At 63.4% G+C, this 115,343-nt stretch carries 92 protein-coding genes and 10 tRNA genes (1 of these 102 running past the window's edge); 61 read left to right on the forward strand and 41 right to left on the reverse strand.

Annotated features, from left to right (window positions below):
- Positions 1-32: 32 nt before the first annotated feature.
- Positions 33-1,523 carry an MDR family MFS transporter gene (locus ABI582_RS14155; RefSeq protein WP_258657642.1) on the reverse strand — a complete coding sequence of 497 codons (1,491 nt, stop codon included), beginning with the start codon at positions 1,521-1,523 and terminating at the stop codon, positions 33-35.
- A 49-nt stretch (positions 1,524-1,572) separates the two neighbouring features.
- Positions 1,573-2,628, reverse strand: coding sequence for an HlyD family secretion protein (locus ABI582_RS14160; RefSeq protein ID WP_338746526.1), 1,056 nt, complete (start codon positions 2,626-2,628; stop codon positions 1,573-1,575).
- A gap of 143 nt (positions 2,629-2,771) precedes the next feature.
- Here ABI582_RS14160 and gltX point away from each other — a divergent pair, with 143 nt between their 5' ends.
- From gltX to ABI582_RS14220, 12 genes are all read left to right on the forward strand, one after another.
- On the forward strand, positions 2,772-4,253 hold the full coding sequence (gene gltX / locus ABI582_RS14165) for a glutamate--tRNA ligase (protein ID WP_019473040.1): 1,482 nt from the start codon (positions 2,772-2,774) through the stop codon (positions 4,251-4,253).
- A 334-nt stretch (positions 4,254-4,587) separates the two neighbouring features.
- Positions 4,588-4,663, forward strand: a tRNA-Ala gene (locus tag ABI582_RS14170).
- A 72-nt stretch (positions 4,664-4,735) separates the two neighbouring features.
- Positions 4,736-4,811, forward strand: a tRNA-Glu gene (locus ABI582_RS14175).
- Positions 4,812-4,864: 53 nt separating this feature from the next.
- A tRNA-Ala gene (locus ABI582_RS14180) sits at positions 4,865-4,940 on the forward strand.
- Between the two features lie 42 nt (positions 4,941-4,982).
- A tRNA-Glu gene (locus ABI582_RS14185) sits at positions 4,983-5,058 on the forward strand.
- 62 nt (positions 5,059-5,120) lie between these two features.
- A tRNA-Ala gene (locus ABI582_RS14190) sits at positions 5,121-5,196 on the forward strand.
- 42 nt (positions 5,197-5,238) lie between these two features.
- Positions 5,239-5,314 (forward strand) — tRNA-Glu (locus ABI582_RS14195).
- Between the two features lie 172 nt (positions 5,315-5,486).
- Positions 5,487-6,026, forward strand: a complete 540-nt coding sequence (locus ABI582_RS14200) for a TetR/AcrR family transcriptional regulator (RefSeq protein ID WP_016500877.1) — start codon at positions 5,487-5,489, stop codon at positions 6,024-6,026.
- A 15-nt stretch (positions 6,027-6,041) separates the two neighbouring features.
- Positions 6,042-6,875, forward strand: coding sequence for an alpha/beta fold hydrolase (locus ABI582_RS14205; protein ID WP_442119482.1), 834 nt, complete (start codon positions 6,042-6,044; stop codon positions 6,873-6,875).
- A gap of 155 nt (positions 6,876-7,030) precedes the next feature.
- Positions 7,031-7,465: an acyl-CoA thioesterase gene (locus ABI582_RS14210; RefSeq protein ID WP_016500875.1), complete on the forward strand. Its 435-nt coding sequence runs from the start codon at positions 7,031-7,033 to the stop codon at positions 7,463-7,465.
- A 50-nt stretch (positions 7,466-7,515) separates the two neighbouring features.
- Positions 7,516-8,487, forward strand: coding sequence for a tRNA dihydrouridine synthase (locus ABI582_RS14215; RefSeq protein ID WP_229609316.1), 972 nt, complete (start codon positions 7,516-7,518; stop codon positions 8,485-8,487).
- 215 nt (positions 8,488-8,702) lie between these two features.
- Entirely contained in the window at positions 8,703-9,146 is a 444-nt protein-coding gene (locus tag ABI582_RS14220) for an Hsp20 family protein (RefSeq protein WP_442119483.1), read from the forward strand.
- A gap of 61 nt (positions 9,147-9,207) precedes the next feature.
- Here ABI582_RS14220 and ABI582_RS14225 read toward each other — a convergent pair whose 3' ends face one another.
- Complete coding sequence (locus ABI582_RS14225; protein ID WP_442119484.1) at positions 9,208-12,504, reverse strand: PAS domain S-box protein; 3,297 nt, start codon at positions 12,502-12,504, stop codon at positions 9,208-9,210.
- A 61-nt stretch (positions 12,505-12,565) separates the two neighbouring features.
- Positions 12,566-13,444: a LysR family transcriptional regulator gene (locus ABI582_RS14230; protein WP_016500871.1), complete on the reverse strand. Its 879-nt coding sequence runs from the start codon at positions 13,442-13,444 to the stop codon at positions 12,566-12,568.
- 131 nt (positions 13,445-13,575) lie between these two features.
- Here ABI582_RS14230 and leuC point away from each other — a divergent pair, with 131 nt between their 5' ends.
- The 21 genes from leuC to ABI582_RS14335 all read left to right on the forward strand — a co-directional run bounded on the left by leuC (position 13,576) and on the right by ABI582_RS14335 (position 33,799).
- Positions 13,576-15,009, forward strand: a complete 1,434-nt coding sequence (gene leuC / locus ABI582_RS14235) for a 3-isopropylmalate dehydratase large subunit (RefSeq protein ID WP_258655758.1) — start codon at positions 13,576-13,578, stop codon at positions 15,007-15,009.
- Positions 15,006-15,650 (forward strand): 3-isopropylmalate dehydratase small subunit, encoded by a 645-nt coding sequence (gene leuD / locus ABI582_RS14240; protein WP_338746533.1) that lies wholly within the window; start codon positions 15,006-15,008, stop codon positions 15,648-15,650. The genes leuC and leuD overlap by 4 nt, the downstream gene beginning before the upstream one ends.
- A gap of 66 nt (positions 15,651-15,716) precedes the next feature.
- Positions 15,717-16,481, forward strand: coding sequence for a class I SAM-dependent methyltransferase (locus ABI582_RS14245; RefSeq protein ID WP_234229813.1), 765 nt, complete (start codon positions 15,717-15,719; stop codon positions 16,479-16,481).
- Positions 16,482-16,535: 54 nt separating this feature from the next.
- Positions 16,536-17,618, forward strand: a complete 1,083-nt coding sequence (gene leuB / locus ABI582_RS14250) for a 3-isopropylmalate dehydrogenase (protein WP_013971603.1) — start codon at positions 16,536-16,538, stop codon at positions 17,616-17,618.
- A gap of 63 nt (positions 17,619-17,681) precedes the next feature.
- Complete coding sequence (gene asd / locus ABI582_RS14255; RefSeq protein ID WP_019473016.1) at positions 17,682-18,794, forward strand: aspartate-semialdehyde dehydrogenase; 1,113 nt, start codon at positions 17,682-17,684, stop codon at positions 18,792-18,794.
- A gap of 274 nt (positions 18,795-19,068) precedes the next feature.
- Positions 19,069-20,073: an aspartate-semialdehyde dehydrogenase gene (locus ABI582_RS14260; RefSeq protein WP_174370418.1), complete on the forward strand. Its 1,005-nt coding sequence runs from the start codon at positions 19,069-19,071 to the stop codon at positions 20,071-20,073.
- 71 nt (positions 20,074-20,144) lie between these two features.
- Entirely contained in the window at positions 20,145-22,898 is a 2,754-nt protein-coding gene (locus ABI582_RS14265; protein WP_442119485.1) for a FimV/HubP family polar landmark protein, read from the forward strand.
- 238 nt (positions 22,899-23,136) lie between these two features.
- Positions 23,137-23,997, forward strand: coding sequence for a tRNA pseudouridine(38-40) synthase TruA (truA, locus tag ABI582_RS14270; RefSeq protein WP_442119486.1), 861 nt, complete (start codon positions 23,137-23,139; stop codon positions 23,995-23,997).
- 61 nt (positions 23,998-24,058) lie between these two features.
- Positions 24,059-24,679, forward strand: coding sequence for a phosphoribosylanthranilate isomerase (locus ABI582_RS14275; RefSeq protein WP_059395455.1), 621 nt, complete (start codon positions 24,059-24,061; stop codon positions 24,677-24,679).
- 216 nt (positions 24,680-24,895) lie between these two features.
- Complete coding sequence (accD, locus tag ABI582_RS14280; RefSeq protein WP_012271202.1) at positions 24,896-25,789, forward strand: acetyl-CoA carboxylase, carboxyltransferase subunit beta; 894 nt, start codon at positions 24,896-24,898, stop codon at positions 25,787-25,789.
- Complete coding sequence (folC, locus tag ABI582_RS14285) at positions 25,789-27,096, forward strand: bifunctional tetrahydrofolate synthase/dihydrofolate synthase (protein ID WP_442119487.1); 1,308 nt, start codon at positions 25,789-25,791, stop codon at positions 27,094-27,096. The genes accD and folC overlap by 1 nt, the downstream gene beginning before the upstream one ends.
- Positions 27,080-27,745, forward strand: a complete 666-nt coding sequence (locus ABI582_RS14290; protein ID WP_338746539.1) for an SPOR domain-containing protein — start codon at positions 27,080-27,082, stop codon at positions 27,743-27,745. The genes folC and ABI582_RS14290 overlap by 17 nt, the downstream gene beginning before the upstream one ends.
- 160 nt (positions 27,746-27,905) lie before the next feature.
- The gene (locus ABI582_RS14295; RefSeq protein ID WP_016500859.1) at positions 27,906-28,463 is read left to right on the forward strand and encodes a CvpA family protein; all 558 of its coding nucleotides are present in this window, start codon (positions 27,906-27,908) and stop codon (positions 28,461-28,463) included.
- Positions 28,464-28,505: 42 nt separating this feature from the next.
- Positions 28,506-30,011: an amidophosphoribosyltransferase gene (gene purF, locus ABI582_RS14300; protein WP_016485526.1), complete on the forward strand. Its 1,506-nt coding sequence runs from the start codon at positions 28,506-28,508 to the stop codon at positions 30,009-30,011.
- Between the two features lie 16 nt (positions 30,012-30,027).
- On the forward strand, positions 30,028-31,239 hold the full coding sequence (locus ABI582_RS14305) for an O-succinylhomoserine sulfhydrylase (RefSeq protein ID WP_016500858.1): 1,212 nt from the start codon (positions 30,028-30,030) through the stop codon (positions 31,237-31,239).
- Entirely contained in the window at positions 31,236-32,009 is a 774-nt protein-coding gene (locus ABI582_RS14310; protein ID WP_442119488.1) for an SDR family oxidoreductase, read from the forward strand. Before ABI582_RS14305 ends, ABI582_RS14310 begins: the two co-directional genes overlap by 4 nt.
- 148 nt (positions 32,010-32,157) lie before the next feature.
- Positions 32,158-32,233, forward strand: a tRNA-Val gene (locus ABI582_RS14315).
- Between the two features lie 65 nt (positions 32,234-32,298).
- Positions 32,299-32,375 (forward strand) — tRNA-Asp (locus tag ABI582_RS14320).
- A 100-nt stretch (positions 32,376-32,475) separates the two neighbouring features.
- Positions 32,476-32,552 (forward strand) — tRNA-Asp (locus ABI582_RS14325).
- Positions 32,553-32,693: 141 nt separating this feature from the next.
- Positions 32,694-32,770, forward strand: a tRNA-Asp gene (locus ABI582_RS14330).
- Positions 32,771-32,968: 198 nt separating this feature from the next.
- The gene (locus ABI582_RS14335; RefSeq protein ID WP_442119489.1) at positions 32,969-33,799 is read left to right on the forward strand and encodes a DUF2242 domain-containing protein; all 831 of its coding nucleotides are present in this window, start codon (positions 32,969-32,971) and stop codon (positions 33,797-33,799) included.
- A 352-nt stretch (positions 33,800-34,151) separates the two neighbouring features.
- On the opposite strand, the gene ABI582_RS14340 is transcribed toward ABI582_RS14335, so the two are convergent.
- Together ABI582_RS14340 and ABI582_RS14345 are read right to left on the reverse strand one after the other, a co-directional pair.
- On the reverse strand, positions 34,152-35,192 hold the full coding sequence (locus ABI582_RS14340; RefSeq protein WP_442119490.1) for an AraC family transcriptional regulator: 1,041 nt from the start codon (positions 35,190-35,192) through the stop codon (positions 34,152-34,154).
- Between the two features lie 4 nt (positions 35,193-35,196).
- Positions 35,197-36,315, reverse strand: a complete 1,119-nt coding sequence (locus ABI582_RS14345) for a nitrilase-related carbon-nitrogen hydrolase (protein WP_442119491.1) — start codon at positions 36,313-36,315, stop codon at positions 35,197-35,199.
- Positions 36,316-36,506: 191 nt separating this feature from the next.
- Between ABI582_RS14345 and ABI582_RS14350 the strand changes: the two genes are divergently transcribed.
- Both ABI582_RS14350 and ABI582_RS14355 read left to right on the forward strand, forming a co-directional pair.
- Positions 36,507-38,543 (forward strand): oxidoreductase, encoded by a 2,037-nt coding sequence (locus ABI582_RS14350; protein WP_442119492.1) that lies wholly within the window; start codon positions 36,507-36,509, stop codon positions 38,541-38,543.
- Between the two features lie 51 nt (positions 38,544-38,594).
- Positions 38,595-39,485, forward strand: coding sequence for a 1-aminocyclopropane-1-carboxylate deaminase/D-cysteine desulfhydrase (locus tag ABI582_RS14355; protein ID WP_338746546.1), 891 nt, complete (start codon positions 38,595-38,597; stop codon positions 39,483-39,485).
- On the opposite strand, the gene ABI582_RS14360 is transcribed toward ABI582_RS14355, so the two are convergent.
- Positions 39,476-40,021: a cytochrome b gene (locus ABI582_RS14360; protein WP_442119493.1), complete on the reverse strand. Its 546-nt coding sequence runs from the start codon at positions 40,019-40,021 to the stop codon at positions 39,476-39,478. The two genes, ABI582_RS14355 and ABI582_RS14360, sit on opposite strands and share 10 nt — an antisense overlap.
- Positions 40,022-40,106: 85 nt before the next feature.
- Positions 40,107-41,102 carry a DUF1853 family protein gene (locus tag ABI582_RS14365; RefSeq protein ID WP_442119494.1) on the reverse strand — a complete coding sequence of 332 codons (996 nt, stop codon included), beginning with the start codon at positions 41,100-41,102 and terminating at the stop codon, positions 40,107-40,109.
- A gap of 43 nt (positions 41,103-41,145) precedes the next feature.
- On the opposite strand from ABI582_RS14365, the gene ABI582_RS14370 reads away from it, so the two are divergent.
- The 11 genes from ABI582_RS14370 to ABI582_RS14420 all read left to right on the forward strand — a co-directional run bounded on the left by ABI582_RS14370 (position 41,146) and on the right by ABI582_RS14420 (position 53,181).
- The gene (locus ABI582_RS14370; protein ID WP_008090067.1) at positions 41,146-42,036 is read left to right on the forward strand and encodes an NAD(+) kinase; all 891 of its coding nucleotides are present in this window, start codon (positions 41,146-41,148) and stop codon (positions 42,034-42,036) included.
- Positions 42,033-43,007, forward strand: a complete 975-nt coding sequence (locus ABI582_RS14375) for a metallophosphoesterase (protein WP_169725181.1) — start codon at positions 42,033-42,035, stop codon at positions 43,005-43,007. Before ABI582_RS14370 ends, ABI582_RS14375 begins: the two co-directional genes overlap by 4 nt.
- Complete coding sequence (locus ABI582_RS14380) at positions 43,004-43,888, forward strand: rhomboid family intramembrane serine protease (protein WP_442119495.1); 885 nt, start codon at positions 43,004-43,006, stop codon at positions 43,886-43,888. The genes ABI582_RS14375 and ABI582_RS14380 overlap by 4 nt, the downstream gene beginning before the upstream one ends.
- A 13-nt stretch (positions 43,889-43,901) precedes the next feature.
- A complete protein-coding gene (locus tag ABI582_RS14385) occupies positions 43,902-44,162 on the forward strand; it encodes a YeaC family protein (protein ID WP_016500845.1) in 261 nt (86 codons plus the stop codon).
- Positions 44,159-44,989, forward strand: a complete 831-nt coding sequence (locus ABI582_RS14390) for a DUF2797 domain-containing protein (RefSeq protein ID WP_258909415.1) — start codon at positions 44,159-44,161, stop codon at positions 44,987-44,989. The genes ABI582_RS14385 and ABI582_RS14390 overlap by 4 nt, the downstream gene beginning before the upstream one ends.
- Positions 44,990-45,002: 13 nt before the next feature.
- The gene (pepN, locus tag ABI582_RS14395; RefSeq protein WP_442119496.1) at positions 45,003-47,660 is read left to right on the forward strand and encodes an aminopeptidase N; all 2,658 of its coding nucleotides are present in this window, start codon (positions 45,003-45,005) and stop codon (positions 47,658-47,660) included.
- A gap of 266 nt (positions 47,661-47,926) precedes the next feature.
- The gene (locus ABI582_RS14400; protein WP_442119497.1) at positions 47,927-48,955 is read left to right on the forward strand and encodes a WD40/YVTN/BNR-like repeat-containing protein; all 1,029 of its coding nucleotides are present in this window, start codon (positions 47,927-47,929) and stop codon (positions 48,953-48,955) included.
- A 20-nt stretch (positions 48,956-48,975) separates the two neighbouring features.
- Positions 48,976-51,351, forward strand: coding sequence for an efflux RND transporter permease subunit (locus ABI582_RS14405; protein ID WP_442119498.1), 2,376 nt, complete (start codon positions 48,976-48,978; stop codon positions 51,349-51,351).
- A gap of 150 nt (positions 51,352-51,501) precedes the next feature.
- Positions 51,502-51,792, forward strand: a complete 291-nt coding sequence (locus ABI582_RS14410) for a DUF5629 family protein (RefSeq protein WP_004577427.1) — start codon at positions 51,502-51,504, stop codon at positions 51,790-51,792.
- Positions 51,758-52,888 carry a lactonase family protein gene (locus tag ABI582_RS14415; RefSeq protein WP_442119499.1) on the forward strand — a complete coding sequence of 377 codons (1,131 nt, stop codon included), beginning with the start codon at positions 51,758-51,760 and terminating at the stop codon, positions 52,886-52,888. Before ABI582_RS14410 ends, ABI582_RS14415 begins: the two co-directional genes overlap by 35 nt.
- A 122-nt stretch (positions 52,889-53,010) precedes the next feature.
- The gene (locus tag ABI582_RS14420) at positions 53,011-53,181 is read left to right on the forward strand and encodes a hypothetical protein (protein WP_442119500.1); all 171 of its coding nucleotides are present in this window, start codon (positions 53,011-53,013) and stop codon (positions 53,179-53,181) included.
- Between the two features lie 148 nt (positions 53,182-53,329).
- Here the strand turns inward: ABI582_RS14420 and ABI582_RS14425 are convergent, their stop codons facing one another.
- The 9 genes from ABI582_RS14425 to ABI582_RS14465 form a co-directional block, all read right to left on the reverse strand.
- The gene (locus ABI582_RS14425; protein ID WP_442119501.1) at positions 53,330-53,923 is read right to left on the reverse strand and encodes a glutathione S-transferase; all 594 of its coding nucleotides are present in this window, start codon (positions 53,921-53,923) and stop codon (positions 53,330-53,332) included.
- Positions 53,920-57,564 (reverse strand): AAA family ATPase, encoded by a 3,645-nt coding sequence (locus ABI582_RS14430; protein ID WP_442119502.1) that lies wholly within the window; start codon positions 57,562-57,564, stop codon positions 53,920-53,922. The genes ABI582_RS14425 and ABI582_RS14430 overlap by 4 nt, the downstream gene beginning before the upstream one ends.
- Positions 57,561-58,799, reverse strand: a complete 1,239-nt coding sequence (locus ABI582_RS14435) for an exonuclease SbcCD subunit D C-terminal domain-containing protein (RefSeq protein WP_442119503.1) — start codon at positions 58,797-58,799, stop codon at positions 57,561-57,563. The genes ABI582_RS14430 and ABI582_RS14435 overlap by 4 nt, the downstream gene beginning before the upstream one ends.
- Before the next feature lie 365 nt (positions 58,800-59,164).
- Positions 59,165-60,799 carry a BatD family protein gene (locus ABI582_RS14440; RefSeq protein WP_442119504.1) on the reverse strand — a complete coding sequence of 545 codons (1,635 nt, stop codon included), beginning with the start codon at positions 60,797-60,799 and terminating at the stop codon, positions 59,165-59,167.
- Positions 60,796-62,514, reverse strand: a complete 1,719-nt coding sequence (locus tag ABI582_RS14445) for a tetratricopeptide repeat protein (protein WP_442119505.1) — start codon at positions 62,512-62,514, stop codon at positions 60,796-60,798. The genes ABI582_RS14440 and ABI582_RS14445 overlap by 4 nt, the downstream gene beginning before the upstream one ends.
- Positions 62,511-63,587 (reverse strand): vWA domain-containing protein, encoded by a 1,077-nt coding sequence (locus tag ABI582_RS14450; protein WP_442119506.1) that lies wholly within the window; start codon positions 63,585-63,587, stop codon positions 62,511-62,513. The genes ABI582_RS14445 and ABI582_RS14450 overlap by 4 nt, the downstream gene beginning before the upstream one ends.
- Complete coding sequence (locus ABI582_RS14455; RefSeq protein WP_016500832.1) at positions 63,580-64,074, reverse strand: DUF4381 domain-containing protein; 495 nt, start codon at positions 64,072-64,074, stop codon at positions 63,580-63,582. The genes ABI582_RS14450 and ABI582_RS14455 overlap by 8 nt, the downstream gene beginning before the upstream one ends.
- The gene (locus tag ABI582_RS14460; protein WP_442119507.1) at positions 64,071-65,015 is read right to left on the reverse strand and encodes a DUF58 domain-containing protein; all 945 of its coding nucleotides are present in this window, start codon (positions 65,013-65,015) and stop codon (positions 64,071-64,073) included. The genes ABI582_RS14455 and ABI582_RS14460 overlap by 4 nt, the downstream gene beginning before the upstream one ends.
- 4 nt (positions 65,016-65,019) lie before the next feature.
- Positions 65,020-65,979, reverse strand: coding sequence for an AAA family ATPase (locus ABI582_RS14465; protein ID WP_016500830.1), 960 nt, complete (start codon positions 65,977-65,979; stop codon positions 65,020-65,022).
- Between the two features lie 231 nt (positions 65,980-66,210).
- On the opposite strand from ABI582_RS14465, the gene ABI582_RS14470 reads away from it, so the two are divergent.
- Positions 66,211-67,479 carry a T6SS phospholipase effector Tle1-like catalytic domain-containing protein gene (locus tag ABI582_RS14470; RefSeq protein WP_442119508.1) on the forward strand — a complete coding sequence of 423 codons (1,269 nt, stop codon included), beginning with the start codon at positions 66,211-66,213 and terminating at the stop codon, positions 67,477-67,479.
- Between the two features lie 114 nt (positions 67,480-67,593).
- Here the strand turns inward: ABI582_RS14470 and ABI582_RS14475 are convergent, their stop codons facing one another.
- The 6 genes from ABI582_RS14475 to ABI582_RS14500 all read right to left on the reverse strand — a co-directional run bounded on the left by ABI582_RS14475 (position 67,594) and on the right by ABI582_RS14500 (position 73,993).
- Positions 67,594-68,796 carry an MFS transporter gene (locus tag ABI582_RS14475; RefSeq protein WP_442119509.1) on the reverse strand — a complete coding sequence of 401 codons (1,203 nt, stop codon included), beginning with the start codon at positions 68,794-68,796 and terminating at the stop codon, positions 67,594-67,596.
- Positions 68,797-68,849: 53 nt separating this feature from the next.
- Positions 68,850-70,064, reverse strand: coding sequence for a benzoate/H(+) symporter BenE family transporter (locus tag ABI582_RS14480; RefSeq protein WP_442119510.1), 1,215 nt, complete (start codon positions 70,062-70,064; stop codon positions 68,850-68,852).
- Positions 70,065-70,132: 68 nt separating this feature from the next.
- Positions 70,133-71,020 carry a dihydrodipicolinate synthase family protein gene (locus tag ABI582_RS14485; RefSeq protein WP_338746564.1) on the reverse strand — a complete coding sequence of 296 codons (888 nt, stop codon included), beginning with the start codon at positions 71,018-71,020 and terminating at the stop codon, positions 70,133-70,135.
- Between the two features lie 44 nt (positions 71,021-71,064).
- The gene (locus ABI582_RS14490) at positions 71,065-71,847 is read right to left on the reverse strand and encodes an aldolase (protein ID WP_442119511.1); all 783 of its coding nucleotides are present in this window, start codon (positions 71,845-71,847) and stop codon (positions 71,065-71,067) included.
- A 351-nt stretch (positions 71,848-72,198) separates the two neighbouring features.
- Complete coding sequence (locus ABI582_RS14495; protein ID WP_442119512.1) at positions 72,199-72,600, reverse strand: hypothetical protein; 402 nt, start codon at positions 72,598-72,600, stop codon at positions 72,199-72,201.
- A complete protein-coding gene (locus ABI582_RS14500; RefSeq protein ID WP_442119513.1) occupies positions 72,593-73,993 on the reverse strand; it encodes a PAAR domain-containing protein in 1,401 nt (466 codons plus the stop codon). The genes ABI582_RS14495 and ABI582_RS14500 overlap by 8 nt, the downstream gene beginning before the upstream one ends.
- 323 nt (positions 73,994-74,316) lie before the next feature.
- Between ABI582_RS14500 and ABI582_RS14505 the strand changes: the two genes are divergently transcribed.
- Both ABI582_RS14505 and ABI582_RS14510 read left to right on the forward strand, forming a co-directional pair.
- Entirely contained in the window at positions 74,317-74,757 is a 441-nt protein-coding gene (locus ABI582_RS14505) for a GNAT family N-acetyltransferase (RefSeq protein ID WP_353456906.1), read from the forward strand.
- Positions 74,758-75,546: 789 nt separating this feature from the next.
- Positions 75,547-76,500, forward strand: coding sequence for an IS110 family transposase (locus tag ABI582_RS14510; RefSeq protein WP_442119514.1), 954 nt, complete (start codon positions 75,547-75,549; stop codon positions 76,498-76,500).
- Positions 76,501-76,845: 345 nt separating this feature from the next.
- Here ABI582_RS14510 and mtlD read toward each other — a convergent pair whose 3' ends face one another.
- The gene (gene mtlD, locus ABI582_RS14515; protein ID WP_442119515.1) at positions 76,846-78,990 is read right to left on the reverse strand and encodes a bifunctional mannitol-1-phosphate dehydrogenase/phosphatase; all 2,145 of its coding nucleotides are present in this window, start codon (positions 78,988-78,990) and stop codon (positions 76,846-76,848) included.
- 385 nt (positions 78,991-79,375) lie between these two features.
- Between mtlD and ABI582_RS14520 the strand changes: the two genes are divergently transcribed.
- A complete protein-coding gene (locus tag ABI582_RS14520) occupies positions 79,376-79,672 on the forward strand; it encodes a DUF3144 domain-containing protein (protein ID WP_019472891.1) in 297 nt (98 codons plus the stop codon).
- A 25-nt stretch (positions 79,673-79,697) separates the two neighbouring features.
- Here ABI582_RS14520 and ABI582_RS14525 read toward each other — a convergent pair whose 3' ends face one another.
- Positions 79,698-80,591 carry a LysR family transcriptional regulator gene (locus ABI582_RS14525; RefSeq protein WP_016500822.1) on the reverse strand — a complete coding sequence of 298 codons (894 nt, stop codon included), beginning with the start codon at positions 80,589-80,591 and terminating at the stop codon, positions 79,698-79,700.
- 147 nt (positions 80,592-80,738) lie between these two features.
- Here ABI582_RS14525 and ABI582_RS14530 point away from each other — a divergent pair, with 147 nt between their 5' ends.
- From ABI582_RS14530 to ABI582_RS14545, 4 genes are all read left to right on the forward strand, one after another.
- On the forward strand, positions 80,739-81,818 hold the full coding sequence (locus tag ABI582_RS14530; RefSeq protein WP_442119516.1) for a 4-oxalomesaconate tautomerase: 1,080 nt from the start codon (positions 80,739-80,741) through the stop codon (positions 81,816-81,818).
- Between the two features lie 72 nt (positions 81,819-81,890).
- Positions 81,891-83,207 (forward strand): dicarboxylate/amino acid:cation symporter, encoded by a 1,317-nt coding sequence (locus ABI582_RS14535; protein WP_442119517.1) that lies wholly within the window; start codon positions 81,891-81,893, stop codon positions 83,205-83,207.
- Between the two features lie 123 nt (positions 83,208-83,330).
- Positions 83,331-84,635: a CitMHS family transporter gene (locus tag ABI582_RS14540; RefSeq protein WP_197899190.1), complete on the forward strand. Its 1,305-nt coding sequence runs from the start codon at positions 83,331-83,333 to the stop codon at positions 84,633-84,635.
- 44 nt (positions 84,636-84,679) lie between these two features.
- Positions 84,680-85,933 (forward strand): OprD family porin, encoded by a 1,254-nt coding sequence (locus ABI582_RS14545; RefSeq protein ID WP_442119518.1) that lies wholly within the window; start codon positions 84,680-84,682, stop codon positions 85,931-85,933.
- A 52-nt stretch (positions 85,934-85,985) separates the two neighbouring features.
- Here ABI582_RS14545 and ABI582_RS14550 read toward each other — a convergent pair whose 3' ends face one another.
- Entirely contained in the window at positions 85,986-86,234 is a 249-nt protein-coding gene (locus tag ABI582_RS14550) for a CsbD family protein (RefSeq protein WP_442119519.1), read from the reverse strand.
- 238 nt (positions 86,235-86,472) lie between these two features.
- The gene (soxR, locus tag ABI582_RS14555; RefSeq protein ID WP_197899192.1) at positions 86,473-86,928 is read right to left on the reverse strand and encodes a redox-sensitive transcriptional activator SoxR; all 456 of its coding nucleotides are present in this window, start codon (positions 86,926-86,928) and stop codon (positions 86,473-86,475) included.
- Positions 86,929-87,012: 84 nt separating this feature from the next.
- Here soxR and ABI582_RS14560 point away from each other — a divergent pair, with 84 nt between their 5' ends.
- Both ABI582_RS14560 and ABI582_RS14565 read left to right on the forward strand, forming a co-directional pair.
- On the forward strand, positions 87,013-88,110 hold the full coding sequence (locus ABI582_RS14560) for an efflux RND transporter periplasmic adaptor subunit (RefSeq protein WP_442119520.1): 1,098 nt from the start codon (positions 87,013-87,015) through the stop codon (positions 88,108-88,110).
- Positions 88,107-91,190 carry a MexW/MexI family multidrug efflux RND transporter permease subunit gene (locus ABI582_RS14565; RefSeq protein WP_442119521.1) on the forward strand — a complete coding sequence of 1,028 codons (3,084 nt, stop codon included), beginning with the start codon at positions 88,107-88,109 and terminating at the stop codon, positions 91,188-91,190. The genes ABI582_RS14560 and ABI582_RS14565 overlap by 4 nt, the downstream gene beginning before the upstream one ends.
- 138 nt (positions 91,191-91,328) lie before the next feature.
- Here the strand turns inward: ABI582_RS14565 and ABI582_RS14570 are convergent, their stop codons facing one another.
- From ABI582_RS14570 to ABI582_RS14590, 5 genes are all read right to left on the reverse strand, one after another.
- On the reverse strand, positions 91,329-92,066 hold the full coding sequence (locus ABI582_RS14570; protein ID WP_132846584.1) for a GntR family transcriptional regulator: 738 nt from the start codon (positions 92,064-92,066) through the stop codon (positions 91,329-91,331).
- Between the two features lie 235 nt (positions 92,067-92,301).
- Entirely contained in the window at positions 92,302-93,816 is a 1,515-nt protein-coding gene (locus tag ABI582_RS14575; RefSeq protein WP_442119522.1) for a DHA2 family efflux MFS transporter permease subunit, read from the reverse strand.
- Positions 93,806-94,951, reverse strand: a complete 1,146-nt coding sequence (locus ABI582_RS14580) for an HlyD family secretion protein (RefSeq protein ID WP_442119523.1) — start codon at positions 94,949-94,951, stop codon at positions 93,806-93,808. The genes ABI582_RS14575 and ABI582_RS14580 overlap by 11 nt, the downstream gene beginning before the upstream one ends.
- A 206-nt stretch (positions 94,952-95,157) precedes the next feature.
- Positions 95,158-96,573, reverse strand: a complete 1,416-nt coding sequence (locus tag ABI582_RS14585) for an efflux transporter outer membrane subunit (protein ID WP_442119524.1) — start codon at positions 96,571-96,573, stop codon at positions 95,158-95,160.
- 103 nt (positions 96,574-96,676) lie between these two features.
- Positions 96,677-97,387 (reverse strand): AraC family transcriptional regulator, encoded by a 711-nt coding sequence (locus tag ABI582_RS14590; RefSeq protein ID WP_338746576.1) that lies wholly within the window; start codon positions 97,385-97,387, stop codon positions 96,677-96,679.
- 717 nt (positions 97,388-98,104) lie between these two features.
- Here ABI582_RS14590 and ABI582_RS14595 point away from each other — a divergent pair.
- The 3 genes from ABI582_RS14595 to ABI582_RS14605 all read left to right on the forward strand — a co-directional run bounded on the left by ABI582_RS14595 (position 98,105) and on the right by ABI582_RS14605 (position 99,692).
- Entirely contained in the window at positions 98,105-98,362 is a 258-nt protein-coding gene (locus ABI582_RS14595; RefSeq protein WP_258909450.1) for a hypothetical protein, read from the forward strand.
- Positions 98,363-98,366: 4 nt separating this feature from the next.
- Positions 98,367-98,639 carry a DUF3077 domain-containing protein gene (locus ABI582_RS14600; protein ID WP_442119525.1) on the forward strand — a complete coding sequence of 91 codons (273 nt, stop codon included), beginning with the start codon at positions 98,367-98,369 and terminating at the stop codon, positions 98,637-98,639.
- A 126-nt stretch (positions 98,640-98,765) separates the two neighbouring features.
- Entirely contained in the window at positions 98,766-99,692 is a 927-nt protein-coding gene (locus ABI582_RS14605; RefSeq protein ID WP_442119526.1) for a LysR family transcriptional regulator, read from the forward strand.
- Here the strand turns inward: ABI582_RS14605 and ABI582_RS14610 are convergent.
- The 8 genes from ABI582_RS14610 to lysA form a co-directional block, all read right to left on the reverse strand.
- A complete protein-coding gene (locus ABI582_RS14610; RefSeq protein WP_442119527.1) occupies positions 99,689-100,117 on the reverse strand; it encodes an NUDIX hydrolase in 429 nt (142 codons plus the stop codon). The genes ABI582_RS14605 and ABI582_RS14610 overlap by 4 nt on opposite strands.
- Before the next feature lie 17 nt (positions 100,118-100,134).
- Positions 100,135-100,647, reverse strand: a complete 513-nt coding sequence (locus ABI582_RS14615; RefSeq protein ID WP_442119528.1) for an HIT family protein — start codon at positions 100,645-100,647, stop codon at positions 100,135-100,137.
- A 71-nt stretch (positions 100,648-100,718) separates the two neighbouring features.
- The gene (locus ABI582_RS14620) at positions 100,719-101,837 is read right to left on the reverse strand and encodes a DUF6708 domain-containing protein (protein WP_442119529.1); all 1,119 of its coding nucleotides are present in this window, start codon (positions 101,835-101,837) and stop codon (positions 100,719-100,721) included.
- A complete protein-coding gene (locus tag ABI582_RS14625) occupies positions 101,837-104,509 on the reverse strand; it encodes a T6SS effector BTH_I2691 family protein (RefSeq protein WP_442119622.1) in 2,673 nt (890 codons plus the stop codon). Before ABI582_RS14625 ends, ABI582_RS14620 begins: the two co-directional genes overlap by 1 nt.
- A 295-nt stretch (positions 104,510-104,804) precedes the next feature.
- A complete protein-coding gene (locus ABI582_RS14630; protein WP_442119530.1) occupies positions 104,805-107,291 on the reverse strand; it encodes a TonB-dependent siderophore receptor in 2,487 nt (828 codons plus the stop codon).
- A gap of 113 nt (positions 107,292-107,404) precedes the next feature.
- Entirely contained in the window at positions 107,405-108,340 is a 936-nt protein-coding gene (locus tag ABI582_RS14635; protein WP_442119531.1) for a FecR domain-containing protein, read from the reverse strand.
- A gap of 5 nt (positions 108,341-108,345) precedes the next feature.
- A complete protein-coding gene (locus ABI582_RS14640) occupies positions 108,346-108,846 on the reverse strand; it encodes a sigma-70 family RNA polymerase sigma factor (protein WP_338746582.1) in 501 nt (166 codons plus the stop codon).
- Positions 108,847-109,093: 247 nt separating this feature from the next.
- On the reverse strand, positions 109,094-110,326 hold the full coding sequence (lysA, locus tag ABI582_RS14645; RefSeq protein ID WP_442119532.1) for a diaminopimelate decarboxylase: 1,233 nt from the start codon (positions 110,324-110,326) through the stop codon (positions 109,094-109,096).
- A gap of 123 nt (positions 110,327-110,449) precedes the next feature.
- Between lysA and ABI582_RS14650 the strand changes: the two genes are divergently transcribed.
- Complete coding sequence (locus ABI582_RS14650) at positions 110,450-111,355, forward strand: LysR family transcriptional regulator (RefSeq protein ID WP_442119533.1); 906 nt, start codon at positions 110,450-110,452, stop codon at positions 111,353-111,355.
- 162 nt (positions 111,356-111,517) lie between these two features.
- Here the strand turns inward: ABI582_RS14650 and ABI582_RS14655 are convergent, their stop codons facing one another.
- Complete coding sequence (locus ABI582_RS14655; protein ID WP_049274347.1) at positions 111,518-111,871, reverse strand: hypothetical protein; 354 nt, start codon at positions 111,869-111,871, stop codon at positions 111,518-111,520.
- 273 nt (positions 111,872-112,144) lie between these two features.
- Here ABI582_RS14655 and ABI582_RS14660 point away from each other — a divergent pair, with 273 nt between their 5' ends.
- Positions 112,145-115,343 carry the 5' portion of an NAD-glutamate dehydrogenase gene (locus ABI582_RS14660; protein ID WP_338746585.1) on the forward strand. The gene runs 1,667 nt beyond the window's last position, so only the first 3,199 of its 4,866 coding nucleotides appear in the window; it begins with the start codon at positions 112,145-112,147; its stop codon lies beyond the right edge, outside the window.

Below are 115,343 nucleotides of genomic sequence, written 5' to 3' on the forward strand. Positions count from 1 at the left end.
CTACAGGGGATTGCGTAGACTCTGAAAAGGGCTCAATGAGCTTCCCCAGCCTTCAACCCCGCCGGCAGCTTGCGGGTGAGCAACACTGCCACCATGCTCACCGCCAACCCGATCCCGACAAAGTGGAACGCGTCGTTGTAGGCCATGATCATGGCCTGCTGGTGGGTGATCTCGCTCAACTTGCCCAGCGCCGCATTGTCATTGCCCAGCCGCTCGGCCAGTTGCGCCAGCCGTTCCGCTACCTGCGGGTTGCTCGGCACCACCGCTTCGCGCAGGTAGTCGAAATACACCTTGGTCCGCGCATCCAGTAGTGTGGCCAGCAAGGCGATACCAATCGCACCGCCCAGGTTACGCAGGATATTGAACAAGCTCGACGCCGACCCCGCATCCTGCGGCTGGATGTAAGCCGTGGCGATCAGCGAAATGGTCACCATGATCATCGGCTGGCCAAGGGCGCGGATGATCTGGATATGGTTGAACTGCGGCCCGGCAAAGTCCGGGTTGAGCACCCCCGAGCCGAAACTGGCGGCGCCGAACAGGCAGAACCCCAGGGCGCACAGCAGCTTGGGCGACACCACTTTCATCAGCTGTGGCACCAGCGGGATCAGAAACAGCTGCGGCACCCCCATCCACATGATCACCTCGCCGATCTGCAAGGCGTTGTAGCCCTGCACCTGAGCCAGGTACAGCGGCAACAGGTAGATTGACCCGTACAGGCCTACGCCCATGCCCAGGCTGGCGATGCTCGACAAGCCGAAGTTGCGGTTACCAAGGATGCGCAGGTTGATCAGCGGGTGTGGCTTGGAAAACTGCAGGATGACGAAGGTGATCAGGCTGACCAGGGCGACGCTCCCCAGGCCGACGATCAGGTGCGACTCCAGCCAGTCCTTGCGGTGCCCCTCTTCAAGAAACACCTGCAGGCAGCCCAACCCCAGGCCCAGGGTGACGATGCCTGCATAATCGGTGCTTTTCAGCAGTTCCCAGTGCGCCTCCTTCTTCTCCAGCCCGTACATCAGCCCGGCAATCATCACCAGGCCCGGCGGGATGTTGATGTAGAAAATGTACTCCCAGCCCCAGTTTTCGGTCAGCCAACCGCCCAGGGTGGGGCCGATGGAGGGGGCGAAGGTGGCGGTCATGGCGAACATCGCCATGCCTTTGGCGCGGTGGTGTTCGGGCAGCTTGATCAGGGTGAGGGTAAACGCCAGCGGGATCAGCGCGCCGCCGGTAAAGCCTTGCAGGGCGCGGAACAGGATCATGCTCTCCAGGTTCCAGGCCATCGAGCACAGCAGTGACGACAACAGAAAGCCCCCGGAAACCCACACCGCCAGGCGCCGTGCCGACAGCAACTGCACCAGCCAGGCTGTCAGCGGGATCATGATGATTTCCGCCACCAGGTACGAGGTGGAAATCCACGAGCCTTCTTCCAGGGTTGCCGACAGGGCACCCTGAATGTCCTTCAGCGACGAGTTGGTGATCTGGATGTCCAGCACCGCCATGAACGCGCCGAGCATCACACTCATCACCGCGATCCAGTCGCGCCGGGTAGGCTCGCCGCTGGGCCTGAGCAGTTGGTCACCGGCCATCGTGGCCTTCGCTTTCGCTGCGCAGGTCTATGGTGGCGGTCACCGACATGCCGGGGCGGATGCGTCCATGCAGCGGGTTGTCGGCGCTGAAGGTGAGTTTGACCGGGATGCGCTGCACCACCTTGGTGAAGTTGCCGGTGGCATTATCGGGTGGCAGCAGGCTGAACTGCGCCCCCGAGGCCGCGAACACACTGTTTACCCGGCCTTCGATGGGGGTGTCCGGGTAGCTGTCGAACAGCAACTCGGCGCGCTGGCCAGGCTGCATGTGGCCGATCTGGGTCTCCTTGAAGTTGGCCTGCACCCAGATGTCTTCGTCGGGCACGATCGACAGCAGGTAGGCACCGGCCTGCACCACCTGGCCATTGCGCGCATTGCGCTGGCCGATGGTGCCGCTGATCGGCGCGCGGATTTCGCAACGGGTCAGGTTCAGCTCGGCCTGGGCCAGGTCGGCGCGCGCGTTTGCGATTTGTGCATCGAGGCGTTTGAGGTCGGCGTTCAGGGCGTTGACCTGCTGGCGCTGGCTTTGCAGGTCGGCGCGGGCCTTGTCGACCTGAGAGCCGGCAACATGGCTGTCTGCCGACAGCGTGGTGACCCGCTCCTCGGATATGAAACCTGGCTTGCGCAGCTTTTCGGCACGGCTCAGGTCCACCCGGGAACGGTCGAATGTGGCCTGGTTGGCTGCCACCTGAGCCTGGCCGGCGGCGATCAGGCTACCTTGCTGGGTCAGGCGGCTTTGTGCCTGTGCGTATTCCGCTTCACGGGTGGCCAGGGTGGCGCGGGCGCGGTCAACCGCCAGCTCAAAGTCTGCCGCTTCCAGGCGTACCAGCAGGTCACCTTTGTTGACGTGCTGGTTGTCCTCGACCGGCACCGCGTCGATACGTGCGCCCAGCTGGCTGGAGATACGGGTGATCTCGCCCTGTACGTAGGCGTTGTCGGTGCTCTCGTAGAAGCGGCCCTTGAAGTACCAGTGGGCCAGGAAGGCGAGGGCGATGATGGCCACCAGGGTGAAGAAGATCGCCAGGCGGCGTTTGAGTTGGGCAGGCATGGGGACTATCGTTCCAGAAATGTAAGCAAATTTAACAGCGCCGCAGGGCCTGTCGACAAGTGACGTTCGCGCCATTGCTGGAGCCCGGTGCCTGCCTCCTGCTAACATCCCGCCTTTGTTTCATCTTCAGTTCGAGACCTTCCATGACCACCGTACGCACGCGTATCGCGCCATCGCCTACCGGCGACCCCCATGTCGGCACTGCCTACATCGCCCTGTTCAACTACTGCTTTGCCAAGCAGCACGGCGGTGAGTTCATCCTGCGCATCGAAGACACCGACCAGCTGCGTTCCACGCGCGAGTCGGAACAGCAGATCTTCGACGCCCTGCGCTGGCTCGGCATCGAATGGAACGAAGGCCCGGATGTGGGCGGCCCGCACGGCCCGTACCGGCAGAGCGAGCGTGGCGAGATCTACGCGAAGTATGCCAAGGAGCTGGTTGACGCCGGCCACGCCTTCTATTGCTTCTGCACCGCCGAAGAGCTGGAGCAGATGCGTGCCGAGCAACAGGCCCGCGGCGAAACCCCGCGCTACGACGGCCGCGCACTGCTGCTGAGCGCCGAGGAAGTGCAGCGCCGCCTGGACGCTGGCGAGCCCCATGTGATCCGCATGAAGGTGCCGAGCGAAGGTGTGTGCGTGGTACCGGACATGCTGCGTGGCGATGTCGAGATCCCGTGGGACCGCATGGACATGCAGGTGCTGATGAAGAACGACGGCCTGCCGACGTACTTCCTGGCCAACGTGGTCGACGACCACCTGATGGGCATCACCCACGTCTTGCGTGGCGAAGAGTGGCTGCCGTCGGCGCCCAAGCTGATCAAGCTGTACGAATACTTCGGCTGGGAGCAGCCCAAGCTGTGCTACATGCCGCTGCTGCGTAACCCGGACAAGTCCAAGCTGTCCAAGCGCAAGAACCCCACCTCGGTGACCTTCTACGAGCGCATGGGCTTCATGCCTGAGGCGATGCTCAACTACCTGGGCCGCATGGGCTGGTCGATGCCGGACGAGCGCGAGAAGTTCTCGCTGGACGAGATGGTCGAGCACTTCGACCTGTCGCGTATTTCGCTGGGTGGCCCGATCTTCGACATCGAGAAGCTGTCCTGGCTCAACGGCCAGTGGCTGCGCGAACTGCCGGTCGAGGAATTCGCCACACGCCTGCAGAAATGGGCGTTCAACAGCGACTACATGATGAAGATTGCCCCGCATGTACAGGGCCGGGTCGAGACTTTCAGCCAGGTTGCCCCACTGGGCGGGTTCTTCTTCGAAGGCGCGCTGAAACTGGATGCCAAGCTGTTCGAAAGCAAGAAACTGTCGGCTGACCAGGTGCGCCAGGTGATCCAGCTGATCCTGTGGAAGCTCGAAAGCCTGCGCCAGTGGGAAAAAGAGCGCATCACCGGCTGCATCCAGGCCGTGGTCGAGGCGCTGGAGCTGAAGTTGCGTGATGCCATGCCGCTGATGTTCGCCGCCATTACCGGCCAGGCCAGCTCGGTGTCGGTGCTGGACGCCATGGAAATCCTCGGCCCCGACCTGACCCGCTATCGCCTGCGCCAAGCCCTGGACCTGCTGGGTGGTGTGTCGAAGAAAGAAAACAAAGAATGGGAAAAGCTGCTGGCTTCCATCGCCTGACCGCGTTCTGAAAGCTGCCGCTGAACCGTGTAGGAGCGGCCTTGTGCCGCGAAAGGGCCGCAAAGCGGCCCCGATGATTTTGCTTCAAGGCGAAGATTGTGGGACCGCGCTGCGGTCCTATCGCGACACAAGGCCGCTCCTACAAGGGTTCGATGGTGAGGTTTTGCTGGGGCAGGGCGGTAAGTGATTGTTATCTGTGAAAAAACTTTTGAATATTTTCAAAATTTCGTTTGACAGCCCTGCAATCCGATCTTAATATGCGCCCCGTCCACAGCGATGAACGAAAACGAAACGCCAGCCACCCAGCCAGCGGTTCAGTTCAAAGCGACATTGTGGGGCTATAGCTCAGCTGGGAGAGCGCCTGCATGGCATGCAGGAGGTCAGCGGTTCGATCCCGCTTAGCTCCACCAAATTCCGTTTGTCAGCCACGGCTGGCAAACAAGACCGGGTCCAGCAACCGGGTCTTGAAGGTAAGAAGGTTCGTCCCCTTCGTCTAGTGGCCTAGGACACCGCCCTTTCACGGCGGTAACAGGGGTTCGAGTCCCCTAGGGGACGCCAGTTTTACACAAGCGATGTTTCATTATGTCGCTGGGCCGCGAGGCTAAAAATCCGGGGCTATAGCTCAGCTGGGAGAGCGCCTGCATGGCATGCAGGAGGTCAGCGGTTCGATCCCGCTTAGCTCCACCAATTTTGCCGCGGTTCGCGTTAGCGGATCGGCACGAAGGTTACGTCCCCTTCGTCTAGTGGCCTAGGACACCGCCCTTTCACGGCGGTAACAGGGGTTCGAGTCCCCTAGGGGACGCCACTTTTTCCTGCGTTTTGCAGGGCTTAAAAAGGCTCGTCGATTATTGATGAGCCTTTTGTTTCGGGGCTATAGCTCAGCTGGGAGAGCGCCTGCATGGCATGCAGGAGGTCAGCGGTTCGATCCCGCTTAGCTCCACCATTTCTGCCAGGGTTCACGCAAGTGAATCTTCGCGAAGGTTACGTCCCCTTCGTCTAGTGGCCTAGGACACCGCCCTTTCACGGCGGTAACAGGGGTTCGAGTCCCCTAGGGGACGCCATATTTACCCGCGTTTTGCGGGACTTTAAAGGCTCATTCGCTTATTGAATGAGCCTTTTGTTTTTTCTCCCTTGCGAAAATTCTGCGGCTGACAAGCGGCGTGAAATTTTGCTTGCCAAAAAATATGATAGGCATAATATTTCAATCATCATATTTTGAATGGCGAATGCCCGATGACCGACAAGAAGAGCAGAACCCGCGAGCGCATCCTGGAAGCGGCACGCAGCGCGCTGATCCAGCACGGCCCGGCCGAGCCCAGCGTCAGCCAGGTGATGGGCGCAGCAGGGCTGACCGTCGGCGGTTTCTATGCCCACTTCGACAGCAAGGACGAGCTGATGCTCGAAGCCTTCCGCCAGCTGTTGGGTGAGCGCCGCGCCTTGCTCGCCCAGATCGATCCCAACCTCGATGGTGCGGGCCGCCGGGCGCTGGCCAGTGCCTTCTACCTGTCGCGCAAACACCGGGATGCCGAGGTGCATGCCTGCCCGCTGCCCAACTCGCTGGGCGAGATGCAGCGCCTTCCGGAGGTTTTCCGCGAGGTATTGGCCGAGCACATCGAGCTGATGACTGCAGCCATGGTCGACCGCCCCGAAGATGCAGACAAGGCCCTGGCCGACCTGGCGCTCATGGTCGGTGGCCTTGCCCTGGCCCGCGCCTTGGGCACCAGCGAGCTGTCTGACCGTATTCTGCGCGCCGCCAAATCGGCGGTGCTTTAACCCTGGAGCATGGCGATGACTACCCTGAGCTGGATTCGTGGTGTCAATGGCACCCTGGGCCGCCTGGCCCCCGAGCATGTCGCGGGCAAGATGCGCCGTGCCTTCATGACCCCGCGCAATCTGCCGCCTCGGGATTGGGAGCTGCCCGTGTTGGCCAGCGCCGAGCGCATCACCCTGCGCTTCGGCTTGTCTGCCTTGCGCTGGGGCAAGGGGCCGACGGTGCTGCTGATGCATGGTTGGGAAGGGCGCCCCACCCAGTTTGCCGCCTTGATCGAAACCTTGGTCCAGGCTGGGCACACGGTGGTGTCGCTGGAGGGGCCGGGCCATGGCCGCTCGCCTGGTGAACAGGCCAATGTGGTGCTGTTCGCCCGGGCGCTGCTGGAGGCTGCTGCCGAGCTGCCGCCGCTGCGGGCGGTGATTGGCCATTCCATGGGTGGTGCCAGTGTGCTGCTGGCCTTGCAGATGGGGCTGCGCGCACAGGCAGCGGTCAGCATTGCTGCCCCGGCGCGGCTGCTGGGCGTGCTGCGCGGTTTTGCTCATCACCTGGGCATGCCGGCGCGTGCGCGGGCGGCGTTCATTCGCCAGGTAGAGCGGGATGTGGGCATGCAGATCGCGCGGCTGGATGTGACCGGTTACCAGCTGGAGCTGCCGGGTTTGGTGGTGCATGCTGCCGATGATGCTTTGGTGGCCGCCGATGAAGCCCAGGTTATTCACAAGGCCTGGTTCGATAGCCGCCTGATGCTGCTGGAGGAGGGTGGGCACCAGCGGGTGCTGTCCGATCCCCGCGTGAGTGAAGGTGTGCTCGAATTGCTGGCCAGAGCAGCTTCGCCGGCGCGCCAAAGCGCTTGAGCATCCGTTACACTCTGTGCGAATCCTGTAGGAGCAGCCTTGTGCTGCGAAGAGGCCCTTAGGAGCAGCGCATCTGTTGTGGCCGTAATGGCCTCTTCGCAGCACAAGGCTGCTCCTACAGGGGAGGGTTACATTTTCGATTCTCAGGAGTGTGCATGAGCTGGGACCTGGCAACACCCTTCGTCATCGACCTGCGCGTCGGTAGCGAGGACATCGACGGCCTCGGCCACGCAAACAACGCGGTCTACGTCACCTGGCTGGAGCGTTGCGCCTGGCGTCACTCCCAGCGGTTAGGCCTGGACCTGGCCGAGTATCGGCGCCTGGACCGGGCGATGGCTGTGGTGCGCCACGAAATCGACTACCTGGCCGCCGCTTACGAGGACGACGAACTGCAACTGGCCACCTGGATCATCGACTGGGACCAGCGCCTGCGCATGACCCGGCGCTTCCAGCTCAAGCGCCCGCGTGACGGCGTAACCCTGCTGCGCGCGCAAACCACCTTTGCCTGCATCGAGCTGTCCAGTGGCAAGCCCAAGCGCATGCCGGCGGAATTCGTCGAAGGTTACGGTCCGGCGCTGATCGGCGCCTGAATCGCCGGTAATTTTTGTTAGACTGCCGGCTTTTCCGCCGAGACCCCGACATGCAAATTGCCCTGGCCCCCATGGAGGGGCTGGTTGACAACATCCTGCGCGACGTATTGACCCGCGTGGGCGGTATCGACTGGTGCGTCACCGAGTTCATTCGCGTGTGCGACCGCCTGCTGCCGGCGTCCTCGTTCGACAAGCTGGCGCCCGAGTTGCGCCAGGGTGCGCGCACGGCCGCCGGGGTGCCCATGCGCGTGCAGTTGCTGGGTTCGGACCCGGTGTGCCTGGCGGAAAACGCTGCGCTGGCCTGTGAGCTGGGTGCGCCCGTGATCGACCTGAACTTCGGCTGCCCGGCCAAGACCGTGAACAAGTCACGGGGTGGTGCCGTGCTGCTCAAAGAGCCGGAGTTGCTGCACGCCATCGTGCGTGAGGTGCGCCGCGCGGTGCCGGCGCATATCCCGGTAACCTCGAAGATGCGCCTGGGCTTCGATAGCCCAGACGGTGCGCTGGAGTGTGCCACGGCGTTGGCAGAGGGCGGCTCGGCGCACCTGGTGGTGCATGCGCGGACCAAGGTCGAGGGCTACAAGCCGCCGGCACATTGGGAGTGGGTGGCGCGGGTGCAGGATGTGGTCAAGGTACCGGTGTTCGCCAATGGCGAAATCTGGACCGTCGATGACTGGCGGCGCTGCCGCGAGGTGAGTGGGGCCGAAGACATCATGCTGGGCCGTGGCCTGGTATCGCGCCCTGACCTGGGCCTGCAGATTGCCGCCGCGCGTGACGGGCGGGACTATCAGCCGATGAGCTGGGACGACCTGCTGCCGTTGTTGCGCGAGTTCTGGCGCCAGGCCCAGGCCAAACTGTCACCGCGCTATGCGCCGGGGCGTATGAAACAGTGGCTGGCCATGCTGACCCGCAGTTACCCCGAAGCGGTGGTGTTGTTCGCCGAGTTGCGCCGGGAAGATGACTGCGCGCGGATCAGCCGGTTGCTGGGGGTGCAGGCGCAGCCCTTGGAAGCTTGTGTTGCTTGAACCGACCTCTTCGCGGGTAAACCTGCTCCCACAGGTAATGCACAGCCCTGTAGGAGCGGGTTTACCCGCGAAGAGGCCATCAGACCCAGTGCAAAAAAGAAGATTTTTTTAACGCTCCCCTTGAAAGCTTTTCCCCTGGCCATATCTTTTGAGTACGCGATGCCGAAGCCGGGTCGCGTAATGACTTACTTGCTGAATCTCAGGAGTTTATGACCATGACTACCGCTTTCTCTCTTGCTCCACTGTTCCGCCATTCCGTTGGTTTCGACCGTTTCAACGACCTGTTCGAATCCGCGGCACGCAATGAGGCCGGTAGCAGCTACCCGCCCTACAACGTGGAAAAGCATGGCGAGGACCACTACCGCATCGTGGTTGCCGCAGCCGGTTTCCAGGAGCAGGACCTCGACCTGCAGGTCGAGAAAGGTGTCCTGACCGTGACCGGTGGCAAGCGCGACAATGGCGCCACTGAAGTGACCTACCTGCATCAGGGTATCGCGCAACGCGCCTTCAAGCTGTCGTTCCGCCTGGCCGACCATATCGAAGTGAAAGCCGCCGGCCTGGCCAACGGCCTGCTCAGCATCGACCTGCTGCGCATCGTGCCTGAAGAAGCCAAGGCCAAGCGCATCCCGATCAATGGCGAAAAACCAGCGCTGAACTGATCACGCTGCAATGAAGAAGGGCACCCTCGGGTGCCCTTTTTTGTGGTCGCCTGCATCTGCTTCAGTAGTCTGCCGGCGCCTCAAGCAGCATCTTGCGAAATTCCGGCAACGGCAACGGCCGGCTGTGCAGGTAACCCTGGTACAGGTGACAGCCCAGCTGTTCGAGAAACTCAAGTTGCTCGGTCAGCTCCACCCCCTCGGCAATCACTGCCAGGTCCAGGCTGCGGGCCATGGCGACAATGGCGCGGACGATTTCGGCGTCGTTGGGGTCGATCGGTGCATCGCGCACGAAGGTCTGGTCGATCTTCAGCGCATCGACCGGCAGGCGCTTGAGGTAAGTCAGCGACGAATAACCAGTGCCAAAGTCGTCCATGGCAAAACTCACCCCGTAACGCTTCAGTTCGCGCATCTTGCTGATGGTGTCTTCCAGGTTCTGGATGACGATGCCTTCGGTGATTTCCAGCTTGAGCATGTGCCGAGGCAGCCGGTAATCGTCGAGGCTGCGCAGCACGCGTTCGACAAAATTGTTCTGGCGAAACTGCCGCGGGCTGATGTTTACGCACAGGCTGAAATCATCGGCGTCGATCAGCCCGTCGGTGAGCATGCGGGCGCAGGCATCGCAGGCTTCGTCAAGGATCCAGCTGCCAACTTCCAGGATCAGGCCGCTTTCTTCCAGTACCTGGATGAACTGCGCGGGTGGTTGCTGGCCCAGTTGCGGGTGGTGCCAGCGCAGCAGCACCTCAGCGCCGACGATACGGTTGTCGCGGGCGTCCACCTGCGGCTGAAAATGCAGCGCCAGCTCGCCACGGGCCAAGGCCAGGCGCAGGTCGTTTTCCATGCGCAGCCGTTCGCTGGCGGCCTTCTGCATGGTGGTGTGGAACAGCTGGGTGGTGTTGCGCCCGGAGTCCTTGGCCCGGTACAGGGCGATATCGGCACGCTTGAGCAGATCAGCCGGGGTGGTGCCGTGGTCGGGGATCAGCGCCACGCCGATGCTGGGCGTTACCTGCAGGCGCTGGCCATCCAGCGACATCGGTTCGGCCAGCAGTTCACGCAGCATGTCGGCCAGTTCGCGCACTTTTTCCTCCACCAGCTCACGGCTGCCCTCCAGGCCGCTGAGCAGTACCACGAACTCGTCGCCACCCAGGCGGGCCACGGTGTCTTCCAGGCGCACACTGGCTTCCAGGCGGGCGGTGATGATCTTCAGCACCGTGTCGCCCACCGGGTGGCCCAGTGAGTCGTTGATGTGCTTGAAGTGGTCCAGGTCGAGGAACAGCAGGGCGCCGCGCAGGTTGTGGCGCTTGAGCAGGGCGATCTGCTGGCTCAGGCGGTCCATCAGCAGGGCGCGGTTGGGCAGGTTGGTCAGCGGGTCGTGGTAGGCCAGGTGGCGTATTTGCGCCTGGGCGTTTTTCAGCTGGCTGACGTCGCGGGCAGTCAGTAGCAGGCAGTCGACTTCGTTGAGGGTGATCGGCTCGACAGAGACTTCCACAGTGAGGATATCGCCGCGCTTGTTACGCCCGAGCATTTCCCGGTGATGCACCCGGCCGCGGTCGCGCAACTCGGCCAGCAACGCGCTGCGCTGCTTGTCGTCGGCCCAGATACCGATTTCGTACACCGTGTGGCCGACCACCTCGGCGGCGCTGTAGCCGGTCAGGCGGCAGAAGCCGTCGTTGATTTCCAGGTAACGGCCGCTGTGGCGTTCGGTGATGGTGATGGCGTCGGGGCTGGAGTGGAAGGCCTTGGCAAACTTCTCTTCGCTGGATTGGAGCGCCGCCTCGGCGCGTTGCTGCTGGGTGATGTCGCGCAGGGTGGTAACGCTGCAGGGCTGGTCGTCAACGGTGATCAGGCGGCTGGAGATCACACAGGTCAACGGCGCGCCATTGCGGTGGTTGACCACCACGGCGACGTTGCTCAAGGCCTGTTCGCGGATCACCCGCTCGATACGTTGCGCACGCTCGATGGACTCGGCCCACAGGCCGATTTCCTCGGCGGTGCGGCCGATCACCTGGCCGCTGTCCCAGCCAAAGGTCTGGCTGAACGCCGGGTTGATCTCGATGAACTGGCCGGTGTCCTGGCGGGTCACGCAGATCGGGTCGGGGCTGACCTGGAACAGGCTGGCGAACTTCTCTTCCGAGGCGCTCAGGCGCTGCTCGCGCTCCACCTGGTCGGTGATGTCGAGCAGGGTGCCGGCCATGCGCAGCGGGTTGCCCTGCTCGTCGCGGTACAGCCGTGCACGGCTTTCGATGTAACGCGAAATGCCGCTTTCCAGCTGCACCCGGTAGGTGATCTGGTAGTTGCCGGCAGGCCCTTCGCGCAGGCTGCGGTAGGCCTGGCGCATCGAGTTGCGTTCCTGTTCCGGCACCCCCTCGAAAAACGCATCGAACGACTCGTGAAAAGGGGTGGGCGGCAGGCCGTGCAGCTGCGCGGCGCGGGCCGAGCCGTAGAGCATGCCGCTGGGGATGTGCCAGTCCCAGGTGCCCAGCTGCGCCGAGTCCAGGGCCAGGTCCAGGCGCTCCTGGCTGTCCTTCAGGGCCTGCTCGGCGCGCTTGCGTTCGGTGGTGTCGACAAAGGTGCTGATAAGGAAGGTGACGCCCTCCAGTTCGATGCCCTGGGTGCACAGGATGCCGTCGTGCACCTTGCCGCTGGAGGCACGGAACTGCACCTCCATGATCAGCGGGCCGCCGCTGGCGCGGGTCGACTCCATCACCTGGTGACGCTGTTCGGGGTTGACCCACAGGCCCAGCTCCAGGCTGGTCTTGCCTATTACCTGGCTGCCCGGCCAGCCGAACATGTCTTCGAAGTGCTGGTTGACCTCGAAGATCATGCCGTCGTGGCGGCGGGTGAGAAGAATGGCGTTGGGGCTGAGGTGGAACAGGGTGGCGAAGCGCTTTTCCGAATTGATCAGCGCTGTTTCCCGTTCGCGCTGGCGGGTGATTTCGCGGATCACCCCGATCATTTGTGGCCGGCCATGCTGGTCGTGGGTCAGGCTACCGTTGATCTCCAGCCAGTGCAGGCTACCGTCCGGCCAGCGAATACGGTGGCGCATGGCCTGTTCCACTGGCTCGCCGTTGAACACCGCCTGGAATACCTGGCGCGTGCGCGCGCGGTCTTCCTCGGGCAGCAGGTCGAGGTAGTCGACATCGGCGGGCAACGGCCGCTGCGGGTCGAAGCCGAACAGGGCCTGGGTGCCCCGTGACCAGCTGACCCGGCCGCTTTCGATATCCCATAGCCAAGCCCCCAGGCGCGCGCCGTTGAGGGCGGCCAGCAGTTGTGGGGCGTTTTGCCAGGCCTGTTCCGACTCTTGGGGATCGGCCGCTGGGATACGCGGCAGGCGCAAAAAGCGGTTTGCTGATTTGGGCATCGGTACCAGACCTTTGGCGTATGACGCGTCCTTGAATTGGAAGTACCGGGCTGACGGCCGGTCAGGCGGGCCCTGCGTGGCTGTCGAGCAGGGCCATGAATGCCCTGGCCGCGTTCGATAGCGTTCGCTCCGTATGCAGAATGTAGCCTAGCTGGCGCGACAGCTGTATGCCCGGCAAGGCGATGGGTGCAACCTGTTCGTCGAGCATGGTGCGCGGCAATACGCTCCAGGCCAGGCCGATCGATACCATCATCTTGATGGTTTCCAGGTAGTTGGTGCTCATGGCGATGTTCGGCGTCAGGCCTTGGCTTTCGAACAGGCGCTGGACAATGTGGTGGGTGAAGGTGTTACCGCCAGGGAATACCGCCGGGTGGCGGGCGACATCCGCCAGGCTGACCTCATGGTTGTTGGCCAGCGGGTGCTCGGGGGCGGCGACGAAGTCCAGGGCGTCGTCCCACACCGGCACGGCTTTGACCAGGTGATGCGGGTCGGGCGCCAGGGTGATCACGGCAATTTCGGCGCGGCCATGCAGAATTTCGTCGTAGGCCTGTTCCGAATCCAGAAACTGAATATCCAGCGCCACGGCCGGGTACTGGCGGGTGAACGCCCGCAGCAGTGGCGGCAGGCGGTGCAGGCCGATGTGGTGGCTGGTGGCCAGGGTCAGGCGACCGCTCACGGCCCCGGTCAGATTGGTCAGCGCCCGTCGGGTATCATCAAGCACATTGAGGATCTGGTAAGCCCGCGGCAGCAGGGCGCGCCCGGCCTCGGTCAAAGTCACTTCGCGGCCCAGGCGGTCGAACAGCCGTACACCCAGTTGCTGCTCCAGCCCGGCGATGCGTTTGCTGATGGCCGGCTGGGTCAGGAACAGCCGCTCGGCAGCCCCGGAAAAGCTGCCGGTTTCGGCAATGGCGATAAAGGCACTGAGGTTGGCCAGGTCCATGGAGTGGTATTCCTTTGGGTTATCCAAAGCATAAAAATTATGAATTTGAGTTATTCAATCTAACCCCATAGCATCGTCCGTACAAGCCAAGGGGTCTTTGGCATAGAAAGACGCTGATGAGGAACAGTCTGATGGCTGGCAAAACGCTCTACGACAAACTCTGGGAAGCCCATGAGGTCAAGCGCCGTGATGACGGCTCGTCCTTGATCTACATCGACCGCCACATCATTCACGAAGTGACGTCGCCCCAGGCCTTCGAAGGCCTGCGCCTGGCCAACCGCAAACCGTGGCGCATCGACACCAACATCGCCACCCCCGACCACAACGTGCCGACCACGCCAGAGCGCAAGGGCGGTATCGAGGCCATCGTCGACCAGGTGTCGCGCCTGCAGGTGCAGACCCTTGACGAAAACTGTGACGAATACGGCATCGTCGAATTCAAGATGAATGACGAACGCCAGGGCATCGTCCACGTCATCAGCCCGGAGCAGGGTGCCACCTTGCCTGGCATGACCGTGGTCTGCGGCGACTCGCACACTTCTACCCATGGCGCCTTCGGTGCCTTGGCCCACGGCATTGGCACTTCCGAGGTCGAGCACGTGCTCGCCACCCAGTGCCTGGTCGCCAAGAAGATGAAGAACATGCTGGTGCGCGTGGAAGGCCAATTGCCTGCCGGCGTTACCGCCAAGGACATCGTCCTGGCCGTGATCGGCAAGATCGGCACCGCCGGTGGCAACGGCCACGCCATGGAGTTCGCCGGCAGCGCCATCCGCGAATTGTCGATGGAAGGCCGCATGACCATCTGCAACATGTCCATCGAGGCCGGTGCCCGTGTGGGCCTGGTGGCCACTGACGCCACCACCGTTGCCTATGTCGAAGGCCGCCCGTATGCGCCGAAGGGCGAGCAGTGGAAGCAAGCGGTCGAGTCGTGGAAAGACCTGGTGTCGGATGACGATGCCGTGTTCGACACCGTGGTCGAGCTGGATGCCAGCCAGATCAAGCCACAAGTCAGCTGGGGCACCTCGCCCGAGATGGTGTTGGCCGTCGACCAGCGCGTGCCGGACCCGGCTGCCGAAGCCGACCTGGTCAAGCGTGGTTCGATCGAGCGTGCCTTGAAGTACATGGGCCTGACCGCCAACCAGGCGATCACCGATATCAAACTGGACCGCGTGTTCATCGGCTCGTGCACCAACTCGCGTATCGAAGACCTGCGCGCCGCAGCCGAAATCGCCAAGGGCCGCAAGGTAGCCGCTACCGTCAAGCAAGCCATCGTCGTGCCGGGCTCGGGCCTGGTCAAGGCCCAGGCCGAGCGCGAAGGCCTGGACAAGATCTTCGTCGAAGCCGGTTTTGAATGGCGTGAGCCAGGCTGCTCGATGTGCCTGGCGATGAACCCGGACCGCCTGGAGAGCGGCGAGCATTGCGCGTCCACCTCCAACCGCAACTTCGAAGGCCGTCAGGGCGCCGGTGGCCGAACCCACCTGGTCAGCCCGGCCATGGCGGCCGCTGCCGCGGTGACCGGCCACTTCATCGATGTTCGCGAGTTGATCCAAGGGAGCGCAGCATGAAAGCCTTTACCCAGCACACTGGCCTCGTCGCGCCGTTGGACCGTGCCAACGTCGACACCGACCAGATCATCCCCAAGCAGTTCTTGAAGTCGATCAAGCGCACAGGCTTTGGCCCTAACCTGTTCGACGAATGGCGTTACCTGGACGTGGGCCAGCCGTACCAGGACAACAGCAAGCGCCCGGTCAACCAGGATTTCGTACTCAACCACGAACGCTACCAGGGTGCCAGCGTGTTGCTGGCGCGGGAGAACTTTGGGTGCGGCTCCAGTCGTGAGCACGCCCCGTGGGCGCTGGACGAGTACGGCTTCCGCAGCATCATTGCGCCGAGCTTTGCCGACATCTTCTTCAATAACAGCTTCAAGAACGGGCTGTTGCCGATCATCCTCAGCGATGAAGAAGTGGACGAGCTGTTCAAGCAGGTCGAAGCCAACCCGGGTTACCAGCTGACCATCGACTTGCAAGCGCAGGCGGTGACCCGCCCGGATGGCAAGGTGCTGCACTTTGAGATCGATGCGTTCCGCAAGCACTGCCTGCTCAACGGGCTGGACGATATCGGCTTGACCCTGCAGGACGGTGATGCGATCAAGGCCTTCGAAGGCAAGCACCGCGCCAGCCAGCCTTGGCTGTTCCGTGATGCCTGATTGACTCTTCGCGGGTTTACCCGCGAAGAGGCCAGCACCGGCCACAAAAATCTAAAGGATCCAGACATGACCAGCACCCAACACACCGACGTGGTCCAGCGCCAGTTCGGCGAACAGGCCAGCGCCTACCTCAGCAGCGCCGTGCACGCCCAGGGCAGTGAATTCGCCCTGTTGCAGGCCGAGCTGGCGGGCCAGGCCCATGCTCGCGTGCTGGACCTGGGCTGCGGTGCCGGTCATGTCAGTTTCCACGTCGCCCCGCTGGTTGCCGAGGTGGTCGCCTACGACCTCTCGCAATCCATGCTCGACGTGGTCGCCAGCGCCGCCGCCGAGCGCGGCCTGGCCAACATCACCACCGAACGTGGCGCGGCCGAACGCCTGCCGTTCGCCGATGCCTCGTTCGACTTCGTCTTCAGCCGCTACTCGGCCCACCACTGGAGCGACCTAGGCCTGGCCCTGCGCGAAGTGCGCCGGGTGCTCAAGCCAGGCGGCGTGGCAGCGTTCATCGATGTGATGTCGCCGGGCAGCCCGCTGCTCGACACCTACCTGCAAACGGTCGAAGTGCTGCGCGACACCAGCCATGTGCGCGATTACTCCGCCGCCGAATGGCAGCGCCAGGTCAGCGAAGCCGGCCTGCATGTGCGCAGCCACACGCGCCAGCCGCTGCGCCTGGAGTTCACCAGCTGGGTCGAGCGCATGCGCACCCCCGAGCCGATGCGCGTGGCCATCCGCCAATTGCAGCAAGCCATGGGTGAAGAAGTACGGCAGTATTACCAGATCGAGGCCGATGGCTCGTTCAGCACCGATGTGCTGGTGTTGTGGGCCGAGCGTTAAGCACTTTTCGGTGGGGCCCGTCTGGCCGCACCGCGTGAATGGATAGAGGAAAGCATGAGCAAGCAGATTCTGATTCTCCCAGGTGACGGTATCGGCCCGGAAATCATGGCCGAAGCGGTCAAGGTGCTGGAACTGGCCAACGACAAGTTCCAGCTCGGCTTCAGCCTGGAGCACGACGTGATCGGTGGCGCCGCCATCGACAAGCACGGCGTGCCGCTGGCCGACGAAACCCTGGAGCGTGCGCGCAAGGCCGATGCCGTGCTGCTGGGCGCCGTGGGTGGCCCGAAGTGGGACAAGATCGAGCGTGACATCCGCCCAGAGCGCGGCCTGCTGAAAATCCGTTCGCAACTGGGCCTGTTCGCCAACCTGCGCCCGGCCATCCTCTATCCGCAACTGGCCGATGCCTCGTCGCTGAAGCCGGAAATCGTTTCGGGCCTGGACATCCTCATCGTTCGTGAGCTGACCGGTGGCATCTACTTCGGTGCCCCGCGTGGCCAGCGCGAGCTGGAAGGCGGCGAGCGCCAGGCCTACGACACCCTGCCGTACAGCGAAAGCGAAGTGCGCCGCATTGCCCGTGTCGGCTTCGACATGGCCCGCGTGCGCGGCAAGAAGCTGTGCTCGGTGGACAAGGCCAACGTCCTGGCGTCCAGCCAGCTGTGGCGTGAAGTGGTCGAAGACGTGGCCAAGGACTACCCGGATGTCGAACTGAGCCACATGTACGTCGACAACGCTGCCATGCAGCTGGTACGTGCACCCAAGCAGTTCGACGTGATGGTGACCGACAACATGTTCGGTGACATTCTGTCGGATGAAGCTTCCATGCTGACCGGTTCCATCGGCATGCTGCCTTCTGCGTCGCTGGATGCCGACAACAAGGGCATGTACGAGCCGTGCCACGGCTCGGCGCCGGACATCGCCGGCCTTGGCATCGCCAACCCGCTGGCGACCATCCTGTCGGTTTCGATGATGCTGCGTTACAGCTTCAATCAGTCGGCTGCCGCCGAAGCGATCGAGAAGGCGGTGAGCCTGGTTCTGGACCAGGGCCTTCGCACCGGCGACATCTTCTCTGAAGGCTGCCGTAAAGTTGGTACGCAGGAAATGGGCGACGCAGTAGTCGCAGCGCTGCGGAATCTGTAATCTCTCTGGCCCGCCACCCAAAATTCCCGGTGGCGGCCCACTTTTAGCAAAGGTGTAGTTGCGATGAAACGTGTAGGTCTGATCGGTTGGCGCGGTATGGTCGGTTCCGTGCTCATGCAGCGGATGCTGGAGGAGCAGGATTTCGACCTTATCGAGCCGGTGTTCTTCACTACTTCCAACGTGGGTGGCCAAGGCCCGAACGTGGGCAAGGATACAGCGCCGCTCAAGGACGCGTATTCGATTGAAGAACTCAAGACCCTCGACGTTATCCTGACCTGCCAGGGCGGCGACTATACCAACGAGGTCTTCCCCAAGCTGCGTGAAGCCGGCTGGCAGGGTTACTGGATCGATGCTGCCTCGTCCCTGCGTATGCAGGATGACGCCGTGATCGTCCTCGACCCGGTCAACCGCAAGGTCATCGACCAGCAGCTGGACGCCGGTACCAAGAACTACATCGGCGGCAACTGCACCGTCAGCCTGATGCTGATGGGCCTGGGTGGCCTGTTCGAAGCCGGCCTGGTGGAGTGGATGAGCGCCATGACCTACCAGGCAGCCTCGGGTGCCGGCGCGCAGAACATGCGCGAGCTGATCAAGCAGATGGGTGCCACCCACGCTGCCGTTGCCGATGACCTGGCCAACCCGGCCAGCGCCATCCTCGATATCGACCGCAAGGTTGCCGAGGCCATGCGCAGCGAAGCCTTCCCGACCGAGAACTTTGGCGTGCCACTGGCGGGCAGCCTGATCCCGTGGATCGACAAGGAACTGCCGAACGGCCAGAGCCGTGAAGAGTGGAAGGCCCAGGCCGAGACCAACAAGATCCTCGGCCGCTTCAAGAGCCCGATCCCGGTTGATGGTATCTGCGTGCGCATCGGCGCCATGCGTTGCCACAGCCAGGCGCTGACCATCAAGCTGAACAAGGACGTGCCGATCGCCGACATCGAAGGCATGATCAGCCAGCACAACCCTTGGGTGAAACTGGTGCCGAACCAGCGTGAAATCAGCATGCAGGAACTGACCCCAACCAAGGTCACCGGCACCCTGAACATCCCGGTTGGCCGCCTGCGCAAGCTGAACATGGGCTCGCAGTACCTGGGCGCTTTCACCGTGGGTGACCAGCTGCTGTGGGGCGCTGCCGAACCGCTGCGCCGCATGCTGCGGATTCTGCTGGAGCGTTGATCGTTCTGCTTTGACTAAAAACCCGCGCTGGCGACAGCGCGGGTTTTTTTGTGTTCGGGGGTGAGGGTTTCAGCGCCTGTTAGATCGAGCGCCGCCCGCGCGGCGCATCGCGAGCTGCGCGGGCGGCGCTCTATCTCACAAACACCGCAAATCCCAAGCCATCCCCGCTAGCCCTCACGCAACCCACAGCGACGAAGATACGGCCAGCACAGACAAACTCCTACAATCCGAGTAAAGTGCCGCCCCCGCCGTTTTCTGCAAGAGGATCCCTACCATGACACACCCTTTGGACATCGCCGTCGTCGGCGCCACCGGCAGCGTCGGTGAAGCCTTGGTGCAGATCCTCGAAGAACTGGCGTTCCCGGTCGGCACATTGCACCTGCTGGCCAGCATGGAGTCGGCAGGCAGCAGCGTGATGTTCGCCGGCAAGAAGCTCAAGGTGCGTGAAGTGGACAGCTTCGACTTTGCCCAGGTCAAGCTGGCCTTCTTCGCCACTGGCGCCGCAGTCAGCCGCAGCTTTGCCAGCAAGGCGCTGCAGGCGGGCTGCACGGTCATCGATCTGTCTGGTGGCCTGGACGACGCCCTGGCACTGGTGCCTGAGGCCAATGCAGAGCGCCTGGCCGGCCTGGCGCTGCCGGCACGCATCGTCAGCCCATGCTCGGCCGCGGTTGCCGTGGCGGTTGCGCTGGCACCGCTCAAGGGCCTGCTGGACATTGAGCGGGTGCAGGTGATGGCGTCGCTGGCGGTGTCCGCGCAAGGCCGCGAAGCGGTCAGCGAACTGGCCCGGCAAACTGCTGAGCTACTCAATGCCCGGCCGCTGGAGCCACGCTTCTTCGACCGCCAGGTGGCATTCAACCTGCTGGCCCAGGTGGGGGCCGCCGATGAGCAAGGCCATACAGCGCCGGAGCGCCGCCTGGTCAGCGAGTTGCGCGTGCTGCTGGGCATGCCTGAATTGAAGATTTCGGTGAGCTGCGTTCAAGTCCCGGTGTTTTTCGGCGATAGCTTCAGTGTGGCCGTGCAGAGCCGTCGCCCGGTCGACCTGGCAGCGGTCAACCAGGCACTGGAGGCAGCTGATAGTGTCGAGCTGGTGGAACGTGATGATTATCCGACCCCGGTCGGTGACGCAGTGGGCCAAGACGTGGTCTATGTTGGTCGTGTACGTCACGGTGTTGATGAAGACCAGCAGCTCAACCTCTGGCTGACCACCGACAACGTGCGCAAAGGCGCCGCGCTCAATGCCGTGCAAGTGGCACAATTGTTGATTAAACAGATGCCGTAAAAGATACTGGCGAGCACTTTTGTCCTGCTCTGCTTGCAGGTTTCGGGACGATTCATACAAGGGAAGAGGTCATGCTTCGAATTCGCAAACTGGTTCTGGCCATGGCTGCAGCATCCGCGCTGTCGTCTGGCATGGCGAATGCGCTGGGCCTGGGGGAGCTGACCCTGAAGTCGGCACAGAATCAGCCGCTGGACGCCGAGATCGAGTTGCTCGACGTGCGCGACCTCAAGGCCGCCGAAGTGGCGCCAAGCCTGGCGCCACCGGAAGAGTTCAGCAAGGCCGGGGTGGCGTTTCCGACCTACCTCGAAGACCTGACCTTCACACCGGTGATCAACCCCAACGGCAAGAGCGTGCTGCGGGTTACCTCCAGCCAGCCGCTGCCGGGGCCAGTGGTCAAGTTCCTGGTCCAGGTGATGTGGCCGCAGGGCCGCCTGCTGCGCGACTACAGCGTGCTGCTCGACCAGGCCAAGGCCCAGGGCGACAAGCCAGCAGCAGGCAATGTCACACCGGCCACAACCGGTGCCAGCAGCTACACCACCCAACGCCGCGACACCCTGTGGCAAATTGCTGCGCGCAACACCCAGGGTGGCTCGATCCAGCAGACCATGATCGCGATCCAGGCGCTGAACCCCGACGCCTTCATCGGCAACAACATCAACCAGCTGAAGGTTGGCCAGGTACTGCGCCTGCCCGATCAGCAGCAGATCCAGAACATTGCCCAGGGCGAGGCAAACAGCGAGGTGGCCGAACAGTATGCCGCCTGGCGTGAAGGCCGCCGCCTGGGCCCGCGTGCCCGCCAGCTCGACGCTACCCGCCGTGGCGCCGCCGAAGCTGCCCCGGCGCGCATCGCCCAGGGTGACAACCTGCGACTGGTAAGCCCGGGTAACCAGACCGGTGCCGGCCAGGCCAAGGCACTCAACGACAAGCTGGCCGTGGCCCAGGAAAGCCTGGACACCAGCCGCCGCGACAACGACGAACTGAAAAGCCGCATGACCGACCTGCAGAGCCAGCTGGACAAGCTGCAGCGTCTGATCGAGCTGAAGAACGACCAGCTGGCGCGCCTTGAAGCCCAGGGTGCAGCCGCCCCGGCAGTGGCTGCTGCAACGCCGACGCAGCCAGCAGCGGCAGCTCAGCCGGTGGTCAAGCCGGCACCAGCTGCGGTCGATACCGCGCCCAAGCCGGAGCCAGCCGCCAATCCAGCGCCCGCCAGCCAGCCGGGCGGTGCACTCGACCAGATCCTGGGCAACCCGTGGCTGCTTTGGCTGATTGCCGGCTCCAGCATTCTGGTGCTGGCGTTGCTGCTGTGGTTGCTGGCGCGCAAGCGCAAGGCCCAGCAAGAAGCTGAAAAGCACCTGCGCATGGCGCGGGCGCTGGAAGAAGAGCAAGCCCCAGGTTTTGACACCGATACCGAGAGCCTCGACGGCGTCGAAGTCTCGGAGCCGAGCGTGACCTTGTCGCCAGCCGTGGTCGCAGCTTCGGCTGCCGCTGCCGTTGCTGCGGAGAAAGTGGCAGCGCCAGCCGCCGAGGCAGAACTCGAGGCCGAGCCGTACGCAGACCCGCACGCCGCGCTGTTTGCCGAAGTCGATCAATGCCTGGCCGAGGGCCGCCTGAACCGCGCCACCGAACTGCTGGAGCCCGCTGTGGCCGCCGCGCCAGAGCGTGACGACCTGCGCCTGAAACTCATGGATGTGTACGCCCGCCAGGGTGACCAGAGCGCGTTCGCCGAACAGGAGCGCAAGCTGCCGGCCAGCGAGCAGAACACTGCCCAGGTTGCCGGGCTGAAAGAACGTTACCCGGCCATGCTTGGCCTGGCCGCGGCTGGCCTGGGTGCGGCGGCACTGGCTGCCGAAATGGATGAGCAGTATGTGCAGGAGCTGCTGCACGACGAGCCTGAGGCGCCGGTGGTTGCCGATGTGGTGCCTGACGAGGTGCCTGAGTTCGAGCCAGAGGCAGGCGCTGAGCCGGAAGTTTTGGCGCAAGCAGAACCTGAAGCCGAGCTAGATGCCTTCGAAGAAGTGCCGACCCTTGATGCGCCGGGCCTGGATGAACAGGACCTGGACAGTGACTTTGACCTGAGCCTGGGTGAAGACCTGCCAGAAGAAGACCCGCTGGCAGCGCCGTTGCTGGACGAGCCGGCGGCACAGGAACCCGTACCCGACGAGCTGGTAATTGCCGAGCCTGTGCTGGATGAGCCAGCGCTGGAAGAGGTTCAGCCAGAAGAGCAGCCGTTTGCCGTGGATGCCGAACTGCAAGCCGACGCCGACGCTGACTTCGAGGCCATGCTGGCCCAGGCAGAGCCACAGCCTGCCGTGGACCTGTCCGATTTCGACCTCGATGTCACTGAGCCGGTTGCCCCGGCCGCCCCGCAAGCGGTGGAAGAGGCCCCGGTGGACGTCGCCGCCGAACTGGCTGCCTTCGACAGCGTGCCGGAGTTTGACCCGGTGTCCGAGTTCGACATGCCGTCGGACTTCGACCTGTCGCTGTCGCTGGACGACGATTCGCCGGCCGCCAAAAGCTTTGCCTCGGAACTGGACGACGTCAACGCCGAGCTGGACAAGCTGTCGCAGAGCCTCGAATCGCCATCGCTGGAGCCACACTTCACCAGCGAGGACGCGGTTGCGCAGCCTGAGCCCGAGCCTTTGGACGACCTGGACTTCGACTTCTTCTCCGGCAGTGACGAAGTAGCCACCAAGCTCGACCTGGCCCGCGCCTACATCGACATGGGCGACAACCAGGGCGCGCGCGACATCCTTGATGAAGTGGTCAAGGACGGCGACGACACCCAGCGCCAGGAAGCCGAGGACATGCTCTCTCGCCTGGTCTGATGCGCTTGCGCAGGCGGTTCAGTGCCTGTAGGAGCGGCCTTGTGTCGCGAACGGGCCGCATAGCGGCCCCGCCGATATCTGCGCGATGCTGAAAATCTGGGGCCGCGTTGCGGCCCATCGCGACACAAGGCCGCTCCTACAGGGGCTGCGTCAGCTTGATGTGCCATGAACAACGGCAGCCCTACACGGCTGCCGTTGTCGTTATAATCCCCGCCATTCCGTACACCCCACAGGTTTCATGCGCTTGGACATCATCGACACCGCTACTGCCGAATCCGCGGCCGAAGGCTACTCCCGAATCGCCCTGGGCGTGGAATACAAGGGCGCCCGCTACCGCGGCTGGCAGCGTCAGGCCAGTGGAGTGCCCAGTGTCCAGCAAGCGCTGGAACAAGCGTTGTCCAAGGTCGCCAACGAACCGATTTCGGTGATCTGTGCCGGGCGCACCGATGCCGGCGTGCATGGCTGCGGGCAGATCGTGCATTTCGATACCCGTGCCGTACGCGACGAGCGCGCCTGGACCCTGGGCACCAACTTCAACCTGCCGCACGACATCAGCGTGGTCTGGTCGCGGCCGATGCCGGCCGACTTCCATGCCCGCTTCAAGGCGTGTGCCCGGCGCTACCGCTACGTCATCTACAACGACCCGATCCGCCCGGCGCACCTGGCCGAGGAAGTGACCTGGAACCACCGCCTGCTGGATGTCGAGCGCATGGCCGAAGCGGCGCAGTTCCTGCTTGGCACCCACGACTTCAGCGCCTTTCGCGCCAGCCAGTGCCAGGCCAAGTCGCCGATCAAGCACATCTACCACCTGCGCGTTACCCGCCATGGCCAGATGATCGTGCTGGACGTGCGCGCCACCGCCTTCCTGCACCACATGGTGCGTAACATTGTCGGTGTGCTGACAGCCATCGGCGCCGGCGAGCGCCCGGTCACCTGGGCGCGTGAAGTACTGGAAGGGCGCGACCGCCGTGAAGCCGGGGTCACCGCTCATCCGTACGGGCTTTACCTGGTCAAGGTGGAGTACCCCGAGGAATATGTGCTGCCCCAGCGTTACATCGGCCCACACTTTTTGACCGGCTACGAAGCGTTGGCAGACTGACGGACGAAAAGCCATTTGCTAACATCCGGCCTTTCACCGTAACAATCAGGGTTCGCTGTCCATGAGCAATGTTCGCAGCAAGATCTGCGGGATTACCCGTATCGAAGACGCACTGGCCGCTGCCCAAGCGGGTGCCGATGCCATCGGCTTTGTCTTCTATGCCAAGAGCCCGCGGGCCGTGGACGTGCGCCAGGCACGGGCGATCATTGCCGAGTTGCCGCCGTTCGTGACCACGGTCGGGCTGTTTGTCAACGCTTCGCGTTGCGAGCTGAACGAGATCCTCGAAGTGGTTCCGCTGGACCTGCTACAGTTCCACGGCGATGAAACCCCGCAAGACTGCGAAGGCTACCACCGCCCCTGGATAAAGGCCCTGCGCGTACGCCCGGGCGACGACCTGGAGGCAGCCTGCCAGCTTTACGCAGGGGCCCGCGGCATATTGCTGGACACCTATGTGGCAGGCGTGCCCGGGGGAACCGGTGAGGCGTTCGACTGGTCACTGGTGCCGGCACACCTGAGCAAGCCCATCATCCTGGCGGGCGGGCTGTCGGCGGATAACGTCGGCCAGGCCATCGCCCAGGTGCGGCCTTATGCGGTGGATGTCAGCGGTGGCGTCGAACAGGCCAAGGGCATCAAGGACGCGGCGAAAATCGAGGCCTTCATGCAGGCGGTGAAACAGGCGTGATGGCAGATGTGACGGCTGGCTGCGCGCCATCGTCCATAGCTTTCGCAGCCCTGCGGGGCAGCCGCCGGTGGCGGCACAACAACACATTAGCGGTGGAGTGGCACGCTGGAAGCCCCGGCGGCCGGTCCATCATCGTTTCATAAAAGATTTTGAGCTCAAGGGCAGGGCAGGGCCGGTGAAGCCGACCCCCGCCTGCCAATACTGGAGAAAGAAAGCATGAGCAACTGGTTAGTCGACAAACTGATCCCTTCGATCATGCGTTCCGAGGTGAAGAAGAGCTCGGTGCCTGAGGGCCTGTGGCACAAGTGCCCGTCCTGCGAGGCCGTGCTGTATCGTCCGGAGCTGGAAAAGACCCTGGATGTCTGCCCCAAGTGCAACCACCACATGCGCATCGGCGCACGTGCGCGCATCGATATCTTCCTCGACGCGGAAGGCCGTGCCGAACTGGGTGCCGACCTGGAGCCGGTCGACCGCCTGAAGTTCCGTGACGGCAAGAAGTACAAGGACCGCCTGACCGGCGCCCAGAAGCAGACCGGCGAAAAAGACGCGCTGATCTCCATGAGCGGCACCCTGATGGGCATGCCGATCGTGGTCAGCGCCTTCGAATTCTCGTTCATGGGCGGCTCCATGGGTGCCATCGTCGGTGAGCGCTTCGTGCGTGCGGCCAACTACGCCCTGGAACACCGCTGCCCAATGGTCTGCTTCTCCGCTTCGGGCGGCGCGCGCATGCAGGAAGCACTGATCTCGCTGATGCAGATGGCCAAGACCTCGGCCGTGCTGGCGCGCCTGCGCGAAGAAGGCATCCCGTTCATCTCGGTGCTGACCGACCCGGTGTACGGCGGCGTTTCCGCCAGCCTGGCGATGCTCGGCGACGTCATCGTCGGTGAGCCAAAGGCCCTGATCGGCTTCGCCGGCCCACGTGTGATCGAGCAGACCGTACGCGAGAAGCTGCCAGAAGGCTTCCAGCGCAGCGAGTTCCTGCTGGAGCACGGTGCTATCGACCTGATCATCTCCCGTGGCGAACTGCGCCCGCGCCTGGCCCGCCTGCTGGCGCAGATGACCGGCCAGGACACCCCGGAGCAGGCACGTGAGGCGGCTGCCGTCGCGTGATGAAACAACGATCCCTGGGCGAATGGCTCGCCTACCTCGAGCAGTTGCACCCCTCGGCCATCGACATGGGCCTGGAGCGGTCGCAGAAGGTGCTTGCCCGGCTGGCGCTGGGCAAGCTGGCGCCACGCGTGGTGACGGTGACCGGCACCAACGGCAAGGGCTCGACCTGCGCCTTCGTGGCCTCGCTGCTGCGCGCCCAGGGGCTCAAGGTCGGCATGTACAGCTCGCCGCACCTGTTGCGTTACAACGAGCGGGTAGTGATCGATGGCCAGGAGGCCAGTGATGAGCGCCTGTGCGAAGCCTTCGCCGCCGTCGAGGCGGCGCGGGGCGAAATTTCCCTGACCTACTTCGAGATGGGCACGCTGGCCGCGTTCTGGTTGTTCTACCAGTCGCAGCTGGATGCCGTGGTGCTGGAAGTGGGCCTTGGTGGCCGCCTGGACACCGTGAACGTGGTGGATGCCGACCTGGCCCTGGTGACCAGTATCGGCGTCGACCATGTCGATTACCTGGGCGATACTCGCGAGCTTGTGGCCTTCGAGAAGGCCGGCATCTTCCGCGCGGGCAAGCCGGCCCTGTGCGGTGACCTGGACCCGCCGCAGCCGTTGCTGGACAAGGCCGCCGAACTGGCAGCGCCGCTGTTCCTGCGCGGTCGCGACTTCGATCTGGCCAGTGCCGATGGCAACTGGAGCTGGCGAGGTACGGCGGCTGATGGTGCGCAGGTTGAGCTGCGTGACCTGCCTTTGCTTGACCTGCCCATGGAAAACGCCACGCTGGCCCTGCAGGCTTACCTGCTGACGGGGCTGCCGTGGGATGCCGCGCAGGTGCGCCAGGCACTGCTGGATACCCGCATCACCGGCCGCCTCGACCGCCGCCTGCTGAACTGGCAGGGCAAGCCGGTGGAGCTGCTGCTGGATGTGGGGCACAACCCCCATGCAGCGGAGTACCTGGCTCGGCGCCTGGCGGCCCGGCCGCTCAAAGGGCGTCGCCTGGCGGTGTTCGGCCTGCTCGCCGACAAGGACCTGGACGGCGTTGTCGCGCCGCTGCAAGGCCTGGTCGACGACTGGGCCGTGGCGCCCCTGGATACCCCCCGCAGCCGCCCGGCTGCGGAACTGGCCACGGCCTTGACGAACCTCGGTGCTGCGGTGAAGTCTTATGCCAGCGTCGACGCCGCCCTTGAAGGGCAATGCGCTCTGGCGACGGCGGATGATCAGGTCCTGCTGTTCGGTTCGTTTTTCTGTGTTGCCCAGGCGCTGGAGTGGCTGGAGCGGCACGCCCAGGAGGGTGGAGTAGATGGCAGTGCTGGATAAAGGGATGAAACAGCGCATGGTGGGTGCGCTGGTGCTGGTGGCGCTGGCGGTGATTTTCCTGCCGATGCTGTTCACCCGCGAGGACGAGATGCGCCAGGTGCACGTCGAGGCCCCGCAGGCCCCGGCCATGCCAAGCCTGCCGGAAGTGAAGGTGGAGCCGGTCGCCGTGCCGGAGCCGCAGGTCATTCCTGAAGAGCCGCAGCAGCCACCGGTGGTGGTCGACGAGTCCACTGCGCCGGCCGCTACGCCCAGCCAGCCAATCACGCCATCGCCGCAGACCCAGGCGCAGGTTCAGCCGGCCAAACCGCAGGTCCCGGCAGCCAAGGTCGAGCCGAAGCCGGCGGCCACCCCGGCACCTGCCACGGCAGTGGCCAAGCCAGCTGCCCCCTCGAAGATCGACGTCAATGGCTTGCCTGTCAGCTGGTCCATCCAGTTGGCCAGCCTGTCCAACCGTGCCGGTGCCGAGAAGCTGCAGCAAACGCTGCGCAGTCAGGGCTACAACGCCTATATCCGCTCGGCGGGCGGGATGAACCGGGTGTATGTCGGGCCGCTGATCGAGCGGGCCGAAGCCGAGCGCACGCGCGACGCCATCAACCGCCAGAACAGCCTCAAGGGCTTTGTGGTGCGGTTCCAGCCAGAACGCAGCTGATACCCAGTAGCGGCCTTGCTGGCCATTCGCGGGTAAACCCGGCCCCTGTGGGAGCGGGTTTACCCGCGAATCGCCCAACACCAATCCACCCCACATTCCGCTTACTCCCAGCCCGTCGCTCTGGTAAAATGCGCCGCCTCAAACGTCTGCAGGCAGCACCGTGGCATTTACCTTGGTTGATTGGGCGATCATCGCGATCATCGCCGTCTCCACACTGATCAGTCTCAAGCGCGGCTTCGTCAAGGAAGCCTTGTCCTTGCTCATCTGGATCATTGCCGGTGCGGTTGCCTGGATGTTCGGCGGTTCGCTCTCGGTGTATCTTGAGAGCTATATCCAGACGCCATCGATGCGCGTCATCGCCGGCTGCGCCATTCTTTTCGTCGCCACCTTGCTGGTGGGGGCCATGGTCAACTTCCTCGTCGGCGAGCTGATCCGTGTGACCGGGCTGTCCGGTACCGATCGTTTCCTGGGCATGGCCTTCGGCGCCGCGCGCGGGGCCTTGCTGGTAGTGGTGGCCATCGGCCTGATCAGCCTGGGGCCTGTTCAACAAGACACCTGGTGGCAGGAATCACGCCTGATACCACAATTTCTCTTGGTCGCCGACTGGTCGAAAAACCTGATCCTGGGTTTCACCGGCCAGTGGTCGCCCAGTGGGTTGATCAGCGCTCCGGCTGATCTTCCGTTCAAGGAACAGTTGCTCGGTCCGTCCCGGCCCTGAGCGCTATTCACTCAAGTTTCGTCAAAGTAGGGGTTGCGTCGCATGTGTGGCATCGTCGGTATCGTCGGTAAGTCGAACGTCAATCAGGCGCTGTATGACGCGCTTACGGTCCTCCAGCACCGCGGCCAGGACGCTGCCGGTATCGTGACCAGCCATGACGGCCGGTTGTTCCTGCGCAAGGATAATGGCCTGGTGCGCGACGTCTTCCAGCAGCGCCACATGCAGCGCCTGGTTGGCAGCATGGGCATTGGCCACGTGCGCTACCCGACTGCGGGCAGCTCGACCTCGGCCGAGGCCCAGCCGTTCTACGTCAACTCGCCGTACGGCATCACCCTGGCCCACAACGGCAACCTGACCAACGTCGAGCAGTTGGCCAAGGAGATCTACGAGTCCGACCTGCGCCACGTCAACACCAACTCCGACTCGGAAGTGCTGCTGAACGTGTTCGCCCATGAGCTGGCGGTGCGCGGCAAGCTGCAGCCGACCGAAGAAGACGTGTTCGCTGCTGTTTCCCACGTGCACAGCCGCTGCGTCGGCGGTTACGCCGTGGTGGCGATGGTCACCGGTTATGGCATCGTCGGTTTCCGCGACCCCCACGGCATCCGCCCGGTGGTGTTCGGCCAGCGTCACACCGACGAAGGCGTGGAATACATGATCGCCTCGGAAAGCGTGGCCCTGGACGTGCTTGGCTTCACCCTGATCCGCGACCTGGCGCCGGGCGAAGCGGTGTACATCACCGAAGAAGGCCAGCTGTTCACCAAGCAGTGCGCCGAATCGCCAAAACTGCAGCCGTGCATCTTCGAGCACGTCTACCTGGCGCGCCCGGACTCGATCATCGACGGTATTTCGGTATACAAGGCCCGGCTGCGCATGGGTGAGAAACTGGCCGACAAGATCATGCGCGAGCGCCCGGAGCACGATATCGACGTGGTCATCCCGATCCCGGACACCAGCCGCACTGCCGCGCTGGAGCTGGCCAACCGCCTGGGCGTCAAGTTCCGCGAAGGTTTCGTCAAGAACCGCTACATCGGCCGTACCTTCATCATGCCCGGCCAGGCCGCGCGCAAGAAATCGGTACGCCAGAAGCTCAACGCCATCGAACTGGAATTCCGCGGCAAGAACGTGATGCTGGTGGACGACTCGATCGTGCGCGGCACCACCTGCAAGCAGATCATCCAGATGGCCCGCGAAGCCGGCGCCAAGAATGTCTACTTCTGCTCCGCAGCCCCGGCAGTACGCTACCCCAACGTCTACGGCATCGACATGCCGAGTGTTCACGAACTGATCGCCCACAACCGTACCACCGAACAAGTGGCCGAGTTGATTGGCGCCGACTGGCTGATCTATCAGGACCTGCCAGACCTGATCGACTCGGTCGGTGGCGGCAAGATCAAGATCGACCACTTCGATTGCGCGGTGTTCAACGGTGAGTACGTCACCGGCGATATCGACGATGCCTACCTCGAACGTATCGAGCAGGCCCGTAATGACCTGGCCAAGGTCAAGAACCAGGCCGTCAGCGCGATCATCGACCTCTACAACAACTGATTCAGGGAGCGACGGCATGACGGATCAATGGGATGCCGGGCGACTGGACAGCGACCTCGAGGGTGTCGGTTTCGACACCCTGGCGGTGCGCGCCGGTCAACACCGTACACCCGAGGGCGAGCACAGCGAAGCGCTGTTCCTGACCTCCAGCTACGTGTTCCGCACGGCCGCCGACGCGGCCGCGCGCTTTGCCGGTGAAACGCCGGGCAACGTCTATTCGCGTTACACCAACCCGTCGGTGCGTGCCTTCGAGGAGCGCCTGGCGGCCATGGAAGGCGCCGAGCAGGCCGTGGGCACCTCCACTGGCATGGCAGCCATCCTGGCCGTGGTGATGTCGCTGTGCAGCGCCGGTGACCATGTGCTGGTGTCGCAGAGCGTGTTCGGCTCGACCATCAGCCTGTTCGAGAAGTACTTCAAGCGCTTTGGCGTGCAGGTGGACTACGTGCCACTGGTCGACCTCGGCGGCTGGGAAAAGGCCATCAAGGCCAATACCAAGCTGCTGATCGTCGAGTCGCCGTCCAACCCGCTGGCCGAGCTGGTCGATATCACCGCGCTCAGTGAAATCGCCCATGCCCGCGGTGCCATGCTGGTGGTGGACAACTGCTTCAGTACCCCGGCGCTGCAGCAGCCGCTGAAGCTGGGTGCCGATATCGTGTTCCACTCGGCTACCAAGTTCATCGACGGCCAGGGCCGTTGCATGGGTGGCGTGGTTGCCGGCCGTGCCGAACAGATGAAAGAAGTGGTGGGCTTCCTGCGTACCGCAGGCCCGACGCTCAGCCCGTTCAATGCCTGGATCTTCACCAAGGGCCTGGAAACGTTGCGCCTGCGCATGCGTGCGCACTGCGAAAGCGCCCAGGCCCTGGCCGAATGGCTGGAGCAGCAGGACGGCGTGGAGAAGGTGCATTACGCCGGCCTGCCCAGCCACCCGCAGCACGAACTGGCCAAGCGCCAGATGAGTGGCTTTGGCGCGGTGGTCAGCTTCGAGGTCAAGGGTGGCAAAGAGGGCGCCTGGCGCTTCATCGACGCCACCCGGGTGATTTCCATCACCACCAACCTGGGTGACAGCAAGACAACCATCGCCCACCCGGCCACCACCTCCCACGGCCGCCTGTCGGCGCAGGAGCGTGAGGCCGCCGGTATCCGCGACAGCCTGATCCGCGTTGCCGTGGGCCTGGAAGATGTGGCTGACCTGCAGGCTGACCTTGCACGCGGGCTGGCCGCACTGTGATCGAAATCCGCGGCAGTACCCCGGGCCAGAATGGCCGGGTAGCCTTGGTCACCGGTGCCGCGCGCGGCATCGGCCTGGGCATTGCCGCATGGCTGATCTGTGAAGGCTGGCAGGTGGTGCTGAGCGACCTGGACCGTCAGCGTGGCGGCAAAGTGGCCAAGGCCTTGGGCGACAACGCCTGGTTCATCACCATGGACGTCGCCGACGAGGCCCAGGTCATTGCCGGGGTGTCCGAAGTGCTTGGGCAGTTCGGTCGGCTGGACGCGCTGGTGTGCAATGCGGCCATCGCCAACCCGCACAACCAGACGCTGGAAAGCTTGAGCCTGGCACAGTGGAACCGGGTGTTGGCGGTTAACCTCAATGGCCCGATGCTGCTGGCCAAGCATTGTGCGCCGTACCTGCGTGCGCACAACGGGGCCATCGTCAACCTCACCTCTACCCGGGCGCGGCAGTCCGAGCCCGACACCGAGGCCTACGCAGCGAGCAAGGGTGGCCTGGTGGCCTTGACCCATGCCCTGGCCATGAGCCTGGGCCCGGAAATTCGTGTCAATGCAGTGAGCCCGGGCTGGATCGATGCCCGTGACCCGTCGCAGCGCCGTGCCGAGCCGTTGACCGATGCCGACCATGCCCAGCACCCGACGGGCAGGGTAGGCACCGTGGAAGATGTGGCGGCGATGGTTGCCTGGCTGTTGTCGCGCCAGGCGGCGTTTGTCACCGGTCAGGAGTTTGTGGTCGATGGCGGCATGACCCGCAAGATGATCTACACCTGAGCTTGGCGCTGTGAGGGAAGGGGACCGAAAGGTCCCTTTTCTGTTTTTGCTTTTTTTGAAAAAAATTCAATGGGGCTATTGACTTAGCTTCGCCACCTGCGTAAATTTCGCGGCCTCAGAGAAGCAAACGCAACAAGCAACATCGCGAGGGTGATTAGCTCAGCCGGGAGAGCATCTGCCTTACAAGCAGAGGGTCGGCGGTTCGATCCCGTCATCACCCACCACTTCCTGAGAAGTTCCTGGTGCAAAGGTTTCGCAAGAAGCCGATAGCCAGAGAGGAACGCACTGCGCAGCGGTAGTTCAGTCGGTTAGAATACCGGCCTGTCACGCCGGGGGTCGCGGGTTCGAGTCCCGTCCGCTGCGCCATTTTTCAGTAACAGATGGGTGCCATGCACCGGTCTGAAGCCAGAAGGCAAAACGCCTTTGGCTGATCCCAGTTTCAATCAGGTGCAAGCCTGAACGATACGCAGCGGTAGTTCAGTCGGTTAGAATACCGGCCTGTCACGCCGGGGGTCGCGGGTTCGAGTCCCGTCCGCTGCGCCATCTTCGTTTCAAGGTCCCTAGAACACCTTGAAGCAAACACAAATGAAGCGATCCTGTTGTCGCTTTTTTTGTGCCTGCCCCGAGGCCATTGCGCCGGAAGGGTAGACCCAGGTTTCAATCGGGCGCAAGCCTGAATGATACGCAGCGGTAGTTCAGTCGGTTAGAATACCGGCCTGTCACGCCGGGGGTCGCGGGTTCGAGTCCCGTCCGCTGCGCCATCTTAGCCTCAAGGCCCCTTGAACGCCTTGAAGCACGAAAAAGCGACCTTCGGGTCGCTTTTTTCGTTTCTACGGCTGGAAACCCCCGCCTTTACCCAGATTTACACCAACCTGACACACTCTTCACCGACCAATGGTTCCTGTGCCTGCCTGCTGTGTTGCACAATAGGCACCTTCTCGACTTACCCGGAATTCGCAATGACCAGATCTTCCGTCTTTGGTGCGCTCGGGCTGGCCCTGGTGCTGGCGGGGGTGGCCGGTTGTTCCTCAAAAAAAACCGCCGTGTACGAGCACGAGAACTTCGATGACTCGGGTACCTTCTCGCGCAGTTTTCCAGTGAGCGATGCCGGCTCTTGCGAGGCCGCCCGGCGTGCCTTGCTCAGCCAGGGCTACATCATCACCAACAGCGGCGCCAACCAGGTAGTGGGTAACAAGAGCTTCCAGCAGAACAGCGAGAACCACCTGCAGATCAGCTTCAACGTGACCTGTGCGCCAGATGTAAGCGACGAACAGCGTTCGACCATGTTCGCCAACGCCCTGCAGGACCGTTACGCGCTGAAAAAGTCCAACACCTCGGCTAGCCTGGGGGTGGGTGTGCTGGGTTCGGTATCGATGCCGATCGGCTCCAGCGACGACTCGATGGTCAAGGTGGCCAGCGAAACGGTAACGGCAGCGCAGTTCTATGACCGGTATTTCGCCTTGGTAGAGAGCTACCTGCCCAAGCCCAAGCCGAAGAAGGTCGAAGAGGCCAAGGTCGAGACGCCCAAGGCCCAGAAGCCAGCGGTCGAACTGGGGCTGCCGGAGCAGGCGGCTGCGAACCCGGTGGCACCTGCCCCGGCTCCGGAAGCCGTACCTGTGGCGCAAGTTGCACCCGCGCCTACGGCCGTTGCCCCGGCCAGTGAAGCAGCAGCGGCACCGGTGGTGAATGACAGCCAGGGTTCGCAGCCTGTCGCGCCGCCGGCCGAGGCAGCGCCGATTCAGGTGCAGCAGGAAGCCCAGCCTGCCGAGGCCTCATCGCCTTCCCTTTGACTGTTTGCCTGTACCGGCCTCTTCGCGGGTAAACCCGCTCCCACAGGTACTGCACAGAATTTGAGATCTGTGCGTACCTGTGGGAGCGGGTTTACCCGCGAAGAGGCCGGTGCAGGCTGTGAACATTCCCTGTAACAGACACCCCGCGATAACTTCCTGAACACCTGCTACGTTTACCACTCATAAGCTTGTCATCATCTCTTCACCCAACCTGCCTAGGCTGAAGGTGATACCTACGAAGACAAAACGAGTAAAGAGGACGCAGGGCAATGGACGAATACCAGGAAGAACTACTCGAAACCCAGGCTTATGAACTGGACACCCCGGAACCGGCTGAAGACGCTACCGAGCTTTAGCCCGCCCGTCGCTGGCTGCGGCGAAACTCCCCCGGCGTAAGGCCCGTCCAGCGCTTGAACGCGCGCTGGAAGGCCTCGGCCGAAGCAAACCCCAGCAGATAGGCAATCTCGCCAAAGGCCAGCTCCGTGTCACGGATATAGGTCTCGGCCAGGTCGCGCCGCGTTTCATTGAGCAAGTCGCGAAAGCGCGTGCCTTCCTCGGCCAGCTTGCGGCGCAGGGTCCAGGTGGGCAACTGCAAGTGCAGCGCCACTTCTTCCAGGTCCGGTTCACGGCCGCCATTGAGCAGCGGGCCCAGCAGGTGAGTAATGCGCTCACCCAGGCTGCGCACCCGCGTAAGCTGCTGCATCTGCGCCTCACACAATTGCAGCAGGTGCTGCCAGGTGCTCGGGCAGTGCCTGGGGTTGGCCAGCTGCAGTGTCGCGCGGCTCAGGCGCAGCTGGTTGCCCTCGGCCGCGAACTGCACGGGTGCGCTGCACAGCGCCTGATAGCGCGCCGCATAGGGGGGCGCGGTAAATTCGATGTCCAGGCGCTCCGCCTGCACCGCTGTGCCAGCCAGATCGGCAAGCTGCGCCAGCCAGCCGGCAAGCAGTGAATCGACCACGAAGCGGTTGTAGGCGTTGTAGGGGCTGATGGAGTAGAAGCGCAACCAGGCGCCCTGGGCATCTTCCTCGAAGCTGGAATGGCCACGGTAGTTGGCCGCATACAGCGGTTCGAAGCGCAGCAGGGTGCGCGCCGCATCGCCTAGGGTCGGCGCCTGGGCGGCGGTGACCCCGGCCAGGCCGGCATGCGCCAGCCGGCTCAGGCGCCCCATGTGAAGGCCCAGCGCGGCCTCGCCACTCAGCTCGATGGCGGCGTGGCCCAGGTGCATGTAACGGGGGATCGACAAGCGCGCGCCAGCTTCGGCAAGGCGGGGCGCATCCAGACCATAGCGGCGCAGCAGCGGTTCGGGGTCGTGCCCCAGTTCGCGCAGGGCCTCTGTCAGCGGCTGAACAAAGCCTACCGAAAGCTCGCCCAGGCGTACGCGGGGGCGGGCCATGGGCCTACAGCCACAGGTTCAGCAGGCGAGCGCCATGGCTGGGGGTACCCGCCAGCAACTCACCCGACTGGCGGGCAAAGCCCTGGCCGTCGCTGGCCTGTTCCCAGAACTGCCCGCGCATGAACACGCTCATGCTGCTGACGCTGGCCCCTGCGGCCTCGGTCAGGCGTTGCCAGGCGCTCTGTTCGCTGACTTCGCCACGTTGCAAGGGCAGCCCGGCGCTGGCCTGCTGGTGGCGATTGCCACGCCATGGCGCTTCCCAACTGCCCTTGCCGCTGAGGAATACCGGGTTGGCGATCAGTTGCACCGATTGTTGTGCCAGTTGCTGATGGTTTTCCGGGTACCAGCTGTCACTGCCCACCAGTACACCCAGGCGCCCGGCAGGGGTTTGCACCACTTGCAGGGGTTGTTGGCGGCCATCGTGGACGTAGCGGCGCATTTCACTGTCGGGGAACTGCTGGCGCTGTGGCTGGCCCAGCAGTGAGCCATCACCGGCAAACACCAGGCTGCTGTTGAACAGCGGGCCACTGCCGGCGTGCAGCACGCCCTGTTTCACGTAGGGCGCAGGCAGCACGATGGAACCAGCCACCAGGGTGACGCCGAATTCCTTGGCCAGCCCGCCGAACAGCTGTTGGTAGTCTGCGGCCATCTGCTCGGCCTTCATGCGCAGGTGTGCATCCGCGCGCCAATCGTCGCCGTCGGCACCCAGCATGGCCAGGCCGTAACGCAGCGGGTTGCTCAACTCCAGCCATTGCAAGGCCTCGCGGCTTTGCGTGACCTGATAAAACTCGTTCTTTTCCCCGCGTGCCCATAGCCAGGTGCCGATGTGCTCTGGCAGCACCACCACCGTGCGCGGGCCCACCAGCCCCTGGGCACGGGCCTGCTCCAGATAGGCTGCCAGCTTGCGGTGCAGGCGTTGCAGGTTCTGGTAGTCGCCCGGGTACAGCAGCGGCTCGACGCCCAGCAGGTTGCCGTGTTCACCCGGCACGCCATGGTTGAGTGCCAGCTCGATGCGCAGGTCGGACAGGTAGTGGCCTTCCGGGCGCTGTTGGGTCCAGAAACCGTAGCCGCAGAGGGAAGCGATCATCACCAGCGCCAGGGCGCTTGCCAGGAGTTTTCGCATGAAACAGGACGACGCCTTAAGAAACGAGGGTTCCCTAGCGTAGTCCTGCTGTTCGTCAGGATCAATAACTTGTCAGTTTCGATCATTGAGCCAATTCAAACGGCTGTTTAATGTCGCTGACAGACAAACGACGGGCCCCGCCGACCAGTGAGGTGCCCGCATACCGTGATCACGCCACCAGGGGACCTTCCATGGCCGCCGACCGCTACCCGCACCTGCTCGCTCCGCTGGACCTGGGCTTCACCACTTTGCGCAACCGCACCTTGATGGGCTCGATGCACACCGGCCTCGAAGAGCGCCCCGGCGGCTTCGAGCGCATGGCTGCGTACTTTGCCGAGCGCGCCCGGGGCGGCGTCGGCCTGATGGTCACTGGCGGCATTGCGCCCAACGATGAAGGCGGGGTGTATTCCGGCGCGGCCAAGCTCAGCACCGAGGAAGAAGCCGACAAGCACCGCATCGTCACCGAAGCGGTGCACGCCGCCGGTGGCAAGGTGTGCCTGCAGATCCTGCATGCCGGGCGCTACGCCTACAGCCCACGGCAGGTGGCACCTAGCGCAATCCAGGCGCCGATCAACCCGTTCAAGCCCAAAGAGCTGGACGAGGAGGGCATCGAGAAACAGATCGCCGACTTCGTCAATTGCGCGGCACTGGCCCAGCGCGCCGGCTACGACGGCGTCGAGATCATGGGTTCGGAAGGCTACTTCATCAATCAGTTCCTGGCTGCCCACACCAACCACCGCACCGACCGCTGGGGCGGCAGCTATGAAAACCGCATGCGCCTGGCGGTGGAAATCGTCAGCCGGGTGCGCGGCGCGGTAGGGCCGAATTTCATCATCATCTTCCGCCTGTCGATGCTCGACCTGGTCGAGGGTGGTAGCACCTGGGACGAGATCGAGCTGCTGGCCAAGGCCATCGAGCAGGCCGGCGCGACCTTGATCAACACCGGCATCGGCTGGCACGAAGCGCGCATCCCGACCATTGCCACCAAGGTGCCGCGTGCGGCATTTAGCAAGGTCACCGCCAAGCTCCGAGGCGTGGTGAGCATTCCGTTGATCACCACCAACCGTATCAATACGCCGGAAGTGGCCGAAGCCGTATTGGCCGAAGGCGATGCCGACATGGTTTCGATGGCCCGGCCGTTCCTGGCCGACCCGGACTTCGTCAACAAGGCAGCGGCTGGCCGCGCCGACGAGATCAATACCTGCATCGGCTGCAACCAGGCCTGCCTTGACCACACTTTTGGCGGCAAGCTGACCAGCTGCCTGGTCAACCCGCGTGCCTGCCACGAAACCGAGCTCAACTACCTGCCCGTGCGGGCAGTGAAGCGCATTGCCGTGGTCGGCGCCGGCCCGGCCGGTTTGGCAGCGGCCACCGTGGCGGCCGAGCGGGGCCACACGGTGACCCTGTTTGACGCCGCCAGCGAAATCGGTGGCCAGTTCAACGTGGCCAAGCGGGTGCCGGGAAAAGAAGAATTCTTTGAAACCCTGCGCTACTTCCGCAACAAGGTGAAAAGCACGGGCGTGGACCTGCGCCTGAATACCCGCGTCGATATACAGGCGCTGGTGAGCGGTGGCTACGACGAAATCATCCTGGCCACCGGCATCGCACCGCGTACCCCGGCCATCCCAGGTGTCGAGCATGCCAAGGTGCTCAGCTACCTGGACGTGCTGCTCGAGCGCAAGCCGGTGGGCAAGGCGGTTGCGGTGATTGGTGCGGGTGGCATCGGTTTCGATGTGTCCGAGTACCTGGTGCATGAGGGCGTGGCCACCAGCCAGGACCGTGAGGCGTTCTGGAAGGAGTGGGGCATCGATACCCGTCTTGAGGCGCGTGGTGGCGTGGCCGGGGTCAAGGCCGAGCCGCATGCCCCGGCGCGCCAGGTGTACCTGTTGCAGCGCAAGAAGTCCAAGGTGGGTGATGGCCTGGGCAAGACGACCGGCTGGATTCACCGCACCGGTTTGAAGAACAAGCGGGTGCAGATGCTGAACAGCGTCGAGTACCTGGGTATCGACGATGCCGGTTTGCACATTCGCGTGGCGGACGGTGAGCCGCAGGTGCTGCCGGTGGATAACGTGGTGATCTGCGCCGGGCAGGACCCGCTGCGTGAGCTGCAGGACGGCCTGGTGGCGGCGGGGCAGTCGGTGCACCTGATTGGCGGGGCCGATGTGGCGGCCGAGCTGGATGCCAAACGGGCGATCAACCAGGGGTCGAGGTTGGCGGCTGAACTCTGAGATTGCTGGGGCCGCACAGCGGCCCCAGGATTTCGCTGGTAAACTCGCACGATGCTTTTCGACTTTCCTCAAGCGCCCCTGCAACCCCTGAACCTGCCTTGGCTGGCAACTGCCAAGGTCGAGGCCGCCATCCTGCGGCTGGACCTGATCGACCCACTGGTCAGCGGCAACAAGTGGTTCAAGCTTCGCCACCACCTGCAGCAAGCCAGCGTCAGCAAAGCCCCGGGCCTGATCAGCCTCGGCGGCAACCACTCCAACCACCTGCACGCCCTGGCCGCCGCTGGCAAACGCTTCGGTTTTGCCACGGCAGGCCTGCTGCGCGGCCATCCACAGGACACGCCAACCGTGCGTGACCTGCAGGCGCTGGGCATGCAATTGCATTGGCTGGGCTATGGCGGCTACCGCGAGCGCAACCAACCAGGGTTCTGGGAGCCTTGGCAGGCACGCTACCCCGGCTGGCATTGCATCCCCGAAGGCGGCGGCGGGCCGGCCGGTGCACAGGGCTGTGCCCTTATCATGCAGCAGGCGCGGTCGCAGATCTCGGCACTGGGCTGGCCGGGCTACGATGCCTGGTGGCTGGCTGCTGGAACCGGTACTACCTTGGCCGGCCTGGTGCTGGCCGAGGCGGGTGCACATGCCGTACATGGCGCACTGGCTGTGCCCAGGGATCATGGTGTGCCGGACGCGGTGGCAGCATTGGCCGGTGCGCATGGCTACCAGCTACACGACGCTTGCCGTGGCGGTTTTGGCAAATTCGACGATGAGCTGCTGGCCTTCGTCGCCGAGTGCGAGCTGCACAGCGGTGTACCGCTTGAAGCCCTCTACACCGGCAAGGCCCTGCTGGCCCTGCGTGATCAGGTCGAGGCCGGGCTGTTTGCGCCTGGCACCCGCCTGATCGTGGTACACACCGGTGGCCTGCAGGGCCGGCGCGGTTACTTGTAGGGCAGCATGCGCAGCAGCGTGTTGTCGCGCTGCACATAGTGGTGGTACAGCCCGGCCACCGCGTGCAGGCCGATCAACCAGTAGCCCCAGCTGCCCACGCGTTCATGCCAGCCTTTGATGAACTTGGCCTGGTCCGGGTCCGGGCCGATCAGGTGCGGCAGCTCCAGACCGAAAAACGGCACGGGTTTGTCGGCGGCGCTGAGGATCAGCCAGCCGGCCAGTGGCATGCCGATCATCAGCAGGTACAGCGCCAGGTGCATCAGGTGCGCAAGGCCGGTCTGCCAGGCCGGCGGCTTGGGCACGATGGGCGGGGTAGGGCGGCTCAGGCGCATGGCCAGGCGCAGCCAGACCAGCACAAATACGCTGAGCCCGAGCATGAAGTGCAGGTCCTTCATCAGGTTGCGTTCGGCACTGTCCTTGGGGAACAGGCCACGCAGTTCGATGAGTGCATAGACAGCAGCCAGCAGCACCAGCATCAGCCAATGCAGGGCGATGGACAGGCGCGCGTAATGGGGCGCGGGGGGGGATGAAACCATGATCGGTCCTCGTCATCAGGTCGGAAAGGCGCTCTTGCTGGCGCTCAGGTACCACTGTAGTGGTTACCAGAAACAAATCTTTGCGCTAGGTCTGTGAAAATTGTGTTGCCTGTGCTGAAAATGGCCAACTGTCAGCCACCAGAAACACCCGCTCCACCTCCTGCCAGGCACCCTCGGCATCAGGCTCCAACTTCACCAGCAGCTGCGCCGGCGCCTGCCGCTCCAGCACGTGCAACCAGGCCGCAAACTGCTCCACCGTCCAGCCTTCGCCTGCCTCGACCCGCGCAGGTGCCAGCCAGGCATGCCGCTGCAAGGGCTGCCAATGCTCACCCTCTGCCATGACCCAGTCCCGCCGGCGCACCCAGCGCCCGCGCAAGTGCTGCGGGTTGGCGCCCGCGGGTGGCTCGGCATGCCCAGGCCACGGATAGAACAGGTAGCCACCCAGCCACACGTGTGCCTGCACCTGCTCAACCCCCAATCGCGCCAACAGCTCGCGGCTGTGCGCGCCGTTCGACATGGGCAACTGGTGCCCCGTCAGGTGCGCAAGCTTGGTCCCCAGCCGGTCATGGCACCCTGGCCCCAGCCAGGCATGCGGGTCGTGCCCTGCGTCTTGCGGCCCCAGGTACAACTTGATCGCCAGCTCAAGGTGGTGCACACCGTCGCGGTCGCGCAGCACCACGTCCAGTTCGCCCAGGGTGTGCCCACCGTCACGGATTGCGAGGTTGGCCGCCAGCAGCTCGATGCCGGGTGCCTGGCCCAGGGCAAATTGCCACAGCCGTTCGTAGTACAGCCCCAGCCGCCGGCTGCCGAGCTTTGCCAGCCACTCGCACAACGGGCGATCGTCGGCATCCAGCGCCCGCAACCAGCCCTCGAGGCGCTGCGGCTGCTGCGCCCAGAGGCTGCCCGTCAGCGGGTGGCGCTGGGGGCAGGGCGGGGCGCTGAGCAGGGGCGGCGACAGCAGGGCCCAGGCCAGGTCGCGCACGGCGGGGCGGCGTAGCTGCCGGGGCAGGTCGTTGAGCAGGGCGAATGGCATCATCCAGCGAGCATAGCCGGTTTGCCGCTGCCCGGTGGTTTCGCCCATAATCGGTCCATCGTCACCCGTCGCAGAGCCCCGCAGGAGCCCCATGGAGCAATTTCGCAATATCGGTATCATCGGTCGCCTTGGCAGCTCGCAGGTGCTCGACACCATTCGCCGACTGAAAAAATTCCTCCTCGAGCGCCACTTGCACGTGATTCTCGAAGACACCATTGCCGAAGTACTGCCCGGCCATGGCCTGCAAACCTCCACCCGCAAGCTGCTGGGCGAGGTCTGTGACCTGGTCATCGTGGTCGGCGGCGACGGCAGCCTGCTGGGCGCCGCCCGCGCCCTGGCCCGGCACAACATTCCGGTGCTGGGCATCAACCGTGGCAACCTGGGCTTCCTCACCGACATCCGCCCCGACGAGCTGGAAGAGAAAGTTGCCGAAGTGCTGGACGGCCACTACCTGGTGGAAAACCGCTTCCTGCTGCAGGCCGAGGTGCGGCGCCACCACGAAGCCATCGGCCAGGGTGATGCGCTGAACGACGTGGTGCTGCACCCAGGCAAGTCCACGCGCATGATCGAGTTCGAGATCTACATCGACGGCCAGTTCGTCTGCAGCCAGAAGGCCGACGGCCTGATCGTCGCCACCCCCACCGGTTCCACCGCCTACGCGCTGTCGGCCGGTGGCCCGATCATGCACCCCAAGCTCGACGCCATCGTTATCGTGCCAATGTACCCGCACACCCTGTCGGGCCGGCCGATCGTGGTCGACGGCAACAGCGAGCTGAAGATCGTGGTGTCCAAGGACCTGCAGATCTACCCGCAAGTGTCCTGTGACGGCCAGAACCACTTCACCTGCGCCCCCGGCGACACCATCACGGTGAGCAAGAAGCCGCAGAAGCTGCGCCTGATCCACCCGCTGGACCACAATTACTACGAAGTCTGCCGCACCAAACTGGGCTGGGGCAGCCGTCTGGGGAGCAGGGACGACTGATGCTCGATCCGGCGCGAAGTTTCGACATCATTGGTGACGTGCACGGCTGTGCACTGACTCTTGAACGCCTGCTCGACGCCCTCGGTTACAAGCGTGTGGCCGGCGTGTGGCGCCACCCAAGGCGCCTGGCGCTGTTCCTGGGCGATATCGTCGACCGCGGGCCACGCATTCGCGAGGCGCTGCACATCGTCCATGACATGGTCGAGGCCGGCCAGGCGTTCTGCATCATGGGCAACCACGAATACAACGCCCTGGGCTGGGTCACCCCGGCGCTGCCCGGCAGCGGCAAGGCCTATGTGCGCGAGCACACCCCACGCCACGCACGGCTGATCGACGAAACCCTCACCCAGTTCGCCCACCACCCCGGCGACTGGCACGACTTCGTCAACTGGTTCTACCAGCTGCCGCTGTTCATCGACGCCGGCCGCTTCCGCCTGGTGCATGCCTGCTGGGACCCGCGGTTGATCGAGCCGCTGCGCCAGCAATACCCCGACGGGCGCATCGATGAACACTTCATCCAGGCCTCGGCGGTAAGTGGCAGTTTTGCCGACACGGTGTGCAACCGCCTGCTGCGCGGCACCGACATGCGCCTGCCGGACGGCCTGACCCTGACCGGCGGCGACGGCCTGACCCGCGCCTTCTTCCGCACCAAGTTCTGGGAAGAAGACCCGCAAACCTACGGCGACATCGTGTTCCAGCCCGATGCCCTGCCCGAAGAAGTGGCCAGTACCCCGCTCAGCCACAGCCAGAAGAACGCCTTGCTGCGCTATGCCGAAGACGAGCCCTTGCTGTTCGTTGGCCACTACTGGCGCAGCGGCCGGCCGGCGCCGATCCGCGCCAACCTGGCCTGCCTGGACTACAGTGCCGTGCTCTACGGCAAGCTGGCCGCCTACCGGCTGGATGATGAAACCCGCATCGACCCGCACAAGTTCGTCTGGGTCGACGTCGACCGCCCGCAGGCCAACCAATGAACATTATCGAAGTGATGCGCCTGCCGCTGTCGGTCGACCTCAGCGGCTTTATCCACCTGCTGCAGCGCCTGCAGGTGCCGCACCGGGTGAGCGAGGACGGCGATGCCCAGGTGCTCTGGGCTCCTGACACCCTGGTCGAAGACGTGCTGCAACTCTACCAGCGCTACCCGGACGGCAATGCCGACATCCAGGCGGTAGAGCAACCTGAGGGAGCGGGGCCCGCGAATAGCCCCACACAACCCTCCCTGGTAGAACAGGCCAAAGCCTGCAAAATCACCACCCTCACCTTGCTGCTGTGTTTCATCGTCGCCGGCCTCACCAGCCTGGGCGACAACTTCACCACCATCAGCTGGTTCACCTTCCTCGACTTCCGCGTCCAGGGCGACTACCTGTACTTCAGCTCGCTGGCGCAAGTTCTGGACGAAGGCCAGTGGTGGCGCCTGGTATCGCCCATGCTGCTGCACTTCGGTGTGCTGCACCTGGCCATGAACAGCCTGTGGTACTGGGAGCTGGGCAAGCGAATCGAGCTGCGCCAGGGCCCCTGGATGCTGCTGGGGCTGACCCTGCTGTTCAGCCTGGTATCCAACCTGGCCCAGCACTACACCAGCGGGCCGAGCCTGTTCGGCGGCCTGTCTGGCGTGCTGTACGGCTTGCTCGGGCATATCTGGCTGTATCAGTGGCTGGCGCCCAATCGTTACTTCAACCTGCCCAAGGGCGTGCTGGTGATGATGCTGATCTGGCTGGTGGTATGCCTGACCGGTGTGGTCGGCACGCTGGGCCTCGGCCAGATCGCCAACGCCGCCCATGTTGGCGGGTTGCTCATCGGATGCCTGACCGGGCTCTTGGGTGGGGCGCTGGCCCGGCGTAAACTGTCGGCTTGAATCAGGAGACACTATGTCCACTTTCGCGCAAATGATTGAAAACATCACACCGGAAATCTACGAGAGCCTGAAACTGGCCGTGGAAATCGGCAAATGGTCCGATGGCCGCAAGCTCACCGCCGAGCAAAAAGAGCTGTCGCTGCAAGCCGTGATTGCCTGGGAGATCCAGAACCTGCCCGAAGACCAGCGCACCGGCTACATGGGCCCGCAGGAATGCGCATCGAAGTCTGCGCCGATCGCCAACATTCTGTTCAAATCGGACTCGGTACATTGATCGAACTCGCTCGTGGCTCGTTGAGCAAAATGGCGGTAAGCCTGCAGGCACCCGTGGTGCAATACAGCTTCCGCCTGGATGACACGCAGGTGCCGGTCAACCCGCTGATCGGCCAGCGCCTGCGCCTGGAATACCTCGGCGCCATTCACTGCAACCACTGCGGCAAGCGCACCAAGACCAGCTTCAGCCAGGGGTACTGCTACCCGTGCATGACCAAGCTGGCCCAGTGCGATGTGTGCATCATGGCCCCGGAAAAATGCCACTACGACGCCGGCACCTGCCGCGAGCCGTCGTGGGGCGAACAGTTCTGCATGACCGACCACGTGGTCTACCTGGCCAATTCGTCGGGGATCAAGGTCGGCATCACCCGCGCCACTCAGTTGCCCACCCGCTGGCTCGACCAGGGCGCCAGCCAGGCCCTGCCGATCATGCGCGTGTCTACCCGCCAGCAGTCAGGCCTGGTCGAAGACGTACTGCGCAGCCAGGTGCCGGACCGCACCAACTGGCGCGCGCTGCTCAAAGGCGACGCCGAGGTGCTCGACTTGCCGGCTATCCGCGATCAGATCTTCGACGCCTGCGCCGATGGCCTGCGCGAGCTGCACGGGCGCTTTGGCCTGCAGGCGATCCAGCCGCTGCCCGACGCCGAAGTGGTGCAGATGAAGTACCCGGTCGAGGCCTACCCGAAAAAGATCGTCAGCTTCAACCTCGACAAGGACCCGGTGGCCGAAGGCACGCTGCTGGGCATCAAGGGCCAGTACCTGATCTTCGACACCGGTGTGATCAATATTCGCAAGTACACGGCCTACCAGTTGGCCGTGCTCCAGTAAAAAGGACCTGCACATGCGTACCGAACAACCGCAAGTGATCTACCTGAAGGATTACCAGGCGCCCGAGTACCTGATTGACGAGACGCACCTGACTTTCGAGCTGTTCGAGGACCACACCCTGGTTCACGCGCAACTGGTCATGCGCCGCAACCCGGCACGCGGTGCCGGCCTGCCGCCCTTGGTGCTCGACGGCCAGCAGCTGGAACTGCTGCGCGCCGCGCTGAACGACCAGCAATTGCAGGCGGGCGACTACCAGCTCGAAGCCGACAGCCTGACGCTGCACCCCAAGGCCGAGCAGTTCACCCTCGACACCAGCGTGAAGATCCACCCCGAGAGCAACACTGCACTGGAAGGCCTGTACAAGTCGGGCAAGATGTTTTGCACCCAGTGCGAGGCCGAGGGCTTCCGCAAGATCACCTACTACCTCGACCGCCCGGACGTGATGAGCACCTTTACCACCACGGTGATTGCCGAGCAGCATCGCTACCCGGTGCTGTTGTCGAACGGCAACCCGACCGGCAGCGGGCCGGCTGAAGATGGCCGCCACTGGGCAACCTGGGAAGATCCGTTCAAGAAGCCGGCCTACCTGTTCGCGCTGGTGGCCGGTGACTTGTGGTGCGTCGAGGACAACTTCACACGCCAGTCTGGCCGCGATGTGATGCTGCGCATCTATGTCGAGCCCGAGAACCTCGACAAGTGCGACCACGCCATGGTCAGCCTGAAGAAGTCGATGTGCTGGGACGAAGAAGTCTACGGCCGCGAGTACGACCTGGACATCTTCATGATTGTTGCGGTCAACGACTTCAACATGGGCGCCATGGAAAACAAGGGCCTGAACATCTTCAACTCCAGCTGTGTGCTGGCCCGTGCCGAAACCGCCACCGATGCCGCGCACCAGCGCGTCGAAGGCGTGGTCGCCCACGAGTACTTCCACAACTGGTCGGGCAACCGTGTCACCTGCCGTGACTGGTTCCAGCTGTCGCTGAAAGAAGGCTTCACGGTGTTCCGCGATGCCGAGTTCAGCGCCGACATGAACTCGCGCACGGTCAAGCGCATCGAAGACGTCGCCTACCTGCGCACCCACCAGTTCGCCGAAGACGCCGGCCCCATGGCCCACCCCGTGCGCCCGGACAGCTTCATCGAGATCTCCAACTTCTACACCCTGACCGTGTACGAGAAGGGCGCCGAAGTGGTGCGCATGGTCCGCACCCTGCTGGGTAATGAAGGCTTCCGCAAAGGCAGCGACCTGTACTTCGAACGCCATGATGGCCAGGCGGTGACCACCGACGACTTCATCAAGGCGATGGAAGACGCCAACGGCGTCGACTTCACCCAGTTCAAGCGCTGGTACAGCCAGGCCGGTACCCCGCGCCTGGAAGTCAGCGAAGCCTATGACGCTGCTGCGCAGACCTACAGCCTGACCTTCCGCCAGAGCTGCCCGCAAACCCCGGACAAGGCCGAGAAACTGCCGTTCGTGATCCCGGTCGAGCTGGGCCTGCTGGACGCCGAAGGCAATGACCTGCCGCTGCGCCTGGCCGGTGAAGCCGCTGCTGGCGGCACCAGCCGCGTGCTGTCGGTGACCGAGGCCGAGCAGACCTTCACCTTCGAAGGTGTCCAGGCCAAGCCGCTGCCCTCGCTGCTGCGCGGCTTCAGTGCGCCGGTGAAGCTCAGCTTCCCTTACGACCGCGACCAGCTGATGTTCCTGATGCAGCACGACAGCGACGGCTTCAACCGCTGGGAAGCGGGCCAGCAGCTGTCGGTGCAGGTACTGCAAGAACTGATCGGCCAGCATCAACGCGGCGAAGGCCTGAAACTCGACCAGCGCCTGATCACTGCCCTGGGCACCGTGCTGGGCAACGAGTCGCTGGACGCCGCCATGGTTGCCGAAATGCTTTCGCTGCCGGGCGAGGCCTACCTCACCGAAATCAGCCAGGTGGCCGACGTCGACGCCATCCACACTGCCCGTGAGTTCGCCCGCCAGCAGATCGCCGCGCAGCTGTTCGACGCGCTGTGGGCGCGCTACCAGGCCAACCGTGAAGTGTCGCGCAGCACCGCTTATGTGGCCTCTGCCGAGCACTTTGCCCGCCGTAGCCTGCAGAACATCGCCTTGTCGTACCTGATGCAGAGCGGCAAGCCGCAGGTGCTGGAAGCGACCCTGGAGCAGTTCGATCAGTGCGACAACATGACCGAACGCCTCACGGCCCTGGCGGTGCTGGTCAACTCGCCGTTCGAAGCCGAGCGGGCCAAGGCCCTGGAAGCCTTTGCCGAGCACTTCAAGGACAACCCGCTGGTCATGGACCAGTGGTTCAGTGTGCAGGCGGCCAGCGCGCTGCCGGGCGGGCTGGCGCGGGTCAAGGCGTTGATGCAGCACCCGGCGTTCACCCTGAAGAACCCGAACAAGGTACGTGCACTGGTGGGTGCCTTTGCCGGGCAGAACCTGGTCAACTTCCATGCGGCGGATGGTTCGGGCTACCGTTTCCTGGCGGACCTGGTGATCGAGCTGAATGCGCTGAACCCGCAGATTGCCTCCCGGCAACTGGCGCCGCTGACCCGCTGGCGCAAGTATGACGCTGCGCGCCAGGCCCTGATGAAGGGCGAGCTGGAGCGGATTCTGGCTTCGGGTGAGCTGTCCAGTGATGTGTATGAAGTGGTGAGCAAGAGCCTGGCTTGAGTTTTCTGTAGTCAGTGCCGGCCTCTTCGCGGGTAAACCCGCTCCCACAGGTACTTCACCGTTTTCATGGACGGTGTAGCACCTGTGGGAGCGGGTTTACCCGCGAAGCTTTGTGGGCCGACAACAAAACATAACACCCCGCCCGTTGTATCCCCGCCAAAATCCCCGCTACGATCCCCTCAAGCTATTGCAGGCCTCTAGATCAGGCTTTTCGCAGTACCTGCAATGCATTGACCCACCAACAAGAACACAACAAGGGGGCAGTCATGAGGGAACAGCTACGCGCGCCAGCCAGGCGTGGTGCCTGGCCATGGGCGGCCAGCGCAGTGCTGGCACTGGCTTTGGGGGTGTGGGCCGACAGTGCCCAGGCCGCCGCCGCCGACGAATACTCCACCGAATCGGCCAAGGCCAGCCAAAGCCTGCTGATCGGCGCCACCCATGCCGGCAAGCGCCTGGTGGTGGTGGGTGATCGCGGCCACATTCTGTTCTCCGACGACCAGGGCAGCACCTGGACCCAGGCCCGGGTACCTACCCGGCAGCTGCTCACCGCCGTGTTCTTCCTCGATGACAAGCGCGGCTGGGCGGTCGGCCATGATGCGCAGATTCTCGTCAGCAGCGACGGCGGCGCGACCTGGACCAAGCAGTACGAAGACCTCGCCCGTGAAGCCCCCTTGCTCGATGTTGCCTTCCTCGATGCCCAGCACGGCTTTGCCGTGGGTGCCTATGGCGCCTTGCTGGAAACCACAGACGGCGGGCAGCACTGGCAGGACGTGGCCGAGCGCCTGGACAATCCTGACCAGTTGCACCTGAACGGTATCGCCCGGGTGCATGACGCCGGCCTGTTCATCGTAGGCGAGCAGGGTGGCATGTTCCGCTCCGCCGACAACGGCCAGACCTGGTCCAAAGTCCAGGGCCCTTACGAGGGCTCGCTGTTCGGCGTGATCGGCACCGCCCAGCCGAACGCCCTGCTGGCGTACGGCCTGCGAGGCAACCTGTTCCGTTCCACCGATTTTGGCGACAGCTGGCAGCCGATCGAGCTCAAGGTCGCGCGCGGCAACCTCGAATTCGGCCTGGCAAGCGCTACGCTTCTCGATGATGGCACCCTGGTGCTGGTCGGCAACGGCGGCAGCGTGCTGCGCAGTGCCGATGGCGGCCAGACCTTCAGCGTGTACAACCGCGCCGACCGCATCGCCCTGGCTGGCGTCAGCGGCCTGGCCAATGGCGGCCTGCTGCTGGTAGGGCAGGGCGGTGTGCACCTGGCGGATGCCCAGGGTGCCGAGGGGGCGAGCCAATGACCAGCAGGGAGAGCATTACCATGCACCCGCACCACCAGGACAAGGCCACGCTGCTCGAACGCCTGATCTTCAACAACCGCCCCGTGGTCATCGCGCTGTGCGTGCTGGTGAGCATTTTCCTGTTCTGGCAGGCCACGCAGATTCGCCCGTCCACCAGCTTCGAGAAGATGATCCCGCTGCAGCACCCGTTCATCGAGCAGATGATGGAGCACCGTAACGACCTGGCCAACCTGGGCAACACCGTGCGCATTTCGGTGGAGGCGGTGAACGGCGACATCTTCGACAAGGACTACATGGAAACCCTGCGCCAGGTCCACGACGAGGTGTTCTACATCCCCGGCGTCGACCGTGCCGGGCTGAAGTCGCTGTGGAGCCCCAGCGTGCGCTGGAGCGAGGTGACCGAAGAGGGCTTTTCCGGTGGCGAGGTGATCCCTAACACTTACAACGGCTCACAGGACAGCCTCGACACCCTGCGCGACAACGTGCTCAAGTCCGGCCAGGTGGGGCGGCTGGTGGGCAACAACTTCAAATCCAGCATCGTCGATGTACCGCTGCTGGAGAGCTACCCCGACCCGCAGGACCCTGGCAAGCAGGTGAAGCTGGACTACCAGCAGTTCTCGCACCTGCTGGAAGAGAAGATCCGCGACAAGTTCCAGGCGCAGAACCCCAATGTGAAAATCCACATTGTCGGCTTTGCCAAGAAGGTCGGTGACCTGATCGACGGCCTGGTGATGGTGGCGATGTTCTTCGGCGTCGCCCTGGCCATTACCTGGGTGCTGTTGTACTGGTTCACCTGGTGCATCCGCAGCACCATCGCCGTGCTCATCACCACCCTGGTGGCGGTGGTCTGGCAGCTGGGGCTGATGCATGCGGTGGGCTTTGGCCTGGACCCTTACTCGATGCTGGTGCCGTTCCTGATCTTCGCCATCGGCATTTCCCACGGGGTGCAGAAGATCAACGGCATCGCCTTGCAGTCGAGTGATGCCGACAACGCCCTCACGGCGGCCAGGCGCACCTTCCGCCAGCTGTTCCTGCCGGGCATGATCGCCATCCTCGCCGACGCGGTGGGCTTCATCACCCTGCTGATCATCGATATCGGGGTGATCCGCGAGCTGGCCATCGGTGCGTCCATCGGCGTGGCGGTGATCGTGTTCACCAACCTGATCCTGCTGCCGGTGGCTATTTCGTACGTTGGCATCAGCAAGAAGGCCATCGAGCGCAGCAAGAAGGACGCCACCCGCGAGCACCCGTTCTGGCGCCTGTTATCGAACTTCGCCAGTGCCAAGGTGGCGCCGGTGTCTGTAACCCTGGCGCTGGTCGCCTTCGCCGGCGGCCTGTGGTACAGCCAGAACCTGAAGATCGGCGACCTCGACCAGGGCGCGCCGGAGCTGCGCCCCGACTCGCGCTACAACCAGGACAACAACTTCATCATCAGCAACTACTCCACCAGTTCCGATGTGCTGGTGATCATGGTCAAGACCCCGCCGGAGCAGTGCTCGGTCCATTCGACCATGGCGCCGATCGACGAGCTGATGTGGACCATGCAGAACACCCCGGGTGTGCAGTCGGCGATTTCCCTGGTGACCGTGTCCAAGCAGGTGATCAAGGGCATGAACGAGGGCAGCCTGAAATGGGAAACCCTGTCGCGTAACCCGGACATCCTCAACAACTCCATCGCCCGTGCCGATGGCCTGTACAACGGTGACTGCTCGTTGGCGCCGGTGCTGGTGTTCCTCAACGACCACAAGGCCGAGACCCTGGAGCGGGTCACTGCCGCGGCCAAGGCGTTTGCCGACAGCCACAACAAGGAAGGCCTGCAGTTCCTGCTGGCGGCGGGCAACGCCGGGATCGAGGCAGCGACCAACGAAGTGATCAAGTCGGCCGAGCTGACCATTCTGATCCTGGTGTACATCTGCGTGGCGGTGATGTGCCTGATCACCTTCCGCTCGTTCGCCGCCACCCTGTGCATCGTCCTGCCGCTGGTACTGACCTCGGTGCTGGGCAATGCGTTGATGGCCTACATGGGCATTGGGGTGAAGGTGGCGACCTTGCCGGTGGTGGCGCTGGGCGTGGGGATTGGCGTGGATTACGGCATCTACATCTACAGCCGGCTGGAAAGCTTCCTGCGTGCCGGGTTGCCGTTGCAGGAGGCGTATTACCAGACCCTGCGCTCCACGGGTAAAGCCGTGTTGTTCACTGGCTTGTGCCTGGCCATCGGCGTGTGCACCTGGATCTTCTCGGCGATCAAGTTCCAGGCTGATATGGGGCTGATGCTGACGTTCATGCTGCTGTGGAACATGTTTGGCGCGCTGTGGCTGCTGCCGGCCCTGGCACGGTTCCTGATAAAGCCGCAGAAGATGGTGGGCAAGGAAGGTGGGTCCATTTTCGCCCATTGAATCGCAAGGGGCCGCTTTGCGGCCCATTCACAGCACAAGGCTGCTCCTACAAGGGTTACGCGATCCCCTGTAGGAGCAGCCTTGTGCTGCGAATGGGCTGCAAAGCAGCCCCAGGGTTATAATGCCGCCATATTTCCCACAGGTACCCCCATGTCCCCCCTCGCCACCGCCCTGCAGTCCTGCGACATGCTCCTGATCGACGGCCTGCACGCCTTCGATTTCACCGCCGACGCATCCGGCCTCACCGTCGAATGCATGGACGGTCGCCAGCTGCGCCGCTGGTCCTTCACCCCCGAACAAGTCGCCGCCGCTATCGCCACCGGTGATGAATGGCAACTCAACGATGCCAACGGCGAGCATCGGCTAGTCTGTATGAGTGCCTTTCGCGCCCCGGATGATGACCAAGATGAACCGGATCTGGACGAGCCTGCTGACCGCTAGCCTGATGAGCCTCACGATCAATTCCCACGCCGCTACCTTGCTGGTGGGCAGCTATACCGATGGTGCCAGCCAGGGCATCTACCGCTATCAGTTCGACGACAAGGCCGGCCGTATCGACCCCACGCCCCTTCAGGTGGTGAAGAGCGTCAGCCCTTCGTGGCTGGTGCTGTCGGCCGACCAGCGTCAGCTGTTTGCGGTGAATGAGACCCCCCAGGGCCATGCCAGCAGTTTCAGCATCAGCAGCAAAGGCGAAATCAAACCGCTCAACCAGGTGGCCACCCAGGGCGACGAGCCGACCCACGCCAGCCTCAGCCGTGACCAGCGCTACCTGTTCGTGGCCAACTACGCGGTCAACCCCGACCCCGGTGGCAGCCTGGTGGTGATCCCGGTGGCCAAGGACGGCAAGCTCAAGCCCGTGGTGCAACAGGCCCGGCACAAGGCGAGCGGGGTCAACCCTGAGCGCCAGGCCGGTGCCCACGTGCATTCGCTGGTGCTGTCACCGGACGGCCAGCACCTGTACGCCAGTGACCTGGGTGCCGACAAGGTGTTCATCTACCGCTACGACGGTGCCAGTGCCGACCACCCGCTGACAGCGGCGATACCTGCGTCCGTGGCCTTGCCGCCGGGCAGCGGCCCGCGTCACTTGCTGTTCGACGCCAAGGGCCGGCACGCCTACCTCACCCTGGAAATGAACGCCGAGGTAGTGATGTTCGATGTGCAGGACGGCAACCTGGTTGAACGCCAGCGCTTACCCCTGACCGAGCGCCAGGAGGCCGCAGCGAAGGCAGCAGGTGGCTTGCACCTGTCGGCGGACGGGCGCTTCCTGTACGTGAGCAACCGTGGCACGGCCAATGAAATTGTGGCGTTCAGCGTGGGCAAGCAGGATGGCCAGTTGGCGTTCCTGCAGCGTCGCCCGGTAGAAGGCGATCACCCTCGGGAGTTTGCCCTGGACCCGAGTGACAACTTCCTGCTGGTGGCCAACCAGAAGAGCAACCAGATCGTGGTGATACGTCGCGATCCGCGCAGTGGCAAGCTGCTGGAGACGGTGCAGACGCTGAAGCAGGATGCACCCTCGGACCTCAAGTTCATCGAGTGATATCGATCAGCGTGATAATCGGTACTGCCGCAATGAATTTTTGCGTGCGGCCTCGGCGGCGTAAGTTTGACCCAAGGCCCAAACGGGCCACCGTCAAACCACCGCCGTCGAGGTCAGCCCAGATGAACTTCAATCTCTTCCCGGTCATTGCTGCATCCGCCATTTCCGCATCGGTCGTACTGCCGGCGCATGCCCATGCCGACAGCAGCAAGGCTTCCCACAGCTACACCGAGCAGTACCTGCGCCAGAGTGCCCACTTCCATGCCGCCCTGAGTGGCAAGCAGCACCACTGAGCCTTGTGCGGTCTCCTGTAGGAGCGGCCTTGTGTCGCGATAGGGCCGCAAGGCGGCCCCGGCTATCTCGGCTGTGATGCAGATATTTTGGGGCCGCTGCGCGCCCCTATCGCGACACAAGGCCGCTCCTACAAGAGATCGTGTGAACTCATTTGGCCATGACTGACCTGAACAGCTCCGAAGCCAACCACCCCTCCAGCCAGCTCCGCACCCGCGGATAAGCCGCCTCGGCGAACCACTGCGGTTCGACCCCGGCAAACTGGCGCATCAGGGGTAGCAACGCGGCATCGGCAATGCTCGGGTGGTCGGCCAGCAGGTAGGGTCGTCCTGCCAGCAGGCCTTCAAGCTCCGCCAGCCAGGCCTCCGCCTGCTGGCGGTAATGCTCGCGGGTGTGCTGCGGGTAGCGCTCGGCATACTTGTACAGGTTCACCTGCGCCTTGAATGTGCTGTCATTGCGAGCAATCAGGGCTTCAGCTTGCTGCGCGGCCACAGGGTCAGCCTGTAGCTGCCAGTCCTGCGGGTCGTTTTGCGTCAGCGCCCAGCGCATGATGTCCAGGCTTTCTTCCAGTACCCCGGCACCGGTATCCAGCACCGGCACCGTGCCCTTGGGCGACAAGGCCAGCAGTTCTGCCGGCTTGTTCTTCATCGCCACCTCACAGATTTCCACCTCGCACCCGGCATAACGCAAGGCCAAGCGCGCGCGCATGGCCCAGGGGCAGCGGCGGAACGAGTAGAGGATCACCCGCACACCTCCACTTCACTCAGGCCATTGCCTTGACGACGCACCTGGATCTGCACCGGGATGCGCTCGTGCATTTCCTGCACGTGGGAGATCACCGCCACCTTGCGGCCCTGGGCCTGCAAGCCGTCGAGGGCGTCCATGGCCAGTTGCAGCGACTCGGGGTCGAGGCTGCCGAAGCCTTCGTCGATGAACAGCGATTCGATGCGCAGGGTGCTGGAGGCCATCGAGGCCAGGCCCAAGGCCAGGGCCAGCGAGACCAGGAAGGTTTCCCCGCCCGACAGCGAGTGCACCGAGCGCAGTTCGTCACCCATTTCGGTGTCCAGCACCAGCAGGCCCAGCGCACTGCCGCCGCGCTTGAGGCGGTAGCGGCGGGCCAGCTGGCGTAGCTGGGTGTTGGCGTGGTGCAGCAGCAGGTCGAGGTTGTAGCCCTGGGCGATCTTGCGGAACACATCGCCCGAGGCCGAACCGATCAGGGCGTTCAGGCGGGCCCAGCGTTGCCATTGCTGATGGGCCTGTTCGATTTCTGCCGCCAACGCCTGGTGTGCCTGCTGGCGACGCTGGTCGTCGGCCTGCTGTGCACGCAGTTCGGCGCACTGCTGCTCGTGGCCGGCCAGGCGCTCGCGCAGCTCGGTCAGGGCTTGCTCCAAGGCTTCGGCCGAGGTGTCCACGGTCATTTGTGCGGCGTGTTGTTGCAGTCGTTGTTCACGTTCCTGCAGCAGTACGCGGCCTTGTTCGATGGCTTTCTCGGCGTTTTGCAGGTGCTGGCGCAGTTCACTGACTTGCGCATCATCCATGGCCAGCAAGCGATCCAGGCCTGCGTCGTCCAGTTCCGGATGCTCGCTGCGCCACTGGGCGATCTGGCCCTGCAACTGCTGGCACTCGGCGTCCAGCGCCTGTTGCTGCTGAATGTTAGCCTTGAGCTCACTGGCCAGTTGCACACCCTGTGTGCGCAGGTCTTGCAGGCGCTGGGCGGTGTCGGCGTCCAGGGCGCGGGCTTGCTCCAGCGAGGCGTCCATGTGCTGCTGCCAGGCTTCTGCACTGGAGTGCTCGCCCAGCAGTTCACCGAGCGAGGTCTGGGCTTGCAGGCGTTGTTCGTCGAGGGCGGCCAGTTGCTGCTGCAACTGCTGCAGGCCTTGGATGCGCGCCTGTTGCTGGTCGCGCAACTTGTCCAGCTGTGCCTGGCGGGCTTGTTGTTCTTCCAGTTCGTCCTTGCGCTGCTCCAGTTGCTGCAGGCGCTGGGCAATCTGCTGGTCGAGGGCGAGGAAGGCATTTGCCGGGTCTTCGTTGAGGGCCTTGAGCGCTTGCTCGGGCAATACGCCTGCGAGGTCGCTCAGCCCCTGCTGCAACTGCTGCTCATCGTTGGCCAGGGCTTGGTGCTGTTGCTCCAGATGGCGCTGGGCCTGCTGCTGGGCGTCGTGGGCAGCCTGTAGTTGCTGGTTAAGGCGGGCGGCGTCTTTTTGCAGGGCGAGCAGGGCGCTCTGGCGCTTCTCGTCCTGGCCGATTTCTTCGTCCAGGCGCCGCAACTGGCCGTCGAGCCAGGTGCTACGGGCCTTGTCGTCCTGCGGGGCGAGGGCCGGCCAAAGGCTATGTGCCTGTACCTGGGCCACCAGCGGTTGCAGCTGGTCGCCCAGTTGTTGCAGTTGCTGTTGGTAGTCTTTGAGCTGGGCGTTTACCACACCCAGCTGGGTACGCAATTCAACCAGCTTGCTATTGAGGATTTCGACCTGCTTTTGCGCGGCGTCTTCTTCGGCCTGGTCATGGCGGCCCAGGCTCTGCAGCAGGGCTTCGGGCTGATGGAACGGGTGCTCGGCGCTGCCGCACACTGGGCAAGGTTCGCCGTCGCGCAGTTGGCCGCGCAGTTCTTCGACGCTGGTATTACGCGCCAGGCGCTGGCGCTGCAACAGCTGGCGGGTGAGGTTCAGCGCTTGCTCGGCGGCTTCCAGCTCGGCCTTGGCGGCGGTGCCTTCGGTAATCAGTTGCTGGCGTTGCTGCATGGCCTGCTGCTGCCGTTCGCGCACGGCATGCAGCTGCTGGCGCAGCTCTTGTTCACGGCCATGCAGGCGCGACAGTTCTTCGACGGCGCGCTGCTGCTTGCGGTTGTCCTGCAGCATGCCACCGAGCAGGTCGATTTGCTCGGCAAGCGCCTGTGGTTCGGCCTTGGCCTCGCGGAACAGCAGGTCGAAGGCGTCACGCTCGGCCTGCAAGTGCGCGTTGGCCTGGCTGGCCTGGGCCTGCAGGCCGGGCAGTTCTTCACGGCCTTTGGCCAGGCGCCCACCGATCAGCATCACCTGCTTCAGCTGCGGCAGGTAGGCGTGCCAGGCATTTGCCAGGCCTGCCAGGTGCTGGCTGTCGGCCAGCGCGGTGTCAATCTGGGCCAGCTGCTGCAGGCTGCGCTGCTGGTTGTCTTCAAGCTGCTGCAACTGCTGCTGGCCGTCGGCGACCTGCTGTTCAGCCTGTTGGCTGGTGCTGCGCTGAGCGGCCAGTTCCTGGTCCAGGCGCGCCAGGTTGTCCTGGGCGGCAAAGGCCTGGCGCAGGCGCGGTGCGTTTTCGCCATGCCGGGCCTGGCTGTCGGCAAGCGCCTGGCGTGCGGCGCCCAGCGCCTGTTCGAGCTCAAGGGTGCGCACCTGCAACTCGGCTTGGTGCTGCTGTTGCTCAGCGATCTTCGCGGCCACGGGTGCCAGCTGCGCAGTCAGCGCCTGCTGGCGGTGGAACTGGTGGCGCTGGGGGGCCAGGCGCTCCAGGCGAACGAGGTCCAGGCGGGGTTCGGCCAGTTGCTGCCAGCTTTGTTCGGCGGCCTGTAGCGCGGTGCCAGCTTCGGCATGTTGGGCCTGCAACTGGCGTTGTTCATTCAGCCAGTTGCGTTGCTGTTCCAGTTGGCGCTCGCCAGCCTGGTCGGCCTTGAACTGCTGCTGCGCCTGCTCCAGGCGCTGGTCAAGGTCGCTGCGGGCTTCGGCGGCCATTGGCAGCAGGTGACTGGCGCGGTCCTTCAGGGCGTTGTGCGCCTCGCCGGCTTCACGGGCCTTGCTGAAAGCGCGCTGGCCCAAACGGGTGTAGATGGCGGTGTTGGTGAGCTTTTCCAGCAGCTCGCTGCGCTCTTTGTCGTCCGCCTTGAGGAAAGCGCCGAACTCGCTCTGGGCCAGCATCACCGCACGGGTGAACTGCTCGAAGTTCAGGCCAAGGCGGGCCTCGACCAGTTGCTTGTATTCGTTCTTGCCACTGCCCAGCACCTGTTCGCTGTCCAGGTCGTAGAAGCTCTGGCGGCTGTGCTGCAGCTTGCCGTTGGCCTTGTCGCGGGCGCGGTTGGCTTCCCAGCGGGCGCGGTAGCGGCGGCCGTCGATGCCGATGAAGTCGACTTCGGCAAAGCCACTGCCGGTGCCTCGGCGCAGCAGGTTGCGCGGGTCGTAGGTGGGGATTTCGCCGTCGGCGTCGGGCACCTTGGCCTCGCGGCCGATGTCGTTCAGGCGTGGCACCGTGCCAAACAATGCCAGGCACAGGGCGTCGAGCAGGGTGCTCTTGCCGGCCCCGGTAGGCCCGGTGATGGCGAACAGGCCAGCGCTGGCCAAGGGCTCCGCGGTGAAGTCGATTTCGACCGGGCCGGCCAGCGATGCCAGGTTCTTCAGGCGAATGGCGAGAATCTTCATGGCTGCTCCTCTTCCTGCTGCACGTCCTGCAACAGCAGGGCAAAGTCGGCCAGCGCCTGCTCATCTGCGGGGTTTCCGTAAGCCTGCTCCCAGGCGCGGCTGAACAGGTCTTGCGGGGTCATCTGGGAAAGCTCGACAAAGGCCAGGTCATCGTCTTCGGCGTTATTGCGGCCGGCGTATTCGGCGCTGATGCGGATCAGCCGCACGGCCTTGCCTTCCAGTGCAGTTTCAACCTGCTGGCGCAGGTCGGGTTGCGGCTCGTCCAGTATCACCCGCACCTCCAGCCAGGGCTGGCGGTTGGGGTCTTCGAGCAGGTCGATCACGGGCAGGTCGGCCAATTGCTGCAGCAGTTCGCCCAGCGGCGCCGGGCCGACCCGTTGCAGGGCCACCGCGCGCGGTACCGGGCGCGGTTCGACGCTGACCAGGTCGGTACCGTTCAGCTCCACTTCCAGCACCTGGTGCGGGTAGTTGATTTCGGCGAACGATAGCGGGATCGGCGAGCCGCTGTAGCGGATGCGTTCTTCGCGGTTGACCTTCTGCGGTTTGTGCAGGTGGCCCAGGGCGACGTAGCTGATGGCCTTGTCGAACAGCTTGGCCGGCAGTGCCTCGGCGTTGCCGATGATCAGGCTGCGCTCCGAGTCCTCCGAGACCGAGCCACCCGCCATGTGCGCATGGCTGATGGCGATCAGCGCCTGGTCTTTCTTGCGCTTGGCTTGCGCGGCGGCGATCAATTGCTGGTGCACCTGGGTGATGCCTTGCAGGTAGTCGTCGCCCAGGCTCGGGCCGGTGACCTCGGCCGGGCGCAGGAAGGGCAGGGCCAGGCACCAGGCGGCGACCTTGCCGCGGCCGTTGGTCAGTGGGATCAACAGGCGCTCGGCATCCAGCTGGCCTTCGTCCAGCCAGTGCACACGGCCCAGGGCATGGGTGCGCAGGCGGCGCATCAGTGCGGCGGGCAGCTCGATGCGCGAGCCGGAGTCGTGGTTACCGGCGATCATCACAATGTCCAGCTTGGGCTGTTGCTCATGGGCCTGGACGATGAAGTCGTAGAGGCGCTCCTGGGCTTTGACCGGGGGGTTGACCGTGTCGAAGATGTCGCCGGCAATCAGCAGCGCATCGGGCTGGCGCAGGCGCAGCTGGCCGAGCAGCCAGTCGAGGAAGCAGGCGTGTTCGAAGTCGCGTTCCTGGCCGTGCAGGCTTTGGCCCAGGTGCCAGTCGGAGGTATGAAACAGACGCATGGATGACCTGTTGGTGTCGAGTCGGACAAGCGGGGAAAGGGCGGTATGGTAACCCAAGGTTGGGGCTTAGAGGTGTCTGCCTGGAGATGTTTGGCGGCTGTGAGATCGAGCGCCGCCCGCGCGGCGCATCGCGAGCGAAGCTCGCTCCTACGTTTGTTTCTGGCCAGTAACGCCTATGACAGGCGCGCGCGACCGCCTGGTTTGTTCGACGCCATATCGCGCCATGCGCCAAGACGTTCGCGCGCAAATCCCCCAGGAATAACTGGCCCGAAACAAACGTAGGAGCGAGCTTCGCTCGCGATGCGCCGCGCGGGCGGCGCTCGGTCTCACAGGCGCTGAAAACCTTGTGGCGAACACCTGGTGGCCTACTTGGGATACAGCGGCGGCAAGCTGCCGTTCTCACCTGCGGGCAGCAACACCTGCTCAGCCGGCGGAATGGTGCCAATCGCCCGCCACAAGTCCTCACCCTGCCAATACTGCCCGGTTTCGCTGTACAACGCCCCGTTCAACCCATCCAGTGCATCCGACAACGGCACGAAGCGCGCAGCCATCTCGGCCAGGGTTTCCGGCTGTTGCCGGGCCCAGGCATCCAGCGCCTGGCGTGTGGCCTGCGGGTCGTTGGCCTGGCACGCACGCTTGAGGTCGTCCAGCAATGTGCGCGGGCTTGGCCCGTTTTGCGCCGCGCGCAGCACCGCAGGCCGCGAGCGGGCGCGCCACCACAGGGCGAAGCCCAGCACGGTGGTCAGGGCGAACACCAGTGTGGCCAGTTGCCAAGGCCACAGCAGGGTGCTGGCGCTGCTGTTGTCGCCCACCGGGGTGTCGGCGCTCAGCGCCGGGTTGTCTTGCACGTTCAATGTGCGCGCTGGCAGGCTGCTGTGTTCCAGATGGTCTTCGCGGGTGTTCCACCAGGCCACTTCCAGCGCCGGCAAGGTCAGCGCACCTGCGTGCGTCGGCACCAGGGCTTCGCGCTCTTCGCGGTTGGCGGTCATGCCGCGCTCGCTGATTTCGTTGCGCAGCAGCGGCTGGTCGGGGTAGCGGCGCAGGCCGATGATTTCTGTGGCGGGCAGCGGTGGCAGTTGGGTGCTGGACAAGCCCTCGGCGCGCAAGGTGATGTTGCGCGTCAGCGAGTCGCCAATCTGCACTTGCTGGCTGCCCGGGTCGGGGTTCCAGTGCTCTTCCAGGGTCAGGCTGCGGGCTGGCAGCCACGGTACGCCAGCGGGCCAGGCCGCGGGAATCGGCCGCACGTTCAGGCGCAAGGGCAGCGAACTGACCTGTACCTGGCGGCCGGCGCGGGCCGTGCCATTGGCCTGTGAGGCTTCGTCGTTGCTGGCGGCGGCAGTGGCGGTAAAGGTCAGCGGTGGAATGTCGAGGCTGCCACTTTGCTGGGCGTACACCGCGTAGCGGGTTTCGATCACGCCATGACGCACGCCGTTGATTTCCTTTTCATATGTGCGCGATTCGCCCAGCGGCTCGACCTTGGCGTTCTCCAGTTGCAGCGGGCTGAGGTTGCTGTCGTCGTACAGCGCCACCGAATGGTAGATGCGCAGGGTCAGTACGGCCTGGGCCTGGACGTAGACGTCGCTGCTGTCCAGGGTCGCTTCGATGAACACTTGCGAGGCGCTGTCCTGGCGATTGGCATCGGCCTGCAGCACTTGCAGTTCGATGGCCTGGCTGTGCGACTGGCCCAGCTGCAGTTCGGGAATACGCAGGCTGCCGCTGCGACGTGGCAGCAGGGTGATGATCCAGCGGGTACTGGCGCGGGTTTCGCCGTCGAGGGTGTGCAGGCTGTTCAGTTGGCGTGTGCCGCGTACTTCGAAGTCACCTTCCAGGGCGCGCAGGTCGGGCTTGCCGAACTGGGTGACGTCCTGGCTTTCCAGGGTCAGCTCCAGGCTTTCGCCGGCTTCCAGGCGGGTGCGGTCAACGCTGGCTTTCAGCAGCGGCTCGGCCTGGGCCAGCACGGCCCATAGCAGGGTGAGCAGAAAGACGCCGAAGCGACTCATCGTGGGGTTTCCTGATGCAATTGCTGTTCATACCAGAATTTGCGCCGCAGCAGCTCCGCCGGGTTATCGGGGATCTCCCGCAGCCATTGTTCCAGGGCCTGACGCTGTTCGGTGTCGAGGTTGGTCGATACCGGGCGCTGTGGCGGCTGGATGACGTCGTCGTCAGCACCCGCCTGGTTGCCGGGCGCGGCCTGGCTGTTAGTGCTGTTTTCACCGGGCTGTTCGGCGTTGGCTTGTTCGTCGCTGCCGGGCGTGCCTTGGGCCGGGCTGCTGGCCGAGCTGCTGTTGCCCTCGGTTTCGCTGCCGGGGGTACCTTGGGCATCGCTGTTGGCCGGCTGCTCTTCGGCCTTGGCCTCGCGCTGTTGCAGCATTTGTTGCACCAGCGCCTGGTTGTCCAGCGCGGGTTGCAGGTCTGGCTGGCGCTCCAGGGCTTGTTCGTAGGCGTCCAGGGCGGCTTCCAGTTCACCGCTGCGGGCAAGGGCATTGCCTCGATTGTAGTGGGCGGCGGCCGTATCGCCTTGGGAAAACGCCTCGGCGGCGCCGGCATAGTCGCCGGCCTGGTACAGGGCCATGCCGCGCCACTGCGGGTCCTGGAAGTGGCGGGCGGCGCTGGCCGGGCGGTTTTGCTCCAGCAGGCGCTGGCCTTGCTGATCGGGGCGCAGCCACAGGTCGTTGAACTCGAACGCCTGGCTGGGCTGTGGCAGGGCCAGCAGCAGTGGCAGGCAGAACAGCCAGCCGCGTCGGCCGGCACAGGCAGCCAGCAACAGCAACGGGATCAGCAGCCAGTACCCCTGGTCGGCCCAGCTGTCCAGTTGCAGGGTCTGGCCGTCATTGCGCGCGGTGCGGGGGTTGTCGAACAGGCCCAGGCCGCGCAGGTCGAGGTCGTCGATGCGGGCATGCCGGTAGCGCCCGCCAGTGCCGCTGATGAAGCCCTTGAGGCTGGCGCTGTCCAGCCGAGGCAGCAAGATTCCGCCCTGGTCGTCCTTGAGGTATTCGCCGCTGGCCTGGCGCACCGGGGCGCCTTCGCGGCTGCCGATACCCAGCATCAGCAGGCTCGGGCCCTGGCGGCCGAGTGCCTGGCTGATGCCTTGGCGTTCCGGGGCGCTCAGCGACGAGCCAATCAGCAGCAAGCGGCCTTGGCCCAGGCCACTCTGGGCCAGCAAGGCCAGGCCCTTCTGCACGGCCAGGTCGGCACGTTGGCCAGGTTTTGGCATGATCGACGGGTCGATGGCCTCCAGCAGGTTGCGGGTGGTGGCCAGGTCATCGGACAGCGGCACCAGGGTGTGCGCCGAGCCGGCGTACACCACCAGCGCGGTCTGGCTGTCGCGGCGGTGTTCGAGCAGGTCGAGGACCTTGCGCCGGGCCTGTTCCAGGCGGTTGGGCGGGCTGTCTTCGGCGAGCATCTGTGGGGTCAGCTCCAGCAAGATCACCAGCGGGTCGGCCGGGCGTTGGCGGTTTTCTTCCACCCGTTGCCAGCTGGGCCCGAGCAGGGCCAGGACCACCAGCGCCCAGGCCAGGCCCAGTGCTATCCACGGCAGCTTGCTGGTGCTGCCGCTGCCACCGCCCAGCAATACGCCATGGAAGGCAGGCGGCAAGATCATCTGCCAGCGCCCGGCGCGTTTGCGCCTGTGCCACAGCTTGTACAGCAGCCAGCCGAGCAGGGGCACGGCCAGCAACCACAGCGGGCGCAGCCATTGGGGCCACAGATCGATCATCGCCGCCTCCGCAGGCGCAGGCGCTTCAGGCGCTGGCGCCATTCCGGGTGCGGCTGCAGGAACCGCGGCTTGCGCAGCAGCCGTTGCAGCAGGTTGTCGGGCCATTGCACGGCCACCACCAGCAGCACGCTGAGCAGCAGTGCCAGGGCCAGGGGCCAGGCGTACAGGGCATGGGCGGTGCGTGCCCGGGTCGGTTGCTGGGCTACCGGCTCCAACTGGTCGAGGGCGTCGCCGATGGCGTCCAGTTCGGCACCGTCATGGGCACGGAAATAGGCGCCGTGGGTGATGTCGGCGATTTCCTTGAGTGAGGCCTCATCCAGATCCAGGCTCGGATTGAGGCCAAGCAGACCGGGGGTGCCACTGGCGTCGGGGTTGGCGCCAATGCCGATGGTGTAGATGCGTACCCCTTCCTGGGCGGCCAGGCGGGCAGCGGTCAGCGGGTGGATTTGCCCGCCGTTGTTGGCGCCGTCGGTGATCAGCACCAGCACTCGGCTTTGTGACGGCCGTTGGCGCAGGCGCTTGACCGCCAGGCCAATGGCGTCACCGATGGCAGTGTTTTTGCCGGCGATGCCGATCTGCGCTTCGTCGAGGAAGGTGCGCACGGTGCGCCGGTCGAAGGTGAGCGGCGCCTGCAGGTACGCCTGGCTGCCGAACAGGATCAGGCCCACGCGGTCGCCTTCACGGTCTTGCAGGAAGTCGCCCATCAGTGCCTTGACCAGGTCGAGGCGGCTGATGTCTTCGTTTTGCCACTGCATGTCGGGGAAGTCCATCGACCCGGACACGTCCACCGCCACCAGCAGGTCGCGGCCACTGGCAGCCACCGGTACCGGTTCACCCAACCACTGCGGGCGGGCGGCGGCGCATAGCAGCAACAGCCAGATGACCACGAACGGCGCCTGCTGGCGCCAGGTGGGCAGGTTGAGGCGTGCGCGTCGCCCGGCCAGGCTTTCCAGTTCGTTGAGGAAGCCTACCTTGAGCACCGGCTCGCCGCTGTCGGCGGCCGGCAGCAGCAGGCGCATCAGCCACGGCAGCGGCAACAGGGCGAAGACCCACGGCCAGGCCAGTTCAAACATGCTTGCGGATCCAGGTTTCGACGGCCTGGCTGAGCCCGACAATGGCCTTGTCGTCGAGCTTGCACTCGGGCTTGTAGGCGCCCTCGACCAGCACCATCCAGCGGGTCAGGCCGGCGGCTGGGCAGCGGTTGTCGAGAAATGCCAGCCACTGGCGGCCGTTGAGGGTGTGGCTGTTGGCGCCCGGATAATGGCTGCGGCACAGGCGCTTGAGCAGGGCATTGATCTGTTGCAGCCAGGCGCCGGCCGGGGCGCCGTCGTACGGGCGCGGCAGGCGTGCCAGCTCGGCCAGGGCTTCCACACGCACCGGGTCCAGGGGCTGTTCGGCGCGCACGATACGGCGTTTGCCCGGCCGCCAGCGGCGCAGCCGCCACAGCCCCCAACCCAGCAATGGCAGCACAGCCAGCAGCAGCCACCAGCCGGGTGCCGGCGGCCACAGGCCGACAGGCGTCGGGTCGATCAGCGGGTGCAACTGGTCGAGCGGGTTCATGACGCGCTCCTTGGCCGCTGGGCGTTCAGGTATTCGCGCAACTGCTCGATCATGTCGCTTTGGGTGCTAAGTGGCATCAGCACGACGCGCAGCTTCTGGGCCATCAGCTCCCAGCGCTCGATGCGCGCCTCGGCCTGCTTGCGATAAGCCTGGCGCAGGTTGGCGTCCAGGGTGTCGAGCTCCAGCTGCGCGCCGCGCTGGGCGAAGCGTAACAGGCCGGCGGCGGGCAGGGCGTGGTCGAGCGGGTCGGATACGGGCAATAGCAGCAGGTCGCAGTGACGCGAGAGCATGGCCAGGTGCTGTTCGCACTGTGCGCTCAACGAACGCTCGTCACAGATGACAATGGCCAGGCTGCCCGGGCGCAGTACTTCGCGGGCCCGGCGCAAGGCCAGGCCAAGGCTGTCGGCCTGTGGCACGGCTTCGGTGTGCAGCGACTGGTTGACCTTGGCGAGGCGGTTGAGCAGTTGCAGCAGGCTCTGCTTGCTGCGCCGGGGCTTGATTTCGTGGGGGTCGTTGTCGCCGAACACCAGCCCGCCGATGCGGTCGTTGTGCCCCAGTGCGGCCCAGCCGAACAGGGCCGCGGCCTGGGCCGCCAATACTGACTTGAACAGCAGGCCCGAACCGAAGAACAGCCGCTGGCTTTGCTCGACGAGGATGAAGATCGGCCGCTCGCGCTCTTCGTGGAACAGCTTGGTGTGCGGTTCCTGGGTGCGTGCGGTGACCCGCCAGTCGATATTGCGCACATCGTCGCCGGCCTGGTACACGCGCACCTGGTCGAAGTCCACCCCGCGCCCGCGCAGCTTGGAATGGTGCAGGCCCACCAGCGGGCTGCGCTGGCCCGGCTTGGAAAACAGCTGGATTTCGCGCACGCGGTGGCGCATGTCGATCAGCTGGGCAAGGCCGATGCGGATGCCGGGTTCGGCCAGCTGCGCGGTGGGCATTGGGTCAGGCAACGGCGACGACGTCGAGGATGCGCTGGACCACGCGGTCCTGGTCGATGCCTGCCGCTTCGGCCTCGAACGACAGGATGATGCGGTGGCGCAGCACGTCGAACAGCACGGCCTGGATGTCTTCTGGGCTGACGAAGTCGCGCCCGGCCAGCCAGGCGTGGGCACGTGCACAGCGGTCCAGCGAGATGGAACCGCGTGGGCTGGCGCCGTAGGCGATCCAGTCGGCCAGCTCGGTGTCGAACTTGGCCGGGGTGCGGGTGGCCATTACCAGTTGTACCAGGTATTCCTCCACCGCGTCGGCCATGTACAGGCCGAGGATTTCCTTGCGCGCGGCAAAGATGGCCTGCTGGCTGACCCGGCGCTCGGGCTTGGTTTCGCCGCCCAGCGCTTCGCCACGGGCTTGCGCCAGGATGCGCCGCTCCACCGCAGCGTCGGGGAAGCCGATTTTTACGTGCATCAGGAAGCGGTCGAGCTGGGCTTCGGGCAGCGGGTAGGTACCTTCCTGCTCGATCGGGTTCTGCGTGGCCATGACCAGGAACAGCGGCGACAGGTCGTAGGTGCTGCGGCCCACGCTGACCTGGCGCTCGGCCATGGCTTCGAGCAGTGCCGACTGCACCTTGGCCGGGGCGCGGTTGATTTCGTCGGCCAGCACCAGGTTGTGGAAGATCGGCCCCTGCTGGAACACGAAGCTGCCGGTTTCCGGGCGGTAGATTTCGGTACCGGTGATGTCGGCCGGGAGCAAGTCGGGGGTGAACTGGATGCGATGGAACTGTGCCTCGATGCCTTCGGCGAGTTCTTTGATGGCCTTGGTCTTGGCCAGGCCCGGCGCACCTTCGACCAGCATGTGGCCGTCGGCCAGCAGCACGATCAACAGCCGTTCGACCAGTTTCTCCTGGCCTAGGATCTGCGAAGAAAGAAAGGTGCGCAGCGCGGTCAGCGCTTCACGGTGTTCCATCGGTGACGGTTCCTGGTATGGGGCCGCAGGCGGGGCTGGAGGCAGCTGCCCTGGCAAGGGGTGATACTTTAATCCATCCGGGGGGGTGGCGACCAATGGCGGCTTGGAAATTTATCCGGCCCTGGGCCATGCACGTACAGAAATGTCCTGCAAATGGCTGGCCATAAGCTGATGTTCAGCGGCGGCGCCCTGGCGCCTGCTTGTGTTTTAGACGCAAGCAGGAGCAAAACGATGATCTTGAGATTTGGCGTGTTTTTCGATGGCACCGGTAATAACCAGCACAATGTGATGCCGACAGAGTCGAATGGCGGCAAGGGCGCCAGTTATACCAACGCCTTGAGCAATGTGGCACTGTTGCACGCGCTTTATCCGGCAGAGGGGCCGAGCGGCGACGGCGCCATGGCGTTTCTCAGCCATTATGTCGAGGGGGTGGGAACCCTGGAGGGCGCTGAGGATCATGCGTATGCCTCGGCCACCGGGCGGGGGCGCACCGGCGTCGAATCACGAGTTACAGAGGCATTGGAGGGTATCGCCGGGCAGCTGCGAGATTGGGCGTACGCCCATCCTCTCGCAAGACTTGAGGGGGTCGAGTTCGACCTGTTCGGCTTCAGCCGCGGTGCCGCGGCGGTGCGTCACTTGGCAAATCTGCTGCACGCTGACGGGGGCGGGGTGCTGGCCGTCCCTTGCGGCATCACGATCAATTTCATAGGCCTGTTCGACACCGTGGCGGCGATCGTTGCGCCGTTGCAGGGCGATTTCGACCCTGCCGACGACCGCCATGGCGGCTTGCGCCTGGGCCTGGGTAAGGGTATTGCCCGGCACGTGGTGCAATTGGTGGCCGGGGATGAGCAGCGGCACAACTTCCCATTGGTGAGCAGCGGTCACGACATCGTGTTGCCGGGTGTGCATTCGAACATCGGCGGTGGTTACCCGGACTTCACGCATGAGCAGGTGCTGTTGTGCAAACCTCAGTCACAACGTGTGCCATCGTCTATGCGCGCCGATCGGACGTGTGTGCATGCCAAGGTGAGTGACCTGTTGGGCGCAGCGGTTGGTGACCTGGGTGCAAGGGTGATTACTTGGGAGGAACCGATTGCCGGCGGGCGGCCGGACGAGGCGCAGAAGCAGGTGTATGCGGCGGTGTACCGGGAGCGGGAGGTGGCGGGGCAGCTTTCCCGTGTGTACCTGAGTGTCATGCGTGAGCTGGCGGTGCAGGCGGGGGTGCCGTTTGCGCCGCTGGGCGGGCAGGCTGATCATGTGTTGCCGGCTGAATTGCTGGAGATCAGCCGCAAGTTGCATGCGTTTGCCTTGGGTGAATGTGAACAGCCTGGGCTGACCGAGGATGAGCAGCGGCTGTTGCGTGACAGGTATGTGCACGCCTCGGCGAACTGGAATGCGCTGAAGGGGTTGCACAACAGTGTGCTGGATGTGCTGTTCATCAATCGGCCAGCGGCAGGCGGGCGAGTGGTGCATGCGAACCCGGTAGCTTTATCAACCTGAACCGGCCTCATCGCCGGCAAGCCGGCTCCCACCTGGATCGCGCCGCACTCAAGCAGTGTGGAGTCCTGTGGGAGCTGGCTTGCCGGCGAAAGGGCTGCAAAGCAGCCCTAGGGTCTAAGCCAGCTGGCGAGGCTTTCTGGATAGGTATGCCTCCTGCGCCAGGGTCAGCAGCACGGTCAGCAGCATGAACACTACCGAAGCGATGAAGATGCCCTCAGGCAGGCGCTGGTCGAGCATCCAGCCGAACGCAATCGGCCCGATGGCGCCGCCGATGTTGAAGCCGGTCGAGACCAGCCCGAAGGTTTTGCCCTCGGCACCACGTGGCGCTGCTGCCTTGACCAGCATGTCCCGCGATGGTGCGATTACCCCGGTCAGCAAGCCGATGGCCCCCAGCACCACTACCAATGCCCAGCCCTGCACCAGCCCCAGCGCCACCAGCGTGGTCAGCGCCGCCGCCAGGGCAAAGGCCATGGCGGCCACCAGGCCATGGCGGCGGGTGCGGTCAGCCAAGGCCCCGCCGCACAAAACGCCCACTGCACTGCACAGCAGAAAGGCCGTGAGCGCCGTGTTCGCCCAGGCCAGGGTCAGGCCTTGGCCCTGGACCAGGGCGGCTACGGAGAATTTCTCGATGGCACTGGTACTCAGGTTCAGCAGGATGAACAGCACCGTCAACACGCCGATCATCGGCGTGAGCAAGCGCACGCGGCCCGGCGCAGCGGCAGCTCCAGTGTCACTTGTGCGGCCATGCCCGGATACCTGATAGACACCGCTGCCTGGCACCGAGATCAGCATAAGAGCGGCAACACCCACCACTGCACCCGCTGCCAAGGCTGCCTGTGTACCGAACGCGGCAGCGATGCCGAGAAACACCGCGGGCGTTACCGCCGAACCGAGGAAACCGGCGAAGGTATGGATCGAAAACGAGCGCCCCAGGCGGCCTTGCTCGATGCCGTTGGCCAGCAACGCGTAATCGGCAGGGTGGTAAACGCCATTGGCCAGGCCCGCCATGGCCATCGTTATTAGCAATACCGCATAGCCGGGGCTGACCGCCAGCAGCAGGAAACTGAGGCTGCCCAGCAACAACCCTGCCTTGAGCACCTTGCGCGCACCGTAGTGGTCGACGGCATAGCCCAGCGGTGCCTGCACCAGGGCAGAGACAATGTTGAACACCGCCAGGGCTACGCCAAGCTCGACGAACCCCACGCCCAGCAAGCCGGGGAGGACGGGCAGCAATGCCGGGATCAGCATGATGTGCACATGGCTGACGAAGTGCACGGCAGCAATTTGGGTAAGCAGCTTGGGGCCAGCGTGGGGCATGTCGATACCTGTCGAACGGCGTGGGCACATGGTGCAGGGTAGGGGGCAAGCTATTACCGGGGTGAGCGGTTGACGCGAGGCAGGCGCCCGTTCAGCACGGCATAGGCCAGCAGGCCAATGACCAGGCCCCAGAAGGCTCCGCCAATGCCGAACAGGCTGATGTTGGCCGCGGCCGCCAGGAAGGTGATCAGTGCGGCTTCGCGCGAGCGGGCATCGGCCATTGCGCTGGCCAGGCTGGCACCGATGGTGCCCAGCAGGGCAAGGCCGGCCAAGGTGGTGATGAAGGTGCCCGGCAGGGCCATGAACACACTCGCCAGGGTGACCCCGAACACCCCCACGAGGATGTAGCAGACACCGGCAGCAATCCCCGCCACCCAGCGCTTGCCCGGGTCTTCATGGGCTTCCTTGCCGGTGCAGATGGCCGCGGTGATGGCGGCGATGTTGAAGGCGTGTGAACCGAATGGCGCCATCAGCAACGAGCCCAGGCCGGTGACCGCGACAATGGGGTTGGCGCTGGTCTTGAAGCCGTCGTTGCGCAGCACCAGCATACCGGGCATGTACTGGCCTGTGAGGGTGATCAGGAACAAGGGCAGGGCCACGCTGAGGGCGGCGTTGAGGGTGAAGGTGGGCGCGGTGAACACCGGTGAGGCGAATTCCAGCCGCAATGCCGTCAGGCCTGCTTGCCCCTGCACCAGCAGGTAGCCCAGGCCCAGTAGCAGAATGCCGACCACGGCGTAGCGGGCGGTGAAGCGTTTGAAGGCCACGTAGGCCACAATCAGCAGCCCTGCCAGGGCCGGGTCGACAGACAGGCCGGCAAAGGCGCCGATGCCGAACTGCAGCAGGATACCCGCCAGCAATCCGGCCGCAACGCCTCCGGGGATGACCCGCACCAGGCGCTCGAAGCACCCGGTCAGCCCTAGCACCACGAAGCCGGCGGCCGACAACAAGTAGGCACCGATGGCTTCGCTGTAAGGCACGGTGGCCAGGGCCGTGACCAAGAATGCGGCTGCCGGCGTGGACCAGGCGGTGATCACCGGTTCGCGGCTGTACCAGGACAGCACCAGGCCGCTGAGGCCGACACCGATCGACACGGCCCAGACCCAGGATGAAGTCAGCTCCGGGCTCAACCCGGCAACCTTGGCGGCCTGGAACACCAGGATGAAGGTGCCACCGTAGTTGACGATGACCGAAACCAGCCCGGCTATCACGGGGTGCAGGATGTCCGTAAGCCGAAACGGGGTTGAAGAGCTTTGTGCAGGCGCGTCCATGGTTGCCTCTGGTAAAGGTCGGGTGCAGCAAGGCCCGGCGGCGAGATGCCGCCGGGCAGGTTTCAAGGTCAGTTGGCCAGTTCGGTCAGCAGGCTTTTCAGGTAGTTGCTGCCTTGCGCATCCAGCGGCTGGAGGGGAAGGCGCGGTGCGCCGACATCCTGGCCGAGCATTTTCAGGCCGGCCTTGATGGTGGTGGGCAGGCCGCGGCGGGTGATGTATTCGAGCAGCTCGTACTGGCGGTAGAACAGCGCGCGGGCTTCGGCCAGGTCGCCGTGCTGCACGGCGTCCCACAGCGCCAGGTTCAGTGCCGGGATCAGGTTGGGTGCGGCGGTGCACCAGCCGGTGGCGCCGGCCACCAGCGCTTCCAGGGTCAGCGGGTTGCAGCCGTTGTAGAACGCCACCTGGCCATCGGTGGCCTTGAACAGGCGGTGCATGCGCTGAATGTCACCGGTGCTTTCCTTGACCATGGTCACATTGGGCACCTCGCCGAGGATGCGCAGGATCAGTTCCACCGACAGGTCGGTGCCGCTGGTGCCCGGGTTGTTGTAAAGCATGATCGGGATGTCGATGGCCGCGCCGACGGCCTTGTAGTGGGCGATCACTTCGGCTTCGGTGAGCTTCCAGTAGGAAATGGGCAGCACCATCACTGCCGTGGCACCGCAGGCCTGCGCCAGGCGGGCGCGCTGCACGGTACGGGCGGTGGTCAGGTCGGAGACGCTGACCACGCTGGGCACGCGCCCGGCAATGCGTGCCTGGCTGAAGCGCACCACGGTTTCCCATTCGCTATCGGACAGGTAGGCCCCTTCGCCGGTGCTGCCCAGCGGTGCGATGGCGTGCACGCCGTCTGCGATCAGGCTGTCGATGGATGTACCCAGGGCATCCAGGTCGAGCGTGCCGTCAGCCTTGAAGGGGGTGATGGTGTAACCGATAACGCCGCGAATTACAGGTGTAGACATGACCAGGCACCTCTGCCGTTGTTGAGGAAAGAGTACAGCTTCGATCAGCCCAGGCAGTCGCCGTGGGCACGCAAGGCCCGGCGTGCGTAGTAGCTGAACGCGGCGCCGTGACGTTTGGGGGTGGAGATCCAGTCGTGGGCTTCTTTGCCCAGTGCTTCGGGGATGGGGCGGATTTCACCGGCGCCCATGGCCAGCAATTGCATCTTTGCGGCGCGCTCGAACAGCAGGGCAAGTACGCAGGCTTCCTCGATCGAGCCACCGGCAATCAACAGGCCGTGGTGGGAAAGCAGGATTGCACGCTTGTCGCCAATCGCCTTGGCGATGATTTCACCTTCCTCGTTGCCCACCGGCACGCCTGGCCATTCCTTGAGGAATGCGCAGTCATCGAACAACGGGCACAGGTCCATGTGCGAAATGGCCAGCGGCACTTCCAGCATCGACAGGGCAGCGCTGTGCAGCGGGTGGGTGTGGATGATGCAGTTGACGTCGGGGCGGGCCCGGTACAGCCAGCTGTGGAAACGGTTGGCCGGGTTGGCCATGCCGCGGCCTTGCAGCACGGTGAGGTCCTCGTCCACCACCAGCAGGTTGGAGGCGGCGATTTCGTCGAAGCCCAGGCCCAGTTGCTGGGTGTAGTAGGTGCCAGGCTCCTGCGCACGTGCGGTGATCTGCCCGGCCAGGCCAGAGTCGTGGCCGCCGTCGAACAGGATGCGGCAGGTGAGGGCAAGCTTTTGCCGGGAGGTGTAGGTGTTGTCGGCCAGGGCCGTCAGCATCTGCTGCTGGGCGAGTTTGACGAGCTGGTCCTTGGGGGTGTGCATGGTGGTCGTCATGGGCGGTACCTGCATGGGAAAGGGCTGGCGTTGGCTGATCGTCGTGATGGCGTTGCCAGGACACATGGCGATCTTAATGACACTCTGTGTCATTTGCAAGCATTGTGTCATCCCGTGGGTACGCTATCAGTGGCTTTTTTGGAGGTTACCGATCAGGTAGAGGCTGTTCGGTCATCATCATCGGTATGCTGGTCGAGTGTCGCTGTCGATGGACAACGTATTCGTCATGGCGATGATTTTCTGGAGTAGATAGTGATCGAGGGCGCACAGTTGGGGCGGTTTTTGAACAGCGACGACAAGTCGGTGGGAAAGGAGGAAGACCCGCGACTACGGGTCTGACCTGCAAAATGCCTATCTCGCGTCCGAGAGTTCAACGAGGGTATAAGCAACAATCATCCAAGCACAACCAAGTAGTGTTAGCCAGGTAGCAAGAGCCAACTTGAATTTTAATTTCGCAGGGAAATGCTTCAATTCATCAGCATCTAGCTTACCTCTGCGTAATGCCAAGCCCGGAAATGTTATCAACCCAGCGATCATGCACATCAGCATCCATCGCCATTTCAATCGTCGCCTATCCCTCGTCTGCTTCATAGATTCAATATAGGGGTTACTTTGAATCGCCGAGCATGCAACATCGTAATCCTTCCTTAGCATAAGGAAGGCAAGGATCGCCGGGCCAGGCAGTCCAATGATAAATGGCCCTATTACCAGTAATATCTTCGCCGAGACCGGCCAATCGTTGATGTCAATCACGCGTAGCCTCGTAGATGAACTCTCCTGCCGACTCACCCAGCTTCTCCCCTACGAGGCCGCCGGCGGCCCCACCAGCCCCGACAAGCAAAATCACGCACACCGGAACGCTGACTCCGGCGGTCCCTACCGCAAAAGCTGCGCACAGTGTTCCGGCGGTTAATCCAGCTCCAGTAGAAGCGAGCGTGCTTAATCCAAGGCTACCGGCAAAACTACTTGTTTCTGTCATTCGGATCTTTTTACACGCCTCTGTCTCGCCCGCCCGGCAAACCTCCTGAACGTTCATGTAGGACGAAGTCCCTCCTAGTCCAACCGCAGCATATCCACCATAAGCAAGGTACTTACTAAGTTTGGCAACCTTATCCAGATGCGTCGCATACCCCGGAATCTGCCCTGGCCCGCCCGCTTTCGACCAGTGATGGACCAGACTCTTGGTCGAAATTTTCAAGCTCCTCCTCAAGCGCTCATAGTTCCCAAGGTTCAACTGCTTGTTCAGAAATGCCGTTTTCAACTGTGCATCCAGCTGCTGCAAAAGCCGCCGCCGCTCAGCGAAAAAGCCTGGGCTGTTCAAGTGGCCATGGCGCATGAACTCCCGCTGGTGCAATTGCTCGATACTGGTCAATGTATGACCGACCTGTCTCAAACCTTGATCCAGCATGTCCTTGCCGACGCCCATGGACAGGCTGGCGTTGCTGAGCAAGCCGGCGATTTCGGCCTGGTGCTGCATCATGAAATCCGCTTCGGCGTAGTCGAGCACCTCCAAAGCACGTCGTGCATGCTGCGCAGCCGCCATCAGTTCTCCCTCTTCGCGCGTGCAGGCATTTGCGTTGTCAGGATCACCGATAACGAAGATTTCCCCGGCCTTGAAGCCTTGTGTAAATGTCGGATTGAGCCGCTGCAACCGGGAGATCGGCAACGTGGCATCGTGCTCGGCCAATTGCAGAAGCACCTGGGGGAACGACATGCGTCGAGGAACTACGTAGAAGCCAGGCTCCAGCGTACTGGGCAGTGCACCTATGACGGGTTGGGAGAAGCGCTCGCGGTAGACGGTGGGTGATGGCTCGGTAAAGTGGGTTGTGGCACGCCCTGCAATGGGATACATCGACGGCGGTGCTTCATACAACGGCGCGACTACCCGATTGCTGCCTGGCGAGCACCCGCAGACAACCAGCGCCCCGTCCATGGCCACCCGCTGGCCATCGGAAATAAAGTGATCCACACCCTCAGCGACAGTTCCCACCTGCCCACAAAGAGGGCATGGCGTGGTGTGGTCGCCTTCACGGAGCACCATTCTGCCTTCGTCGAGATAGCCGGCCCCCGTTGCAATGCAGATGGCACCCGTGGTGGTCACATCGCCATCTACAGCCTGACCTAAGCCCTCTAGACTGACGCGCATAAAACAAACTCCCTGTGTATGGTTCAGGTTGGAAACCTAACACCAGTAAGGGATATCCGGTTGGCTTCAGTCTAAATTCAGAAACTTCTTACAAGTTATCGGAATTATATTTTCTGGAGTGCAAGCAGATGTTTCTTTGTGGCGAAACTTAACTTCTAAAGCATAATTTCGAGATGCCTGATTGTAGGTAATCACCCGACGAACTGACTGTTTTGCATCCCTTTTGCGACACATGGCCGCTCCTGCACGGCTGCCGAGGTTACAGGCATGCGTGGTACGTTCTGGTAACAAACCCACTGAGTTGCTATTGATACGAGGAAGAAATGGCTCTGGAATCACACATGCGGCTCGCCCGGCGAGCCGATCTCAATGCGCTCTTTGATCTTGATGTCATCGCGCAGCGCGAAGAGCACCGGCGGGAATGCATTGCCCACGCGGTAGCTTGCGGCCAGTGCTGGGTGGCAACGGATGCTGACGATCCTGCGCTGCTGTTGGGCTATGGCGTACTGGACACCTCATTTTTCGGGCAGGATTTCATCCCGCTCATCGTGGTGCTGGATTCGGCACGGCGCCGTGGCGTAGGCGCAGCCATTCTTCTTGGGCTGGAATCCCGGGCCCTGGGGGCCAAGCTGTTCACCTCGACCAACGCGTCGAACCTGCCGATGCAGGCGCTGCTTCAGAAGTGCGGTTTTATTGGCAGTGGCCAGGTTGAAAACCTGGATGAAGGTGACCCAGAGCTTGTTTTTGTGAAGATCAGGTCCTGATGCCTGCGAGCACACCTAAACGCTAACGCGAACACCGGCGGAGCCGGTGCCATTCACCGTGTTGGATTCTTCGCGGGTAAACCCGCTCCCACAGGTAATCGCGCAGGCTTCAGGCTTATGCAGTACCTGTAGGGGCAACTGTCTTGCACAACACCTGAAAGCTAGCGCGATCATTGTGGGAGCGGGCTTGCCCGCGAACACCGGCAAAGCCGGTGCCATTCACCGTGTTGGATTCTTCGCGGGCATGCCCGCTCCCACAGGTAGTCGCGCAGGCTTCAGGCATATGCAGTACCTGTGGGGGCAACTTTCTTGCACAACACCTGAAAGCTAGCGCAATCATTGTGGGAGCGGGCTTGCCCCGCGAACACCGGCGCAGCCGGTGCCATCCTCCGCGCTGGATTCTTCGCGGGTAAACCCGCTCCCACAGGGGCTGCGCAGGCTTCAGGCTTATGCAGTACCTGTAGGGGCAACTGCTTGCACAACATCTAAAAGCTAGCGCGATCATTGTGGGAGCGGGCTTGCCCCGCGAACACCGGCGTAGCCGGTGCCATTCACCGTGTTGGATTCTTCGCGGGTAAACCCGCTTGTATGGTTAGACTTGAAGGGGTGGTGGGACTAAATGCCCGATTCTGACTGTTCACAGCAGTACAGACCGTGGGAGACATCGCCCCACCCCTTCCACCAAAGCGCCGATAAAGAATGCATCGTTTGCAAACGACGATAGAAGCAAGCCAGCGCCTCTTGGTGAAACCCCTTCAAGCCAAAAAACCATAACGTGAGGAGGCTCCCGTGGCAATGCAGGTTGGCAAATTGATCGTGGGTGCGGATGTCGCGAAAGCAGAGTTAGTGATTCATCACGATGATCGCGATGAGATCATCAAGGTGAAAAATACCAAGCCGGAAATCAAGAAATGGCTGAAGCAACAGCCTCTCAACACGGCAATTGCTGTTGAGGCGACCAATGTTTACCACCTGGACTTGGTTGAGCTGGCCCATAGCCTGGGTTTCGAGGTCTATGTCATTGATGGATTCCAACTGAGCAACTACCGCAAAAGCGTGGGTGTGCGGGTAAAAACGGACCCCACTGATGCTCGGTTGTTGTCCCGCTTTTTGAGAAACGAGGGGGAAGACCTCCGCCCTTGGACTCCCCCTCCCGCCGTCTACGGCAAGCTTCAGAGCCTTCTGCGACGCCGAGCGGCCTTGGTGACTGCCCGCACGGCGATGACTCAGAGCTGGGCTAATGAAGCACTTTTGAAAGCCGCCTTCACAACCTTTGTAAAATCGATAGACCGGCTGGATTTGTTGATCCAAAAGAAAATCAAAGAGGTGCTGCGCGAAGCAGGGCTGCACGAGCAAGTTGCTCGCTGCCAAGCGGTAGAGGGTATTGGTTTTCTCACTGCCACTGCCTTGGTAATGGCCTTTATGCGAGGCGAGTTCAAGAGCAGTGATTCGTACATTGCATTCCTGGGAATGGATCTACGAGTGATTGATTCTGGGCAGAAGAATGGACGTCGCCGCCTTACCAAGCGAGGCTGCTCAGAAATCCGTCGCCTGCTGCATAACGCGGCGATGTCAGCCAGCCGGACGGCCACTTGGAAAGGGATCTACGAACAACATCGCAATGCGGGTAAAGCAACAACCCAGGCGTTGGTAATCCTGGCCAGAAAGCCTGCGCGAGTGGCATTCGCCCTGATGAAGAATCAGGACGAATATGTCACCAAGGGTGGGAAAGCGACTTGCTGAAAACCATAGAATCTCCCACAGGTAATCGCGCAGGCTTCAGGCATATGCAGTACCTGTGGGGACAACTGTCTTGCACAGCATCTAAAAGCTAGCGCGATCATTGTGGGAGCGGGCTTGCCCCGCGAACACCGGCGCAGCCGGTGCCATTCACTGTGTTGGATTCTTCGCGGGCACGCCCGCTCCCACAGGTAATTGCGCAGGCTTCAGGCATATGCAGTACCTGTGGGGGCAACTTTCTTGCCCAGCATTTGAAAGCTGGCGCGATCACTGTGGGAGCGGCTTTAGCCGCGAACACCGGCGGAGCCGGTGCCATTCACCGTGCTGGCTTCAGGCTAATGCAGTACCTCATGCGCCTATGCAAAGGCCGCCCAGCCTGCTTGCCACATCCCTTGGCGGGTACTGCCGGAAAGCATCAGAAATGGCAGTGATCAGCTGCGTGTCCCTGATCGGGTCCAGCCCCGGAAAACGCTTGCCGTTGCAATCAACTTCATGAGTAAGCACGGCCTCGACACTGGCGTCGTTTTCCCTGTAAACCCGCCTGATGGCCTGTGCTTCCAGCGCCTTGTCGTCTTTGCAGTGCAGGGCATGGTGAATGGCCAGTGCCGCGCCAAACGCCAGCGACGGGGTTTCAATACCATGCTTGCGTGCAAGGTCGATGCTGCTGAAGATGCGTTCGTTGCGCTGAAGCTTGCGCAACGGGTCGCGCCCCACCCGGGCACAAGGGTCTTTAAACGAGGTTGCACACCGCTCCAGGAAGGTGTCGGCAAACCGGCTGACCACTTCGGCCATCTGCGGGTACTCCGCCACTAGTGCGGGCCCGACTTCCTGGCGAATCAGGCGTTCGGCCAGTTCGCTGACACGTGCATCGCCCATACCCTGGCCCACCGAGTCATGGCCCAGCAGGCTCGCGTACCAGGCAACGATGGCATGTGGGCCGTTCCACAGCCGGTTCTTGATGACCTGGATCTGGGTGATGTCAGGCACCGTCTTCACCTGGCGCAGGCGTTCGAGTAGCTCGCTGCCGTGCTCTACATACAGCGGCATGTCGGGTTCGCTGTTGAACAGGATCAGGTGCAGCTGGCTCATCGCGCTGCTGGGCTGGGCAAAGGGCCTGAAGCGCCCGATCAGTCGTTCGTACTCAGGCACAGGCGCTGATGCCTTGGTGGAGACTGCCGGCTCGTCTTCCAGGCTGTTCTGGAACATCTGCGACTTGATGCGCAGTTGCCGCACCAGTGCGTCGTTGCTGAGCTTGGAGACGATGCGGCTGACGACTGTTTCGGCGAAATGGGTCTTTTCCAGCACTTGCTCGCCAATTGCCGGCGGGCACAGCAATGCCAGCTCTGCCTGCACATGGCGGCGCACGAACGCGGCCCCGCCCACCTTGTTCAGCACGATCAGCAACGTCAGCTCTCGGCCACGTCGTTCGAAACGTTGCAGCAGCCCCTTGGCAATCACCTTCGCCTGGTTGCGGATGGCCTGCTCGGGCAGGCTCAGGCCGATAATTTCGGCAGTGGTGTACATGCCGATGACTGCGTCGTCATCGTCCATGTCGATCATGCGCACATTGTCGATGGTCTGGTCGAACGAAGTGGCCCCGTAGCGCACGCTGTAGCGGCCGAACGCATTGACGCTTTCGCGCAGCATACGCGAGCGGGTGGCGGCGATGATTTCACGGGGCCGGGTGTAGCCATCCCAATGGGAAAACACCTGTGTCAGGTAACCACCGCCGATGGCGCCGAAGCCATGAATGCCTACGCTGAACTGGTTCAACGAAGCCGGGAACGGCTCGCTCAATGCTGGCATGCCCAGGTCAGGTACGCACTCGCTAAGGTCGGCGAGAAACTCATGCATGCTGAGGTAGGCTTTGAGCGCGCCTGCCTTGATATCGGCAGCGGGCGGCTTGATGTCTTCGATCAGAATCGCCTGGCCTTCGGCACGGATGGCCGAGAGCATGCCGTTCTCCGAATCCTCGACCATGAAGCATTGGCCCGGCTCGCAATTGAGCGCGCGGGCGGCTTTCAGGAAAATCTCGGGGTGGGGTTTGCCCTGGCTGACTTCATCGCCACAGACAGTGATGTCGAAGTACTTCAGCACATTGGCATTGATCAGGTATTCCTCGGCAATGGCACGGCGGCTGGAGGTGGCCACTGCCATGGTCAAGCCCGACTTGCGCAGGCGCTCCAGCACTTCCAGCAAGCCGGCCTTGATGGGTACGCCGTGATTGCGCACGTACTCCAGCTCAAGTTCGTCCGCGCGCTTGCGGATCTCGGCGTACGGGAAGTCTTCACCGTTATGCGCCTTGGCCAGGGCTTCTGCCTTGGTCGCGCTCAGGCCCAGCGAGCCGATCAATGTGTCCTCGCTCAGCGCTTTGCCGAAGATTTCCAGCGAGGCTTGCTTCAGAGTCTTGAAGCGCAAGCGTTCGGTGTCGAAGAGGGTGCCATCCATATCGAAGATGGCGCTGAGAATCTGTTTACCTTGAAAGAAAAGCATTTGGTGTTGCCCCTTGTTGTTGCGTCAGACATCCCGCCTGTAACAGGCGAATACGGTGTGTGAGCTGCAGCGATGGCAGTCAGGTCGGAGGCACACGGTCGACAGGGGGGCGCTCAGGGGTAACGCAGAAGTAAGGCGGGGCGGAGCGGGGAGTGCAGAGCAGGTTTGCAACCTTTGAGGCGAGGCGGGCGGCTGGTTTGGCCTTGAGGTCACGCCCACTGGCTGCAGTCGATTTTGCAGGCAGTGGGCGCAAATAGCGATGGATACGTGTGATTCCAAGCATAAGGTGCTTTGCTTCCTTTTCGTCGTGGGTGATCCTTTTTCAGCCTTGCACGTATGCGCGCCGCCATGCAAGGCTTGGGCTTCCGTTACAAGGTGAACCGCAATGACCCAAGCTACCGATCAGGCCTTTTATGACCGCGCCGATGCGCACATCGACCTGGCCAACCAGCAGATTGAAAAATTCGAAGACCTGGGCAAGGTAAGTGCCTCGCTGACCTTCGGCGCCACGCGTTTCAGCGCCTGGATGAGCGCCCGCAGCTTCAAGAGCAGCGCGGAACTGGCGGCAGCCCGGGAGGAAATTTTGAAGTACTTCTGCGAGCAGTACCGGATGATGCTCGAGGACAACCTGGATGAGCACATCGAGCATTTTGACCGCCTGGTACTGGGCAAGGACGCCTGACCTCGCCTGCCTGCGCAGCGGTGACTCAACGGTTGGGCCACTGCTGCAAAAGGATCGAAACGAACTTCTCCGCCGCAGGCGACAACGACGCGCCGCGCCGGTACACCAGCCCCAGGGTGCGTGTGACTTGCGGCTCGATCAACGGCACGCTGACCAGTGTCGGGTGATCAGCGTTGGGCATGGCCAGGCTGGGCATGGCCGACACGCCCAGCCCGGCCTCGACCATGCCCAGCGACGTCGACAGGTGTTGCACTTCGTAGAACCATTTGGGCCGCAGGTTGAGCCCGGACAACGCATGGTCCAGCAGCATGCGGTTGCCACTCAGGCGGCCGACGCCGATCAGGCGGTAATCCGCCAGCTCTGTCCAGGTAACAGAGGCCCGGTTCGCCAGTGGGTGGTCGCGCCTGCAGGCCAGTACAAAGTGCTCTTGCACCAGCGTGACAAACTCGATGTCCGGGTGCTGGCCGCTCATCATGTTGATGCCGAAGTCGGCCTCGCCGCGCAACACGGCTTCGAGCCCGTCGTTGGCACTAAGGTCCAGCAGGCGAATGCGGATTTTAGGGTACTGCTCGTTGTAATCGCGGATCACCGACGGCAGGAAGTAGAACGCTGCGGTGGGAATGCAGGCGAGGGTAACTTGCCCGGTCTGGCGCTCGGCCAGCTCGCGGATGCTGAGGATGGAGTCTTCGAAATCATCCAGCAGGCGCCTGGCCTTGGGCAGGAAGTCGCGGCCCACGCTGGTCAGGCTGACCCGGCGTGTGGTGCGTTCCAGCAGCGAGGTGCCCAGGCCTTCCTCCAGCTTCTTGATCCGCCGACTCAGGGCCGGCTGGGAAAGGTGAAGCGCCTCAGCGGCCTCGTGGAAACTACCGAGTTCGGCGATTTTCACGAAAGATCGGATATCTTGCAGCTCATATTCCATAACAAACCCTGCTACTGGCGCTGCGCCTGATTAATGTTTGAATCGCAATAATGGCTACGATATTTGCATTGGATTGATTTATCCATCCCTGTCACTCTTTTGCTCACAGCATCAATGATGTCCATTGATCAACAAGGGTGCAAAATCATGCAACGAATTCCTTGCGTCCTCATGCGCGGTGGTACCTCGAAAGGGCCGTTCTTCCACGCCTGGGATCTGCCTGCCAATGTGGTCGAGCGCGACGAGTTGCTGATCAACCTGATGGGCTCTGGCCATGAGCTGGAAATCGACGGGATCGGTGGCGGCAGCCCGCAGACCAGCAAGGTGGCGATCATCAGCCCTTCTTTGCACGCCGACGCCGACGTCGACTACCTGTTTGTGCAGGTGATGGTTGCACAGCGACGGGTCGATACTGCCCCCAACTGCGGCAACATGCTGTGTGCCGTTGGCCCGTTCGCCATTGAACAGGGGTTGGTCAAAGGCAAGGAAGGGAAGACCCTTGTCCGTATTCGCAACCTGAACACCGGTACCTTCGTCAATTCGCTGGTAGAAACCCCAGGCGGTATCGTGCGCTACGAAGGCCGTACCGCAATCGACGGCGTGCCCGGGACTGCCGCCCCGGTGCACCTCACTTTCCTGGACGCAGTCGGCAGCAAGACTGGCAAGCTGTTTCCCACCGGCCAGGCCAAGGATCTGATCGATGGTATCCCGGTGACCTGCATCGATATGGCCATGCCGATGATGGTGGTGGAGGCCAGCCAGCTGGGTGTCACCGGCTCGGAAACCGCGGCCCAGCTGGACGCCAACAGCGAACTGCTCGAACGCCTTGAAGCATTGCGCTTGAAGGCCGGCAAGGCCATGGGCCTGGGCGATGTCAGTGGCATGGTCATCCCCAAGCCAGTGCTGGTGTCCAAGCCTCGCTATGACGGCACGCTGCAGGTTCGCTATTTCATGCCGCACAACTGCCATCGCGCCCTGGCGATCACTGGCGCAGTGGGGCTGGCGACTGCCTGCGTCAGCCCCGGCACGGTGATTGTCGACCTGCTGGGCGAAGGCGCGCAGCAGCTGACCGAGGTCCGCCTCGAGCACCCCAGTGGCGGCATTGATATCGCCCTGACGCGCAGCGGTGCCGATGGCCAGACCATCCAGGCCTCGGTAGTACGAACCGCCCGGCGGCTCTTCTCAGGGTTCGTCTACGCCCCTACATTCCGCAGGTTGGCCGGGTAGCACCAGGCGTCGATCCAGAGCCGCACATTTGTAACAAGCGCATCCGCACAATTTCAACAATGGTGATGCCCCATGAAACTCGCCAAATCGCTGTACTTCCAGATCCTCTGCGCCGTCCTGCTGGGCGTAGTGGTCGGCCACTTCTGGGCGCAACAGGCCGTTGCGCTCAAGCCCTTGGGTGATGCCTTCATCAAGCTGATCAAGATGATGATCGCCCCGGTGGTGTTCTGCACCATCGTCACCGGCATTGCCGGGATGACCGACAAGCGCTCGCTGGGGCGCCTGATGAGCAAGACGTTGCTGCTGTTCCTGGGCCTGACGGTGGTGAGCCTGGCGATTGGCCTGGCGGCGGTCTACCTGTTCAAACCCGGTGTGGGCATGAACATCGACCCCGCAACCCTCAGCACCGAAGGCCTCAGCCAGTACACCGCCTCGGCCGCCAAGCTGGGCGTGGTCGATTTCTTCATGCACATCATTCCCGATACGTTCATCGGCGCCTTCAACAAGGGCGAAGTATTGCCGGTGCTGTTCATCGCCGTACTCAGCGGCTTTGCCCTGTCGTCCATGGGGGACAAGGGCAAGCCAGTGCTGGATGTGCTGGAATCTGCCTCGACCATGGTGTTCCGCATTTTTGGTTACCTGATGCGCTTTGCGCCGGTGGGTGCCTTTGGTGCGCTGGCCTTTACCGTCGGGCAGTACGGCATCACCTCGCTCGGTGCCCTGGCCAAGCTGGTAGGTACGCTGTACATCGCCTGTGCGTTCTTCGTACTGGTCGTACTGGGTGGCATCTGCCGGGCCCATGGTTTCAGCCTGTGGAAACTGCTGCGCTATTTCCGCGAGGAATTCCTGGTGGTGCTGGGTACTTCGTCCACCGAGCCCGTGCTGCCGCGCATGCTGGAAAAGCTCGAGAAGCTGGGCTGCAAGAAGGGTGTAGTAGGGCTGGTGTTGCCAACCGGGTACTCGTTCAACCTTGACGGCACAGCCATCTACCTGTCGCTGGCGGCCATCTTCATCGCCCAGGCCTGCAACATCGACATCACTCTGGGGCAGACGCTGACCATGCTGGCGATCATGTTGCTGTCGTCCAAGGGCGCCGCCGGGGTGACAGGCAGTGGTTTCGTTGCCCTGGCCTCGACCCTGACCGTGATCCACGATATTCCGCTGGCTGGCCTGGCGCTGCTGATCGGTATTGACCGTTTCATGTCCGAAGCCCGGGCGCTGACCAGCCTTGCCAGCAATGCGGTGGCCACCGTGGTGATCTCGCTGTCCGAGAATGCCTGTGAGCGGGAGACCCTGTTGCGCGCACTCAATGGTGAGCAACCGGTACAGCCAGACTGTGCTGCACCCGAACCGGCCGCCTGGCCCGCCGAGCCAAGCCGCCACGGCTGAACCCCGTTCGCACTACTGAACATTGATTTAAAATTCCACTCAGCGTCGCAGCGATGCCGAGTGGGGTTGGAGGCTGCCTGCCCGGCGGGCGGCCACGCACAATAAAAACAAGAGAGAAAGACCATGCTCGCACTCCTGGGCCTGATCATGGTGGTGACGTTCACCTACCTGATCATGAGCAAGCGCCTGTCGCCTATCGTTGCGCTGACCGTTGTCCCGATCGTCTTCGCCGTCATCGGCGGCTTTGCCCCCGAACTGGGCAAGATGATGCTCGACGGCCTGAAGATGGTCGCGCCATCGGCAGCCTTGCTGCTGTTTGCCATCCTGTTCTTCGGCCTGATGATCGATGCCGGCCTGTTCGATCCACTGATCCGCAAGATCCTCAAGCGGGTGAACGGCGACCCGGTCAAGATCGCCATCGGCACTGCACTGCTGTCGCTTCTGGTGGCGCTGGACGGTGACGGCACGACCACCTACATGATCACCTGTGCCGCCATGCTGCCACTCTACAAACGTATCGGCATGAACCCGATGATCCTGGCCACGGTGTCGATGCTGTCGCTGAGCATCATGAGCGGCTTGAGCCCCTGGGGCGGGCCAGCCACGCGGGCCATCGCCGCGCTTGGGCTGGACGCCAGCGAGTACTTCATCCCGATGCTGCCGACCATGATCGGCGGTGCGGCCTGGGTGGTGTTCACGGCCTTCCTGCTGGGGCGCACCGAACGCCGCCGTATCGGCAACATCGCCCTGCAGGCCGGCGGTGGCAACTGTTACATCAAGGAAATCCTCGGCGACAACCCGTGCAAACGCCCGCGGCTGGCCTATGTAAACCTGTTGCTGGTAATCGCCGTCATGACCGCGCTGGTGATGGGGCTGATGCATGCCGCCATCCTGTTCATGATCGGCTTCGTCGCCGCGCTGATGATCAACTACCCGCAGCTGGACCTGCAGAAGGAGCGCATTCTGGCGCATTCGGGTAACGCCATGACCGTGGTGCTGCTGGTGTTCGCCGCGGGTATCTTTGCCGGGATCTTCTCGGGCACCAAGATGGTCGACGCCCTGGCGCAAACCCTGGTGGACTGGATTCCCGAAGAATGGAGCCACTGGTTCCCGCTGGTGGTGGCGCTGACCAGCATGCCGCTGACCTTTGTGTTGTCCAACGACGCCTACTACTTCGGCGTGGTGCCGATCCTGGCCAACGCCGCCGCGGCTTACGGCATCGACCCGCTGGAAATTGCCCGCGCCTCGGTCCTCGGCCAGCCGGTGCACCTGATGAGCCCGCTGGTGGCTTCGACGTTACTGCTGGTGGGCATGGTCGACCGTGACATCGGTGACTTCCAGAAGGCCACCTTCAAGTGGGCCGTGCTCACGTCGCTGGTGATCACCGCGCTGGCCTTGCTCACAGGGGCTTTGTCCTTCTTCGTCTGAGCCCTGCCTGCACGCTTTCAAATAACAACAATAGAGTACCGATCATGTCCCGAGCCATGTTCCGTGGGGCCACTTGTGGCCTGCTTTGCGGCTGCCTGCCTGTTGCCGGCGCCGCCGGTTTCGTCGATGACAGCAAGCTCAAGCTGCAACTGCGCAACGTCTACTTCAACGAGAATTTCCGTGACGAGCAGGGCATGAGTGCGCGTGCTGCCGCCAGTGCAAAAAGCGAGCGGGTGGAGTGGGCCCAGGGTTTTCTGCTCGACTACCAGTCGGGCTTTACCGACGGCACGCTCGGGGTCGGGCTCGACGCACTGGGCCTGGTCGGCATACGGCTGGACTCCGGGCGCGGGCGCAGCGGTACCGGGCTGCTGCCGGTGCATGACGACGGCCGCGCTGCGGACGAATTCGCCAGTGCCGGGGTGACAGCCAAAGGGCGTATTGGCAAGACGGTGATCAGGCACGGTACCTTGCTGCCAAAGACACCCGTGCTGGTCTACAACGATGCACGGCTGTTGCCGCAGACGTACCAGGGCACGCAGTTGACCAGCGCGGATATCGACGGGCTGACCCTGACGGCGGGGCACCTGGACCGCTTCAAGCAGCGTGATTCATCAGATAGCACCGGGCTGTACCTGGATGGCTATGCGGGCGGCAAGTCGGGTGATTTCAACTTCGCTGGCGCCGATTTTGCCCTCAGCAAACAACTGCGCCTGATCTACTTTCATGGCCAGCTCGAGCACTTCTACCGCCAGGACTTTGCCGGCCTGCAACATGAGCTGCCGCTGGCCGGTGGCGTGTTGAGCACTGACCTGCGCTATTTCAAGAGCCGTGACAGCGGTGCCGCCCACGGCGGCGCCATCGACAACGACATGATCAGCGGGCAGGTGGCCTATGCCCATTCGGGCCATACCCTCGGTGCCGGCTACCAGGTGCTCGATGGCGAGGCAGGGCTGCCCTACATCAGCGGCGCGACGGTGTATTCGTTCAGCAACGTCGGCATCGGCAAGTTCATCGAGGAAGAAGAAAAGACCTGGATGGCAAGCTACGCCTACAACTTTGCGGCAGCAGGCGTGCCGGGCCTGACCTTCATGGCGCGATACCTGAGTGGCGACAATGGCCGCTCGGGTGCCGAGGGCATCAAGGAGTGGGAGCGTGACGCAGAGATTGCCTACGTGGTGCAGGGCGGGCCGCTTAAGGGGCTGGGTGTGAAGCTGCGCAACTATGTCTACCGTTCGGACTTTGCCCGCGGGCGCGACAGCAACCGCCTGTACCTCACCTACGATATTGCCATCTGGTGATGGCGCGGGCCGGGTAGCGTACCCGGCCCTGGCCCTGCTTGCGCAGCCCTGTTCAGCGGCGCAGCAGGCGAGAGACCACCAGTGTGAGGGCGGCGGTGATGGCCAGTGCGGCAACCGGTTTTTCCTTGACGAACGAAGACACCGTGTTCAGGGCATCTCCATAGGACTTGGTCAGCTGGCCTGCGGCCTGACGCCCATCGCCTTCGGCTTCCAGCGCAGGATCCTCGACCAGTCGGCCTACAGCGCTCTGCGCCTTGCCTGCAAGGTTCTCTGCTACACCTTCGATCTGTTCACGTTTCATGATGGCTTAGTTCCTTCCTGTGATCGGCTTTGGGTTAACAGCACAGGGTTAGGGCGGTGAAGGGCCGCAATGGTTCCAAGCGTCTGCTTGTCACCTGCAGATCACGCGGCGCCTTGTAGGAGCGGCCTTGTGTCGCGATCGGGCTGCGAAGCGGCCCCAGGGTTTCAGCCATGATGCACACATTGCAGGGGCTGCTTCGCAGCCCGATCGCGACACAAGGCCGCTCCTACAGGCGAGGCTAACGGGCTTTCTTCTCGAGGATCCGCGCCCCGGTACCTTCCTTGCCCAGTACATCCTCGGGGTTGCGCAGCGGGCAGTCTTCCAGTGACAGGCAACCGCAACCAATGCAGTTGTCCAGGCTGTCGCGCAGCGCCTCCAGCGTGCGGATGCGGGCGTTCAGGTCTTCGCGCCAGGCGGTGGACATCTCGCCCCATTGCGCCGCCGTAAGCTTGCTGTTGGGCGCATAGCGGCTGAACGCCTGCTTGATTTCCTCCAGTGGAATACCCGTGCGCTGCGCCACCTTGATGATCGCCAGCGTACGCAGCACCAGCGAGGGATAGCGCCGCTGGTTGCCTGCCGTACGGACGCTGGCAATCAGCCCCTTGGTTTCGTAGAAGTGCAGCGCAGACACCGCCACGCCGCTGCGTCTGGCCACTTCACCCACGGTGAGCATCCGCGTGTTGTCTGCTGCCATGCCTGTTGACCTCAAGTTAAGTTGAGCTCTTATAGTCCTGCCCGATCTTCCCCGCAACCGCTTTCCCTGTGATCGGAGCTGTGCATGAACAAACGGACGTTACTGGCCTGGGCCGGCGCTGTTGCCGGTGTGCTGGCTGCTGCCTATGCATTGGTGGGTAGCGGGTCGGCGCCGCCCGCTGCGGCGGCGTGGCCGGCGACCAAGGTGGCGCTGGCCACGGCCGAGCAGGTACAGCTGGCGCGGCAGAACTTTGCTTCAGGGGAGCTGGAAGCGGTCAACCAGGTACAGGTGGCGGCCGAGACGGCGGGGCGCATTACCCGCATCGCCTTCGAGTCGGGGCAGGCGGTCACTGCCGGGCAGTTGCTGGTGCAGCTCAACGACGCGCCGGAGCAGGCCCAGCGGGTGCAGTTGCGGGCCAGGCTGCGTAACGCCGAAGTGGTGCTGCAGCGCAGCCGCAAGCTGCGGGCAATGAATGCCGTGTCGCAAGAGCTGCTGGACAACGCCGCCACTGCCGTGGACGTGGCCCGTGGTGAGCTGCAGCATGTCGAGGCGCTGATTGCGCAGAAAGCCATTCGCGCACCGTTCGCCGGCAAGCTGGGTATCCGCCGGGTGCATCAGGGCCAGTACCTGGGCGCCGGCGAGGCCATCGTCAACCTGGCCGACATCAGCCAGTTGCATGTGAATTTCGCGTTGGGCGAGCAGGCCGCCCCCGAAGTGCATGTCGGGCAAGTGCTGGCGCTGACGGTGGACGCAGTGCGCGGGCAAGGCTTTCAGGCCCGGGTGGTGGCGGTCGACCCGGTGGTGAGCAAGGCGCGTCTGGTGCAGGTGCAGGCAGCCTTGCCGAACCCGGGCGGGCAATTGCAGCCGGGCATGTACGCTGGCGTGCGCCTGGATGCTGTGCAGCCGTCGACTGTATTGGCTGTGCCGGAAACCGCGATCACCTACGCCGCCTATGGCCAGACAGTATTCGTTGCGACTCAGGACCCGGCGCATGGTACCCAGGTCAGCAGAGTGCGGGTTACCACTGGTGAGCGCTGGCAGGGGCGGGTGGAGGTTACCTCCGGCCTGGCGCCCGGTGACCGGGTGGTGGTGTCTGGCCAATTGAAGCTGAGCGATGGCATGTCGGTCGAGCCGGTGGCGCAGGACAGCTTGCAGGCCGACCTCGGAGGGCGGCAGCCATGAAGTTTACCGACCTCTTCGTGCGCCGCCCGGTGCTGGCGCTGGTGGTCAGCAGCCTGATCATCCTGATGGGGCTGTTTGCCATGGGCAAGTTGCCGATCCGTCAGTACCCGTTGCTGGCAAGCTCGACCATTACCATCAGCACCGAGTACCCCGGCGCCTCGGCCGAGCTGATGCAGGGCTTTGTGACCCAGCCGATCACCCAGGCCGTGTCGTCGGTGGAGGGCATCGACTACCTGTCCTCGTCGTCGCAGCAGGGGCGCAGCCTGATCACCTTGCGCATGGTGCTCAACCGCGATTCGACCCAGGCGCTGGCCGAGACCATGGCCAAGGTCAACCAGGTGCGCTATCGCCTGCCGGAAAAGGCCTACGACCCAGTGGTGGAGCTGTCGGCTGGCGACTCCACTGCCGTGGCCTACGTGGGCTTTGCCAGCGATAGCCTGTCGATACCGGAGCTGAGCGATTACCTGTCGCGGGTGGTGGAACCGCAGTTCTCTGGCATCGACGGCGTGGCCAAGGTGCAGTCGTTCGGCGGGCAGCGCCTAGCCATGCGCCTGTGGCTGGACAGCGAACAGATGGCCGGGCGCGGGGTGACGGCAGCGGACGTGGCGCAGGCGGTGCGGGCCAACAACTACCAGGCGACCCCGGGCCAGGTCCGCGGGCAGTACGTGCTGGCCGATATCCAGGTGGACACCGACCTGACCCGGGTCGAGGACTTCCGTGAGCTGATCATCCGCAACGATGGCACCGACCTGGTGCGCCTGCGCGATATCGGCACCGTCGAGCTGAGTGCGGCGGCCACCCAGACCAGCGCTACCATGGACGGCAAGCCAGCCGTGCACCTGGGGCTGTTCCCCACGCCGACCGGTAACCCGCTGGTGATCGTCGAGGGCATTCGCCAGCTGCTGCCGCAAATCCAGCAGACCCTGCCGCCCGGGGTCAAGGTGGCGCTGGCCTATGAGACTGCGCGCTTCATCGATGCTTCGATCCATGAGGTGCTGCGCACCCTGGTGGAGGCGATGCTGATCGTGGTGCTGGTGATCTGGCTGTGCCTGGGCTCGCTGCGCAGCGTACTGATCGCGGTAGTCGCCATTCCGCTGTCGATGCTCGGTGCCGCAGGCTTGATGCTGCTGTTCGGCTTCAGCCTCAACCTGCTGACCTTGCTGGCGATGGTGCTGGCCATCGGCCTGGTGGTGGACGATGCCATCGTGGTGGTGGAGAACGTGCACCGGCATATCGAAGAGGGCAGGTCGCCGGTCGCTGCGGCATTGGCCGGGGCACGGGAAATTGCCGGGCCGGTGATCGCCATGACCCTGACCCTGGCAGCGGTGTATGCACCAATCGGGCTGATGGGCGGGCTGACCGGTACGCTGTTCCGTGAATTTGCCCTGACCTTGGCGGGCGCGGTGATCGTGTCCGGCATCGTGGCGCTGACCTTGTCGCCGGTGATGAGCTCGTTGCTGTTGCAACCCGGGCAGCAGCATGGCGCGATGGCCAATATGGCTGATCGGTTGTTTGCTGCGTTGACCGGGGCCTATGGACGAGTGCTGGCCTACTCCCTGGCGCATCGTTGGATCAGCGCGAGTGTGGCGCTGCTGGTGTGTTTGAGCCTGCCCTGGCTTTACCTGCTGCCCCAACGCGAACTGGCACCCCCCGAGGACCAGGCAGCGGTGCTGACTGCCATCAAGTCGCCGCAGCATGCCAGCCTCGAATATGCGGAGCGCTTTGCGCTGAAGCTTGACCAGGTGATGAAGTCCATCGCCGAAACCACCGACACCTGGATCATCAACGGCACCGACGGCCCGGCCGCCAGTTTCGGCGGTATCAACCTCAGCGCCTGGCAGGCGCGCGAGCGTTCCGCCGCACAGGTGCAGGCGCAGTTGCAGCTGGCCGTGGCGGATATCGAAGGCAGCAGCATCTTCGCCTTCCAGGTCGCTTCACTGCCGGGCTCCAGTGGCGGCCTGCCGGTGCAGATGGTGCTGCGCAGCGCCCAGGATTACCCCGAGCTGTACCAGACCATGGAAGTACTCAAGCAACGCGCCCGCGACAGCGGCCTGTTTGCCGTGGTGGACAGCGACCTCGACTACAACAACCCGGTGGTCAAGGTGCGCGTCGACCGGGCCAAGGCGGCTAGCCTGGGCATCAGCATGCAGGCCATTGGCGAGTCGCTGGGTGTGCTGGTGGGCGAGCAGTACCTCAACCGCTTTGCCCTGTTCGGGCGTTCCTACGACGTGATCCCGCAGAGTATCCAGGACCAGCGCCTGAGCCCTGCGGCGCTGAATCGTCAATACGTGCGCGCCGAAGATGGCAGCCTGGTGCCGCTGGCTACAGTGGTGCACCTGGATCTCGAAGTGGCGCCCAACCGCCTGTTGCAGTTCGATCAGCAGAACGCCAGTACCTTGCAGGCAATCCCGGCGCCGGGTGTGTCGATGGGCAACGCCGTGGCCTTTCTCGAACAGCTCAGCGCCGAATTGCCGCCGGGCTTCAGCCACGACTGGCAATCGGAATCGCGCCAGTATGTGCAGGAGGGTTTTGCGTTGATGTGGGCGTTTCTTGCTGCCCTGGTGGTGATCTACCTGGTGCTGGCTGCACAGTACGAAAGCCTGGTCGACCCGCTGATCATTCTGGTAACCGTGCCACTGTCGATCTGCGGTGCACTGCTGCCGCTGGCGCTGGGCTGGGCCACGTTGAACATCTACACGCAGATTGGCCTGGTGACGCTGATCGGGTTGATCAGCAAGCACGGCATCCTGATGGTGGAGTTCGCCAACGAGATCCAGGTGCGCGACAACCTCGACCGTGCTGCCGCTATTGTCCGCGCTGCGCAGATACGTTTGCGACCGGTGCTGATGACCACCGCGGCGATGACCTTCGGCGTGCTGCCGCTGCTGTTCGCCAGCGGCGCCGGGGCCAACAGCCGCTTCGGGCTGGGGGTGGTGATCGTGTGCGGAATGCTGGTGGGGACCTTGTTTACCTTGTTCGTACTACCGACCATCTATGCCTGGCTGGCGCGCGACCACCGGGTGACCACGGTGCGGGGGCAGCAGTTGCTGGAGGCCGAAAGGCAATTGGGGGCGCTGTAGGAGCGGCCTTGTGCCGCGAAAGGGCCGCAGAGCGGCCCCAGCAATATCAGTGGCGATGCAGTAATCTGGGGCCGCTTTGCGGCCCGTTCGCGGCACAAGGCCGCTCCTACAGGGATTTGCGCGCGCCTTTGGGATGGATCAGGTGGGGGAGCGATCCCGGCGCATCTGGGTCACCAGGGTGAAGCGGTCATCCGGGTGCACGGTTTCGGAAACCGCCATCAAATCACCGTTTTCCTCGCGGTAATGGCGGATGATCTTCAACCCCGGTGAACCCGCCTCGGCCTTCAGCGCTTTGGCCATCTCTGCCGTCAGCAGCACTGCCCGCACCTGCTGGTCGACCACCGCGATCGCCCGGCCATAGTGCTGCTCGATCAACCCGGCAATCAGCTGGTCGGGGTGCTCGCGGGCCCGTTCGATGACCTCGGCATAGTCGCGCTGCGCATACACGTCGGTCCAGCACAGCGGCGCGGCATTGTGCAGGCGGTCGACGCGAATGCTCGACACGCAAAAGTAGTGCTCCCCCGGTACCAGCCCCAGCCGCGCCGCCTCGCTCAGGTCGGCGACGAAGTGGCGCACGTCCTGGATTTCCCGCTGCTGGGTTTCGGCCAGGTGGGCCAGGTCGGCCACGCTGGCCAGCGACTGCGAATAGCCGCCGCGCGGGCTGCTGGCCTCCACCCGGGTGCCCACGCGCTTGCGCCGTGACACCAGCCCCTGGTTGAGCAGCTGGTTGATTGCGGCGCGCACCGTGTGCCGGCTCACATCGTAAAGGTCGCACAGCTCGAACTCGGTCGGCAGCAGGCTGCCCACCGGGTAGCGGCCGTTGGCGATGCCTTCCATCAAGTCCTTTGCCACGGTGGTGTAGCGCGTCGGGTTCATACCTTTGGTCTGTCTCGCAAATTTCATCGGTTGGCAGTGTAACAGCGGCAGGGACATGTCCGGCACCGCCGAAATGCGTGCGGTGCTGGGCCTCGCGCCGGGTGCGGCACTCTAAGCGCATGCCCCTGTAGGAGCAGCCTTGCGCTGCGAAGAGGCCGGCATGGCCAACACATTTCTTTGGCAGTAATGGCCTCTTCGCAGCACAAGGCTGCTCCTACAGGGAGATGTGTCGGCATCACAGTTGGTGTTTTGACCGTAACAGCAATGCCGCTATTGCACACCCGACCAACGCCAGGCACGCAAGGTAGAACGCATCACTGTAAGCCATCAGGTAAGCCTCCCGCCGAATGGTGGCCGCCAACCCCTCCAGCAGCTGCTGCTGGTGCGGCAACCAGCTCTGCACCGTCTGGTTGATGCGCTCTTGCACGCCAGGCTCGAACACTGTCACCTGCTCGTGAATACGCTCACTGTGAAAGCGCTCACGGGTGGCCACCAGTTGCGTCAGCCCGGCCGTGCCGATGGCTCCCCCCAGGTTGCGCAGCATGGAGAACACCGCCGAGGCCGAGCCGGCTTCACGCTTGTCCAGCCCGGCCACCGCCAGCACCGACAACGCCACCATGATGAATGGCTGGCCAATACCGCGCACCACCGTGGACGGGATGATCACGTTGTCGGCACTGTCGGCGCTCAGGCTCGCCCCCAGCCAGCAGCCCAGGGCCATGATCAGAAAGCCGCTGGCGACCATGAACTTGGCGCTGGTCCAGCCCATCAGTCGGGGCATCAACGGCGCCAGCAGCAGCTGCACCACGCCATAGGCGATCAGCGCCACGCCGACATCGTGCGCGCTGAAACCCTGCAGTTGCGACAGGTAGTTGGGCACCAGGAATACCAGGCCGAACGTGGCGGCGCCAAAGATGAACATCGCCACGCTGGCGACGCCGAAGTTGTAGCGCCCGAGCAAGCGCAGGTTGATGAACGCGCGCTGGCCGAACAGCTGGGTCACCACGAACACCACCAGGGCAATGGTTGCGACCACGCTCATGGCAACGATGAAAGGCGAGCCGAACCAGTCCAGCCGGCCGCCTTCTTCCAGCACGATCTGCAAGCCACCCAGGCCGATCACCATGGCGGCGATCCCCAGCCAGTCACCTTTGCGCAGCAGCTCAAGTTTCATCGGCCTGGCCTCGATCGACCAGGCGATGGCGCACAGCAGCGCTATGCCGGGGAACAGTTGCAAATAAAAGATCCAACGCCACGAATAGGCATCGGTCAGCCAGCCGCCAATCGACGGCCCGGCTGCCTGCGCCACGCTGTTGGCAAGGCTGAACAGCGCCATGCCCATGGCCATCTTGCTGGCCGGCAGCTCGGTGATGATCAGCTGGAACGACAGAGGAATCAGCACCGCGCCCGCAGCACCCTGGATCACCCGGATGGCAATCATCGCCTCCAGGTTGGGCGCCCAGGAACAGGCCACCGAAGCGATCAGGAAGATGAGCGAGCCGGTCCACATCACCCGGCGCAGCGAGAACACGTCCACCAGCCAGGCCGTCAGTGGAATCATCACGATTTCCGCCACCAGATAGGCGGTGGAAATCCATGAGCCTTCCTCGAAGCTGGCGCCCAGCGAGCCGCGGATTTCTGGCAGCGCGGCGCTGGTGACATGCACGTTCATGCCGGCCATGAAGCAGCCGAGCAGGCCGCCGAGCACCGCTACCCAGGCGCGCAGCGAAACGCTTTGTTCAGTGCGCATCGGCCACCTCTGCGGGGCGGGTGTCGACCGTGCTTACCACCGACATGCCGGGCAGTACCTGCGGGCCATCCAGCGGTGTGTCCAGCAGAATACGCACCGGGAAGCGCTGGACAATCTTGGTGAAGTTGCCGGTGGCATTGTCCGACGGCAGCAATGCGAAGACATTGCCGGACGCTGGCGAAAAGCTGGCCACATGGCCGCGCAGTGGCTGGCTGGCGAAGCTGTCGACGCGGATTTCTACCGGCTGCCCCGGGCGCATGTTGGCCAACTGGGTTTCCTTGAAATTGGCCACCACATAGGCCTGCTGCAGCGGCACCACCGCCAGCAGCGGCTGGCCCGGCACCACGTACTGGCCGGCGCGTACGCGGCGTTGGCCGACCACGCCCGTGATCGGTGCGCGGATCACGGTGTCCTGTTCGTCCTGCTCGGCCAACTGTTGGCGGGCCTGCGCGCGGGTCAACGCTGCCGCGCGCTGTTGCAGTTCGGCGTCAGCCTGGGCTGACCGGGCCTTGGCCATGGCCAGCTGTGACCGTTGTTGGCGCAGCGCGGCCTGGGCACCTTGCAGCGCGGCTTGCGCCTGGGTGGCGTGGGCGCTGGCGGTTTCCAGGCGCTGCACGGTCGCGGCGTCGTCTCGCACAAGGCCACGGTAGCGTTGCATGTCCAAGGCACTGCGCCGCTGTTCGGCAGTGGCGCTGCGCATGGCAGCTTCAGCCTGCAGGATGGCTTGTTGTTGCTGGTTGATACGCTCGCTGGCCACCTGCTGGCGAGCCTGGGCGGCCACCAGTGTCGCCTGCGCCTCGGCCACACCTGCCCGGGCCTGGTCAAGGCGGGCGCGGTAGTCGCGGTTTTGCAGGCGTACCAGTACATCGCCGACCTTCACTGGCTGGTCGTCAGCCACTGCGACCTCGGCCACGTAACCGGCCACGCGTGGGCTCAGGGCCACCCAGTCGGCGCGGACGTAGGCGTCGTCGGTGGTCTCCAGATAGCGGCCGGTGGTGAGCCAGTAGCTGGTGAAGGCCAGCAGGGCGATTGCTGCCAGGCTGCCGCTGGCGGTGTAGGCCAGGCGGCGACGGGATCTGGCTTTGGCCCGCTGTTCAGTTTCGGCTGGGGCGGTTTGTTCTACGGCGACATTCATGTTCGGTTTCCGTTCTTGAAGTACGACTACTGCCCGACAAGCTGACGCGATCAGTTGTAGGAGCGGCCTTGTGTCGCGAAAGGGCTGCGCAGCGGCCCCAGGATTTCAGCGGCAGTGCACAAATTGCCGGGGCCGCTGCGCGGCCCTTTCGCGACACAAGGCCGCTCCTACAAAGGTCGGCGCAGCCCGTGGCAATGGGTTATCGGCTACCACCGCCCGCCAAGGGCGCGGAACAGGTTGACCTGCGCCTGCGCCAGGCGCCCTCGGGCTTCTACGTGGCTGGCCCGCAGGCGGATCAGTTCTCGCTCGCTGTCCAGCAACGCCAGCCCTTCTACGGTGCCGGCGCGGTAGTTGCCCTGGGCCAGGGCATAGCCGCGCTGGCTGTGCGCCAGGGCTGCATCCAGTGCCTGCAAGCGTTGCTGTTCGCCGTCGTAGCGGGCCAGCGCCTGGCGCACGTCTTTCAGCGCGCTCAGCGCCACGCCGTGGTAACGGGCAACCTGCGCCTGTTGCAACGCCTCGGCTTTGCCGACCCTTGCGCGGTTGGCCTTCACATTCGGAAACTCCCAGCGGATCAGCGGGCCAATGCCGAACATCACCGCGCGGCTGTCGCCCAGGTTGGCCAGGTGATGGTCCGAGGAGGTCAGCGAAGCGCCAAAACTGACCTTCGGATACAGGTCGGCCCGGACGATGTCGATTTCCAGGCTGGCAGCCTGCAGTTCCCGTTCGGCCTGGCGCACATCCGGCCGGCGTTCGAGCAAATGCCAGCCATCGCCGGCCGGTAGCGGCGCCGACAGCGTGGGGATGGTTGTGCAAGTCGCGGTGTCGGCTAGCGAGGCCTGGCCACTGAGCATGCCAAGTTCGTAAAGCGCCATCTGCCGCCGGGCTGCGAGCATCGGCAGCTGCGCCCGCACATGTTCCCGCAAGCCCAGCAGGCGCTCGCTGTCGAGGGCGGTAGCTACACCGGCCAGGCGCTGGCGTTCGCTCAGTTGCACGCTATGGTCGAGTGTTTGCAGGGACTGCTTAGCCTCATCCAGGCGCGCCGCGTAGACGCACTGGTCGATGTAGGCGCGGCTGGTCTGGGCGACCACTTGCAAGCGCACCAGGTCCAGCGCCGCAGCGCTGGCTTCGGCCTGGGCCCGGGCGCGCTGGATGGCGGCGCGCACCTGGCCCCAGATATCCAGCTGGTAGGCCAACTCGATACTTGGGTTGAATTGCCATTGCGATGGCGCGTGGCTGTCGGTCGCCTCGGCCAGGGTCTGGTCATCGGCGCTCTTGCCATAGGTGGCGGCAAAGCCCATCGAGGTTGACGGCCAGCGCCTGGCATCGAACTCGCCGATGCCGGCCAGCATGGCCTGCACGTTGGCCTCGGCCTGGGCCAGGTCCTGGTTGTGCGTCAGGGCCTGCTGTACCCAGTGGTTGAGTTGCGGGTCCTGGAACAGTGCCCACCATTGTTCGGGCAATGGTTGCCGGCTGACACCGGCCGGCACATTCGCCAGCGGGTTGTCCAGCAGCGCTGCAGGTGGCTCGGCAGGTGCGGGTTGCCGGGTGCACGCTGCCAGTACGCCGAGCATACCAAGCGCGGCAAGCCGGGCAGGGAAGGGGAATGAGTGCATTAAGGGCATCACACATGTCGCTCAAGGGTGGTGATGCGAGGTTAACGAGGGTGGGGCGCACGCCGCTGCCGCAAGCGGGACAACCCTGCGCGCAAGTGGGACAACCTGGGGCTCAGTACCCGCGCGCGGTACTGTTTTGCCAATCGCTCGGCGCGTAGCCGAGGATGCGCTTGAACATGGCGGCAAAGGCGCTGGCGCTTTGGTAGCCGTGCTCCAGCGCCACGTTCAGGATCGGCTGGCCATCGGCCAGGCACTGCTGGCTGAGCATCACCCGGGCACGGGCGCGCCATTCACCATACGACATGCCCACCTCGCGCTGGAACAGCCGTGCCACGCTGCGGGCGCTCATGTTCAGTTGCGCGCCGCATTGTTCCAGGGTCAGGTCCTGGGCCGGGTCCTGCAGGAAGCGCTCGCACCAGGTGCGCAGTCTCGCCTGGTGCGGCAACGGCACAAAAGCATCGATGCGCCTGGCAGTGGCCAACTCAAGCTGGATCAGTGCCCGCACGTGCTCGCCGTCACGCAGGTCGAGCATGCGTGATGCAGCCAGGATCAGTTCGTGCAGTAGGCCGGATACCACGATGACCTGGCAGCGCTCGATACGCGCCTCCAGCAGCAAGGTCCGCATGCAGACCACGCCCTCCATGCGGATGGCATGGCTGACCCCGGCGGGCATCCACAACGCATGCCCGCCAGGGATCACCCAGCTACCGCCCTCGCTGGCGACCCGCATCACACCACTGGCGGCGTAGATCAGCTGGTCTTTGGCGTGGCAGTGGCTGGCCACTTCTTCACCGTGTCCGTAGTCCATTTCCAATGCTTGCATGCGGGGCATCCTCGGTATTGGATCCGATTATACGGCGGTTTATTGATGCTTGATTGCGAAGGTTTGCGGTTCGGCGCAATTATTCGTCGCCTGCGAGATCGAGCGCCGCCCGCGCGGCGCATCGCGAGCGAAGTTCGCTCCTACGTTTGTTTCGGGCCAGTTCTGCCTGTGCGGTTTGCGCGCGAACGCCTTGGCGCATGACTCGATACCGCGTCGGACAAACAAGGCGGTCGCGCGCACCTGTCACAGGAATAATTGGCCCGAAACAAATGTGGGAGCGGGCTTGCCCCGCGAAGCGCCGCGCGGGCGGCGCTCGATCTTGTAGGCGCTGCACATGTTGCGGCAAGCACCTGGTGGCCCTGACCCGATCCCTTGGCAGGCACCTCAAAGCCATACTCTGTAAGACATTTCTGAACATGAAACCAAATGCTTCAGAATTATCCCGCTTAGGAATTATCCTACGCGCGCTGCTGAACTATCGCTGTTGTCGGGGAAGTACCTCAGGGATAACGTTTTCGCGTCGCTCTGGCGACCGGGCGTGAGAACCCGACAGGTAGATTTGGTAACACCCTAATGGTGGCCGTACGTGGGCAGGCGTTTGCCTGGCCGGGTTTTTGCCAATTCTCCTCGGTTTCTCACCCCGCGTACGGCTGCCACCTTGAATCCGTGAGAAAGATTTTGGTGACAGTTCCCTTTCTAGAGAATTGGAACGTGATCATGAAAAAGCTCGTCCCCGATCCACCCCGCCGCCCAATCAATACCCCTTTCTTCACCCCCAAATCCGACATCTACCCACCCCTCGCCCTCGCGCACGTTACCGAACTGCTACGCGGCGTCATCGAAACCCTCGACGAACATTGCCGCAGTCACGCTGGCGATGCCGGCCTGGGCAATGCCCTGCATGCAACTGAAATTGCCCATTCGCTGGTAACACATTCGCATGCACGGCTGTTCGGCCAAAAGGAAGAGGAGTGAAACCATGGCAGACGAACCCACGGTCATCGTCACCATCGGCGCAGAAACCTTCCTCGAAGTCGGCAACCCGCCAAAGGATCTGCTGCGGGTTCAGCCCGGCATTCCTGTCGATGACGCCTACGAGCAAGTTTCGATCCTGCTGAGCTACATCAAGCATCTGCTGCGCGAAGGCGATATGGAGGACGACCACAAATTCCTGGGCGCCGCCGATTACCTCACGGCGTTGGCCAAGGCATTGATGAACGAAGTCGAACTGACCAAAAATACCTTGCGCTGAACGGCTGCCCTGGCGGGGCCGCTTTGCGGCCCTTTTTGCGATCGGGTTTTCTGGTTTTTACTCGACCGCAATCCATATCGATGCTGGAATTGAGTCCGCACGTCATGGCCATGGCCGGGAGCCCCGATGAACCGCAACGAACTGCGCAAAGCCGATATCAACCTGATGGTGGTGTTCGAAGCCCTGATGCAGGAGCGCAACCTCACCCGTGCCGCAGAAAAGCTGTTTGTCGCCCAACCCACGGTCAGCGCCGCGCTGGCCAGGTTGCGGGCAATGTTCAACGACCCGTTGCTGATCCGCGTGGGCAACCGCATGGAACCGACGGCCAGGGCCGAAGAGGTCATCAAGTATCTCACCCCGGCCCTGGATGCGATGTCCATAGCCCTCAGCCTGTCCCATGATTTTGACCCGCTCACCAGCAAGATGACCTTCCGCATCGGTTTGTCCGATGATGTCGAGTCGGGGCTATTGCCGCCGTTGCTGCGGGCGCTGCGGGTGGAGGCGCCGAATGTGGTGGTGGTCGTGCAGCATGTCGATTACTGGCGCATTCCGGACCTGCTGGCTGCAGGCGATGTAACAGTGGGCATCAGCCAGACGAAGGGGCTGCCGGCCAACGCCAAGCGCAAGGTGCTGCGCACGATGCAGGGCAGGGTGGTGCGGGCCGACAAATCATCCACGCCACTGACGCTGGATGAGTTCTGCGCCCGCCCGCACGTTCAGGTATCGCCCACCGCCAATACGCAGGGTGTGGTTGATGACTGGTTGAAAGAGATCGGTCGCGAACGCAAGGTGGTGTTGTCGGTGCCGCAGTTCAGCTCGTTGCCGGCGATTCTGGCCGGGACCGACCTGCTGGCCTGCTGCCCGGACTATGCCGCGCAAGGTATGGAGCGTTGGGGCAACCTGCAGGCCGAGACGCTGCCGTTCGAGACGGCTGCGCTGGAGCTGGCCATGGTCTGGTTGAGCACCACCGACAGTGACCCGGCCGAACGCTGGTTGCGCAGCCGCCTGCAGCAATACATGAGCGGCGCGCGTGAAGTGGCGATCGGGCCTTAGCCGCGATTACTGTGCGAGTGCTCCAGAGCTTTTCTCAAATGCAGCAACGCTCGCTGAAAGACTGGATGGCAATCGTTATAGGGCAGATCGTCGAACGCTGCCCAGAAGAATGTGAACAGTTGGCCATGGTCATCCTGTGTCTGGTGGGACCAGTGCTCGGGCAGGGCACATTCCACCTGGCACAGGTGAAACGACCACACTTGCCCAAGATGGTTAGCATCCCAGCAGCCCAGGTATTGTTTGACCGTGGCTTTGGTGATGCCTGATTCCTCGCTCAATTCACGTAAGGCAGCCGCGGCCGGCGCCTCGCCTTGTTCGATGGTGCCTTTAACCAACTGGACGCCGGCCTGAGGGTGGCGAAACAGCAGTATCTGCGCAGGCAGCGAGGATGAAAGGACTACGGGGCAAGCCTTGTTGGGGCGCATGGAGGTTTCCATTTCAGTCAATGCGGTGCGCAGTCGCCCAAGAATGCGCTGCGCAACAGGGTGATGGCTTCGTCCACTGAGTACCCTTGTATCGCCGGTGGTTCAGGCCGCTCACAAAACTCACGCCAGACGTATAGCGTCAACTCGGCGCCGTCGGTTTGCGGTTGCACGCTATCGGTCCAGCCGAATGCCTGCAGCGCGCGGTATCGTTCGTCTGCCCAGAACAGCGCTTCGACCCAAGGGTAAACAGGGATGAAATGGAAGTGGATGGCATACCCCGCGTCATGGCCATACCGGCCCATGTACAAGCGCGCCGGTTGCAGCTCCGTTTCCATCATTTGCTGCGTGCGCGCCATGAGAATGCCCAGCTCGGCCTGGGCCTCCACGGGCAGGGCCGCCAGTGAGTTGACCGGCGCCCGTGCGCTGAGCATCAGGTAACCGGGCAGCGCGCTGTTTATGCGGTGGTTCAGCACCCAGTGCCGGGTTTCGTGGATGATGAAGCGGGAGGGGATGTCCAACATCGCCTGCATTTCACGCCTTCCTGTGGCAAAGCGGGCAGGTTACAGCAGGGCTGGTAACCTGTCGCGATGGCATGAAGCGTTTATGGATGGGCGCTGCGCTTGCGCGTTTTTTTCGTCGGGCGCTTGCCAGGCTTGAGTTGCCAGCGGTCGGCATTGGCGAGCAAGCGCTCCTGAATTACGCGTGGGTAGTCGCTGAGGGTGGTCACGGGTGGTACGGGCTTGCCGGGCAAGCCGGCCTCGCGGATTACTTTCGGCCAGCGCGGTCGCCAGCACAGCAGCAGGCTGAGCCAGTGACCGGTGCCAACGATGACGAAAGCGGGCCACACGAACAGCAGGATAACTTTGAACAACCAGCTGCTTTTGCGGAAGAAACGCCCAAGCCCCTCGAACTGGGCGCTGAATGCCTGGATGGGTGATGGTAGCTGTGTGCTCAGGCGGGGGCGGGGGACGGCGTGTGGGCCTTCTTCCATGTAGCGGCGGATGAACTCCCACTCATCACGCAGTTCGCTGCCGCCTTGGCCTTGTTTGCCGAGTAGGGCCATTTCCATATGGGGGAGGCCGGTGCGGCTGGGGTGCCAGACTAGCCCTAGTCGCATGCCCACGCTCAGTGAGTCATCTTCCGGGTCGATGGCTGTGCTTCCGGTTGTTTTCCAGGGGAAAGTGACGATGCCGCCGCAGTATTTCGGTCGGTGTAGGTGAACTTGTTGGGTTACTCGATTGAAGCGAATGAGCAAGTGACGGCTAGTCAGCATTTCTAGTCGAGTCAGGCTTACTCCATATTTTGAGTAAACATATAGGATAGCACCTGATACTAGGGCCATCATGAATGTGAGTGCCATCATTAAAACTGAGCGAGCCTCACTATCTGTTACGTCATCCCAGAGAAAATAAAAGGTGGAAATTGTCGTAACACCTATGATGGGTATGATGCCGCCTAACGTTGCAATTGTTATGAGGCCGCGCTTTTCTTCTGAGCCTCCACATCGCATTTCAATAAATGTTTCGTTAAAAGCGAAAACAGGTCCGCGTGCACGAGGGTTATCGCTGACAGTTTGAAAGTGTATGTCCTCCTCCAGATCTCCTTCGTAGAAGTCTTGGTTGGCGCGCTTTTCAGCAGATGTCAACTCTGCTTCGTGCACTTTCCTTGCAGCCTCTGACTCGGTAGCCATCCGCCAGAGCCCCCATTCAATCAAATACATTACAGAACCTCGCTGAATGCGGCATGTAACGCCTTTAGTTCTTCATGCTCTCCGTAAGGCGCCGAGCCTTTTCCCACGCGGAAACTGCTGCGCTTGCACCACTTTTCCAAAGCGTCATCTTCAAAGATGTAAATTATCAGCGTCAGGGTGAGCCCTATCCAGAAGGCGCCGAGCACTAAACGAGCGAGTAGTAGTCTCGCTGCCTGCGTGCCCAGTTTGTTTGCGAGTGATGACATTGATTGAGTAAGCAATCTTACTATTTTGTTAGTGCTGGAGTTTGCAAGGCGGTCGAATAAAGGCTTAGCTATGGCAACGGCGGTTCCAAGCTCTCCCAATGATAATGATATGGTGGCCACTCCTCTGAACGCGTATGCAGTACCCAAAATTCTCGATTTCTTCTTGTCCTGCTTCGCAGTTGGATCGCTTCGGAGATGCTGAAACCAGTCCGTAAAGTCCCACCATGCCAGCATCCCACCACCGATGCCCGCCAGCCCAGCGCCCCATAGCTTCAACCTCCCCAATGTCGCGGCGGCCCCTTTCCCGGTCACACTGTTAGGCCCGTATCGGGTTACCACTTGGTCCACATAGCTGGCTCCAATTTCAAAGCCCGCCGCAGCCGTGGTCATTGCGGCAGCCAAGAGTTCAGTCTTGATACGTGCATCACTGTCAGGCAGCTCGCGGGCTTTGAAGGCCATCAGCATGCCTTCGATGAGGCATATCAGGCCGGCAGCACGAACTTTATAGAAGTCGCTTTGCTTGTTATCAGCCTGCATTAGCCCTTCGGCCCAGGCCTGATCTAGGTAACGTGCAATCTGGCCGCCGCTGCGTTGTGGGTTAATGGGCTGCCCGCTTCGTGCAGCTTCACTCAGGCGTATGTCAACAGCCGTTTCATGTACCGAAGCAAACAACGCCAGGCGTAGTCCGTGGTGCAACGCTCGGTCTGCGCTGCTCGGTGCGCCGGTTCTCAGCACCTGTCGACCCAGCGCGACGTACCATCCATACAGGCCGATGCTGACGCTGCTGTTCCGCTTCTGCAGTTCCTCATACAGCGTGTTGATGCGTCCGAAGACATTCGCAGCGGCGTGGGCGCGTTTGGCAAGGCCTTCGGCCAGCGTGAAGTTGAATTCTGCGGGCGGTTCAGCCTTGGCGGCTTCCAGCAGCGCCGCAAGCTCCTCTCGGAGGTCGTCCTGGTTGTAGCTGATGCCGCGTATTGCCAGGTTTGCCCGGTCGGCCACGTCGCTGCGCCACCAGTGGTCCAGCACCTTCGTCCCCCATTCACTCAACTCCATGCCGATCACGCACTGGCCGGTCTGCTCGGCAAAGGCCAGGCCGTTGATGAGGTCGGCGTTGTCGTAGCGGTCCAGCGCTTGCAGCAACCGTTCGCTGACTACCCAACGGGCATGGTCCTTGGCGCGGTCTTCTGCCGCTTGCTGGGCGTGTTGCATGGCCTGCTCAAAGGCTTCGAGCTGATCGTGCATGGCCTGACGGTCGACCAGGTGGCCGTATTTCTGGTCGAACTTCTTGCTGAACTCGCCAGCATCCTGACGGGCCTGGACTTTGGCGCGGACATCGCGCTCGAACTGCGCCATGTGCGGCTTCATGCGTTCGTCATGGGCGTCGGCTTGCTGCCTGGCCCGTTCGGAAAAGGCGTAGATCTCCGCATGCAGGTGAGGCTGGTTACGTACTTTCTCGGCCATGACTTCGCGCTTGACGATCTGCTCGGCCATCATCTGCGGGTAGAGCTTTTCGATCTCCAGGAACGACTGCCCGACCAGCAGCTTGCGCTCGTTGTCCACGCCAGGCTCCACGGTGCGTTCCAGCCACTTGGTCTTCACATCATCGACAGCGGCATTGCGCCAGGCGTTGAGCTCCTGGGTAATGCCGATGGCGTCTTCGATGACGATGGCGGCGCCACGGGGCTTGGTCTGGTTCATTAGCGGCGCCAGCGCTTGCCGTGAGGCGTGCGGCGAGACGATCTGGTCATTGTTGAACGGCTGCAGGTCCAGTAGCGCCTGCAGGTCTGTATCGTCCTGGGCCTTGAAGTCGGCAACCCAACTCAGTTGGTCATGCTTGAGCACGTGGGGCTGTGGTGGGGCGTCGGAGGGTTGGATGAAACGGGCGATATCGATGGCGGGCAGGCTGCTGCGGTACTCGTCTTCAAGCAGGCGATAGTTGTCGAGCATGCGCGGGGTCAGCGGGGAAGGGCTGAACAATGGGCGCAGCTCCTGGATGTCATCCAGGTCATAGAGGGTGATGGTCCAGCCGAAGCTGCGGATGATCTCATCCAGATTGCCGGCGCTGGGGGCGGGTTCCCAGGGGGCGTCGGCGCTGATGTACAGCAGTGAGCCATTGGGCGCGACGCGGTACTGGCTGTGCCACTCGTAGGCCGGTGCGCTGTGGCGCTTGATCAGCAGGTAGAAAAAACCCTCGCGCAGCGGGCGGATGGCGTAGCTGGAATGGGTCATTTCGCCGACGTCCTGAAAGGGGCTGAGATAACCCGGCAGTTTGGGCAGGCGGGCGCGTTGTGCCGGGTTGCCGCCGATGGCGGCGTAGCGCAGGGGCAGCAGTTCGAAGCGGCGGGTACAGTTGGCGACCGGGCTGTTGCGCAGGGCGGGGCGGTAACCGGTGGTGATGCGCCGGCACAGTTCGAGGGTTTCGTTCAATGAATCCAAGGATGTGCTCCAGTGAGCAGGAGTGATCATCAAATGCATGCAACGCGCTGCATTTGACCCGAACCTGGACCCTAGCGAGGAATCACTTCTTGCTGGAGCTTTGCGCTTCCGATACGTGCGTAGGAGATTTCTGAAAATGCGGTGGTCTTGACGTCGGTAGGTGTTTTCACCGGCTATCACGTCCACAAAAAGGCTTCTCGTCACGCTTTGGAAAGTCGGTGGGAGAGCGAACCTGACAGATTTTTTGTAGGCGACCTGGCAAATCAAAAGGGCCGCAAAGCGGCCCTGGTGCATTTCAGAACGCCCCTTGCAACGTCACCATGAAATTGCGTGGCTCGCCATAGAAATTGCCCCACGCCGGCGCACCGATGGTGGCGTAGTACTTCTTGTCGAACAGGTTGTTGCCGTTTAGCGCGACCGTCCAGTTCGGGTCGATGCGGTACTGCACGCGGCCGTTCCATACGGTGTAGCCCGCCTGCTCGACGCGGGTAGTGCCGGTGGTGCGGAAGTTTTCGCTCTGGCTGTTCAGGCCGGCGCCGACGGTGAAGCGCTCCAGTGCACCGCCCAGCTGGTAGTCACCCCACACCTTGAGCATGTGCCGTGGGATGAAGCTGGAGGTGAAGGTCAGCTCGGTGGGGTCGGTGTCCTCGATGGTGTTCAGGTACTTGGTCTGGGTGTAGGTGTAGCCTGCCAGCAGTTGCAGGCGCTCGATCGGCGAGCCGCTGATCTCGGCCTCGAAACCCTGGGCACGCACCTTGCCGCTGTCGGTGTAGCAATAGCCGTCGCCTGACGGGCAGGCTTCGTTGTAGTCGGTTTCCGCGCGGTGATTCTCGATGGTGCGGAACAGGTTGAACGAGGTGTTCAACGCGCCGTCAAGCAGCTCGCCCTTGATGCCGATCTCGTAGTTGGCACCGGTCTTGGGCTGTAACGCCTGCCGCTCGGCATTCACCTTGTCGCTCTGCGGCTGGAAGATGTCGGCGTAGCTGGCGTAGGCGGTCCACTGGTCGTTCAGGTCGTACAGCACGGCGGCGAACGGCGTGACCTGGCCGTTTTCTTCACTGCGGTTATGTACCCAGTAATCGTAGAGCTGGGTATAGGAGTCGCTCTTGTTGCGGTACCAGCTGACCCGCGCGCCCAGCACCAGGGTCAGTGGCTCTGCCAGCTTCAGGCGCAGGTTGGCGTAGGTGCCGTACTGGGTGGTGGTGGAGTCAGTTGGCACGCTGCCGCCGCGGGTCGGGTTAACCAGGTAATCGCCCTTGGACGGGTGTGGGAAGTTCGCGGTCGGATTGAACGGGTCCTGCTTGGCGTTCAGCAGCATCAGCGCGAAGTAATCATGGGTTTTCTGCCGGCTGGCGTTGGCGCCGATGATCAGTTCGTGCTGCAGGCCGAACGCCTCGAACTTGCCGTCGACATAGCTATCGAAGCCGTAGTCGTCCTGGTCGTAGTCGAAACGACCGGCGCGCACGTTCATGCTGGCGGTGCTGGCGCCGACCGGTACCGTGCCTTCGGAGTAGGCGTATTCGATGTCCTGGTTGTTGTGGGTGTAGATCGAGGCGAAGTTCAGCGTCCAGTCATCGTTGAAGCGGTGCTCGAGGTCGGCGAAACCGGTAACACGCTGGCTTTGCAGGTCGTTCCAGCTGGCCCCCAGGCAGGTGGAGCGCGACAGCTTCAGGTCACTGCCATCGGCGTAGCGTGGCAGGCCGGAATAGCACGGTGTGGCATCGACATCCTCGTAGGCCAGGCCAAAGCCAAGGGTGGTGTAGGCGGTGACGTCCCAGTCGATGGCGCCGTACAGTATCTGGTCCTGGCGCTTGGCTGTGTCATAGAAGTACTGGCGGTCCTGCAGCGACGCCACGGCGCGCCCCCGCACGGTTCCTGACTCGTTTAACGGGCCGCCTACATCCACCTGACCGCGGTAGTTGTCCCAGCTACCGGCAGACAGGGTGACGGTGGTGGCGGCTTGTTCCTGGCCACGCTTGCGCACGAAGTTGACGCCGCCGGCAGAAGAGCCGGAGCCCTTCATCATGCCGGCCGCGCCCTTGAGGATTTCGACGCGGTCGTAGAACGCCATGTCGCTGGAAAAGCTGTTGGCCTGCACGTAGTTGCCGCCCACGTCCAGCGGCACGCCGTCGTACTGGTACTGGCCGTCCAGGTTGAAACCACGGGAATAGAAATACTTGCCGCCCATGGGCGAGTCGTACACGGTGATGCCCGGGGTCTTGTCCAGCACCTGTTCCAGCGTGTTGAGGTTCTGGTCGTCGAGCATCTTGCGGGTCATCACGGTGACCGACTGCGGGGTTTCCTTCAGCGTGTGCACGCCCTTGCCGATGGTCACTGCGTGGGCGGTGTACGACTGGGTGCCCTCGCTGGTTGCGTCCAGCCGGTTGGCGTCGATGTTCATCGGCCCCAGTTCCATCGCCGAGCCGTTGTCTGCAGGCATCAGCACATAGCCGCCATTGCCCTGGCGCTGCGCCTGCAAGCCACTGTTGGCCAGCAGGCGGATCAGCCCTTCATCGACGCTGTAGCTGCCTTCCAGGCCTGCGCTGCTCAGATTGCGCGTTTGTGCGGTGTCGAACGAAATGGTCACGCCCGCCTGCACGCCAAACTGGGTGATGGCATTGCCCAACGGGCCGGCAGGGACGTGGTAGGCGGTCTGGCTTTGGGCCATGGCCTGGGCAGGCATCAGCAGCAGCCCCGGCGCGCTGGCCAGGGACATGCCGAACAGCACCAGGCGCACGGCCTGGCTCAGCTTGGTTGCAGGGGTGGGGTGCAGATGGGGCATTGCGTGATCCTTCCGTGTCATGGCAGAAAGTCGCTGTCGTCGCGGCTTGTGTCAGGGACGGGCGAGAATCGAAATCAGCAAGGTGTGGGTGAAATTATTTTTGGGGCCGTTATTCAGGCGGGTTCCACGCTCACCCAGTAACGGCTGATATAGCGCACCTTCACGGGCAGGGTTTTGGGCAGGTTGGCCAGTGCAATATCGGTATCGTCGATGCGGAATGCACCGGAAATGCTCATGGACCGGATCGAGGAGGCGCAGCGCAGCACCCCTTGCCGGTAACGCCCCAGTTCTTCGACAAAGTCGCCCAGCTGCCAGTCGTTCACACTCAGCATGCCCTGCAGCCAGGCCGTCGAGTCGACGGGCAGGGCATGTGCGGTGGCAAAGTCGTCGCGGTCAAAATTCACTTGCTGGCTGGCCTGCAGTTGCAGCACCCGATCAGGGTAGTGCTGCGGGCGTACTTCGACAGAGCCCTGCAGCACGCCCACGCGCGTCTGCCGGGCAAGTTTGCGGATGCTGAACTCGGTACTACGGTTGAGCACGCTGCCGTCTTCGGTGTGCACGATGAACGGGCGCTGCTCAAGGCCACTGATCGGGCGCACCAGGATTTCCCCTTGGTACAGCTGGATCGCCCGTACTTTGCCGTCGTAGCGCACATCCAGCGCGGTATTCACGTTCAGCTCAAGCTGCGAGCCATCCTCCAGTTGCATGGCGCGCCGTTCGCCGCCATGGGTGCGTTGCTGGGCCAGCAAGGCGCGATAGGGCACCTGCTCGGCTGCCAGCCAGCCACCGCCGCCCATGGCCAGCAACAGGCTCAGCACCTTCAGTACATCGCGCCGCTGTGCTTGTGCCGCGCCCAGGCTGGACAGCGCCGCCTGTGGCGGCACCAGGGCCCATTGCTGCTGCAGTTTTTCTACCCGCGCCCAGGCGGCAGCGTGTTGCGGGCTGGCCTGCAGCCACTGCCGCCAGGCGTAGGTGCGGGCCTCGTTGCTGGCGCCATCGTTGAGCTGCACATACCAGGTGGCAGCGGCTTCGAGTGTCTTGAGATCCATCGCCCTCAGCCTTCGACTGCCAGCAGGCAGCGGGTCATCGCCTTGATCAGGTGGTTCTTTACCGTGGTAACCGACACGCCGAAGCGCTCGGCCGCAGCGCCGTAGGTCAGGCCTTCGAGTTGAACGGCAAGGAAGATGGCGCGGGTCTTGGCGCCGAGTTCGTCGAGCAGGCTGTCCACGGCCACCAGCATTTCTATGATGGACAAGCGCACCTCCGGCGATACCTCTACCGGCTCCGGGCGCAGGGCCAGCGCTTGCAGGTAGGCTTTTTCGATGGCGCGGCGGCGGGCTTTGTCGATCAGCAGCGCGCGGGCGATAGCGCTGAGGTAGCTGCGCGGCTCGCGGATCGGCAACGGGTTACGTGCGGTCATTACCCGCAAGAACGTGTCATGCGCCAGGTCGGAAGCGTCGGCGGCGTTGCCCAGGCGGGCGCGCAGCCAGCCCTTCAGCCAGCTGTTGTTTTCGCTGTACAGCTGGTGCAGGGCCTGGGGATCGAGCGTCGACATGGCGTCAAGACCGCAATATTAATGGGAATTGATCGCATTGTTATGGGCTGGTGACTCGATTGCAAGAGGCCTTGCAATCGAGTCACTCCATACGCGGCCCCTGTAGGAGCGGCCTTGTGTCGCGAACGGGGTGCGAAGCGCCCCCAAGATCTGCGTATCACCGCAGAATCGCCGGGGCCGCTTTGCGGCCCTATCGCGACACAAGGCCGCTCCTACAAGGGGTTGCGTGCACGCTGGAGCGCAGTGGTTAGAACCCGGCCTCCAGGCTCAGCAGGTCCTGCACCGTCTGCCGCCGGCGAATCATCCGCAGCGTCCCGTCTTCGATCAGGAACTCCGGCAGCAACGGCCGGCTGTTGTAGTTCGACGACATTGATGCACCATAGGCGCCGGCGTCATGGATCACCAGCAGGTCGCCCACCTGAGCCTGGGGCAGGTCCTGCGGGGTCAGTTCCTGGTCGTCCTGGGTGAACACGTCACCCGATTCGCACAATGGCCCGGCCACAACAGTCGGCTGCCGTGGGCGGTCCACCGGTTGGCCGTTGGCGTCGAGCAGGGTCATGCCGTGGTAGGCGCCGTACATCGCCGGGCGCATCAGGTCGTTGAAGCCGGCGTCGATCATGACGAAGGTGTTGCGGCCCACTTGCTTGACGGCCCGCACTTCAGCCACGAGGTAGCCAGACTCCGCCACCAGGAAGCGCCCTGGCTCGATTTCCATGCGCACGGGGTGGCCCAGCATTGCTTCGATTTCCTTGCGCGCCACCGCCCATGTCTGGGCGTAGCGCTGCAGGTCGACCGGCTTGTCGGTGCTGCGGTAAGGGGTGGACAGCCCGCCACCGATGGAGAACGCCTCGATGTCCACGCCCAGGCGGCCGATCAGCTCGATCATCGAGCGAGCCACCTGTTCCAGGTGCTGGTAGTCCACCCCGGAACCAATGTGCATGTGCACGCCTACCAAGTGCAGGCCATGGGCCTTGATGCACGCGAGGGCCTCGTCCAGCTCTTCGTGCCAGATGCCGTGCTTGCTGTTTTCGCCGCCGGTGTTGGTCTTGCGGCTGTGGCCATGGCCGAAGCCCGGGTTGATGCGGACCCACACGCGGTGGCCGGGCGAGCGTTCACCCAGTTGGCGCAGCATGTCGATGGAGCCGGCGTTGACTTCGATCTTTTCTGCCACCACCCGCTCCAGGGTTGGCCGGTCCAGCGCGTCGCAGGTCAGCACCACGCCGGCAGGGTCACCGTCCACGCTTGCACCCGCAGCGAAGGCCCGCTCCATTTCACCCAGCGACACGGCATCCAGCACCAGGCCGTGGGCGCGCATCAGGCGCAGCACATGCAGGTTGGGGTTGGCTTTCTGGGCGAAGCGTACGGTGTCGAATACGTTCAACTGCTCGACACGCGCGGCGATGGTGCTGGCGTCGTACGCCCACAGCGGCGATCCGTGCTGGCGAACCGCCTTGGCCAGAAGGGTGAAGGGTGCGGTCATAGTGGCGCTACTCGTATAAGGAAGGCCACGAGGATGAATCAAAGCGGGAATTCAGAAAAATAGCTATTTTTCTGCCAGTCATTCATATCTGATATATCCATTGTCGACTCACCGGGTGTTGCCGTGAAACTGTCCGTCCGCCACATCGAAGTGTTCCGCGCCATCATGGCCGCTGGCAGTGTCACCGGTGCGGCGCGCCTGCTGTTCACCTCGCAGCCAACCGTTAGCCGCGAGCTGGCGCGGCTGGAGCAGGTGACTGGCCTGAACCTGTTCGAGCGCGAGGGAGGGCGCCTGGTGGCGACGGCCCAGGCGCTGCTGTTGATCGAAGAGGTCGAGCGCGCCTACGTCGGGCTCGAGCGCATTGATCGCTTTGCCCAGGCCATCCGCAATTTCGAGCAGGGGCGGCTGGCCATCACCTGCCTGCCGCTGTTCTCCCAGACCTTGCTGCCCAAGGCCTGCCAGCGCTTCCATCAGCAGCACCGCGGTGTGAGTGTGAGCATCGTGGCGCAGGAGTCGCCGTTGCTGGAGGAGTCACTGGTCGCCCAGCAGCATGACCTTGGCCTGACCGAAATCGAGCAGATACCACGCGGCGCTTATGGTGAACTGCTGTTCAGCGCCAATATGGTCTGCGTGTTGCCCCAGCATCACCCGTTGCAGGCCAAGGCCGAGCTGGAGCTGAGCGACTTTCATGAGGTCGATTTCATCAACCTGGCCAGCCTGGACACCTACCGCCAGCGCCTGGACCAGCATTTTCGCGCGGCGGGGGTGAACCGCCGCACGGTGATCGAGACCACCAGTGCCGCCTCGGTGTGCGCCATGGTCAGGCAAGGCCTTGGGGTGGCGATCATCAACCCGCTGAGCGGCCTGGAGGCGGCCCAGGGCGGGTTGCCGATCCGCAGGTTGCGGGTGTCGGTGCCCTATCAGGTCATGCTGATACGCCCCGACCACCGGCCGGCATCGGCCGCGGTGGAGCCGTTTTGCGAGGCGCTGCGGGTGCAGGCTAAAGCAATGCAACAAGCGCTGGCATGATCATTGTGGGAGCGGGTTCACCCGCGAAGAAGCCACCCGCCGTGGATGGCACGGGCTTCGCCCGTGTTCGCGGGCGAGCCCGCTCCCACAGGGATCGCGCGAGCTTTTGGAAGTTGAGCAAGGCAGTTGCTCCCACAGAGATCGTGCAACCTTTCAGCTTGGTTAAAGTTCGCAGACGAAGGTCCCGGTCCCGGTCAGGATGTTTTCCAGGGTTTGCTTCACTTCGTCCAGGTCGCTCAGGTCGCTGGTGAGGTTGATCTCCAGCACCTCGTCCCCCTTCAGCGCATCCTGGTCGCCGGCCGCCACTTCGATCAGCAGGCGCTTGGCACTCAGCGTCACCTTCAGCCCATCCAGCGTCGACGGCTCGTCATCCAGGGTCAGGTCGACGGTGTCTTCGTCGGGGTAGCGGGTAAGCAGGAACATCTGTCCCTTGTCGCTGTGGCAGCACAGGGTCGCCATGTTGTCTTCCTCGTCATCGCAAGGGGTGGCGAACAGCAAGGCGGTGTTGATTTGCATGAGCAGGCTCGGATCAAAGGAAACGGAAGGGAATTCTGACAGTCTTGCGTACAGGCATAAACGTAAAGTTACCGCCCCTTGACCGAAATTGTCGCAGCGCTGCAAGCGTTGATGACCGATCAGTCGTTAAGCTTCGGCGAGCCCTGGGCGTGCCCGCGCACGTTCAACGCCTGGTTTTACCGTCCGCCATGCCACGGGTTGGCTATCGTTGATCCGTACACGGCGCACGCAGCGACGCTTCAACTATTACAAAGCCCAAGCGGAGTACCACAGATGGCGTTCTTCACCGCAGCCAGCAAAGCCGACTTCCAGCATCAACTGCAAGCGGCCCTGGCGCAGCACATCAGCGAACAGTCCCTGCCACAAGTGGCGCTGTTCGCCGAGCAGTTCTTCGGCATCATCTCTCTGGACGAACTCACCCAGCGCAGGCTTTCTGACCTGGCCGGCTGCACCCTCTCAGCCTGGCGCATCATCGAGCGTTTCGACCCCGAATACCCGCAAGTACGCGTATACAACCCCGATTACGAACGCAATGGCTGGCAGTCGACCCACACCGTGGTCGAGGTGCTGCACCACGACCTGCCGTTTTTGGTCGACTCTGTGCGCACCGAGCTCAACCGCCGCGGCTACAGCATCCACACCCTGCAGACCACCGTGCTCAGCGTGCGCCGTGGCGCCAAGGGCGAGCTGCTGGAACTGCTGCCCAAGGGCACCCAGGGCGAAGGTGTGCGCCATGAGTCGCTGATGTACCTGGAGATCGACCGCTGCGCGAACGCTGCCGAACTGACGGTGCTGACCCGCGAGATCGAGCAGGTGCTGGCCGAGGTGCGGGTGGCGGTGGCCGACTTCGAACCGATGAAGGCCAAGCTGCGTGAAGTGGTGGCGCAGGTTGAACAGACCGCCTTTGGCCCAGCCCAGAACGAGAAGGGCGAGGTCAAAGCGTTCCTCGAGTGGCTGCTGGACAACCATTTCACCTTCCTGGGCTATGAAGAATTCACCGTCAAGGGCGACGCCGACGGCGGCCAGATGGTCTACGACGAGCAGTCGTTCCTCGGCCTGCCGCGCCGCCTGCGAGTGGGCCTGACGGCCGAAGAGCTGCGCATCGAAGACTACGCCGTGGCTTACCTCAACGAACCGCTGCTGCTGTCGTTTGCCAAGGCTGCGCTGCCCAGCCGTGTACACCGGCCGGCCTACCCTGACTATGTGTCGATCCGCCAGCTGGACGCCGACGGCAAAGTCATCAAGGAACACCGCTTCATGGGCCTGTACACCTCGTCGGTGTATGGCGAAAGCGTGCATGCCATCCCGTATATCCGCGTGAAGGTGGCTGAAGTCGAGCGCCGCTCGGGCTTCGACGCCAAGGCCCACCTGGGCAAGGAACTGGCACAGGTACTGGAAGTGCTGCCGCGCGACGACCTGTTCCAGACGCCGATCGACGAGCTGTTCACCACCGTCATGGCGATCGTGCAGATCCAGGAGCGCAACAAGATCCGCGTGTTCCTGCGCAAGGACCCGTACGGCCGCTTCTGCTACTGCCTGGCCTATGTGCCGCGGGAGATCTACTCCACCGAAGTACGGCAGAAGATCCAGCAAGTGCTGATGGAGCGCCTGAAGGCCAGCGACTGCGAGTTCTGGACCTTCTTCTCCGAGTCGGTGCTGGCACGCGTGCAGCTGATTTTGCGGGTAGACCCGAAAAACCGCATCGACATCGACCCGCAGCAGCTGGAGCGTGAAGTAATCCAGGCCTGCCGCTCGTGGCATGACGACTATTCGACGCTGGTGGTCGAGAACTTCGGTGAAGCCCAGGGCACCAACATCCTGGCCGATTTCCCCAAAGGCTTCCCGGCCGGCTACCGTGAGCGCTTCGCCGCGCACTCGGCAGTGGTCGACCTGCAGCACGTGCTGAACCTGTCGGAAAGCAAGCCGCTGGCGATGAGCTTCTACCAGCCACTGACCCAGGTTGGCGAGCGCATCCTGCACTGCAAGCTGTACCACGCCGATACGCCACTGGCGTTGTCTGATGTGCTGCCGATCCTGGAAAACCTCGGCCTGCGCGTGCTTGGCGAGTTCCCGTACCGCCTGCGCCATGCCAATGGCCGCGAGTACTGGATCCACGACTTCGCCTTCACCTACAGCGAAGGCCTGAGCCTGGATATCCAGCAGCTCAACGACACCCTGCAGGACGCCTTCATCCACATCGTGGGCGGCGATGCCGAGAACGATGCCTTCAACCGCCTGGTGCTCACCGCCGGCCTGCCATGGCGTGACGTGGCGCTGCTGCGCGCCTACGCCCGTTACCTGAAGCAGATCCGCCTGGGCTTTGATCTGGGCTACATCGCCAGCACCCTGAACAACCACACCGACATCGCCCGCGAGCTGACCCGGTTGTTCAAGACCCGCTTCTACCTGGCACGCAAGCTTACCCAGGACGACCTGGACGACAAGCAGCAGCGCCTGGAACAAGCGATTTTGACCGCGCTGGACGACGTGCAGGTCCTCAACGAAGACCGCATCCTGCGCCGCTACCTGGACCTGATCAAGGCTACCCTGCGCACCAACTTCTACCAACCGGATGCCAACGGCCAGAACAAGTCGTACTTCAGCTTCAAGTTCAACCCCAAGCTGATCCCCGAACTGCCCAAGCCAGTGCCCAAGTTCGAAATCTTCGTCTATTCACCGCGCGTCGAGGGTGTGCACCTGCGCTTTGGCAACGTCGCCCGTGGCGGCCTGCGCTGGTCCGACCGCGAAGAGGACTTCCGCACCGAAGTGCTGGGCCTGGTGAAAGCCCAGCAGGTGAAGAACTCGGTCATCGTGCCGGTCGGCGCCAAGGGTGGCTTCCTGCCGCGCCGGCTGCCGCTGGGTGGCAGCCGTGACGAGATCGCCGCAGAAGGCGTGGCGTGCTATCGCATCTTCATTTCCGGCCTGCTCGACATCACCGACAACCTCAAGGACGGCGGCGTGGTGCCACCGGCCAACGTGGTTCGCCACGACGATGACGACCCGTACCTGGTGGTGGCGGCGGACAAAGGCACGGCAACCTTCTCCGATATCGCCAACGGCATCGCCATCGACTACGGCTTCTGGCTGGGCGACGCCTTTGCCTCGGGCGGTTCGGCCGGTTATGACCACAAGAAGATGGGCATTACCGCACGTGGCGCCTGGGTGGGCGTGCAGCGCCACTTCCGCGAGCGCGGCATCAACGTGCAGGAAGACCCGATCACCGTGATCGGCGTGGGCGACATGGCCGGCGACGTATTCGGTAACGGCCTGCTGATGTCCGACAAGCTGCAACTGGTGGCGGCCTTCAACCACCTGCACATCTTCATTGACCCGAACCCGGAGCCTGCGTCCAGCTTTGCCGAGCGCAAGCGCCTGTTCGACCTGCCGCGTTCTGCCTGGAGCGATTACGACACCAGCATCATGTCCGAAGGCGGCGGGATCTTCCCGCGCAGTGCCAAGAGCATCGCCATCA

It is taken from the genome of Pseudomonas sp. SAS7 (assembly GCF_052112345.1).
In the GTDB taxonomy this organism is placed as follows: Bacteria; Pseudomonadota; Gammaproteobacteria; order Pseudomonadales; family Pseudomonadaceae; genus Aquipseudomonas; species Aquipseudomonas putida_Q.

Excerpts from the sequence above, each read along its gene's own strand:
- ABI582_RS14570 (WP_132846584.1), bottom strand. The coding sequence starts at position 92,066 with ATGAACCCGACGCGCTACACCACCGTGGCAAAGGACTTGATGGAAGGC.
- ABI582_RS14525 (WP_016500822.1), bottom strand. The coding sequence starts at position 80,591 with ATGGAATATGAGCTGCAAGATATCCGATCTTTCGTGAAAATCGCCGAA.
- ABI582_RS14635 (WP_442119531.1), bottom strand. The coding sequence starts at position 108,340 with ATGGATCTCAAGACACTCGAAGCCGCTGCCACCTGGTATGTGCAGCTC.
- ABI582_RS14460 (WP_442119507.1), bottom strand. The coding sequence starts at position 65,015 with ATGCCCACCGCGCAGCTGGCCGAACCCGGCATCCGCATCGGCCTTGCC.
- ABI582_RS14215 (WP_229609316.1), top strand. The coding sequence starts at position 7,516 with ATGCAAATTGCCCTGGCCCCCATGGAGGGGCTGGTTGACAACATCCTG.
- gltX (WP_019473040.1), top strand. The coding sequence starts at position 2,772 with ATGACCACCGTACGCACGCGTATCGCGCCATCGCCTACCGGCGACCCC.
- ABI582_RS14365 (WP_442119494.1), bottom strand. The coding sequence starts at position 41,102 with ATGGGCGAAACCACCGGGCAGCGGCAAACCGGCTATGCTCGCTGGATG.
- ABI582_RS14200 (WP_016500877.1), top strand. The coding sequence starts at position 5,487 with ATGACCGACAAGAAGAGCAGAACCCGCGAGCGCATCCTGGAAGCGGCA.
- accD (WP_012271202.1), top strand. The coding sequence starts at position 24,896 with ATGAGCAACTGGTTAGTCGACAAACTGATCCCTTCGATCATGCGTTCC.
- ABI582_RS14590 (WP_338746576.1), bottom strand. The coding sequence starts at position 97,387 with ATGCAAGCATTGGAAATGGACTACGGACACGGTGAAGAAGTGGCCAGC.
- ABI582_RS14430 (WP_442119502.1), bottom strand. The coding sequence starts at position 57,564 with ATGAAGATTCTCGCCATTCGCCTGAAGAACCTGGCATCGCTGGCCGGC.
- leuD (WP_338746533.1), top strand. The coding sequence starts at position 15,006 with ATGAAAGCCTTTACCCAGCACACTGGCCTCGTCGCGCCGTTGGACCGT.
- ABI582_RS14360 (WP_442119493.1), bottom strand. The coding sequence starts at position 40,021 with ATGGTTTCATCCCCCCCCGCGCCCCATTACGCGCGCCTGTCCATCGCC.
- ABI582_RS14535 (WP_442119517.1), top strand. The coding sequence starts at position 81,891 with ATGAAACTCGCCAAATCGCTGTACTTCCAGATCCTCTGCGCCGTCCTG.
- ABI582_RS14305 (WP_016500858.1), top strand. The coding sequence starts at position 30,028 with ATGACGGATCAATGGGATGCCGGGCGACTGGACAGCGACCTCGAGGGT.
- ABI582_RS14420 (WP_442119500.1), top strand. The coding sequence starts at position 53,011 with ATGAACTTCAATCTCTTCCCGGTCATTGCTGCATCCGCCATTTCCGCA.
- ABI582_RS14550 (WP_442119519.1), bottom strand. The coding sequence starts at position 86,234 with ATGAAACGTGAACAGATCGAAGGTGTAGCAGAGAACCTTGCAGGCAAG.
- ABI582_RS14455 (WP_016500832.1), bottom strand. The coding sequence starts at position 64,074 with ATGAACCCGCTCGACCAGTTGCACCCGCTGATCGACCCGACGCCTGTC.
- ABI582_RS14355 (WP_338746546.1), top strand. The coding sequence starts at position 38,595 with ATGCTTTTCGACTTTCCTCAAGCGCCCCTGCAACCCCTGAACCTGCCT.
- ABI582_RS14275 (WP_059395455.1), top strand. The coding sequence starts at position 24,059 with ATGAGCAATGTTCGCAGCAAGATCTGCGGGATTACCCGTATCGAAGAC.
- ABI582_RS14440 (WP_442119504.1), bottom strand. The coding sequence starts at position 60,799 with ATGAGTCGCTTCGGCGTCTTTCTGCTCACCCTGCTATGGGCCGTGCTG.
- ABI582_RS14585 (WP_442119524.1), bottom strand. The coding sequence starts at position 96,573 with ATGCCCTTAATGCACTCATTCCCCTTCCCTGCCCGGCTTGCCGCGCTT.
- ABI582_RS14400 (WP_442119497.1), top strand. The coding sequence starts at position 47,927 with ATGAGGGAACAGCTACGCGCGCCAGCCAGGCGTGGTGCCTGGCCATGG.
- ABI582_RS14350 (WP_442119492.1), top strand. The coding sequence starts at position 36,507 with ATGGCCGCCGACCGCTACCCGCACCTGCTCGCTCCGCTGGACCTGGGC.
- ABI582_RS14380 (WP_442119495.1), top strand. The coding sequence starts at position 43,004 with ATGAACATTATCGAAGTGATGCGCCTGCCGCTGTCGGTCGACCTCAGC.
- asd (WP_019473016.1), top strand. The coding sequence starts at position 17,682 with ATGAAACGTGTAGGTCTGATCGGTTGGCGCGGTATGGTCGGTTCCGTG.
- ABI582_RS14220 (WP_442119483.1), top strand. The coding sequence starts at position 8,703 with ATGACTACCGCTTTCTCTCTTGCTCCACTGTTCCGCCATTCCGTTGGT.
- ABI582_RS14520 (WP_019472891.1), top strand. The coding sequence starts at position 79,376 with ATGACCCAAGCTACCGATCAGGCCTTTTATGACCGCGCCGATGCGCAC.
- ABI582_RS14260 (WP_174370418.1), top strand. The coding sequence starts at position 19,069 with ATGACACACCCTTTGGACATCGCCGTCGTCGGCGCCACCGGCAGCGTC.
- leuC (WP_258655758.1), top strand. The coding sequence starts at position 13,576 with ATGGCTGGCAAAACGCTCTACGACAAACTCTGGGAAGCCCATGAGGTC.
- ABI582_RS14560 (WP_442119520.1), top strand. The coding sequence starts at position 87,013 with ATGAACAAACGGACGTTACTGGCCTGGGCCGGCGCTGTTGCCGGTGTG.
- ABI582_RS14415 (WP_442119499.1), top strand. The coding sequence starts at position 51,758 with ATGAACCGGATCTGGACGAGCCTGCTGACCGCTAGCCTGATGAGCCTC.
- ABI582_RS14505 (WP_353456906.1), top strand. The coding sequence starts at position 74,317 with ATGGCTCTGGAATCACACATGCGGCTCGCCCGGCGAGCCGATCTCAAT.
- ABI582_RS14630 (WP_442119530.1), bottom strand. The coding sequence starts at position 107,291 with ATGCCCCATCTGCACCCCACCCCTGCAACCAAGCTGAGCCAGGCCGTG.
- truA (WP_442119486.1), top strand. The coding sequence starts at position 23,137 with ATGCGCTTGGACATCATCGACACCGCTACTGCCGAATCCGCGGCCGAA.
- ABI582_RS14245 (WP_234229813.1), top strand. The coding sequence starts at position 15,717 with ATGACCAGCACCCAACACACCGACGTGGTCCAGCGCCAGTTCGGCGAA.
- ABI582_RS14655 (WP_049274347.1), bottom strand. The coding sequence starts at position 111,871 with ATGCAAATCAACACCGCCTTGCTGTTCGCCACCCCTTGCGATGACGAG.
- ABI582_RS14600 (WP_442119525.1), top strand. The coding sequence starts at position 98,367 with ATGGCAGACGAACCCACGGTCATCGTCACCATCGGCGCAGAAACCTTC.
- mtlD (WP_442119515.1), bottom strand. The coding sequence starts at position 78,990 with ATGCTTTTCTTTCAAGGTAAACAGATTCTCAGCGCCATCTTCGATATG.
- ABI582_RS14575 (WP_442119522.1), bottom strand. The coding sequence starts at position 93,816 with ATGCGCACTGAACAAAGCGTTTCGCTGCGCGCCTGGGTAGCGGTGCTC.
- ABI582_RS14405 (WP_442119498.1), top strand. The coding sequence starts at position 48,976 with ATGCACCCGCACCACCAGGACAAGGCCACGCTGCTCGAACGCCTGATC.
- ABI582_RS14485 (WP_338746564.1), bottom strand. The coding sequence starts at position 71,020 with ATGTCTACACCTGTAATTCGCGGCGTTATCGGTTACACCATCACCCCC.
- ABI582_RS14480 (WP_442119510.1), bottom strand. The coding sequence starts at position 70,064 with ATGGACGCGCCTGCACAAAGCTCTTCAACCCCGTTTCGGCTTACGGAC.
- lysA (WP_442119532.1), bottom strand. The coding sequence starts at position 110,326 with ATGACCGCACCCTTCACCCTTCTGGCCAAGGCGGTTCGCCAGCACGGA.
- ABI582_RS14615 (WP_442119528.1), bottom strand. The coding sequence starts at position 100,647 with ATGCAGGCGATGTTGGACATCCCCTCCCGCTTCATCATCCACGAAACC.
- ABI582_RS14450 (WP_442119506.1), bottom strand. The coding sequence starts at position 63,587 with ATGTTTGAACTGGCCTGGCCGTGGGTCTTCGCCCTGTTGCCGCTGCCG.
- leuB (WP_013971603.1), top strand. The coding sequence starts at position 16,536 with ATGAGCAAGCAGATTCTGATTCTCCCAGGTGACGGTATCGGCCCGGAA.
- ABI582_RS14385 (WP_016500845.1), top strand. The coding sequence starts at position 43,902 with ATGTCCACTTTCGCGCAAATGATTGAAAACATCACACCGGAAATCTAC.
- ABI582_RS14620 (WP_442119529.1), bottom strand. The coding sequence starts at position 101,837 with ATGTATTTGATTGAATGGGGGCTCTGGCGGATGGCTACCGAGTCAGAG.
- ABI582_RS14595 (WP_258909450.1), top strand. The coding sequence starts at position 98,105 with ATGAAAAAGCTCGTCCCCGATCCACCCCGCCGCCCAATCAATACCCCT.
- purF (WP_016485526.1), top strand. The coding sequence starts at position 28,506 with ATGTGTGGCATCGTCGGTATCGTCGGTAAGTCGAACGTCAATCAGGCG.
- ABI582_RS14640 (WP_338746582.1), bottom strand. The coding sequence starts at position 108,846 with ATGTCGACGCTCGATCCCCAGGCCCTGCACCAGCTGTACAGCGAAAAC.
- ABI582_RS14490 (WP_442119511.1), bottom strand. The coding sequence starts at position 71,847 with ATGACGACCACCATGCACACCCCCAAGGACCAGCTCGTCAAACTCGCC.
- ABI582_RS14265 (WP_442119485.1), top strand. The coding sequence starts at position 20,145 with ATGCTTCGAATTCGCAAACTGGTTCTGGCCATGGCTGCAGCATCCGCG.
- ABI582_RS14475 (WP_442119509.1), bottom strand. The coding sequence starts at position 68,796 with ATGCCCCACGCTGGCCCCAAGCTGCTTACCCAAATTGCTGCCGTGCAC.
- ABI582_RS14470 (WP_442119508.1), top strand. The coding sequence starts at position 66,211 with ATGATCTTGAGATTTGGCGTGTTTTTCGATGGCACCGGTAATAACCAG.
- ABI582_RS14465 (WP_016500830.1), bottom strand. The coding sequence starts at position 65,979 with ATGGAACACCGTGAAGCGCTGACCGCGCTGCGCACCTTTCTTTCTTCG.
- ABI582_RS14410 (WP_004577427.1), top strand. The coding sequence starts at position 51,502 with ATGTCCCCCCTCGCCACCGCCCTGCAGTCCTGCGACATGCTCCTGATC.
- ABI582_RS14210 (WP_016500875.1), top strand. The coding sequence starts at position 7,031 with ATGAGCTGGGACCTGGCAACACCCTTCGTCATCGACCTGCGCGTCGGT.
- ABI582_RS14545 (WP_442119518.1), top strand. The coding sequence starts at position 84,680 with ATGTCCCGAGCCATGTTCCGTGGGGCCACTTGTGGCCTGCTTTGCGGC.
- pepN (WP_442119496.1), top strand. The coding sequence starts at position 45,003 with ATGCGTACCGAACAACCGCAAGTGATCTACCTGAAGGATTACCAGGCG.
- ABI582_RS14540 (WP_197899190.1), top strand. The coding sequence starts at position 83,331 with ATGCTCGCACTCCTGGGCCTGATCATGGTGGTGACGTTCACCTACCTG.
- ABI582_RS14335 (WP_442119489.1), top strand. The coding sequence starts at position 32,969 with ATGACCAGATCTTCCGTCTTTGGTGCGCTCGGGCTGGCCCTGGTGCTG.
- ABI582_RS14160 (WP_338746526.1), bottom strand. The coding sequence starts at position 2,628 with ATGCCTGCCCAACTCAAACGCCGCCTGGCGATCTTCTTCACCCTGGTG.
- soxR (WP_197899192.1), bottom strand. The coding sequence starts at position 86,928 with ATGGCAGCAGACAACACGCGGATGCTCACCGTGGGTGAAGTGGCCAGA.
- ABI582_RS14290 (WP_338746539.1), top strand. The coding sequence starts at position 27,080 with ATGGCAGTGCTGGATAAAGGGATGAAACAGCGCATGGTGGGTGCGCTG.
- ABI582_RS14230 (WP_016500871.1), bottom strand. The coding sequence starts at position 13,444 with ATGGACCTGGCCAACCTCAGTGCCTTTATCGCCATTGCCGAAACCGGC.
- ABI582_RS14435 (WP_442119503.1), bottom strand. The coding sequence starts at position 58,799 with ATGCGTCTGTTTCATACCTCCGACTGGCACCTGGGCCAAAGCCTGCAC.
- ABI582_RS14370 (WP_008090067.1), top strand. The coding sequence starts at position 41,146 with ATGGAGCAATTTCGCAATATCGGTATCATCGGTCGCCTTGGCAGCTCG.
- ABI582_RS14445 (WP_442119505.1), bottom strand. The coding sequence starts at position 62,514 with ATGATCGATCTGTGGCCCCAATGGCTGCGCCCGCTGTGGTTGCTGGCC.
- ABI582_RS14530 (WP_442119516.1), top strand. The coding sequence starts at position 80,739 with ATGCAACGAATTCCTTGCGTCCTCATGCGCGGTGGTACCTCGAAAGGG.
- ABI582_RS14565 (WP_442119521.1), top strand. The coding sequence starts at position 88,107 with ATGAAGTTTACCGACCTCTTCGTGCGCCGCCCGGTGCTGGCGCTGGTG.
- ABI582_RS14345 (WP_442119491.1), bottom strand. The coding sequence starts at position 36,315 with ATGCGAAAACTCCTGGCAAGCGCCCTGGCGCTGGTGATGATCGCTTCC.
- ABI582_RS14205 (WP_442119482.1), top strand. The coding sequence starts at position 6,042 with ATGACTACCCTGAGCTGGATTCGTGGTGTCAATGGCACCCTGGGCCGC.
- ABI582_RS14605 (WP_442119526.1), top strand. The coding sequence starts at position 98,766 with ATGAACCGCAACGAACTGCGCAAAGCCGATATCAACCTGATGGTGGTG.
- ABI582_RS14580 (WP_442119523.1), bottom strand. The coding sequence starts at position 94,951 with ATGAATGTCGCCGTAGAACAAACCGCCCCAGCCGAAACTGAACAGCGG.
- ABI582_RS14500 (WP_442119513.1), bottom strand. The coding sequence starts at position 73,993 with ATGCGCGTCAGTCTAGAGGGCTTAGGTCAGGCTGTAGATGGCGATGTG.
- ABI582_RS14610 (WP_442119527.1), bottom strand. The coding sequence starts at position 100,117 with ATGCGCCCCAACAAGGCTTGCCCCGTAGTCCTTTCATCCTCGCTGCCT.
- folC (WP_442119487.1), top strand. The coding sequence starts at position 25,789 with ATGAAACAACGATCCCTGGGCGAATGGCTCGCCTACCTCGAGCAGTTG.
- ABI582_RS14340 (WP_442119490.1), bottom strand. The coding sequence starts at position 35,192 with ATGGCCCGCCCCCGCGTACGCCTGGGCGAGCTTTCGGTAGGCTTTGTT.
- ABI582_RS14225 (WP_442119484.1), bottom strand. The coding sequence starts at position 12,504 with ATGCCCAAATCAGCAAACCGCTTTTTGCGCCTGCCGCGTATCCCAGCG.